This window comes from Mediterraneibacter butyricigenes (genome assembly GCF_003574295.1).
GTDB lineage: Bacteria > Bacillota > Clostridia > Lachnospirales > Lachnospiraceae > Mediterraneibacter_A > Mediterraneibacter_A butyricigenes.
On the sequence record NZ_BHGK01000001.1, the window covers coordinates 1,902,227 to 2,017,569 of the forward strand.

A 115,343-nucleotide genomic window follows, 5' to 3' on the forward strand; every position below is an offset into this window, starting at 1 on the left:
CTCCCGGGCAGTAAAAATACGATTGCAGATCTCAGATGGATGCGCCAGAATGGACTGGAAGCGAAGCTCTTAAAACATGTGTCTCGTGGAAATGCGGTGCTTGGAATCTGTGGCGGTTATCAGATGATGGGACAGAAAATTCTGGATGAATACAAGGTAGAAGGCGGCGGAACGATTCAGGGACTGGGGCTGCTTCCGATGGAGACTGCCTTTGAGGAAGAAAAAACCAGAACCAGAGTGCAGGGAACCTTTGGGCAGCTTCCGGAGTTCTGGAATGCGTTTGAAGGTGCACAGATCGAGGGGTATGAGATCCATATGGGCAGGACGGAAACGGAAGGCAAGCCTGTACTGGAACTCTGCGAAATGTATGAAAGAGGACGGAATGCACAATGGGGACAGGGGCAAATGGAAGAAAATTGCGAAAAGGGTCAGGCCCCAATGGAAGAAAACTGTGAAAAGGGTCAGGCCCCAATGCGGCAGCACAGCAAAACGGACGGTTGTGTGAAGAACAACTGTATGGGCTGTTATGTACACGGGTTCTTTGACGATGCAATGGTTGTGAAAGCATGGATCAAAACCTTGCTGAAACAGAAAGGATTGCCGGAGGACATGGAGATTCAGGTGCAGGATCAGAGTGCATATAAGGAAACCCAGTATGATCAATTGGCGGAAATCATGCGGGAAAATCTGGATATGGAAGCCATTTACCGGATCCTGGAAGGAGGCAGCGGATGTTCCATTTAATTACAGGGGGCAGTGGAAGTGGCAAGTCGGAGTATGCGGAATCAGAAGTGGAGCGGCTGGCGCATCTGACGGAAAGTGAAGAAAAATACTATATTGCAACCATGTTTCCTTATGGAGAAGAAACCTTACAGAAGATCCGGCGGCATCAGCAGATGCGGACAGGGAAGGGCTTTGTTACATTAGAGTGTTACACCGATTTGTATCGGTTGGCTGCTTCAGATCCATTTTTAGGCGAACCATCAAAACGTCCGACGGTTCTATTGGAATGTATGTCCAATCTTTTGGCAAATGAATGTTATATGGAATCCGGCGCGCAAGCACGGGAACTAGATCCTGTGGGGGAAATCGAGAAAGGAATGGAAACCCTGCTCCGGTGCTGTGAACATGTAGTGGTGGTGACGAACGAAGTCTTTTCAGATATCCCGGTGGAAAGCAAAGAAATGAAAAGTTATCTGGAGTATCTGGGCAAGATCAATCAGTGGATGGCGAAGCGAGCGGATCAGGTGACGGAAGTTGTGTATGGAATTCCGTTGAAAAGGGAAATAAGTGGAGAAAATGGAGGAAAAGGGATGCGGATGTACATCGGTGGTGCATATCAGGGGAAATTATCTTATGCAAAACAGCAAAATCCGGACATAAAGTGGAGAGACGGTGCATCCTGCACCCTGGAAGAACTTCTGGAAGCGCAGGGAGTGTACCGATTCCAGGAATTTATCCGAAAGCATATGGAAATCGAGGATCTGGCAGAGCAATTAATCCAGGAGAATCCGAGATCTGTGATCGTGACCGATGAGATTGGCTACGGACTGGTGCCTGTGGAAGAGGAAGCAAGAAATTTCAGGGAGCGGACGGGAAGAATCTGTACGAAGCTGGCAGCGCATTGTGAAAGAGTGGAGCGGATTGTCTGCGGAATTTCAACGAGAATTCGGTGAAAAAACCAGTGTAAGTCGAGGTAGGAAACCGAGACGGATTCGAAAATCGGAAGAAGAGACGATGAAAGACGAAAAGCTGTCATGAAAGGAAGCAGATGCAGTAAATCGGAAACGATGCAGCATAAAGTAAGAAACGCAGGAGGAAGAAAGGAAATGGAAATAGAATTGGAACGTGTCAAACCGGCGGAGATTGAAACGCGCAGCTTTGAAATCATTACGGAAGAACTGGGGGAGACAGGACTTTCAAAATTGATTCCTGGGACAGAACCTATTGTAAAACGTTGTATTCATACCAGTGCGGATTTTGATTATGCGAAGAATCTGCGTTTTTCCGAAGGCGTGGTGGACAAGGCATTAAATGCCCTGAGAAATGGAGCATCCATTGTAACAGATACGCAGATGGCGAAAGCAGGGATCAATAAACGAAAGCTGGCGCAATTCGGCGGGCAGGTATATTGCTTTATGTCGGATGAGGATGTGGCTGAAAAAGCAAAAGCAATGGGGACGACCCGGGCAACTGCCAGTATGGAAAAGGCAGCAGAGATCAAAGAACCGTTGATCTTCGCAGTAGGAAATGCACCGACTGCGCTGGTAAAACTCTACGAATTGATTCAGGAGAAACGACTGGCTCCGGAACTGATCATCGGGGTTCCGGTGGGATTTGTCAATGTGGTTCAGTCGAAAGAGTTGATCCTTTCTCTGACGGATACACCGTATATCGTGGCTCAGGGACGAAAAGGAGGAAGCAATATTGCAGCCTGTATCTGCAATGCATTGCTTTATATGCTGTAAGATGGGAAAGCAGGAGAGAAATTTGGAGAAAAAACAAAAGCCGTATTTTCCGATGTTTGTGAATCTATCGGAACAACAGATCCTCTGTATCGGAGGCGGAACGATTGCGGCAAGACGGATTCGGACGTTGACAAGATTTACAGATCATCTGATCGTGATGGCACCGGAAATCTGCGAAGAGATGAGAGAACTCCTGGAGCAGTTTCCGATTATGTGGATTCAAAAGAAACTGAAAGCGGAAGAAGTTATTGCGATAGAAAATGGGATTCATGAAAAATCAGCAGAAATAAATGGATGTGAGAAAACAGATTTAAATTTTCAGGATATATACATGGTGCTGGCCACTACCAATGATGATGAGTTGAATCATGTGATCGTGAAAGCATGTAAAGAACGGGGGATTCTGGTGAATACCTGTGATGATAAGTCGCAGTGCGACTTTTATTTTCCGGCAGTGACGGAAATAGATGGAATTGTGATCGGTCTCAATTCCGGTGGAAAAGATCCCAAAAAAGTAAGGGAAGTCCGACAGAAGATTGAAAAGATGAAGTGTTGACGGAATCCTGTGTCACTGGTACAATAAGAGACAAAATATATCAAGAAATACAGGAAGGACAAAGGAAATGAATTTCTTAGAAGAACGTATTTTAAAAGACGGAATTGTAAAAGAAGGAAATGTATTAAAGGTAGATAGTTTCTTAAATCACCAGATGGATATTGACTTGTTCAACCAGATTGGAGAAGAGTTTAAGAAGAGATTTGAAGGAAAGAAGATCGACAAGATCCTGACCATTGAAGCATCCGGAATCGGAATCGCCTGTATCGTAGCGCAGCATTTTCATGTACCGGTAGTGTTTGCAAAGAAAGCAAAAAGCATCAATCTGGAAGGGGAGATGTATGTGGCAGAAGTTGAGTCTTTTACCCATAAGACGAAGAATCAGGTGATCGTAGCGCAGAAGTTCTTAAACGAAGGAGAGCATGTGCTTCTGATCGATGATTTCCTGGCAAACGGATGTGCCTTACAGGGACTGATCCAGCTGGTGAACCAGGCCGGTGCAGAGGTAGAAGGAATCGGAATCGTCATTGAGAAAGGATTCCAGACCGGTGGCCGTGTGATCCGAAATATGGGATATCAGTTAGAGTCTCTTGCAATCGTGGAAAGCATGGACAGCGAGAAGAATGAAATTCATTTCCGTGAACAATAAATAGAATCTTCTTCTTTTTTGATTTGCTAAGCATACGACAAAAAGATTCAGTGAACCTCTTTGAGTTAGAGTTATAGGAACACAACTTTAACTCCCGCCAAAGGAATGCACAAGGTAAGCGTAAGCGGTTCCCGTTGCAACCTTTTGCGGGAGGATAATGGTTTTATATACTGACATTATTCCGCAAGGATCACATCGATCCCTGCTTTTTTTAATGCAGAAATCTGGGCTTCATCTACGCCGGTGTCTGTGATAATATGTCCGATTTCCGGAAGGTTTACCACGTTGTCGAGATAAGGATGTACCTTAAATTTGGAGGAATCGGCCAAAATATAACAGGTCTCTCCGGAACGGCAGAGCGCACTTTCGGTGCGGGGGTCAAAATCCACGGAAGTGATACCCATGCGCAGATCGATGGAGTCGGCACCGTTGTAAACTTTGTCTACGTGAATTTCTTTAAAGAAGTTTTCGGCAGTCAGCCCCCGGCAGGCGCTGTTACGTTTCATGATCCAGCCGCCTGACACATAAATAGTGATGCCATCATCGTTCAGCAATTCATAAGCGATAGGAATGGAATCAGTTACGACGGTCAGATCCTGTTTGCCATGAAGCATGGTTGCCATCAGATAAAGGGTGGTTCCGCTTCCGAGGCAGATGTAATCGCCGTCTTCTACGGTAGCAGCAGCGGAGGCAGCAATCTTTAATTTTTCTTCCCGGTGTGCGATGTTCATATAATCGCGATGGTGGGTGGCGGAGCGGTCTTCTTTATTATCTAAGATGGCACCACCGTGAGTTCGCTTTAACAATCCTTTGTCCTGCATTTTTTGAAGTAGGATTCGGGCGGTAGAAGGAGAAATGCTTAACATATCAGTTACGTCCCCGACCCGGATGCTTCCCTGATTTTGCAGAAAATTCATAATAATTTCTTCGCGCTCCTCGGAAAACCGAGGGGCGTTTGTATTGTTAGAAGTTGTTGCAGTTGAAACGGGTGTGTTTGAAGTTGATGTCTGATTCATAGAGGTCCTTTCTGAACTGTTCTTCTGAGATTCGGTATCTTTCTATTCTAAGTGCTTCTATTTGGGGTGAAAAATCATGATAGAATGATTTTTCTTAAAGTTTATTCTTATAAATTCATTATAAGCGAAAATGTTTACGAGTACAAGAATAACGTTAAGAAGTTGTTAAAAACAATTATAAACAATTGTTGTATTTTTTTGCAAATGTTAAAAAATAAACAAAAACAAGCAAAAATAATGATTTTGATTGTGTAAAATAAACAAAAAAGATGAATGCTAATTATGATAAACGACGAAAACGATTGAAAACGATTAAAAACGATTGCAAATGATGATTTGCGGTGATAGTATGATGGCAAGAAAAGAAATGAAACATAAAAACGAGAACAGAAAGACAGATCAGCAAAGAAAAATGAAAAAGGAGGAAGAAGAGATGACACCGGAACTGATCATTATGCTGACGAATCATGACATTACCGTCAGCAATGCGGAAGAGGTTTTTGAAAGCTGTAAAGACCTTCCGGCAAAGAAATGGGGCTTCAAAGACGTAGGGCTTCCGAAGGAAGAGATGAAGCGTCTGGCGGAAAAGATGAAAGAAGCCGGAAAAGAAACGTATATGGAAGTAGTGACCTACACAGAGGAAGAGTGCCTGGAAAGCGCAAAACTTGCTTATGAATGTGGATTTGATCATCTGACAGGAACGATTCCTTTTGATTCCATTTTCGATTATGCGAAAGAAAAAGGATTGAAATATTCTCCTTTCTGCGGAGAGGTTGGAGGAAGTCCGGTGGAATTGAAAGGAAGCATAGAAGAAGTCGTAGCTTCTGCAAAAGCATGCATTGAAAAAGGTGCCGAGGGAATTGATCTGACTTCTTACCGCTATACGGACGGAGATCCGCTGGAACTGACAAAAGCAGTTGTGGAAGCGGTAGGCGCTGATAAAGTCTGTATCGCCGGAAGCATAGGAAATACCGGGCGGATGGATGAAATGCAAGAAGCGGGAGTTGCCGAATATACCATGGGAAGCGCCCTGTTCCAGGCAAATTTCGTAAAGGATGGAAGCTTCCGGGAAAATCTGGAGTTTGTGCTGAATTATCTTGCTAAATAAACAGAAGCATATGGAATGCATGGAACGGCACTTCGAAAAGCAGAAGTATTTTAAGCAAAATAGAGAAAATAAACAATAACAGGAAAACGATAAAAGTAATCACACAGAGAAAACAAACAAAAAGCAGCAAAGCAGTAAAACGTAACAAAAAATCACACACCAAAAACACAGAACAAAAGTAACACTGTAACAGGAAAAGAAAATCAAACAAGAAAAGGAGAATGAAAAATGAGCTTAGACAAATTTACACATGTATTTCCGGCGATGGTAACTCCAATGAACGAAGACGGAAGCTTCAACTATGAAGTAGCAAAGAAACATATCGACTGGATGATGGACAACGGAATCGGTGGAATCGGCGTATTGATGGCTTCCGGAGAATATCAGAGTGTGACACTGGAGGAGCACAAAGCTTACGTAAATGAGATCGTTCCTTATGTAAAAGCAAAAGGTGGATCCGTAATCGTCGGATGTTCCAGAGAGCGTGTAGAAGATGCCTGCGAACTGATGAACAATGCATATAAGGCAGGTGCAGATGCTGCCATGGTACTTCCGTCCTTCTATTATCATCAGTCCCAGGAAGAAATCATCGACCATTATACTTATTTAAATGACAATTCTGATCTGGACATCATGGTATATAATAATCCGAACGTTACATCCGGAATCAGCAAAGAAACCATGCAGACACTTTACAAACTGCCACATGTAAAGATCGTAAAAGATGCATCGATGGTCATCGATGTGATGACAGACTTTATCTTTGATGCAGAAAAAGCAGAAGAAGACAAAGGTGTTCTATGCGGATGTGATTACCTGCTCTATCAGGCGTATGCAACCGGAGCAATCGGATGGATCAGCATGACAGCTAACATTTTACCGAAACTGTCCGCTGACTTCCACCATGCAATGATCGTGGAAAAGGATTACCAGAAAGGTCTGGAGCTCTACAAACAGCTTTATCCGGTAGTAAATATGACAGAGCGTTTCCCGAAACCGACACAGGCAGTGAAATATATTCTTCAGGAAGTATACGGATTTGAAGAAGGAATCTGCCGTCGTCCGCGTCGTGGAATGAGCGAAGAAGAGAAGAAACTTGTGATCGAATGGAGCGAGATCGAGAGATTATCTAAAACAAATAAGAACTAAATAAGGAGGAGTTTCTCGTGAAAAAGACTGAGTATTTAGTGATCGGCGCGGGAATCGTAGGATGCAGTGCCGCCTATCTTCTGACAAAACAGGGCTGTAAGGTCACGATTGTCGATAAAAGCTATCCGTGTAACGAGGCGTCAGGTGTCAATGCTGGAGGAATGGAACTCCTCCAGCAGCCTCCGCAGTCACTTCCGGTACATATTTTGGCAGCAGAACTTTGGGATCAGTTCCAGAACCAGGACGAGATTGACGTTGGATATCACAGAACCGGTGGATTGTTCTGCGTATTGAAAGAAGAAGATTTACATCTGTTGGATGAACAGGCAGAGCGTTTTGCAAAGAATAATCTGCCGATCGAGCGGCTGAATCAGGAACAGGTGAAAGAAAAGATTCCTTATATCTGTGATAATGTGATCGCAGCGAATTTCAGTCCGATGTCCGGATATTCCAATCCATTGAAGGCCGGAGTTGCGATTCTGATGAAAGCAAAACAGCTTGGCTGTGAATTTTACGACCATCAGTTTGTAAAAGATATTAAACCGGCAGCGGATGGCAATGGTTACGTAGCATATACAGAGAATGAGGAATTTCAGGCAGAAAGAATTCTGATTACCGGTGGAATCCGTTCTCCGTGGTTGTTGGATGATATGGGCGTTCATATCGAACTGGAAGAAAAACATAATATGATTACGGTGACAGAAAAAGCACCGCATTTCATCGACTATACCATTACCACACCGACCATGACTATGAAGCAGACAGCAGAAGGTTCCATCCTGATTGGTGGAGGTCGGGAAGGATATGGAGATCTGAACCATAACGATAAGAGAAAAGATGTTTCTATCGACGGATTGTGCTTCAACGTAAAAGAGGCGCAGGACATCATTCCATCCATGAAGAAGTTGAATATTTTGAGAAGCTGGGCGGGATTTGAAGGATTTACACCGGAACGTCTTCCGTATATTGGAGAAGTAGAGAAGTATCCGGGTGTATATTATGCAGTGACCGGATTCTGCGGATACTGTATCGGACCGGGTGTTGCAGCACACGCTATCAAATGTATGAACGGCGAAGAATATTTTGATGTAAAAGATTACAGATAATGATAGGTGATGGAAGGAGAAGATGAGATGTCCAGAATAGAGAATCATATTATTTTGGGTGATCTTGAGGAAAAGAAGCAGGTTACACTGACAGTGGACGGCAAGCAGATCACCGCAGTAGAGGGAGAACCGATCCTTTCGGCTCTTCTGGCAAATGGAATCAAAGTAGCAAATATCAGTCCGAAGCATCATGAACCGAGAGGTTATTTCTGTGGAATCGGTCGTTGCACCAATTGTGTTATGACGGTTAACGGAGATCCGAATGTGAGGACTTGTATCACACCGGTAGAAGACGGTATGGTAGTAGAAACACAGGATGGTCTTGGAAAGTGGGAGGAGTCATAATGAGAAAAGAAGTAGAAATTCTGGTTATTGGCGCAGGACCCGCCGGACTTTCCGCAGCGATTGAAGCTGCAAAATACGGCGCAGATGTGCTGGTAGTCGATGAAAATGATAAACCGGGCGGACAGTTATTCAAACAGATCCACAAATTTTTCGGATCCCGCAGACACAAAGCCGGAGTTCGCGGTGTGGATATCGGGACCGGACTTTTGAAAGAGGTTCAGGATTTAGGCGTAGAAGTGATGTTAAATACAGTTGCTTACGGGATCTATCCAAACGGAGAAGGCGTAGCCCTTGCGGTCAATGGAGAAGAGGGAAGGATGGTTTATCCGAAAAAGGTCATCATGGCAACAGGAGCCGGAGAAAATCCGCTGGCGTTTCCGGGATGGACCCTTCCGGGAGTTGTAGGAGCCGGAGCAATTCAGACTATGATCAATGTACACCGTGTTCCTGTTGGAAAACGGGTATTGATGATCGGAAGCGGAAACGTAGGCCTGATCGTAACTTATCAGTTATTACAGGCAGGAATTGAAGTGGCAGGAATTGTGGAAGCAGCACCGCAGGTCGGAGGATATGGCGTACATTCTGCAAAAGTCAGAAGAGCCGGCGTTCCAATGTATACCGGACATACGGTATTGGAGGCTGTTCCGAATGAGGATATGACAGGTGTGATCGGAGCCGTGATTGCAGAGGTCGATGAGAAATTCCAGCCGATCAAAGGAACGGAACAGTTTGTGGAATGTGATACCATTGGAATTGCAGTAGGACTGACCCCGGATATCGCATTACCGTCAATGGCGGATGTAACGTTTGTCAATGCGGGAAGACTTGGTTCTCAGGTACCGATGCATGATCGGAACATGGAAACCACTAAAGAAGGAATTTATGTAGCCGGAGATTCTTCCGGGGTAGAAGAGGCATCTTCTGCAATCGAGGAAGGAAAACTGGCCGGAATTGCAGCAGCAGAAGCTCTTGGAAAAGTAGATGCAAAAGTGGCAAAAGAAGCAAAGGCTCAGGTCTGGGATTCCCTGAATCAGTTGAGAACGGGACCGTTTGGAGCAGGACGGCATGACGCAAAGGAAAAAATCATTGAAGAGATGGAAGAATGGAAGGTGAAAAACAATGCTTGCTAAGAATGGCTATTTAGATTTGGAAGAAATTATGGACATTCCTGGATTCCCGGGGCTGGAGACACTTGCAGGGAAAAAATGCGTTGTAGTAGAATGTAAGCAGAACATTCCATGTAATCCGTGCGAGGCAGCCTGTCCACATCATGCGATCACGATTGGGGAGCCAATCACCAATCTTCCGGTGGTAGATCCGGAAAAATGTATCGGCTGCGGTCTGTGTGTGGCACAGTGTCCCGGTCAGGCATGTTTCCTGGTAGATCAGTCCCATGAAGACTATGATACGGTGACTCTGCCCTATGAATATTATCCGCTTCCGGAAAAGGATCAGGAAGTTTATGGTCTGGGAAGAGATGGAAAATATTTGGTGAAAGCAACGGTAGTCCGTGTGGTCATGACGAAGATGAACGACCGCACAGCCGTGATTGAGATTAAGGTACCGAAGGGATTCGGAATGAAGGTTCGAAACATTTCTACGGACGGAAAAAGAATTGCCTCAGAGGATACCAATGAGAAACCGTCAGAAGAAGCATTGAAGCAGATCAATGAAGATCAGATGTATGTCTGCCGGTGTGAAGAGATCACGAAAGAAGAAGTGATCCAGGCAGTCCGTGCAGGAGCAACTAGTGTCAATGAAGTGAAGCGTCTGCTCCGTGCCGGAATGGGACTGTGTCAGGGAAGAAACTGTGCAAAAACGATTGAGCGAATCATTGCGCAGGAGCTTGGGGTAGCTCCTTCACAGGTGCCACAGGCAACCAAGAGAGGCCCGGTGCGTGCTATTAAGCTGACCGGATATACTTCCTTAGATATTGAGGCACAGGAAGAGATGTTTGAACATGACTGGTAAGAAACCATAAGGATGATTTCTAAAACCCGAAAAGGAGCGTAGGAGTGTGCTCTTTCGGGGGTGGGGGAAAACATATGAAGTTGAGCGATATTTTTGTGTATTTAAATAATCTGGTGTGGTCGAATCCGATTATCTTTCTGATTTTAGGATCCGCCATCTTTTATACCATTATCTTAAAAGGCGTGCAGGTAAGAAACTTAAAGCATCAGGTACAATTGTTATTTTCATCCAGTGATTCAGAAGCGGGAATTTCCCCATTCGCAACATTTTGTACGGTTATCGGATACCGTGTGGGGACTGCTAATGTAGCCGGTGTAGCGGTTGCAATCTGGAGTGGTGGTCCGGGAGCAGTGTTCTGGATGCTGATCACATCCATACTGGATACCGCAATTTCTTATGCAGAATGTGCACTTGGTCAGGTTTACAAGATTAAACAGGATGGAGAGTACAGAGGAGGAGCTTATTATTACATTCAAAGAGGTCTTGGCTTAAAACCGATTGCTTTGATCTATGCACTCCTGACACTGATCTGTGTGCCAATCCTGACGGTTGCACCTCATGCATTTTCCATTACCAGTGGATTTAAAAACAGTCTGGGAATTTCCCAGTATATCACAGGTGCGATTGTAGCAGTTCTTCTGTTCATCGTTATCTCCGGAGGAATCCGAAGAATCGCAAAGACCGCAGAGATGGTAGTTCCGTTTATGACCATTGGATTTGTCATTCTGACCATTATCGTCATCGTGATGCGGATCGGTGAAGTACCGGCAGCACTTAGTATGATCGTGAGCAGTGCATTCGGAACCAATGCAGTCTTCGGAGGACTGATGGGAACCGCAGTGTTGTGGGGAGTAAAGAGATCTGTAAACTCATCCGGAGCAGGAATGGGAGAAGCCGTACCGGCAGCATCCGCAACCGAGTGTTCTCATCCGGGTGTTCAGGGATTAGTGAATTCTTTCTCTGTATATATTGATGTATTCGTATGTATCTGTACTGCACTGATTATTATCCTGACAGATTGTTTTAACGTACAGGATACCGCAGGAAATATTATTCATGTAAGTGGCGGCTCCACAGCCATTGCAACCCAGGCTGCCGAACCTGGTATCGCATGGGCACAGGAAGCACTGAACAGTATTTTTCCGGGAGGAATCGGGGCTGTTGTTCTGGCGTTTTTCCTATTCTTCTTCGCATTTACAACTTTGTTGAACTACTACTATCAGGGTGAGACAGCTATTGCCTATATGCTGTATAACAAATCTCAGAAGACCAGAAAGACCGCAATCTGGGCGCTACGAATCGTGATGCCGATTGTATTTTTCTACTTCGCAATTCAGACTTCTTCTACCAGTTTCTCTTCCGGAGAACTTGGTGTAGGACTGATGGTATGGTTTAACGTGATCATTCTGCTGATCATGTCACCGACCATTAAGAAAGTCTTTGAGGATTACACCAGACAGCGGAAAGATGGCGTAGAGAAGCCGGTCTTTAATCCGGAGAAGCTTGGAATTAAAAATGCAGATATCTGGATGGAGATCAATAAAGATGCCATTGAGGCAGAAAATAATAAGTAGAGTAAAATAAGAAATATATTCAAGTTGAATGTGAGGGATATTTTCTGGATAAATGTTCGGGAAGTATCCCGTAAGAAAGAAGGGCAGGTGAGAACATGAGACATATTCTTGGAATCGATATCGGTACGACTGCAATCAAAGCAGCAGTGATCGGGGAAGACGGAAAAGTATATGGAGAGGAAACTTCGGAATATGTACTGACGACATTACCTTCCGGGGAAGTGGAAGCGGATCTGAAACTCTATGAGGATGCTTTTGCAGGTGCCATCAGAGGTGCAGTGAAGAATTCCGGCATGGATAAAAAGGATATAAAATGTGTAGGATTTTCATCCACCGCAGAAACCTGCGTATTTCTGGATGAAAAGAATCAGCCTCTTTGTAAAGTAATCGCTTGGATGGATACAAGGGGAACGAAAGAGGCACAATATTTATCCGAACATTTTGAGAAGAAAGATATTATCAGCAAAGTGGGATTCGACGATTTCTATGCAATCCATCCGATCAGCAAGATTCTGGCGGTGAAAAATAAATCACCGGAGATCTTTGAAAAGACCAGAATGTTTGCACAGATCAAAGACTATTTTGTCTACGTGCTTTCCGGTAAATTTATCACGGAAGATTCGGTGGCCAGTGATCATGGATTCTTTGATATTACGAATCGGTGTTACTGGAAGGAAATGCTGGATTTCATAGGAATCGATTCGAAGTATCTTCCGGAACTGGTAGAACCGGGACAGGAGATTGGAACGATTACCGCAGCAGCGGCAGAGACCTTTGGACTGGATCCGGATACCAGAATCAATGTAGGTGCATTTGATCAGGCGTGTGGTGCCATCGGTGCCGGAAATATCAAGCCGGGTATTGCATCAGAAAGCACGGGATCTGCGCTGGTAACGGTGGCAACGATTGATAAGTTGAGCGAAGATTCCACAGGAGAGGTACCGACGTTATGCAGCGGTATTCCGGGGAAATATATGTATCAGCCATATTGTACCGGTGCAATGATCACGAAGTGGTTCCGGGACGCATTTTGCGAGACAGAAAAACAGATCGAAAAGGAAACCGGTCTGAATGCATATACTCAGATGGATGACCTGGTGAAAGCGACGCCGCCGGGAGCGGACGGACTGATCATGCTTCCCTATTTTCAGGGATCCGGAATTCCGGAACTCAATGAGAAAGCCAGTGGTGTGTACTACGGAATCCATGCGGGACATACCAGGGGACATTTTATCAGGGCAATTATGGAAGGACTTGCCATTGCACTGAAAAGGATGTTGGAATGCGAGAAAGAACTGGGAGCTACCATGGACGAGATTCGATCTTTGGGTGGTGGTTCCAAATCAAAAGCATGGTGCCAGATCAAAGCAGATATTTTAGGAATTCCGGTTAAGGTAATCAAAAACAGCGGAAGTACGCCGTGCATGGGATGCGCGATTCTTGCCGGAGTGGCAAATGGAATCTGGCCATCAGTAGAAGAGGCAACAGAACGATTTGTAGAGATTGAAGAAACGTATGAACCTAATCCGGAAAATGCAGAAATCTATGCAGAAACTTACCGGAAATATGTAGAAATCTCGAAAGCCTTGAATCCGACCTTTTATTAAAAACATACTACCATAGGAACTCCTTTATATAGCAAAAACACAGCCGGTCTTTGGACAGGCTGTGTTTTTGATTGCCGGGTTATAGGACAAAGAGGTTCAGTGAACCATTTTTAGTTATCTACCGAGTTATAGTAATATAACTTTAACTCCCGCAAAAGGAATGCATAAGGCAAGCGTAAGCGGTTCCCGTAGCAACCTTTGGCGGATTGCATTTTATTGAAAATAAATCGATGTCGGAATAAAAGTGTCGGGACTAATCCCTCATAAACTCATTGATTACATGCAGCACCCCGTCATTATCGTTGGACTTGGTGATGTAATCTGCGATCTCCTTCAGAGCGCTCTGTGCATTTTCCATGGCAACGCCAAGACCGGCACATTCAATCATGGACAGGTCATTGAAGCCATCTCCGCAGCAGATCATTTCATTTACCGTCAGGTTCAGGCTTAAGAGCAGCTTTTTCAGGGAGTTTCCCTTGTCGATGTTCTGGGGCATGATCTCGATGAACCAGGGGTCGGAATTATAAATATTCAGGTAACCGTGGAAAGTATCCTGTAGTTCCTTTAAGATCGGAGCCACATCGATCGGTTCTCCGGTGACCAGCAGTTTGTTGATCGGAAAATCGATGGCATTTCCGAAATCCGGCTGGTGGACGATCGGCATGTGATTGATAAAGGATTCCAGTTCTGTATATTTGGTGGAAGTCAGACCGGAGAGGATGGTGTCGTTCTTGTAGGTGGCCAGATCCACCCGGGGATATTTTTTCACGATTTCGTAAATCGGTTTAACGACACGGTTCGGTAGTAGTTTGTTATAAATGATTTCCTGGGTTTTGCACTGACGGATACGTCCGCCGTTATAAGACAGGATGTAACTGCCGTATTTTTCCAATTGTAGTTCCTTTGCCAGCGGAAGAACTCCCTGTTCCGGACGACCGGAAGCCAGGACGACTTTCTTTCCATCTGCTTGAATTTCAAGAAGTGCGCGCTTAGTAGGTTCCGTGATTTCTTTTTTGGAATTGGTAAGGGTTCCGTCCAGATCCAGGACTAATAACTCATAGCTCATAAATTACCTCATTAACTTTTATAGTTCTACAATCTTTCGATAATTTCCGGGAATTCCATTCCGTGAGATGCTTTGACCAAAATAGTGTCGTTTTCTTTTATAATGTTGCTCATTTCGGCAAAAAATGCATCTTTGGAGTCAAAATGTAATGCAGTTCCCTTGAAATCCGGGACGGAAATGGCACCTTCATGGATTGCTTTGGAAAGTTCTCCGATGCTGATGATCAGATCAATGCCTTTCTGCGCGGCAAATTCGCCCACTTCCCGGTGAAGGGAACGTTCCTCTTTGCCCAGTTCAAACATATCGCCAAGGATGGCGACTTTCCGTGTATTGGCACAGGTCAGGACTTCCAGAGAAGCTTTCATGGAGACTGGATTGGCATTGTAGCAGTCATCCAGAATGGTCAGGCCATGTTTCTCGATCAGGTTATTTCGACCGGAAATCGGAACCAGGTTGGCAACGCCCTGACAGATTTCTTTGTCGGAAAGTCCGAGAGCCGCTCCCACGCAGACTCCGGCCAATGCATTGTAGACCATATGCGGTCCCGGAATCGGAATCGTCAGATCCAGGGTGCGTCCTTCCAGATGCACCTGACAGGCCGTTCCTTTTAAGCCAAGGCTCTGAATGTGGTCGGCATAGACTTCAAGCTGATCGTTTAGCCCGAAAAAGATCGGTTTAATCTGTTTATACTGTGTCACGGTGGAAAGTTTATCGTCATCTCCGTTTAAAATAATCGTACCGTTTGGGGTTATGAATCGGAACATATCAGTTTTCTCTTTCAGAATTCCATCCCGGCTTTTTAAGGCTTCTATATGCGCCAGTCCGATGTTGGAAATGACGCAGATGTCCGGCCGGGCAATCTTTGCCAGAGGCTCCATATCTCCGAAATGGCTGATCCCCATTTCAAGTACGGCAATCTGATGTTCTTCCCGAATGTTGAAAACAGTCAGGGGAAGCCCGATCTCGTTATTAAAGTTTCCTTCGGTTTTTAAAACCTTATATTTCTGGGACAGTACCGAAGCAATCATTTCTTTGGTACTGGTCTTTCCTACACTTCCGGTGATTCCCACAACTTTGATGTTTAAGGATTTTCGGTAATGTTCTGCCAGATCCTTTAGGGCCTGAAGTGAAGAATTTACCAGAATATAGGGATAGGAAGCTTCCTCGATCCGTTTTTCGGAAATGGCGCAGAGCGCACCTTTTTCCATGACCTGCGGAATGAAAACATGACCGTCCACTCTTGCACCGCGTACGGCAACAAAGAGAAATCCGGGTTCGACCTTCCTGCTGTCAATGGCGACGCCGGTTACTTCCTGATGATAAGCTTCTTCTGATCCGTAGTAGACACCACCGCAGGCTACGGCGATTTCTTTCAATGACATATGTTTCATAACGATTGTCCTCTATTTTATAAATTACATCACTTCTACTGATATCGTGCTTCCAGAGATTTTTGAATGATCAGTTCACAGAGATCTCCATACTCAATACCGACCGCTTTCGCTTCTTTTGGAAGAAGGCTGGCTGCGGTCATACCCGGCAGGGTGTTGACTTCCAGACAGTACAGGTTGTCGTTTTCATCCAGCAGGAAGTCGGCACGGCTGTAGACATTCAGTTTCAGTGCATGGAACGCGCGAACGGTCAGTTCCTGCATTTTCTGAGAGATTTCTTCACTGATATTGGCAGGACAGATTTCCTCGGAACCGCCGTCCTGATATTTGTTGGCATAATCAAAGAATCCGGTCTTCGGAATGATCTCGATCGGTGGAAGTGCTTTTCCGTCGATGATGCCGCAGGCAAATTCCCGTCCTTTGATATAAGGCTCAATGATCAGTTCATCTTCATACTGGAAGGATTTTTCCAGGGCTTCGCGGTATTCTTCTTCGGTATTTACGATATAAACACCGATGCTGGAGCCGCCGGAGCATGGTTTCACAACTACCGGAAGAGACAGTCCCATCTCTGACAACGGTTTGTCGAGGTCTTTCTTATACAGCCATCCGCCGCCCGGTGTGGAAACGTTGCAGCGCTGGAAGATCACTTTTGTCACGCCTTTGTCCATGGCGAGTGCACAGCCCAGAGAATCCGGGCCGGTATAACGGATGCCCAACAGATCGAAAGTTGCCTGTAATTTTCCGTTCTCTCCTTCGCCACCGTGAAGACCTAAGAAGGTAATGTCAGCCAGACGGCACAGTTCGATGACATTTGGGCCAAGGAAGCAGTCAGACTGATCCGGTCTGGAAGCTTTGACGGCTGCAAGATCCGGCTCTGTGGTGCTGATGTTTTTGGCAATCTCCAGTCCATGATTCGGGAGAGTGAAGACGTCTTCCAGATTTTCCGGTGCATCCGGAAGTCCCATAAAGACATCCAGAAGAAATGCATCGTGTCCTTTTTCGATTAATGTTTTACAGATTCCGGCACTGGATGTTAAAGAAACATCACGTTCGGTACTTAAACCTCCGGCTAATACGATAATCTTCATGATTTTATTCCTCTCCTTTTGATTCTAATTCTTCTTCTTTCATACTCATATCTTTTAATAATTGGGATTTCACATCATAAAGCTTTCTGGAAAGATCCACATGGACTTTATGAGGATAGAAAAGACGTTTTGTCTCATCCCAGAGGGTCTCTTTCTGCTCTTTACAATAAGAAGCAATCTCCATAACGGAAGGCGATTCGTAGACACATTTTCCGTCGATAAATACCGGAACCAGAAGTTCGCGTAAGGTGTAAGTGCCACTCTTTAATTTGGTGTGCTTCCAGGTGTCGATCGGGTCAAAGAGTACAAGAGTCTCGTTTTCATCAAAGGTCTCATCGGCAAAACAGATCAGGTCTGCACGCATTTTGCCGGTCTCCTTGTCATAGACACGGTAAATGGTCTTGTTACCAGGATTGGTGATCTTTTCGGTGTTTTCAGAAATCTTGATCTTCGGCACGAAGGTTCCGTTTTCATCCTGGATCGCGGCCAGCTTGTAGACGCCGCCAAATGCCGGGCAGTTCTTGGAAGTAATCAGGTGCGTACCAACTCCCCAGGAATTGATGGCGGCTCCTTGCATCTTCAGGTCGTGGATCAGGTATTCGTCCAGATCGTTGGATGCGGCGATCTTGGCATCCGGGAAGCCTGCCTCGTCCAACATTTTCCGGGCTTTCTTGGACAGATAAGCCAGGTCACCGGAGTCCAGACGGATTCCGTAATTCTTCAGTTCGATTCCGGCTTCTTTCATCTCACGAAAAACGCGGATCGCGTTTGGAATACCGGAATGTAAGGAATCATAGGTATCAACCAGCAGGGTACATGCATTCGGATAAAGGTCGGCATAAGCCTTGAATGCCGTATATTCATCCGGGAAGCTCATGATCCAGCTATGTGCATGAGTTCCCAGTACCGGTACGTCAAAGAGCTCGCCTGCCAGTACGTTAGAAGTTCCTACACAACCGCCGATCATGGCAGCTCTGGCACCGTACAGACCGGCATCCGGTCCCTGGGCACGGCGAAGGCCGAATTCCATGATACCGTCTCCCTGAGCAGCGAAGACCACGCGGGAAGTCTTGGTGGCGATCAGACATTGATGGTTCAGGATATTTAAGATCGCTGTCTCTACCAGCTGTGCTTCCATGATCGGAGCGATCACCTTAAGCAGTGGCTCTTTCGGGAAGATCGGGGTTCCTTCCGGGATCGCGTAAATAGATCCGCTGAAATGGAAACCGCTTAAGTAATCCAGAAAATCATTGCTGAAGATTCCCAGCTTACGGAAATAATCAATGTCTTCATAGGTGAAGTTCAGGTTCTTGATGTAATCAATGACCTGCTCCAGTCCTGCCATGACGGAATATCCGGCATTGTCCGGATTCACGCGGAAAAACATGTCAAAAATGACAACTTCGGTGTTCTCTTTTTCAAAGTAACCCTGCATCATCGTCAATTCGTAGAAATCGGTGAGCAGAGTCAGATTTTTTGCACTCATAGTGTCCTCCTTATTCTATGTGCGTTTTATATGAGCAGATTCAAGTTAAGCGCATGTGAGATTTATTGCAGGTTTCCGGTCAGCATAAGCTGACAGATTTTGCTTTAGGATTCCTGCATATCTTCACGGAGCGTTTATAACAGTTCAGCATTTTTATGAATGGTTTCCTGAATAATGTTCTGGCAGTATGCCCCGATGTGTTTCTTGTTTTCGGGAGCCAGCTCATTTGGATAGATCGGAGTTCCGTATTCCAGAACAACATGCACCTTTTTAATCCGCGGCATATGGTTCTCAAAAATGTCGCTGGTGTTGTTCATAGAGATCGGAATGATCGGGCATCCGGTCTTGGTTGCGATCTTAAAAGCGCCTTCTTTAAAAGGAAGCATGGACAGCTCCTCGCCGGTATTTCTGGTTCCTTCCGGGAAAATGCAGATGGAAATGCCCTTCTTGATGTAATCAATGGCTTTTAAGATGGTCTTCAGGCCCTCTTTCGGGTTGTCGCGATCCAGGAAGAGGCAGTAGACAAACCGCATCCAGGTAGAAAGAAGAGGAATCTTTTCCATCTCTTTCTTTGCCACATAACCGGTCAGCCGTTTGCATCTGGAATAGGTCAGCAGAATATCAAAATAGCTGCGGTGGTTCCCAATGAACAGAACTGCCTCATCCGGAATATTTTCTTCACCGATCACGGTTACTTCCACGCCGGTAATGGCAAGGATCCGTTTGAATCCCCACTGAACGATGCGCAGAGAAGAAATGTCTCTGGCCTGTGGGCTGATCTTTCCGATGATCCATTCGACCAGGAAAATCGGGATGGAACAGATCAGATAAAGGATCAGGAATAATGCGACGAAAATAAATCGAATCATGTGAAAATTCCCCTTTTCTCAAAAAATCATACTGCCCTCAGTATAATCCTTTTGTGAGGGGGTGTCAACGGACATCCGAAGCGCGATATGGCATATTTTCGGCATTTTTTACATATTTATAGGAATGAAATACCGGGGAGGGCAAAAGGGGAAATGAAAAGGAAAAAAGCCGGAATGTGTCTGATCCTTTTTCTTATGGCTTTGACTCTGACCGGATGCATTTCCGTATCGGAGAAGAAAGAAAAAGGAAAAGAACTGGATTTTACGGTGGTGAAAGAAGCAGATCTGCCGGAAGAAGTAAAAAGCCAGATTGAAGCACATAAAAAAGAAGCGATGAAACTGACCTGGTCGGATCAGGGGTATCTCTATCTGATCCGCGGCTATGGAACTCAGAAAACCACCGGGTTCAGCGTGGTAGTCGATGCGCTGTATGAGACGGAGGACGAGATTGTATTTCGTACCACGTTGAAAGGCCCGGCAAATCAGGAGGAAGCAAAAGACTACGACACCAGTCCGTATGTGGTGGTAAAGTTGGAAACGACGGAGAAACCCTGCAGATTTGAGTGAGGCGAAGTGACCGGAAAAAGATGCGGAACCCTGCACAGTTCGCGCCTAGATGCGGTGCATGAGCATCGGAAAATGTGTTGAGAGATCTGCAGTAAAGCCGGAAGAACGAGAGAAATTCGAATGGGGAAAGCCGGGAAACGGAAAGGACGATAAAAGGAAAATATCGGGAAAGGGTAAGTAAAAGAAGGGAGTCAGAGATGGAATTAGAGACAAGACGGATTCGAGGTCTGGAAATGAAAAAGACGGTGGTGGATCAGTTCTATATAGATGAAGAGTTCAATGTGCCGGACAGTAAGGAGGATGTCCGGCGGATTTTGCTGGGAAAGGGAGAGGTGCGGATCGAGGATACTTCAAGGGCAGAAGCTTATGTGAAAGTGAGCGGAAAAATTTTCTACCGGATCGTTTATCTGCCGGATCATGCCGAACCGCTTCCGGCATTTCTGGAAGGAAGTCTTCCGTTCGAAGAGATGATTTATCTGGAAGAGGAAGGAGAAGAAGGTCAGGAATTGCAGCAGATTCGGGTCAGTCGTCTGGAATTTACACCGGGGCTGATTCATTCACGAAAACTCAGCCTGAGAGTTATGGTGGAATTGCAGGTATTCCGGGATCTGATGAAGGAAGAAGAGTTGACCGTGGGAGTGCCGGAAGATCAGAACCTGTGCTGTAAAAAGAAGGCGGGATCCGTTCTGGAACTGAAGGTGTCCCAGAAAGACCGGTATCGGATCAAAGAGGAAATGAAACTTCCGAAAACGAAGGAAAATATCGGGCAGATTCTATATGGGGATGTGGATTGCCGTAGTCTTTCTATCCGGATTCTGGAAGAGGAACTGCAACTGAAAGGGGAACTTTCGGTTTTCTGTCTGTATCTTTCGGAGGAAGGCAAGACGGACTGGAGCGAACAGCGAGTACCTTATGAAGGGAAAGTGGAAGTCAGCGGGGCAAAAGAAGGGATGATCGATCAGATTTCCAGCGAACTGCGGGATGTTTCGCTGGAAGTGCGGATGGATGAGGATGGAGAAATGCGTGTAGTCGGAGTGGAAGGCACGCTTTTTCTGCAAATCTGTCTGTATGAAGAAACCAAGATGGAACTGGTGGAAGATGTGTATGCACCGGGGATGTACTGCGAGACGAAAACTACAGATGGAATCTACGAACAACTCTTGATTCGGAATCAGCTGCAATACAAACTGGAAGAGGAGTTACTACTGCCGGAACTGGGCGAGGGAACATTGCAGATCTGTCATGGGGATGGCTCGATCCAGATGGAACAGACGAAGGTGATGGAGGAAGGAATTTATATAGAAGGAATTCTGTATTTGAATTTCCTGTATCTGAAAGCGGAGGATGAGATGCCGTTTGCTTCCTGGTCGGGAATGGTGCCGTTTTCCTATCTGTTGGAGTGCCCGAAACAGGAAGAAGAACTCTGTTACCATATTTCTCCGGGTGTAGAACAGATTTCTTTCGGACTTCTTGGTGGGCAGAATGTGGAAGTGAAAGCAGTCTTATCGTTTGACGCACTGATCAGGACGAGAACACAGCAAAAAGTATTGCGCGAAGTAGATCTTACCCCATTTACCAGGGAAGAAATGGAACGGCGCCCGGGAATCGTGGGCTATATCGTAAAGGAGGGAGATACCCTGTGGGATCTGGCGAAGCGTTATCAGACTACAGAGGAAAAGATCAAAGCGGTAAATGGAATGGAACGGGAAGAACTTGAAAAGGGAGAAAAACTGATCCTTTATTGAAAGCACCGGAAACGGAAAGAACTGTCCTTATTAAGAAAAAATAGGCGGAAAATAGCGAAATATAAGGCATGCGGGGTTGAATTTAAAAGTGGAGTAGGGTATACTTGAAACAGATAATACTGTATACAAAGTACAAGGGGAAAACAATTCATGAAAAATGAGATGAGACTCAAAGCATTGGCAAAGATTAATCTCGGTCTGGATGTACTGGGAAGAAGGGAAAATGGATATCATGACGTAAAGATGATCATGCAGTCCATTTATCTGTATGATCAGGTGACTCTGAAAAAGACAAAGGAGCCGGGGATCACTCTTTCCACCAACCTGCATTTTCTGCCGGTAAATGAGAATAATATTGCTTACAAGGCAGCGGCACTTCTGATGGAAGAATTTCATTTAGAAGGCGGGATGGAGATCCAGTTGCAGAAATATATTCCGGTGGCAGCAGGGATGGCCGGCGGAAGTACCAATGCGGCAGCCGTCTTATTTGGAATGAACCGGATGTACGATCTGGGACTGAGCCAGAAAGAACTGATGGATCGAGGCGTTACCCTGGGGGCAGATGTACCGTACTGTATTATGCGAGGAACCGTACTGGCAGAGGGAATCGGTGAGGAGCTGACCACACTTCCGGCAATGCCGAAGTGTACAATCCTGGTGGCAAAACCGCCGATCAGTGTTTCCACAAAGGAAGTTTATGAAGCAATTGACGCAAAACCGGATCTGAAGCATCCGGATATCGACGGAATCATCGATGGGCTGAAGAAGGGATCTTTGGAAGCCGTGGCAGCATCGATGGGAAATGTTCTGGAAGAAGTAACCGGAGAAAAATACCCGGTGATCGGACAGATTGAACAGGTGATGAAAGAAAACGGAGCATTGAACGCATTGATGAGCGGAAGCGGTCCTACCGTATTCGGCATCTATAAAGAACGTTCAAAGGCGAAAGAAGCAGCCAGAAAGCTCCGGAAACTTGGATACGCAAGACAGGTCTATGTGACGAATGTACATGGAGTGAGGAGATCATAGTATGGAACCAAAATTTGAAGTGAAAATGGATGAGTTTCTTCCATTAAGAGATGTAGTATTTAATACACTACGCCAGGCCATTCTCCGCGGAGAATTAAAACCCGGCGAACGCCTGATGGAGATCCAGCTTGCCAATAAGCTGGGGGTAAGCCGGACTCCGATCCGGGAAGCAATCCGCAAACTGGAGCTGGAAGGTCTGGTATTAATGATTCCGCGAAAGGGTGCGGAAGTGGCAGAAATTACAGAAAAAAATATGCTGGATGTGCTGGAGGTAAGAAGAGCACTGGAAGAACTGGCAGTAAAGCTGGCCTGCGAGCGGATCACGGAAGAAGAGATCCAGGAATTAAAGGATGCAGCCGATGCTTTTCAGAAGATTCTGAGTGAAAAGGATATTACGAAGATTGCGGAAGCGGACGAAGCATTCCACGATGTGATTTTCAAATCTACGGGAAATGACCGCCTGATTCAGCTTTTGAACAGTCTAAGAGAGCAAATGTACCGGTATCGGTTGGAATATCTGAAGCGGGAAGAGTACCATCCGCAGCTTCTGGAAGAACACCAGCAGATCATTGATCGGATTACCAGAAAGGATCAGAGCGAGGCGGCAGAGCTGATCGACCGCCATATCGGAAACCAGGTGGATGTGATGCTGGAAATGATCCGACATAAAAAATAAGAATACGGGAATGGTTTAGACGGGCATGATTTTGTGCATACTCCTACCAGAAGATGGAAAGGAGTTACATAGTATGAGAAAAAAGGAATTTATGATCGGGCCTGTTCTGATCCTGACCGCGATTCTGACCGGATATCTGCTGACCGGGTTGTTCAACGCACAGCTCGGTGAAGCAAAAAGAATACAGGAGCAGGAACTGCAGGAACATCTGGCAAAAGAAGTCCTGCGGTTTCATATATTGGCAAACAGCGACAGTGTCAAAGACCAGGAACTAAAAGTGCAGGTGAAGGAAGGGGTCCTGGACTGGATGGAACAGACGATTCCGGAAGGCCTTTCGGGAGAGGAGACTAGAGAATGGATGCGCTCCCATACACAGGAAATTACGGAACTCAGCGAGCTGATTCTGGAAGATGCAGGAGAAAAGACGACGGTACAGACGGCGGTGACGACCTGCTATTTTCCACAGAAAACTTACGGAGACCTGACATTTCCGGCGGGAAACTATGAGGCACTGCGCATTGAGATCGGGCAGGCGAAAGGACATAACTGGTGGTGTGTGCTTTATCCGAATCTGTGTTTTCTGGACGGTACCTGCAAAATCGTACCGAAACAGGGGAAAGAAAATCTGAAACAGGTGGTAACAGAAGAAGAATATGAGTGGATTACCACAGGAAAACCTGTGAAAGCGAAGAGTTATATTCTGGAACAGATAAGGATGCCATGATTGTTCGGTTTGAAAAGAACGGAGAAACACAAATGACAGAATTTTTGGTAACACATTTTATAAAGAATCATGAAGCGGTGGAAAAGGTGTCTGTCCGCACGGCCTATGGAGTGCTGGCCAGTGTGGTCGGCATCTTTTGCAATGTATTTTTGTTTGGGATGAAGCTGATCCTGGGACTGGTGCTGCACAGTGTGTCGGTCACGGCGGATGCGTTTAATAATCTGTCGGATGCAGGATCTTCTATCATCAGTTTTATCGGAGTCAAAATGGCTGAAAAACCGGCAGATGAGGAGCATCCTTTCGGACACGGACGAATGGAATATATCGCGGCTCTGATCGTGGCATTTCTGGTCATGGAAGTGGGCTTTACCTTTTTAAAGGACTCTTTTTCCAAGATCTGGCATCCGGAGACCCTGCATTTTCAGGCAATTTCGATTACAATCTTGCTGTTGTCCATTGGGGTGAAGCTGTGGCTGGGTGTATTTAACCGGAAACTGGGGGAGAAAATTCAGTCCAAGGTGATGATGGCGGTATTTGCCGATTCCATGGGAGACGTGATTACGACATCGGCAACGATTTTGTCGTTGATCGTCTATGGCCTGACTGGTGTAAATATTGATGCCTTCGTGGGTCTGGGCGTGGCACTGGTCGTAATGTGGGCAGGATTTTCGATTGCAAAAGACACGCTGGAACCGTTGATCGGCGAGGCAGTAGATCCGGAAATCTATGAGAAAATTAAAAAATATGTGGAAAAATATGAGGGAATCGTGGGAACCCATGATCTGATCGTACATAATTACGGACCGAACCGCAGTATGGCGAGTATCCATGCAGAAGTGCCGAATGATGTGAATATTGAGACTTCCCATGAAATCATTGACCGGATTGAACGGGAAGCCATGGAAGAACTGGGGATTTTTCTGGTGATCCATATGGATCCCATCGAGACGAAAGACCAGCAGGTACTGATGATTCGGGGACAGGTGGAAGAATTGCTGAAAAAGCTGGATCCGGATTCCAGTATCCATGATCTGCGGGTAGTCAACGGAGAAGAACAGATCAATATTATTTTTGATATGGTGGTGCCGTTCCGGTACAGCGATGAGGTGAAAGAACGCCTGCAATACGAACTGATCGATGGCCTGCAGAAGATTGATCCGCGGTATCAGTGCGTGATCACGGTGGAACACAGCTATGTGAGTGCACAGGAAGCGGAAACACCGAAGATGGGTGAGAATGAGAAATAAAGAATAAGAACTGTGCGGATAAAGATTGACTACATGAGCTGTGCACAGTGAAAAGATAGAAAATGCGTGACGTATGCGAGTCAAGAAGATAAAATAATGCATGGGTTGCACGCAGCGAATAAAACAGATTAGTAAGCGTGTATTGTACATAAAAGAGAAACGAGGAAAACAGATGTATACATTTAACGGAAGAATCCGATACAGTGAAATAGATCACAGAGATCAGCTGACCTTACCGGCACTGATCAATTATTTTCAGGATTGCAGTACCTTTCATTCCGAGGATGTGGGAATGGGACATAAGGAACTGATGGCGAAGAATCGGGCGTGGATCCTGTCTTACTGGCAGGTGGAGATCACACGATACCCAAAACTCTGTGAGCGGGTGCAGGTTGGAACTTTTGCAACAGATTTTCAGAAATTTTTAGGCTATCGAAACTTTCTGATGAAGACAGAGGAAGGCGAAGAGCTGGCAAAGGCTTATGCGGTCTGGGTCTACATGGACATGATGAAAGGCCGTCCGGTGCGACTGCCGAAAGAGGAGGCAGATGCTTACGGAATCGAACCGGCATTGGATATGAAGATCGAGAGCCGGAAAGTAGCAGTTCCGGAAAGGTTAGAAGAGCGGGAGTCATTCCCGGTGCGGAAGCATCACATTGATACCAATGAACATGTCAATAACTGTCAGTATGTGCAGATGGCGATGGATTATTTGCCAAGAGACCTGGAAATCAGAAGACTTCGGGTGGAATATAAAAAATCCGCAGTCCTGGGAGATATCATTTATCCGAAAGTGGCAGCAGAAGACGGAGTCTGGACCGTCGTACTGGAAAATGAAGAGAATCAGGTCTATGCGGTGATCGAAGTCAGAGGATCACTTCCGCAAGAAGAAGCGTTATAGAAAATGTCAGCAGACAAAAAATGAAGAAAGAAAATCCGGAAATATAAAAAGAGAAAAGAAGAAACAAGGAAACGGAAGAACGGAGGAAATAAAGAAAGATGAAATTAGGAGAAAAACAGGTACTGACTGTAGTAAAAAAAGTGGAGTTCGGAGTGTATCTCGGCAGTGACAAAGAGAAGGTGTTGCTTCCGGCCAAACAGGTTCCGGCAGGAGTAGAGCCGGGGGATCCGGTAGAAGTCTTTCTTTATCGGGATTCCAGTGACCGTCTGATTGCGACGACGAACGAGCCGAAGATCACTCTGGGGGAACTGAAAGTGCTGACCGTAGTGGATACCGGAAAAATCGGGGCGTTTCTGGACTGGGGGCTGGAAAAAGATCTGTTGCTTCCATTTAAAGAGCAGACCGCAGAAGTGAAAAAAGGAGATTCTTGTCTGGTGAGTCTTTATGAGGACAAGAGCGGACGGCTTTGCGCGACTATGAAAGTCTATCCGCTGCTCCGAACCGATTCTCCTTATAAGAAAGAAGATCAGGTGACCGGAATTGTTTACGATACCAGTCGGGAATTCGGGGTATTTGTGGCGGTGGATGACCAGTATTCTGCAAGAATTCCGAAGAAGGAAGTCTATGGAAATCTGACCGTAGGAACCAGAGTGCAGGCCAGAGTCACCGCTGTGAAGGCAGACGGAAAGCTGGATTTGAGTGTGAGAGACCGGATTCCGCAGCAGATGGAAAAGGATGCGGACAAGATCTTAAAAGAAATGGAAAAACGGGGCGGCAGCTTACCGTTTACCGATAAGGCGGATCCGGAGCGGATCAAGGCAGAGTTGGGAATGAGCAAAGCAGCATTTAAACGTGCGGTGGGACGATTGATGAAAGCCGGTAAGATTGTGATTACTGACGGAAAAATTGTGCGCAGGTAAACCGAAAAGTAAAAAAATGGCAAAATTGCAGATCGGAAAGAAAAAAAGATTGCAATTCAATCCAGATTGGATATAATGGAAGAGGAAAAAGAAGAGAAAGGAGAAAAGAAAATGAAAGTACAGAATATTACGGACGTAGAGGGATTGTTTAAGGTAATCGATGAGTGTAAAGGAAAAGTAGAATTAGTAACGGGCGAGGGAGATCGTTTGAATCTGAAATCCAAACTTTCCCAGTATGTTTCTTTAGCAAATATTTTTTCAAATGGTGAGATTCCGGAACTGGAACTGATCGCACATGAAAAAGAAGATGTAGACAAACTGATCGATTTCATCATGAGAGGATAAGGCAGTTCGTCAGACGATGCTTTGGAGAGCTTTTGCACGATCCGGTGATCCGGGTGAGTGCGGGGCTCTTCTTTTTGTATACAAGGGAGAAATTACATGGATTTTGCACATTTACATGTCCATACAGAATACAGTCTGTTGGACGGCTCCAATAAAATCAAAGAATATGTGGCCAGAGTCAAAGAACTGGGGATGAATGCGGCAGCGATCACGGATCACGGAGTGATGTACGGCGTGATCGATTTCTATCGGGAGGCAAGAAAGCAGGGGATCAATCCGATCCTTGGCTGCGAGGTCTATGTGGCTCCGAACTCCAGATTTGACCGGGAGACGACCGGCGGAGAGGATCGCTATTATCACCTGGTACTTCTGGCGGAGAATAATCAGGGTTATGCAAATCTGATGAAGATTGTTTCCAAGGGATTTGTGGAAGGATATTATTACAGACCCCGTGTGGATAAGGAAGTTCTGCGGGAATACCACGAGGGAATCATTGCATTAAGTGCCTGCCTGGCTGGGGAGATTCCGCGATACCTGGTGAAAGGACTCTATGATGAGGCACGAAAGACAGCCAGAGAATACGAAGAGATTTTCGGAAAAGGCAATTTCTTCCTGGAATTGCAGGATCATGGAATCGAGGAACAGGCACAGGTCAATCCGATGCTGATCCGCATGTCGGAAGAACTGGATATTCCGCTGGTTGCAACCAATGACGTACATTATACCTATGCAGAGGATGCCACCGCTCATGATATTTTACTGTGTATTCAGACAGGCAAAAAATTAAGCGATGAGAACCGGATGCGCTATGAGGGTGGTCAGTATTATGTGAAATCCCCGGAGGAAATGTCAGAACTGTTTCCTTATGCGCAAGAGGCACTGGGAAATACCCAGAAGATCGCGGATCGCTGCCATGTAGAGATTGAGTTTGGCGTGACGAAACTCCCGAAATATGATGTGCCGGATGGACTGACTTCCCTGCAATATCTGACGAAGATGTGTGAAGACGGTCTGGTGGAGCGGTATGGTGATGAAAACGGAGTCGTGGAAGATTCTCTGAAGGAACGACTGAAATATGAGCTGGATGTGATCACCAACATGGGTTACGTGGACTATTTCCTGATTGTGTGGGATTTCATCAAGTATGCCAGGGACAATGGAATCGCGGTGGGGCCGGGACGAGGTTCGGCTGCGGGAAGTATCGTGGCATACTGTCTGGGAATCACTAACATTGACCCGATTCGTTATCAATTGCTGTTTGAGCGTTTCCTGAATCCGGAGCGAGTCTCCATGCCCGATATCGACGTGGACTTCTGCTACGAAAGACGGCAGGAAGTGATCGACTATGTGGTAAGAAAATACGGAAAAGACCGGGTGGTTCAGATCGTGACCTTCGGTACACTGGCAGCCCGGGGTGTGATCCGGGATGTGGGGCGTGTCATGGACCTGCCTTACGCATTTGTGGATTCCATTGCGAAAATGATTCCACAGGAACCGAATATGACGATTGATAAAGCGTTAAAAGCCAGCAATGATCTGCGAAAGCTGTATGAAAATGACGAACAGGTGAAACAGCTGATCGATATGTCCAAACGACTGGAAGGCCTGCCGCGACATTCTTCTATGCATGCAGCGGGCGTGGTGATCGGTCAGAGGGCTCTGGATGATTTTGTACCGCTTTCCAGATCTTCGGATGGTTCTGTCACGACCCAGTTTACCATGACCACATTGGAAGAATTGGGCCTGTTGAAGATGGATTTCTTAGGACTTCGGACGCTGACTGTGATCCAGGATGCGCAGAAGTTGGTAAATGCAAGGGGAGACTGCAAGCTTCCACTGGATATGATGGACATTGATTATAATGATAAAGCAGTGCTGGATTCCATCGGAACGGGAAAGACGGACGGTGTGTTCCAGTTGGAGAGCGCAGGGATGAAGAGTTTCATGAAAGAACTGAAACCTCAGAGTCTGGAAGATATTATCGCTGGAATTTCCCTGTACCGTCCGGGCCCGATGGATTTCATTCCGCAGTACATCAAAGGAAAGGATCATCCGGAGCTGATCACTTACGACTGCCCGCAGCTTGAGCCCATCCTGTCGCCGACTTACGGTTGTATCGTTTATCAGGAACAGGTCATGCAGATCGTGCGGGATCTGGCGGGATATACGCTGGGACGAAGCGATCTCCTGCGCCGTGCCATGTCCAAGAAAAAAGGGGATGTGATGCAGGAAGAGCGCAAGAATTTCGTGTATGGAAATGAAGAAATGGGCGTGCCGGGCTGTGTGGCAAATGGAATTGATGAGAAGATTGCAAACAAGATTTATGACGAAATGATTGATTTCGCCAAATATGCCTTCAATAAGTCCCATGCGGCGGCTTATGCAGTGGTTTCCTATCAGACCGCTTATCTGAAATATTATTATCCGGTAGAATTTATGGCGGCGCTGATGACATCTGTGATTGAAAATCCGTCGAAAGTGGCAGAATATATTTACAGTTGTCGACAGATGGGCATTTCTATTCTGCCACCGGATATCAACGAGGGAGTGGGGAATTTCTCGGTGGACGGCGGGAATATCCGGTACGGACTGGCGGCTATTAAGGGCATCGGACGTCCGGTCATCGAGGCACTGGTAGAGGAACGGGAATCCTTTGGAACATTCCGGAATCTGCAGGATTTTGTGGAACGTATGGTCGTGAAAGACGCGGTGAACAAGCGTTGCATTGAGAATTTTATCAAGGCAGGAGCGTTGGACAGTCTTCCGGGAACCAGAAAGCAGTTCATGAGTATTTATCTCCAGATTGTAGAACATGTGACTCAGGAGAAAAAATATTCCATGAGTGGTCAGATGTCACTGTTTGACCTGGTATCGGAGGAAGATAAGAAAGAATATGAGATTCAATTGCCGGATGTGGGAGAATATTCTAAAGAAATGAAGCTGGCCTTTGAAAAAGAAGTGCTGGGAGTGTATATTTCAGGGCATCCGCTGGAAGAGTATGAACAGCGGTGGAAAAACGGAATCTCTGCGACTACGGCAGATTTCCAGTTTGATGAGGAACTGGGGCATACCAAAGTGAGGGATGGAGCCAAAGAACAGATCGGAGGCATGATCACCGACAAGACCATCAAACAGACGAGGAACAACCAGACCATGGCATTTTTGACGGTAGAAGACCTGCTTGGGACGGTGGAAGTGGTGGTATTCCCAAGGGATTATGAAAAGAACCGGGAAGAACTGGAGATCGATCATAAGGTTTTCATTCGGGGAAAAGTGTCCGAAGAAGATGAAAAAGCCAGCAAGCTGATCTGCGAGACGATCATTCCGTTTGACCATGTGAAGAAAGAATTGTGGCTGCAATTTCCGAGCAAAGAGGAATATCTGAACAATGCAGAGATCTTAAATGGATATCTGGCAGATTCTGACGGTTTGGATACGGTTGTGATCTATTGTCAGGCGGAACGGGCGATCAAACGACTTCCGCGGAACTGGAATGTCCGAATTGAACCGGGGATTTTGAGCAGACTTACAAATTTACTGGGAGAAAAGCGTGTAAAAGTGGTGGAAAAACCAGTTGAAAAGCTCTGATAAATAGAGTAGAATAAGTGAAGCGTTAAATTTACAACGATAAAACGACGCAGGCGAGAAGCAAAGGGAATTCATGGCAGCCTTTTGTATTCGAAACACAGGAAGAACATCAGTGTGAGAAAGGGTGGTAAAAAGATGGCAGCAGAAGACAGAGAAAACCAGATCAGGACAATCGGAGTACTGACAAGTGGTGGAGACGCACCTGGAATGAATGCAGCAATCAGAGCAGTTGTAAGAACAGCTTTATCTAAGGGCGTAAAGGTAAGAGGAATCAGAAGAGGATTCCACGGACTTTTAAAAGAAGAGATCATTGATATGAGCGCAAGAGATGTGGCAGACATCATTCAGAGAGGTGGTACAACACTTCTGACCGCTCGTTGTAAGTCAATGATGACAGAAGAAGGTCAGCAGAAGGCAGCAGCAATCTGTAAAAAATATGGAATTGACGGACTGGTAGTAATCGGTGGAGACGGATCTTTCCGTGGAGCACAGAAACTGGCCAGCCTTGGAGTCAATACAATCGGTGTTCCGGGAACCATCGACCTGGATATCGCTTGTACAGAATATACAATCGGATTCGATACCGCAGTCAATACTGCGATGGAAGCAATCGATAAGGTTCGTGATACTTCTACATCCCATGAGAGATGCAGTATCATCGAGGTAATGGGACGTGATGCAGGATATCTGGCATTGTGGTGTGGTATCGCCAACGGTGCAGAGCGTATTCTTCTTCCGGAAGAGCACGACTATGACGAGGCAGAACTGATCGAAGATATCAAAGAGAGCATGAGAAGAGGAAAGAAGAATTACATCATCATCAATGCAGAAGGTGTTGGAGATTCTATCAATCTTGCTAAGAGAATCGAAACTGCAACAGGCATCGAGACAAGAGCAACCATCCTGGGACACATGCAACGTGGTGGAAGCCCGACATGTAAAGACAGAATGTATGCTTCTATTATGGGATCTAAAGCAGTTGATCTGCTTCTGGAAGGAAAGTCCAACCGTGTCGTAGGATATCGCCACGGTGAATACGTAGACTTTGATATTGACGAAGCGCTGAAGATGAACAAAGGAATTCCACAGTATCAGTACGAGATTTCCAAAATACTGGCACTGTAATTTACAGAATATCAGTTAACATCATTTCGATAAAAATCTGGGGGATTTTATGGAGTGTAAAAAGAATGCGCCGATTGGGGTATTCGATTCAGGAGTGGGTGGTCTTACGGTGGTCCGTGAGATCACCCGTCAACTTCCTGAGGAAAATATCGTCTATTTCGGTGATACGGCACGTGTGCCTTACGGAAGCAAATCAAAAGAGAATATTATCCGGTTTTCCGAACAGATCATTCGGTTCCTTCTGACCAAGGAGGTCAAAGCAATCGTGATTGCCTGCAATACCGCCAGTGCGCTGGCTTTGGATGCGGTAAGGGACGAGTTTGATGTTCCGCTCCTCGGCGTGGTCGTTCCCGGGGCAAGAGCAGCGGTAGAGGCGACACACAACGGAAAGATCGGTGTGATCGGGACGGATGCAACGGTACACAGCCATGTTTACACCAAAGAGATCCAGAAGATGAAGTCGGACGTTACCGTTCAGGAGAAAGCCTGTCCGCTGTTTGTACCATTGGTTGAAGAAGGGTTTAAAGATCATGCAGTGACAGGTGAGATCATTGATCATTATCTCAGTTCCATGAGGGGATCGGAGATTGATACCATGATCCTGGGCTGTACCCACTATCCGCTTTTGCGCTCCCGGATCCGAACATACATGGGAGACAATATCCAGATCGTTAATCCGGCCTATGAGACGGCGATGGATCTGAAGAAGATCTTAAAAGAGCAGGATATGGAAAATCCACAGACCAGTCAGGGACACTGTGAATTCTATGTCAGTGACGCGGCGGAGAAGTTCAAAAGCTTTGCCAATTCTGTAATGCCTTTTGATATCGAATCGACCAGAGTGATTCAGATTGAAGAATATTAGTGAAAAGAAATGGTGGGAACAGGTAATGAAGAAGGATGTACTGGTGAGTATTTCCGGACTACATACGGATATGATGAATCCGTCCGATGAGCAGGAGCCGATCGAAGTGATCGTGCCCGCCAGCTATTATTATAAGAACGGCAAACATTATGTGATGTATGAGGAACCGGTAGAGGGAAGTCTGCAGGATGTGATTAAGAACCGGATCAAGATTACCGGAGAAGACCTGCTTGAGATTTCCAAGACAGGCGCAACCAATGCGCATATGATTTTTGAGAAAAATAAAAAGAATCTGACGTATTACGGAACTCCTTACGGGCAGATGCTTTTGGGAGTAGATACGACCCGTATGGATATCGATATGACAGAGGATCATATCCACATTGCAGTGGATTACCAGTTGGATGTGAATCATGAGCCGATGGCGGAATGCGAGATCCGTATGCAGATTACGTCAAAAGACAGCGGGAAATTTTCGCTGGCATAAAAGGTACCGCAAAAAGTTGCGACGGGAACCGCGTACGCTTGCCTTCGCCCCTTAGAGAGATGCCCTTCGAGCGGCGCCTATGCTTGCTCTCAGGAAGTACTGGGGCTTCGGATGTTCCCTTACGCAATCTTTTTGCGGTGAGGGAACTATATCTCTTTATTTCCTTGACTATACTTAAAGAAGCAAAGCGGGTTCCGTTCTTATAGTTTGGAAGGAAAAAGAAATAAAGTAACCGCAAAAAGTTGCGACGGGAAAAGAAAAAGACATCGACCAGCATCTCTGGTTGATGTCTTTTCTTTTACATAGATTCATGAAATTGTCAATAGAAATTATTTGGATTTTTTAAATCTGGAGAAGAAGCCTTTTTTCTCCGGCGGAGTATCCAGAGAACCTCTCACACCGCGTACACCGGAAATGTAGATACCACTTACGGTTGCTTTGACTTCTTTCTTGACCGGAATGACATCGAAGACTTCTCTGTCGCACATGAAAGAAATAATCTTCGGTCCGACCTTTGCCTTTACAACATAAACCTTGGAACGACGCATATATTTTGGTACGCTTTCCATCACAAAGGCAGGAAATCCGGCATCTCTCAACTTCATCTTCTTCTTATCGATAACCAGCATGGACATGTTCTGCTTGGTAGCTTCCATCTGTTCCTGCTGTTCTGCCTGACGTTTCTCCATTTTCTTTCCGAGAAAATAAAGGACAACGGTCGCGATAATCAGAACGACTAATATCACAAGTAATACGATAGTCAATTTACTCACGAAAATACCCTCCTACAAATCTTTTTCACATAGATAACATTGTATCATTCTTTCCCTTGAAGTGCAAGAGAATAAGTACATGCAGGGGTTGCCGATTTGGAAAACATGACGTATAATACGAGAATATCAAGTGAGGGAGTTTTTGTATGCTGACAGCAATTGCAAATGTTTTTGTGCAGAGTTACCAGTTTACCATGGAACATCTGCTGATTATCAATATTTTATTGTCACTTTTGATCATATTTTTCCAGAGAAGATCCCCGCAGACGGTGTGGACCTGGCTTCTGGTCCTTTATTTTATTCCGATTCTCGGATTTGTTCTGTATCTGATCATCGGGCAGGATTTTCATAAGAGTCATATGTTTAAGATGAAGGAGATCGAAGGAGAGTTGAAATATGCCGTCAGACGGCAGGAAGAACATATTTACCGCAGGCAGTTGCGACTTGCAAATCCTGCGATGGAGAGGTTCCGGGGATTGATCCTGTACAATCTGGAAGCCGGCGAGGCGGTTCTGACAGACAATAATGATGTGCAGATTTATACGGATGGAAGAAAGAAATTTGAAGCATTACTCCGGGAGATCTATGCAGCACAGCATTACATTCACATGCAATATTACATTATCAAGAATGATGAGCTTTGGCAGACCATCGAAAAGGCACTGATTCAGAAAGCAAGAGAAGGCGTAGAGGTGCGGATCTTGTTTGACAGTATGGGATGTCGGACTATGAGAAACCGTGACTGGGAACGACTGGAAAAGGAGGGAATCCTGGTGGCGGAATTCTTCCCGGCTTTGTTAGGGCAGTTACAGCTTCGTGTGAATTACCGGAATCACCGGAAGATCGTGGTGATCGATGGAAGAGTCGGATTCGTCGGTGGATTTAATATTGGACGGGAGTACATTGGACGGGACAAGAAGTTCGGCTACTGGCGAGACACGCATCTTTGCATCGAAGGATCCGCCGTGACGACTCTGGCAGTACGGTTTGTTCTGGACTGGAATTATGCGGCCAAAGAAAATCTGTTCCTGGAGGATCATCTGTTTGAACTGCCGACCTATCAGCGGAACGGGCATGATCTGGTGCAGGTGATTTCCAGTGGGCCGGATTCCAAGACCAAGACGATCCACGACAACTATCTGCAACTGATCCACAGTGCCAAGCATCACATTTATTTGCAGACGCCTTATTTTATCCCGGATGAGTCGATTCTCAATGCTCTTCAGATCGCCAGCCGGTCTGGAATTGATGTGCGGATTATGATTCCGTCCAAGCCGGATCATCCTTTTGTTTACTGGGCAACATACTCCTATTTGGGAGAAATGGTGGCAGCCGGAGCAAAATGTTATGTCTATAATAACGGATTTCTGCATGCAAAAACACTGTGCGTAGACGGTATGGTGGGAAGCGTGGGAACGGCGAATATGGATATTCGGAGTTTTGAACTGAATTTCGAGGTAAATGCCGTGATCTACAGTGAGCGAACAGTGCAGCGGTTAGAGCGGGCGTTTGAACAGGATATTGAAAAATGCACTCAGATCACCCGAAATATCTATGACCAGAGAAATATGATGATCCGGGCAAAAGAACAGTTCTCCAGATTGCTGTCCCCGCTGCTGTAATTGCATGAGAAAGTGAATTAAGTATGAACTCTAGACAGATTTTATTCCAAATTGGCAGGAAATGTGCTATATTTGGCAATGGCATTGCTGTGTGAAATGAAATCGCAATCTGAAGTTCAAAAGGATTCACACTGCAAATTGAAATCTGGAAACAAAAATCCGAAAAGGAAGTTCGAAATTTAAAAATAAAAATATATAGAAAACGAGAGGAAGCATTATGAAGAAAAAATTATTAGTATTGGCAATGACAGCGTGCGTGGCATTTGGTCTTGCGGGATGTTCCGGAAAATTATCCGATGATTATGTGACCATCAACAAGTACAAAGGTCTTGAAGTAGACGAGGTTGCAAAGACTGAGGTTACAGACGACATGGTGGAATCATCCATCGACACAAAATTGGAAGAGAACGGAAATACAGAAGGTGAAGTAAAAGACGGTGATACCGTAAATCTGGACTTCACAGGAAGTGTGGACGGTGTAGAATTCGACGGTGGACAGGCAAACGGCGCGAGCCTGGAGATCGGATCCGGAACTTTCATCGGAGCAAATGGAGATTATAAGGGATTCGAAGAACAGTTAGTCGGACACAAGGTCGGAGAAGAATTTACCATTACCGTAAAATTCCCGGATGATTATTCCAGCACGGAGCTGGCTGGAAAAGTTGCTGACTTTAAAATTAAGATCAACAGCATCAAAGCAGAACTGACAGATGACTGGGTAAAGGAAAACAGTGACAAGTCTAAGACCGTTGCAGAGTATAAAAAAGAAGTGAAGAAGGAACTGGAAGCTAAGGCAGAAGAAACGCAGAATTATTCTCTGAGAAGCGAAGTGCTGACAGCCTTGATCGATCAGGTGGAATTGACAGACAAAGCATCCAGCCTGGTAGAAGATAAAGAAAAAGAAATCAAAGAATATTATCAGTCTCAGGCAACAACCTACGGTGTAGAATTCTCAGAATTCTTAAGTTCCTATCTGAATATGACAGAAGAAGAGTTTGATGCACAGGTCAAGACGGTTGCAGAGAACACCATGAAACAGGAAAAAGCAGTAGAGCTTCTTGCTGACAAGAAGAAACTGGAACCGACAGATAAAGAGTATGAAGAAGCTTATCAGCAGTATGCAGATGATTACGGCTATGAAAGCGTTGACAAGATGAAAGAGCTGGTTGGAGAAGATACCCTGAAACAACTGGTGAGGAAAGATGCAGTGGGAGATTATCTGGTAAAGAGTTGTGTACAGGTGGAAGCAAGTGATACCTCCAGTACGTCAGATTCTTCCTCAAAGTAAGAGAAAATTAAAAAGTGCCGATCAATACAGATCCCGGAATATGCTTTTCAGGCATTTCCGGGATTTGTGAATTTATGGACTGTGGCTTTATGAAATCCGTAATTTATGGGAGGGGATGGTCTGAAATTCATGTTTCTTATTGTTTCATGCAATTATAACGGTAGGATATCCGGCCCGTTTCAGCAAACGTTCCATTTTAATGGCTTCGCTCAAAGAAGAAAAAGCTCCGACGTAAACTCGGTAAATGTTTCCGGTATGGACTAAGAAGGCAGGAAAATTCTGTTCCATCAGTTCTTCCAGCAGGCGGTTCGCGTAGAGCTCCATGCGGAAAGCACCAACCTGAACGTGATAATGGTATAGAGAAGCGTCTGTCTGTGAGGACGTGGATTTTCTGGCGGGTTCAGAGGTTGTGAGTGATGCGGAGTCGGAATGATCTGGGGTGTTGTATGTTTTAGATTCGGGATTTACGTTTTTGTCGGCTGCAGAGTTCCGGGAATTGGAATGATTTACAGGAATATTGTCAGAATCCCAGGCGGGATTATTTGCAGAGACTTCAATGGGGACTGAAACTGGAACTTTTGCAGAGACTTCGATAGAATCTTCAACTGGGACTTCGATGGAATTTCCAGTTGAATTTTCGGTTGAAGATTCGATAGGAGCCGGAGTTTCGGAGAAAACTTCGGCGGCATTTTCTACCGGATCCAGTCCAAGGGTATCTACAATTCCGGCGGCGATGGCTTCCGCAATATCCTGGAAGTTCTCATCGAACAACTGATTATCTGTATCGGAGTTGATAAAGCCCACTTCCACAAGAACTGCCGGCATCCGGGTTCGTTTGAGTACCACAAGATTCGGACGCTCTTTTACGCCGAGATTTACAAAGCCGACTGCTTCTAACTGCTCATTGATATTTTCTGCCATTTCAAATTTGATACCGGATTTATCGTAGATCAGAGATTCCACTCCGGAGACGGTATTGTCGGTGGGATAGGAATTGCGGTGAATGGAGAGAAAGAAATCGGCATCCGCCGTGTTGGCTTCCATGGCTTTTTCGAAGGGGGATTCATAGACATCTTCGGTGCGGGTGTATAAGACATCAACGCCGCGATCTTGTAAAATTTCACCGATAGCAAGTGCCAGGCGAAGCGCATCATCTTTTTCCTGGCGTCCGTTGTAGACGGCTCCCGGATCGCGTCCGCCATGACCACTGTCCAACATAATTGTGTAAGGCATAGAAAACTCCTTGAGGGATGGTTGATATTAGAGTATGCCGGGACAGAGGAAGTGTGACAGAATCATTACTGTCTATTACCGTCTTTTGCAGGAAATATTAGGTTAGATATCTTTCGAGCGGCGCTGATGCTTGCTCTCAGAAAGTACCGGGACTGTAGTGAAACTAAAAAGGTTCACCGAATCTTTTTGTCGTATGCCTGGCAACAAAAAGCGTAACAGCTATCACACTGTTACGCTTAAAAACTCTGATATTTTAGTTTTTAGTCTTCGTCCGCTTCTTCATCGGAGACGTTCTTTTCCGGAAGGTAAATGTGAACCTTTTCGATACGGTTCTTGTCCAGTTTTTCAACAACCATGCGGATGTTTTCCGGAGTGGTGATCTCATCGCCAACTACCGGCAGATGACCAAGATGTTCGATGATAAATCCGCCAAGGGAATCGAAATCTTCAGACTCCAGTGTGAGATTCAAATGGTCGCAGAAATCATCCAGATTCATAGCACCTTCCACCAGATATTCCCGGTCGTTCAGTTTCTGGAAAGCCTCTTCCTCGTTCTCATCGTACTCATCATGGATCTCACCGACTATTTCTTCCAGAATGTCTTCCAGAGTGATCAGTCCCGCAGTTTCCCCATATTCGTCTAAAACGATGGCGATATTGAAAGAAGCATCTCTCATTTCTACGAGAAGTTCGGAAATGTTTTTATATTCATAGGTAAAATAAGCGGATCTTAAAATATCGCGAACCTTAAAATTCTCACGGTTTTCAAAGAGAAGGAGGTCCTTCATATTGATGGTACCGATTACGTTGTCCGTGTTATCCTCAAAAATCGGAAGACGGGTAAATTTGTCTTCGCGGAAAATGTTGATCAACTCTTCGTAGGTACTGTTTACATCGGCAAAAGTGACATGTACTCTGGGGACCATGACATCCTTGGCTACGGCATCTCCCAGATCGAATACGTTATAAATCATTTCCTTCTCATCGGATTCAATGACTCCGTCTTCATGACTGACATCCACAATCGTGCGCAGTTCATCTTCTGTCATCGCCGGATCTGTCGCATTCGGATCAATTCGAAGCAGGAACAACAGGATATTGGAAATCAGATTGACCACAAAGATCAACGGTGTCATCAACGTGGTGAAAACGTTAAAAAATGGTGCGTAAAATAAGGCCATTTTATCGGCGCGAATCGTGGCAGCTGTTTTGGGTGTAATCTCACCAAAGACAAGAATCGCCAGAGTCAGAACGGCCGTAACAATACTGACAGCATATCCGCCAAAACTATAGGCCAGAGTAGCAGCCAGAGAGGAAGCGGAAATGTTGACGATGTTGTTGCCGATCAGAATCGCGCTTAAAAGCTTGGATTTTCGGTTCTCAGAAAGTTCCAGAAGAATCTTTGCGCGTTTATCGCCGTTATCGGCAAGAGAACGGATCCGCATTTTGTTAAAAGTTGTCATAGAGGTTTCTGCTGATGAGAACATAGCAGATAGTGCCAACAGAATCAACAGAATCAAATAGTGTATGGCATCACTTGAGTCCACGAATTAATTCACTCCTTCTTTCATAAATACAGTTGAAATTTGTCTTATTGAGACAATAGTACCATAAATATACCGCATTTTCGGGCATTTTGCAATAACGACCCGTCTTTACTTTGTACTTTTTTTAGTGTATCATATGGGCAGAAGTCTATGCAAAAAGGCGGACGAAACCAAAGGAGTATGGATGAGATGAAAATGGATGATAAGGCAGATCAGAATATAAAGCAAACGTTTGAAGCAAAATTACGTCAGTTGGTCAAACAGGAAGTCCTGATAAAAGAGCCGATGGCGGGGCATGTGACGTTCCGTGTGGGAGGACCGGCAGACTATTATGTGAGAGTGTCGGATGCAGAAGAACTGAAACAGGTGATTGCTTTGTGCAGGGCAAGAGAGATTCCCTGGTTTGTGCTGGGAAATGGAAGCAACCTATTGGTCGGAGATGGCGGCATCCGAGGTGTGGTGCTGGAGATCCAGAGAGATTATGCGGAGGTTCAGGTGGATGGTGTGAAAGTGACTGCTCAGGCGGGAGCGCTTCTTTCCAGAATTGCAGCGGCAGCGCTTCGAGAGGGACTGACCGGGTTTGAGTTTGCGGCAGGAATTCCGGGAACCATCGGAGGAGCATGTGTGATGAATGCCGGAGCTTACGGTGGAGAACTGAAAGACGTTCTGAGAGAAGTCAAAGTCCTGACTCCTGATGGAGAAGTCAAAGAGTTGCCGGCAGAGGAACTGCAGCTTGGCTATCGAACCAGCGTGATCCCGGAAAAAGGCTATATTGTTCTGGAAGCAACTCTGGAATTAAAGGAAGGAAAGCCAGAAGAAATCAAGGCGGTTATGGAGGGTCTGAAAGAACGGCGGATCGACAAACAGCCATTGGAATATCCGAGTGCCGGAAGTACTTTCAAACGTCCTGAGGGATATTTCGCAGGAAAACTGATCCAGGATGCGGGGCTTCGCGGATTTCAGGTCGGTGGTGCGCAGGTGGCAGAAAAACACTGTGGGTTTGTGATCAACAAAGAGCATGCGACAGCAGCGGATATTTTGGAACTGATTCGTCAGGTACAGGAAAAAGTGCTGGCAGATTCCGGAGTAAAGTTGGAAACAGAAGTGAAAAAGATAGGAGAATTTTAAATGCGGATGGTGATCGTGACCGGAATGTCCGGGGCAGGAAAAAGTACGGCGTTGAAAGTGTTGGAAGATACCGGCTATTTTTGCGTGGATAATCTTCCGATTCCGCTGTTTTTAAAATTTGTGGAAATGTCGGCACAGCCGGACGCTAATCTGGACAAAGTAGCGATCGGGATCGATATCCGGGGCGGCCGTTCTTTTGCAAGGCTGGCAGAAGAACTGGATGTATTGAAAGAAAAAGAAATCCCTCATGAGATCCTTTATCTGGATGCAGGCGATGATGTGCTGGTCAAACGTTATAAGGAAACCAGAAGAAGTCATCCGCTGGCAAAGGATGGACGTCTGGACAAGGGGATTGCGGCAGAGCGAAAAGAACTGGAATTTCTGAAAATGCGGGCAACCTATATCATTGATACCAGTAACCTGCTGACCAGAGAACTGAATCAGGAAATTCGCAAGATTTTTGTGGAAGGGAAGGAGTATAAGAATCTTTATGTGACCATTCTGTCCTTTGGATTCAAATATGGGATTCCGTCTGATGCGGATCTGGTGTTCGATGTCAGATTTTTGCCGAACCCTTATTATATAGAAGAATTAAAAGAAAAGACGGGGCAGGATAAGGTGGTACAGCAGTATGTGATGGACAATGATAAGGCTCCGGTTTTTTTGGAAAAGGTGACGGAGCTGCTGGAGTTCCTACTGCCGAATTATATTCTGGAAGGAAAGAATCAACTGGTGATCGCGGTCGGTTGTACGGGCGGCAAACACCGTTCTGTGACTCTGGCAAATGCAATCTATGAGAAAATGAAGGAAAAAGAGGATTACGGATTCCGGATCGAGCATCGCGATATCACAAAAGACAGTATCACGAAAGCAAAGTAAACGGAAGAGGCAGGAAAAATAAAGAAAAACACAGAGAAAGAATAGAGAACGGATTATGTCATTTTCGGGAAATGTAAAAGAAGAATTGTCACACCAGATTGCCCAGGCGAGGCACTGTCAGATCGCGGAACTGGCGGCTTTGATCAGTATGTGTGGTGCGGTGGTCATTACGCCGGGAGAAAAGTACCGGATCAAGATCCACACGGAAAAAATCGCCGTTGCGAGAAAATGCTTTACATTGGTGACAAAAACATTTAATATTAGAACTGATATCTCTGTCCGCAGAAACCTTGAAAAAGGAAGCGAGACTTATATGCTCGTCATCCGGGAGCATGAAGACGCATTGCGGATTTTACAGGCAACGAAACTGATCGGAGAAAGGGAAGATGCATATTCAGCGTTACATATTGTAGATCCCATTCTGGTACAGCAGCCATGTTGCAAAAGAGCGTTTTTAAGAGGGGCGTTTCTGGCAGCAGGATCTATGAGTGATCCAAACAAGGCTTATCACTTTGAGATTGTCTGTACAACAGTGAATATGGCGGAACAGCTTCGCAGGATGATGTGCAGCTTCTCCATGGATGCAAAGATCGTAGCCCGCAAGAAAATGTACGTGGTATATTTGAAAGAGGGGGCACAGTTGGTCGATATGCTCAATATCATGGAAGCGCATGTATCTCTGATGGAACTGGAGAATGTCCGTATTCTCAAAGAGATGAGAAACGCAGTGAACCGAAAGGTGAACTGTGAGACTGCAAATATCAACAAAACTGTCTCTGCCGCAGTGAAACAGGTAGAGGATATCAGGTATATCCAACAAACTATTGGTTTAGACAAATTATCAGATGGACTGAAAGAGATGGCGATACTTCGCCTGGAGCATCCGGATGCAACATTAAAAGAGTTGGGAGAGATTTCAGATCCGCCTGTGGGGAAGTCCGGGGTGAATCACCGCCTGAGAAAAATCGGTGAGATCGCGGAAGATGTCAGGCAGAATAAGGAGGATTAGCTATGATAGAAAGACCGATTACCGTTAGACATGAAAAGGGTTTGGAAGCCAGACCGATCGCATTTTTAGTTCAGGAAGCCAGCCAGTATTCAAGTCAGATTCATCTGTTAGTCGGAACAAAGAAAATTAATGCAAAGAGTATTATGGGTATGATGAGCTTAAGTCTGATGGACGGAGATCTTGTGACGGTAGTTGCAGATGGCAAAGATGAGGAAGAAGCAGCTGACGGAATTGAAAAGTTTTTGGAGGGTGTGAAATAACGGCGTGAAGAAATTATTGTTCATATACAATCCGAATGCCGGAACAGGAGTTTTAAAACCAAAATTATCTGATGTTCTGGATATTTTTGTGAAAGCAGGATATGAAGTAACGGTGTATCCGACCCAGTGCTACCATGATGCGAGCAAAAAGGCCGGCAGTTATACGGAAACGTATGATCTGGTGGTATGCAGTGGCGGGGACGGAACCCTGGATGAAGTGGTGACCGCAATGATGGCGCGGGAAGATAAAGTGCCGATCGGATATATTCCAACGGGTACGACCAATGATTTCGCTTCCAGTCTGCGGATTCCGAAGAATTTACTGGATGCAGCCAATATAGCGGTGAACGGGGTTCCGTTTGCCTGTGATGTGGGGCGATTCAATAAAGATATTTTTGTATATGTAGCGGCATTTGGACTTTTCACCGATGTTTCCTACGAGACAAAACAGGAAATGAAAAATGTTCTGGGACATCTTGCTTATGTTCTGGAAGGAACCAAACGTATTTTTAATATTCCATCTTATCATATGAAAGTCACTTTGGATGATCAGGTGATCGAGGATGATTTTGTATATGGAATGGTGACCAATTCCAAATCTGTAGGGGGATTTAAGGGAATGGTCGGCAAAGATGTAGTGTTTGATGATGGAGAATTTGAAGTCACTTTGATCAAGAGTCCGAAGAATCCGATCGAGCTGAATGAAGTAGTGGGGGCGCTTGTCCTGAAACAGGCAGATCAAAAACACATGTATTCTTTTAAAACGGGGCATATCAAATTCGAGTCCATCGAAGAGATTCCGTGGACGCTGGATGGAGAATACGGTGGATCCCATGATACAGTAGAGATCAGAGATGCCAAAAAAGCACTTCAGATCATGGTGGATCCGGAAGGGCTGGCGGATATTTCGGCTGACTATAAGAAATGAGAGAGTTTGCGAGGTGCAACAGACTACTGAAAAATTCTCATAAAACTTTGAAAAAAACACTTGCATTATGAAGAAAAATATTATATAATTCTTTTTGCTGTGAGCGACTCACAGCAATATGGCTCCCTGGTCAAGCGGTTAAGACGCTAGCCTCTCACGCTGGAATCAGGGGTTCGATTCCCCTGGGAGTCATTTCAGAAGAAGTATCCGAAAGGATGCTTCTTTTTTTACTTATGACAATAGAGCGTTTGCAGGAGGATAATGGTTTTTGTCAAGGGCTTGTGATAAAAATATCAATTTTAGACAAAATTCTAAAAATCCGTAGAAAAATAGGACAATTTGTCTGTTTGTTTTGTGGTGATTCACACTTGAACCGATTGCGAGATTTACGTTATAATGGGACAGTAAAAAATACTGGAGGAAGAACTATGTTAGTATCAGCAGCAGAAATGCTTAAAAAAGCAAAAGCAGGACATTATGCAGTCGGACATTTCAACATCAACAACCTGGAATGGACCAAATGCATCCTGCAGGCAGCAGAAGAGATGAAGTCACCGGTGATTCTCGGTGTATCTGAAGGTGCCGGAAAATATATGACAGGATTTAAGACCATTACAGCTATGGTAGATGCTATGGTAGAAGAGATGGGAATTACCGTTCCGGTAGCACTTCACTTAGACCACGGCAGCTACGAAGGATGTAAGAAATGTATCGAGGCAGGATTCTCATCCATCATGTTTGACGGATCTCACTATCCGATCGAGGAAAACATTGCAAAGACAAAAGAACTGGTTGCAATCTGTAAAGAGAAAGGAATGTCTCTGGAAGCAGAAGTCGGAGCGATCGGCGGAGAAGAAGACGGAGTCATCGGAAAAGGCGAATGTGCAGATCCGGAAGAATGTAAGATGATCGCTGATCTGGGAATTGATTTTCTGGCAGCAGGAATCGGAAACATCCACGGAAAATATCCGGAGAACTGGGAAGGTCTGAGCTTTGAAACTCTGGATGCAATCCAGCAGAAGACGGGAGATATGCCGCTTGTACTTCACGGAGGTACAGGGATTCCGGACGATATGATCAAGAAAGCCATCTCCCTTGGTGTGGCCAAGATCAATGTAAACACAGAGTGCCAGATCGTGTTTGCAGAAGCAACAAGAAAGTATATCGAAGAAGGAAAGGATCTGGAAGGAAAAGGATTCGATCCGCGTAAACTTCTGAAGCCGGGCTGCGATGCTATTATCGATAAAGTAAAAGAAAAGATTGAGTTATTCGGATCTGCTGGAAAGGCATGATTTTAACAGCAAGCGAAAAAAATTAAATTTGTACTTGCCTTTTTCAAACGGATAGAGTATACTAACAGGCGTAGATAAGAACAAAGGCGTTCCAAGATAACTTGGAGTGCCTTTTGTTGTATCTGACCTTTTACATAGAACATCAGGAATGTTTTGAAGGAAAATATAAGAAAGCGAGGGTGATACAATGAGCACAGAACCGATTAATGTGGCAGAGATTTTTGGGGAAAACGTATTTAATGATACGGTAATGCAGGAACGTCTGCCGAAGAAGGTTTACAAGAATCTGAAGAAGACCATTGAAGAAGGAAAGGAACTGGATCTTGAGACAGCCGATGTGATTGCACATGAGATGAAAGAATGGGCAATCGAGAAAGGCGCAACACACTACACACACTGGTTTTTACCACTGACAGGTGTAACAGCAGAGAAACATGATTCCTTTATTTCCGCTCCACTTCCGAATGGAAAGGTTTTGATGAGCTTTTCAGGAAAGGAACTGATCAAGGGAGAACCGGATGCATCGTCCTTCCCGTCAGGTGGACTTCGTGCAACATTTGAAGCCAGAGGATATACGGCATGGGATTGCACATCACCGGCATTCGTAAGACAGGATGCAGCAGGTGCAACACTTTGTATTCCAACCGCTTTCTGCTCTTATACAGGAGAGGCACTGGATCAGAAGACACCGCTTCTGAGATCCATGGAAGCCATCAATACACAGGCATTGAGACTGCTTCGTCTCTTCGGAAATACAACATCCAAGAAGGTAACTCCTTCTGTAGGCGCAGAGCAGGAATATTTCCTGGTAGACGCAGAGAAATTTGAAGAAAGAAAAGACCTGATCTATACCGGACGCACTTTATTCGGAGCGATGCCACCGAAAGGTCAGGAGCTGGATGATCATTATTTCGGAACCATTCGTCAGAGAATCGCAGCCTTTATGAAGGATGTAAATGAAGAACTTTGGAAAGTCGGTGTCACAGCAAAGACCCAGCATAATGAAGTAGCACCGGCACAGCACGAACTGGCGCCGATCTATACAGAAGCAAATAAAGCAGTTGACCACAATCAGCTGGTTATGCAGACATTGAAGAGAATAGCTTGTCAGCACGGCATGAAGTGCCTGCTCCACGAGAAACCGTTTGCAGGCGTCAATGGATCTGGTAAACATAATAACTGGTCCATCACGACTGATGATGGGATTAACATGTTAGATCCTGGCAAAACACCTCATGAAAACACACAGTTCCTGCTGGTACTGACCTGTATCCTGAAAGCGGTCAATAAACATGCCGATCTGCTTCGTGAATCTGCAGCGGATCCGGGAAATGACCACAGACTTGGAGCGAATGAAGCACCTCCGGCAATTGTATCTGTTTTTCTGGGCGAGCAGCTGGAAGATGTGCTGGAACAGCTGATCAGTACAGGAGAGGCAACACACAGCTTAAAAGGTGGAAAACTGGAAACAGGAGTTGCGACTCTGCCAGACCTTTCCAAAGATGCAACAGACCGTAACCGTACATCACCGTTTGCGTTTACCGGAAACAAATTCGAATTCCGTATGGTTGGATCTCGTGATTCCATCGCAAATCCGAACATCGTACTGAATACGATCGTAGCGGAAGCATTTGCGGAAGCCTGTGATGTACTGGAAGGCGCAGATGATTTTGATAAGGCAGTACATGATCTGATCAAAGAATATGCGGTTGAGAACCAGAAAATCGTCTTCAACGGAAACGGATATTCTGATGAATGGGTTGCAGAAGCTGAAAGAAGAGGACTGCCAAATATTAAGTCTATGGTGGAAGCAATTCCGTCTATCACAACAGACAAAGCAGTGGCACTGTTTGAGAGATTTAATGTGTTTACAAGAGTAGAGCTGGAGTCTCGTGCGGAGATTCAGTATGAGGCGTATGCAAAAGCAATCAATATCGAAGCCCGTACCATGATCGATATGGCAAGCAAGCAGATCATCCCGGCAGTTATGAAATATACAAAAGAACTGGCAGAGACGGTGCTGGCTGTAAAAGAGGCAGGAGCAGATGCATCTGTACAGAGTGAACTGCTGGGTGAAATCTCCGGTTATCTGGTAGAGGCAAAGGCAGCTTTGAAAGCACTGACAGAGATTACAGATGAAGCAGCAGCAAAAGAAGAGGGTAGCGTTCAGGCAAACTTCTATCACAACGATGTAGTTCCGGCAATGGCTGCACTTCGTGCACCGGTTGACAAACTGGAAATGATCGTGGACAAAGAAGCATGGCCAATGCCGTCCTATGGAGATCTGATCTTCGAAGTCTAAGAGATTGAGTTAAGTCTGAACAGACAGAAAATTAAAATGATTAACAGAGAAGCAGGGTTCGGAATTTCCGGATTCTGCTTCTCTGTTTAATCGTTTAGAAAATTTTAATGACCTGTACTCTTGGAATCGAAGAGCAGATATGCTATCCTGTTACCATCGAAAGGCGGAGAAAAGATGACAAAGACAGAATTTTTAAAGAAACTGCAGGAAGAACTGGAGCAGGGAATGGCTCCGGCAGAAGTGCGGGAGAATGTAGAGTATTACAGAAATTATATAGAAGACGAGAAATCCAAAGGAGAAAGTGAGGACGCGGTCGTCAACAGTCTGGGAGATCCGTGGGCAATCGCGAAGAATATCCTGGAGTCTCCGGGAGGACAGGGAACCGGTGGCGGTGGATATTATGAAGATCCTTACCGGCAGCCTGCTGATTATACGCAAAGCAGTGACCGTGATCAGGAAGGACCGAAGGTTCATGTGTATAATTTTGATGCTCCGTGGAAACGCTTTTTGCTGGTAGCAGTGGTGATCCTGATCTTAGTGGGACTGATTCTGCTGATAACGGGAGTGGTTAGTTTCCTGGCACCGGTGATCGTTCCGATCTTCCTGGTGATTTTATTGTTTCGACTTTTTGGAAACAGGCGATGAAGTACCGGGGCTTCGGATGTTCCCTTATGCAAATCTTTTTTGGATAGATAAAAAGACGTAAAAGAAGAAAGATAAAATAAAAGTAAAAGACCGATGGGGGAGCCATCGGTCTTTTGAGGGGAGTATAAATAATTAATAAGGGGTTGTAGAAATTGCTTTCTACGGGATTTAGTATAATATAAAATGGAAAAAAAATCAAGTATAATTTGCGAAGAATCTGGCACAATAATCCTGTAACTAAAATGATTTCAGAATTCAGGAGGCAATCAAATGAGCAGAAATTACAGTGATTCTCAAAACCAGAACAATTCCACAAATTCTTATTCTTCTTATGGGGATGAGCAGAGCAAGAATCAGAACAAAAACCAGAACAAGAACCAGAATAAAAATAAGAACAGCAATTGCTCGGATAAGAACAGTTACGGAAGCAGTTATGGAAATAGCTACGGCAATACTTCTGACAATACCAACAGCAGCAACCGGACGAAATAATTGTATCAGCGCATGAGACAGGAAAAGGCAGGGAAAATCAGGAAACTGGTTTTCTCTGCCTTTTTCAGTGAAAGATTCCCTCTTTTTTCCTGAACCGCCTCCCTTGCATTTTATACCAGAATATAATAGAATAAATATACTGTTGGCGAACGTAAAAAGACAGAAATTGGAGGAATTCACCCATGGGTGTAAACTATACACAAAAATCAGTCATTGAGATTATGAATGAGATTTTAAGTGCGGTTCGGGATTATTATGATTCGGACTACGCTTATTATGCAGAACGCAGTGAGGACGAGATCCTTACGGTATATGAGTGGTGTGCGGACGGAAAAGAATGGATGCGTGAGCAGATCCGCATGAGTTCGACAAAGGACGCTCCGAGATGGATGAAAGAAGAAATCCTGGATCCGAATGATTCGGATTACAGTGTGTTCTTTCCGTTGGGCGAAGGTGTTATGGGGATTCTGGCAGCAGTCGGAGTACACCGGGGCGGCTGCGGTCTGGAACTGCTTCATACGACGGCACCTTTTATGGGGCAGATCCTTGCAATGAAAAAAGCAGAAAAGAAGCAGGAATATTTGAGCTATCATGACGAGATGACCGGACTTCTGAACCGGAACAGTTTCGTAGAATATACAGAAGGGCTGGATGTAAAAGAACTGGAGTCTGCAGGAGCAGTTTCCGTTGATATCAACAGCCTGAAGAAATTTAATCTGGAATTTGGCCATGACTACGGAGATGAAGTGGTGCGAAGAGTGGCGGAACTTCTGGAAGAATATTTCAAGGGAGATCATGTATTCCGCCTGACAGGCGACGAATATCTGATCCTCTGTGAGAACATCCCTTATGAAAAATTTATCACACAGGTGCACGACCTGCATACAAAGCTGGACAATATCAGCCTGGATTTGACTTCTGTAGGTTATGCATGGGAAAAGGTGGAGATTGATACAGACCGGCTGATCCGTGGCGCGGAAGAGATGATGCATCAGGAGAAACAGGATTATTACAGAAGAGAACGTAAAGAAGATCACAGGCCGATCATTGAGCAGGATCTCTTAGACGATATCCGGGGCGGACGCTATATTGTGTGTCTGGATCCGGAGTTTGATATCCAGACCGATTCCGTATCCGGTGCTTCGGCGGTGATCCGGTATCACCACAAAGATCTGGGTGTGATTGATCCGAAGAAATATCTGGATATTCTGGAGCAGACCAAATTATCCTATCATCTGGATATTTATATTTTTGAACAGGTCTGTCGGACGCTGCAGAACTGGGTACAAAGAGAGATTCCGCTGATTCCGATTTCTGTTCCGCTTTCCGGCGTAACCCTTCGGAGAGACGGGATTGCGGAAGAACTGATACAGATTGCCCGGAAATATCGGGTGCCGACGGAATACCTTCTGGTGGAGGTTTCCGATGTGGATAGCCATTTGAATCAGGAAATGATCGCAGCGACAACCAACAAGATCCGAAAAGGCAATATCAGGGTAGTACTGGATCAGTTCGGCTCCAAGCAGTCAAGTCTGGCTTCTATTGCGATCATGGAATTTGATGTACTGAAGCTGGATCGCAGTATTGTGGAAGATATTGTAGGAAATCACCGCTGTCAGGTGGTGGCGCAGGCAATTCTTGATACCTGCCGCAGACTTGGAGTCAATTCCATTGCCAGCGGAGTGGTGACGCAGGATCAGTTAAATGTATTAAAAGAACTAGGATATCAGAATGCAGAAGGGGTATTGTTTAACAAGCCAATTACCGTGGAGACGTTTGAAGTACGGTATCTGGGACAGTAAAATACTTTGGACAGGCGAGGAGAGCGAGAACAAATGGCAAATGGAAACAGCAGAAAACGGGAGAAACTGATAAAGATCTGTAAAGTATTTGGTGGTGGCGGACTGATCCTGGGACTGATTGTCGGAATTTTTGGGACGAAGATTGTGGATCATATCGGAGCCAACAAGACAAAAGAAGCCTATACGGCACAGATCCAGAAGGCAGAAAGCGAAACGAAGAGCCTGAAAGAGCAACTGGCAGGCAGCAGGGAAGAGATCGAGAAAAAAATCGCGGCAGCGGACTGGAATATGATTCTGGTCAATGAAGAGTTTCCGTTGTCAAAAGATTTTAAAGTAGATCTGGATACATTGGACGGAGAATATAAGGCAGACAAGCGAATCGTCAAAGACGCGAAAGCAATGATCGCGGCAGCGGCAAAGGAAGATCTGAATCTTGTGGTTCAGTCTGCTTATCGGGATGAAAGCAAACAGACCAGCGTATTTGAACAGACCATGGAGACGCTGGTAGAGAACGGTTCCTCTTATCTGGATGCATATGATGAGGCAAAGAAATCCGTGAACCTGCCGGGCAACAGTGAACATGCCACCGGTCTGGCTCTGGATATTGTTTCGGATACTTACACAGATCTGGATGAAAAATTTGCAGCCACGGACGAAGGAAAATGGCTGGCTGCGCATTGCGCGGAATATGGATTTATTTTACGTTACCCCAAAGGAAAGGAAGACATCACAGGAATTACATACGAACCTTGGCATTTCCGGTATGTGGGAACGGATATGGCAAAAGAACTGACAGATAAGGGCATTACACTGGAAGAGTATTATGGCCTGAATTAGCTGTCAGGCATACGAGAAAAGGTTCAGTGAACTTTTTGGCAGGAAAGCGACAGGAGCATTGGTAAAACAGTGCTCTTTTTGACGATTCAGGAAAGAAACACGGATCCGGATTCCGAAAGGATAAAAGATAGATTGGATAAAACGGACAAAAGACAGAGATGGATTGGAAAATTTGAACCCCGAAACGAACAGGACAGGAATCCGGAGGAAAAAACGTGAGAGAAGATGATAAAATGACAAAAGAACAGGCAGAAGTGGAAGTACAGAATTTTCAGAAAATTTTTGATGTGGTGAGACTTTTAAAAGTCAGTGAGATGGCCTGTGCAGAAGGAAGCTGGGAATGGCCGGAGAAAAAGGAAGAAGAGCGGGAATCGGAAAAGAGATATTGTTATGATTACTGGAAGAAAGAGCAGCGCTGTGAAAACTGCGTATCTCTGCGAGCAATTCTTACAAAAGAGTCAAAGGGCAAACTGGAAGTCATGGAAGGCCGGATTTATCAGGTGATTGCCCGCTATATTGAAGTGGACGAAGAGCCTTATATCATGGAGCTGATCCGGTGTCTGGACAATGACTGGTCTATCGGGGAAGCAAACCATGAAAAACTGGTGGATCTCTTTGTTCATTACAACGATAAACTGTACCGGGATGCGGTGACGGATGCATATAACCGGAGATATTATGAGGACGAACTGCGGAGGAAAAAGGAAAGTGCCGGTGTGGCGCTGATCGATCTGGATGATTTCAAGCTATACAATGATACTTATGGTCATCAGACCGGAGATCTGGCACTGTATATCGTTGTTGACGTGATTCGGAACAATATCCGTAAATCGGATAAGCTGATCCGGTTTGGCGGGGATGAGTTTCTGCTGGTGATGCCGGATATTGAGGGAGGTGTCTTTGCGGAAAAACTGAAGAAGATTCAGGAAGAGATCCACAACAGCAGTGTGATGGGATATCAGAATCTGAAAATGTCCATCAGTGCCGGTGGCGTGATCTGTGCCGGAGAGACCATTGAACAGGCAGTTCAGCGTGCAGATAAGCTGATGTATCAGGCAAAACGTAATAAAAATATGGTACTGACAGAACGGGATGCGATAGAAGAGGAACAGGAGAAAGGGGGTCCGAAGCAGAAGATTCTGGTAGTGGACGATTCGGAAATGAATCGTGAAATTTTAAAAGAAATGCTGAAAAAAGATTTTGATCTGATGGAAGCAGCAAATGGTGAGGAAGGCATTGAGATGTTGAAGAAATATGGCAGAGATGTTTCTCTGGTACTTCTGGATATTATAATGCCGGTGATGGATGGATTCGAAGTTCTGATGGAAATGAATCGGAGACACTGGCTGGAAGATATTCCGGTGATCATGATCTCCGGTGAGGAAGGACAGAGTTACATCCGAAAAGCCTTCAAATTCGGTGTGTCAGATTATATCCGGCGTCCTTTTGACGGACAGGTTGTTTACCAGCGAGTTTTTAATACGATCAAGCTGTATGCAAAGCAGAGAAGACTGATGATGCTTCTTACAGATCAGCTACAGGAAAAAGAGAAGAATAATCAGATGATGGTAGAGGCATTAAGTCAGATCGTAGAGTTCCGAAACGGCGAGAGCGGACTCCATGTCATGCACATCAATCTGCTGACCAGGCTTTTGTTAGAGCATCTGGTAGAAAAGACCAATCATTATAATCTGAGCCCGGATGACTGTTATATGATTTCCATGGCGTCAGCGTTCCATGATATCGGAAAGATCGGAATTGATGAGAAGATCCTGAACAAACCGGGGAAACTGACGAAAGAAGAATTTGAACAGATGAAACAGCATACGGTGATCGGAGCATCGATGCTGGATCATATGGAACGGTATAAAGATGAGCCGATGATCAAATTGTCCAGACAGATCTGCAGATGGCATCATGAGCGGTACGACGGCAAGGGGTATCCTGATGGACTGAAAGGGGAAGAAATTCCGATTGCGGCTCAGGTGGTATCCCTGGCAGATGTGTATGATGCACTGATCAGTAAGCGGGCTTATAAGGAAGCATTTTCGCATGAAAAGGCAATGCAGATGATTCTGAATGGAGAATGTGGTACATTCAATCCGATTCTGCTGGAGGCATTCGTGGAGATTCAGGACAAACTTCAGAGAGTTATGCAACAGGAGTAAAAAGCTTCGGCGAGGGGGAACAACGGAGGGACCTGAAGGAATACCAGACCCCGGTGAATGCGATCATGGGCTTTACAGCGATCACACAGGAACATGCGGAAGAATCGGATCATCAAATCATCAGATTCAGTTCTTTATATAACCGCAAGGCATAACTGTCTGTCATGCCGCAGATGTAGTCTGTGACAAGCAAAAGCCGCAGATACAGCTTTTCTTCCGGGGAACATTCTCTGGAATGATAGCGATAAGCGGTTTTGTAATTGTCGGAGATCAGGGAAAGGTATCTTTTGTCAATGGTGCCTAATGACTGATCTGTATCGTAATACAGAGCGGCCTGTACAAACTGATCCAGAAGGAAATTCAGGATCACGGATTCCCGCATCTCCATCTGATAAATCTGGCTGGAGGAGAAGACATAGCGAAACGCCACATCCCCCAGAAAATCCATCAGGTGACAACCGGCAGTTTCATAGTACAGATCGTGGGCATAAGTTCCGTTCATGATATCTGTATAGTGCATGGTAAATCCCTGAGTGGCGCATTGGATCAGGAATCCCTGAATCTGAATGATCCAGTTCTTGACTGCATAGGATTCCGGATTGCGGACTTCTTTTTTCTGACCGCGACGATAAAGGCTTTCCAGAGCTCTTGAGCCGGGGAAGGAACTGTCCGGAAACTGCTGTTCCAGATGCTGCAGTTCTTCAAAGAGGGTCCGGTAAGAAAAGAATCCTTTTACAAACCCGTCCTCAATATCGGCTGTCTTATAGGCAAGATCATCGGCAGCTTCCAGAATAAAGGTCAGAGGATGCCGATGATGCCCGCATCCTGTCTCAGAAACAATCGTTTCAAAAATTGGCTGTTCCGCCAGATAATATCCAATCTTATGTTCCAGAAAATTTTCAGAATCCGGTCGAACATCCGTGGATGAAATCGGATATTTGATGATGGTGTTTAAAAGAGCAAAGGTCAGGTTCATGCCGTGCTCATCCACCAGATAATGTAATTTTGTGACCAGACGAAGAGCCTGCGCATTTCCTTCAAAATGAATCAGATCCTGATACATCTGTGGGCTTAACAATTCGCTGACCGGCGTATCGAAAAATTGAAGTTTTGGCAGATTCTGTGCAAACCAGTCCCGGATCGCTTCTTCTCCGAAATGTCCGAAGGGTGGATTCCCGATATCGTGAATCAGACCGGCACATTCCAGGATGTGGCAGATATCTTCTTTCATCTGTGGAGTAAAAGAGGAGTCTTTGTGGCTGGCTAAAATATTTTCCCCGATATTATGCCCCAGAGATTTCCCGAAAGAGGCAACCTCCAGAGAATGGGTCAGTCGTGTGCGGATAAAATCGCTCTGATCCAGAGGAAAGACCTGTGTCTTATCCTGAAGACGGCGAAAAGAAGCACTTCCGATAATGCGATGATAGTCTTTTTCAAATTCGTTGCGCAGATCAAACCCGTCTTTGATTCGGCTATCGGCAGCAGAATGTGAACTTTGACGGATACGTTTTTGGCAGAGAAGTCGGTTCCATTCCATGAGAATTCTCTCCTTTTTTATACTATGTTCTCAAGTTATCGCGGCGTCTACGTTCCACTTCGGTCGGTGCTGAACGAGCGTCACTGGCGCTTAGCACCGCCAAGGTCTTGTGCAAGCACAGACTTTGGCTCGTTGTTTCGCGTAAATGAGTGGCTGGAAAATCTGACTGCTTTTTTGAGAGGATAAAGCAGTCGGATTCCCAGCCGTTAAACATCGTTTGCTACAGTTGTTGTTACATTTTCAGAAGGATTTCATTAATCCAAATAAATCGGCGGATCGTATTCCTTGCCAAGCAGCGCTTTCTTACGCTCCTGATAGCCAAGAAATGCCCATTCCGTCATGTCGGTCCATTTGTGATTGGTTCGATCGTAAACCTGAACATATCCGATCCGGGAAGGATGCATACGAACGCTGTTGGTCTGGTATTCGTGACCGGTATAAGGATTTACATCTCCGAGTTCCAGGTCTTCGTCGAAATCTTCCCGGGAAATGATAGGCTCAAAATCATCATCGTCCGGTTCGATCGGTGCGGAGTGTGGATGGTGGTAAGTCGGTTCATCCGCAGCAGCCTGCTGTTCCATCTGTGCGTTCTGAGAAGAAATTTCTTCCTGCAGAGGATCGTTCTGAGCCAGTGCAGCCTGAATTTCTTCTACCGGAATCTTGCCGGTATGAACTTCTTCTTCCATTTTATTCAATTCATTATGTGCGTTGTAGAGTTCCCCGATGGTGATATCCCGTTCGTCTTTCGTAGCAGCTGAAGTTGTCGCTGGTGCTTCATCCTGTATGGATTTTTCCGGTACATTTGATACTGCGGGAGTGACTTCCGCTGTGGCTTCGGTTTTTACAGGAACTTTTTCATTTGAAGCTTCTGCAGAAACGGGTGCAACAGATTGGGCCGGTGCGGTATAAGTTCGCTGCGATGGCTTGGAAGTACGGATCGGTTTCTCGGAGTGGCGTTCTACACCGCTTAGAATATCCAGGGTAAGAGGGCATTCCAGGATGGACGCGATCATGCGCATATCCTGCTCCTGAAAATTATCACGGCCAAGGCGCTGAGTCAGGTTCTGACGGGACATTTTCTTGCCCGTACGCTCCTCAATGATCTCTGCCAACTCCTTGATCGTCATACCTTTACGACTTAAGACAATCTTCACCTGCTCCCCAAATGTAAGATTTTCCATAGATAGATTCCTCCTTATTCAATTAATATTTATACTCTTTTTGGCTTGAAACGAAATAATTGCTTCATAAACCAAAAGTTTTCCCGGTTCTTATTCTAGCAAATGATTTTCTGTTCGTCAATATCCATCAAAAGAGAAAAAATAAGATTGAAAAATTCTGGAAATTTCACAAAACTCTGAAAAATGCTTGACATTAAGCCGGAATGGGGATAAACTTGCAATCATAAAAAGCAAGGGCGCTTTGAGAGAGATCTCAAGGCGCTTCTTCTTTTTTATCATAGGTATCTGAAGACACAAGGGCGTGTTTCTGTGGAATTGTAAAGATTCCGGGAAACGCGCCCTTATTTGTTCAGAGGAATTGAGGAGGAAATGGTTATGACACAAGAATTGATTACACAGGTAACAGAAGCCGTGTTGCCGGAAGTTTTTGGCATCTGGTTTCTGATCGGCGCAGCATTGGTATTCTTTATGCAGGCTGGATTCGCAATGGTAGAGACAGGATTTACCAGAGCAAAAAATGCAGGAAACATCATTATGAAAAATCTGATGGATTTCTGTATCGGAACAGTTGTATTTATCTTCTTGGGATTTGGATTATTCTTAGGAGAAGATGCACTGGGAGGATTCATCGGAATCCCGAATCTTGGAATCTTTACAGATTATGCAAATTTCGACTGGTCTAATTTCGTATTTAACTTAGTGTTCTGTGCAACGGCAGCAACTATCGTTTCAGGAGCTATGGCAGAACGTACAAAATTCTTATCCTATTGTATTTACTCCGGCGTGATTTCAGCAGTGGTATATCCGATTGAAGCACACTGGGTATGGGGCGGCGGATGGCTGGCTCAGATGGGATTTCATGATTTCGCAGGGTCCGCAGTGATTCATACGGTTGGTGGTTTGACCGCACTGATCGGTGCAGCAATGGTAGGACCGAGAATTGGAAAATTTACCAGAGATAAATCCGGAAAAGTAACAAAGGTTCATGCATTTCCTGGTCATAACCTGGTAATCGGAGCTTTGGGATGTTTTATTCTCTGGTTTGGATGGTATGGATTCAACGGTGCGGCAGCAACTACAGGACCGCAGTTGGCTTCCATCTTTATGACAACAACCATCGCACCGGCAACCGCAACGGTTGTATGTATGATCTTTACATGGATTCGTTATGGAAAACCGGATGTGTCCATGTGTCTGAATGCATCTCTGGCAGGTTTGGTAGCAATTACAGCATCTTGTGACGTGACAGATGGTCTGGGAGCACTGATTATCGGAGCAGTTGCAGGACTTCTGGTAGTTTTTGGAGTTTGGTTCTGTGACAATGTGGTTCATGTAGATGACCCGGTTGGAGCCGTAGCAGTTCACTGCTGCAATGGTATCTGGGGAACAATCGCAGTTGGTCTGTTTGCAACAACAAGCGCACCGGAATGTACGATGAATGGTTTGTTCTATGGTGGTGGCTTTAAACTTTTAGGTACACAGATTCTTGGAATCTTTGCAATCATGGTTTGGACAGCTGTAACAATGACCATCGTATTTTCAGCAATCAAAGCAACCATCGGACTTCGTGTTTCTGAAGAGGAAGAGATTGTCGGTCTGGATTCTATGGAACATGGTCTTGCATCTGCTTACGCAGGATTCAGTATTATGGATATTACAGAAGGCGGTATGGCTGAAAATGAAAATACAGAACTGGGTGAAGAATCTTATGAACGGGCATCTGAAGTACAGAAGGCAGTGGCAGTACCGGTTGCAGGTCCGGTAGATGCAGAGACAGGTATCCACAAAGTTGTAATTATCGCAAAACTGTCCAGATATGAGAAACTGAAAACAGCCCTCAACAATCTGGGTGTAACAGGTATGACGGTAACACAGGTTATGGGTTGTGGAATCCAGAAAGGTGCCGGAGAGAAATATCGTGGAGTTGAGATGGATGTAACGGTACTTCCGAAGGTAAAACTGGAAGTCATCGTTGGAAGTATTCCGGTGGAAAAAGTCATTGAGACAGCGAAGAAGACTCTGTACACCGGTCATGTCGGAGATGGTAAGATCTTTGTATACAACGTACAAAAAGTTGTGAAGGTTCGGACCGGCGAGGAAGATCTGGAAGCGCTGAAAGACGTAGAGTAATCAGAAATAAGGTTCCACGAAAACGGAAAGATTTTTCGCACTGAGGGAACAAAACAGAAGTGCAGAATAGTAAGATAGAGTAGGAATAGAGTAAAACCGCAAAAAAGGCGGGGATATTGCGAAAGAAGGAACGGTTGAACGCTCTTCCGGCAATATCCCCGTTTTTGTGTTATCGGCTTATATTGACAGATGTGAATCCCGGGCAATTACTCGCAATCCCGAAATGCGTAAAAACATTTCGGATGATGAGGCACGCATTAGTTGCCTGACATACAACAAAAAGAGAATTTGCGAGTGAAATCAGAAAACAGGCCGGATCCAGTAGCCAAAATGATCGCATCCGCTGCATTCATCGGAATCTAACTCCAGAGTGTTCAGATATTCTCTGGAAAATTCCGGGAACCCAAATAATCTGGCGGCGCGCTGTTCTTTCTGGGAAAAGATTCCAGGAACACCGAGAAAGCTTTTTCCGTTTCGATCTATATAGATCAGGTGATGATAGGCATAGTAGCCGTGCAGAAGAAAGCTGTTGTTGGCAAGGGCCCAGTATCTTCGGGGCAGGTGTTTCAAATCCTGCCGGGAGATTTTGCGGCAAGGCGAAGCCGGAGATTTAGCCGGAGCAGGCGTGGAAGAAACTTTATCAAAAGGCTGCACGGCACAGGTCTTCCGGGAAAGGTTTTCCGAAGCTTCACAGACGTCGGACAGGGAGGTTTCCGTCTCGGAAGAAGTAATCTCTATCGTTTCCGAAGCGGCAGATAAAGGCTGGGAATTTGCAGCGGAATCGCTGCCGGGAGCTTCTTCGCAGGAGTCTTCCGGTTCCGTAGAAAACAGAACATGCTCTGAAGGAATTACAATCTGGTGCCAGGAGGCAACGAAATAATGGGAAGAATCACCGGAGAGCCAGAGTCCATCGATTTGCGACAGCGTGACAGTAGCAGGCAGATGTTCTGCACTCAAATAGATTTGTAGATGGAGGCTCTGGTGGTCGGAGATGACTGTATCTAACGGATATAAGGTACAGATGCCGGAGGCAGTGGAAAATGCATGAAGGTTCCAGGCAATCCCGGATCCGAGAACGGGAGATTTTATATGAAGTCGGATCAGATAAAGGTCGGAAGAGGCATGAAACTTTAAAAATCCCGCATTTCTCAGGCGTTTATGGTGTTCATATTCATAAAGATAAGAAGTGTTTGACTGCATGAAAAAGATCCTTTTAATGCTTTATTATTATATTATTGGTTGAATCTTTGAAAAAGAACATATATGATACATATATCAGGAAAACAGGAAAAGCAAGCAGGTGGAGAATCAGATGAAAAAACGGAGAGAAGACCGGATAAAAGAACAGATGGAGCGGGAGCTGGAACGACAGAGAGAACAGCGACAGGCGGATGAAATCTATATGAAAGAAGCAATTAAGCAGGCAAAAAAAGCCTATGCGATTCAGGAAGTGCCGATCGGCTGTGTGATCGTGCACGAGGGGAAGATCATTGCCCGTGGATACAATCGGAGAACCACGGATAAAAATCCGCTGGCACATGCAGAGATCTCGGCGATTCGAAAAGCCAGTAAGAAGCTGGAGGATTGGCGACTGGAAGAATGTACCTTGTATGTGACCCTGGAACCCTGTCAGATGTGCGCCGGAGCGATCGTGCAGGCTCGGATCTCCCGGGTTGTGGTGGGGTGTATGAACCCGAAAGCGGGCTGTGCCGGATCTGTTTTTAATCTGTTGCAGGTTCCGGCGTTCAACCATCAGGCAGAACTGGTGACGGGAGTCAGGGGAGAAGAATGCAGTCAGATGATGAAGCAGTTTTTTAAAGAACTGCGCCAGCGGAAGAATCGGGACAGATAATAAACTGAAAACGGGAAAATGAATAAAAGTGCATAAAAAAGAAGTGGTGTCCGGAAATTATCCGAATACCACTTTTCGTCTTTTCAAGCCGTGCATTACGCTTCGAACCTGGATTCCCAGACGTTACTTTGGCAGCCAACTCAAACCAGGCACCCTCACGGCACCCGAAAGGTTCTGCTTAGTGCTGCTTCGTTCCCGACCTGACACGGTTCACAGATTTCCGTCGCGTGAGACCCAGTTATCAACGTCGCTTACCAAAGGCAGCTCCACAAATCAAAGCCCTCTGCGTAATATCACCCCTGCTGTAGCGGATTGCAGGTACAAGGTACCGCTAACACCCCGGCTGCACGGACTTTCATTTTATTCCATTTCAGAGAAAATGTCAAGGGGGACAATCTTGACATCCGAGGCATAAAACCGGATAATATTTTCTGGAGGATAAAGCAAATGAAAATACTTTTAGCGGCAATCAATGCAAAATATATACATTCCAATCTTGCGGTTTACAGCCTGCAGGCTTATGCCAGGGAAAATGCGCCGGAGCTTTCGGAAGAAATCTATATCAAGGAATATACCATCAACCAACTGACGGATCAGATCCTGATGGACTTATATAAGGAACAGCCGGATGCGATCTGTTTTTCCTGCTATATCTGGAATATTACCCAGGTGAAAGAGCTTCTGGTGGAGATCCCGAAGATCCTGCCCAAGACCATGATCTGGCTGGGAGGGCCGGAAGTGACTTACCACCCGGTTGAAATGCTGGAAGCGTATCCGATGGTGCGCGGGATCATGAAAGGAGAGGGGGAGGAGACTTTTGTGCAACTGCTGCATGCGTGGAATGGAGAAGTTGCGTATTATGATCTGGATGGAATCACGTATTGGGAAGAGGCAGCCGGCGAGGTCTGGAATAACCCGGATCAGAAGACCATGGATATGAATAAGCTGCCTTTTGTCTATCAGGACATGGATCTGTTCCGGCATAAGATCGTATATTATGAATCCAGCAGAGGATGTCCGTTTTCCTGCAGCTACTGTCTGTCTTCGGTGGAGAAATGTCTGCGGTTTCGGGACGCAAGAAGAGTGGTCAAAGAATTACAGTTTTTTATCGATCAGAAAGTACCACAGGTAAAATTCGTGGACAGGACATTTAACTGTAACAAAAAGAGAGCGATCAAGATCTGGAAGTATATCAAGGAGCATGATCAGGGTGTGACCAATTTTCATTTTGAGATTGCGGCGGATTTGTTGGATGAAGAGTCACTGGAAGTGCTGGAAGATATGCGCCCGGGACTGGTGCAGCTCGAAATTGGGATTCAGTCCACCAATCCGGAGACTTTGAAAGAAATCCATCGAACGATGAATTTTGAAAAAGTAGCGGAGAGAGTAAAACGGATCAATCAGAAGGGAAATATTCATCAACATCTGGATCTGATCGCGGGACTTCCCTATGAAAATTACTGCAGATTCGGCCAATCCTTTGATGATGTATTCAAATTAAGGCCACAGCAGTTACAGCTTGGATTCTTGAAAGTGCTGAAAGGTTCTTATATGGAAGAGATGGCTGCAACCTATAAAATGCAGTACCAGAACCGGCCGCCGTTTGAAGTTCTGTCTACCAGATGGCTTTCTTATAAAGATGTGATCCGTCTGAAAGAAGTGGAAGACATGGTAGAGGTTTATTATAACAGCGGAATGTTTGATAAGACCATTGCGGAACTGGTACAGCGGATGAAGCATCCGTTCCGCCTGTTTGAACATCTGGCAGATTATTATAAAGAGCATGGCTATCAGGAAGTCAACCATACCAAACTGGCGCGGTATGAGATCCTGTATGATTTTATGAAAGAAGTCACACCGAGCAAACTGGATCGGCTGCAGCGACGGCTGACCTTTGACCTGTACTGGTGTGAAAATATCAAGAATCGTCCGGAATTTTGCGGGGAACCGACTGTGACGAAAGAAGAGGAAAATATTTTCTATAAGCATGAAGAAGAGATGCATTTGTTCCTGAAAGAATTTCGGGGATATGACCGGAGGCAGATGCGGAAAATGACACATCTGGAACGACAGGGACATCAGGTCTATGCTTTCGATTATCTTCATCGAGATCCGATCACAAAAAAAGCAAAGGTTCTTGAAATCCTGATATAAAAAAGGTAAAATAAACTGTCAAAGAAGAAAAGAGGAATCAATCTATGAATATGAATGATAAAAAAGTCAGAAAGATCGTGGCAGTGATCATTTTACTGGTGATTGTGGCAATGATCGGAACGATGATTATTCCGTATCTGATCGTCTAGAGAACCGGAGAAATCGGAGAAAAAACTATGGTTGAGTGGTTGCCGGCCGAAAAGATGAACTATCAATTCTCCTGAAAAGATCCGGAGAAAAGAAAACCGGAAGAAGCGTCGGGCGAACACGAAGAAGAATGAGAGGGCAACGATGGCAGACAGCAGAATGCGAAGAATGTCTAAGAAGCAGAGGGCAAAAATCCGCAGACGGAAGAAACGGCTGAGAGCAGCGGTGGTTTTGTTTGCGTGCGCACTGATTTGTTTCTTATTCTGTCAGATTCTGCTGTTTTTCTATATTCATCGCTATGCAAAAGATACAGCACTGGAAGGAGTCCGTGTCGGGAATCTGGATGTCAGCGGCATGACGGTTTCCCAAGTGGAAAAAGCAGTGGAAAAACAGGTGAAAGCATGTCAGAACGGAACGCTGACCATCAAGGCAGGGAAAAGTTCCGGCGATACCACCTATAAAAAAATGGGACTGAGTGCGGACGGTAAAAACTTGGCAAAAGAGGCCGTGAACTATGGAAAAGAAGGAAATCTTTTCAAACGTTTTAAAGAGATTCGATGCTGCAAAAAGAATGGCTATACGGTGCCACTTCAATACACGGTAAATGAAAAGAAAACGAAAAAGATCCTAAAGACAGTCTGTGCCAATTCCTACGACGGACCGGTCAATGCATCAATGGTGACGAAAAAGGGCAAACCGGTGATTACCGAGGGCAAAGAAGGCGAAGCGGTTGATGTGAAAGCAACGATCAAAGTGATCGAAAAGTACTTAAATGACGGCTGGCAGGGAGAAGACGGAACGATTACGGCAAAAAGCAAGATGACGAAGCCGGAGATTCAGGCGTCCGATCTGAAAGAACTGTCGGATGTGCTGGGAACGTTCCAGACCTATTACGGGGACGACGGATCTTCCAAGGCAATCAATGTTGAGGCGGGAGCCAACCATATCGGCGGTCATCTGGTGAAGCCGGGAGAAGAATTTTCCGCCAATGCAGCAATGGAGCCTTATACCGAGGAAAATGGTTACACCGAGGGCGGATCTTATGAGAACGGCCAGGTGGTTCAGACTATGGGTGGCGGAATCTGTCAGGTCTCTACCACGCTTTACAATGCGCTGCTTCTGGCAGAGGTAGAGATTACAGAGCGTATGCCTCATTCCATGCTGATCGATTACGTAGAACCGTCTATGGATGCTGCGATCGCAGATGATGTAAAAGACCTGAAATTTAAAAATAATTATAAAACACCGATCTATATAGAGAGTGTACTTTCAGACGGATATCTGACCTTTAATATTTACGGCAAAGAGACCCGGGATAAAAACCGGACCATCGAATATGTCAGTGAGACACTGGATACAGAAGAAGCGGAAGGAACCCGGTTTGTAGAGACTGATGAGTATGTGGGTTACTATGAGGTGATCAGCGGAGCCCGTGAAGGACTTTCCGCACAGCTCTGGAAAGTGGTTTATGAAAATGGAGAAGAAGTGAGCAGGGATGTGGTGAATACCAGCCACTATGCCTCTTCCCCAATGACCATCGGTGTGGGGACCAACACCAGCAATTCCGCACTGAAAAGCAGGATTGAATCGGCCATTGCATCTCAGGATAAGGATACCATCCTTTCAGCGATCAGCAGCGGTTCCTATGACGGCGACGAGGACTATTAAACCACATATTTTATGATCTGCCAGAAAGCAAGGCTAAGAATGTAATGCCAGAAAAGCAAATGATAGAACAGATCATGAAGAGATGAATGTAGATAAAAGGAATTTGGAAGAAGCAAGAGGAGACAAGATGCAGCCGGGAAGACTATCACAGGCAATCTGGAAAAAGAATATCGTACATCCTTTAGAGCGTGCAAATGTCTGTATGTCGGAAGGCACGTTGTCGGGGGTGACCAGGCCAACACCATTTATTTCTGATATAACCCAGGTCTGCCTTGTAGGCAGATCTCCGGCTACGGTGACGTATGGAATCTGTCGTGGAATCAATGAGCTAGCTGTTTTGGGAGTTCGGGCAGCAGGGCTGGATCTGCATGTGGAACTCCCGGAAGAGACCGCGGAAGACTGGATCCGCCAGATGACAGAGGCGCTGATCGGGATCTTGAAGGAACAGAATCTATGGATTCGTAATCTGGATGTGCGGGTCAATCCGACAGTGAAGCTGCCGCTGTTTGCGTTGAGTGTCATGGGAGTTGAGAAAGAAGAAAACGGGCGATCAGAAACGAGTGACATTAAAAAACAGATCGAATCCGGTGTAGATTATGACATCCTGATGCTATCCGGTGCCGGAACGGAAGGGATTCTCCGGATTCTGGAAGAACGGGAAGAAGAATTATCCAAACGTTTTGTTCCTGCTTTTTTGAGACAGACCAAAGCGTTAAAGCAGGGACTTTGTGCGACCACACAGATTGAAAAGATCCGCCAAGAGGATCCGAAGGCCATACTATATCAGATCGGTGAGGGTGGTGTCTTTGCGGCGCTCTGGGATCTTTTGGAACCGCTGGAACTTGGAATGGAAATCCGGATGGATCAGATTCTGATCTGTCAGGAAACCGTGGAGATCAGTGAATTTTACCGGGTCAATCCCTATCTGATGACATCCACCGGCAGCTTTCTGATTTTAAGTGCCTGTGGCGATCGGTTATTATTTGCATTAGAGGAGATGGGGGCGCGAGCCAGCAAGCTCGGGATTGCGACGAATGTACCGGCACGCGTGATCCTGGGCCAGTCAGAAAAACGGTATCTGGACAGACCGTTACCGGACGAATTGATGGTCTGGCAGAACCGGAGCAGATAGAATCAAACAGGAGGAATTCAAGATGAGAAATGAAATCTTAAAATATTTGGAAACCAACAGCAGAATTGATCTGGGAGAACTGGCAATTCTGTTGGACAGCGACGAGGTCAGTGTGGCAAATGAAGTGGCAGAGATGGAGAAAGAAAAAATTATTTGCGGCTATCATACCCTGATTGACTGGGATAAAGCAGGGGTAGAGAAAGTGAATGCATTGATTGAGGTGCGTGTGACTCCGCAGAGAAATCAGGGGTTTGACCGGATTGCGGAGCGGATCTATAACTATCCGGAAGTGGCAGCTGTGTATCTGATCTCCGGAAGTTATGACCTTCTGGTCACGCTGGACGGAAAATCTCTGAAAGAAGTTTCGAGATTTGTATCGGCAAAACTTTCCACACTGGATTCTGTGATTAGTACGGCAACTCATTTTATCCTGAAAAAATATAAAGACCACGGCACAATCATGGTTCCGAGGAAGGAATCAGAAAGGATGCTGGTGACACCGTAATGAGAGATCCGTTATCAAAGAAAATTGTAGGCGTGCAGCCATCCGGCATCCGAAAGTTTTTTGACGTGGCAAATGAGATGAAGGATGCGATTTCTCTGGGTGTGGGAGAACCGGATTTTGATACGCCGTGGAGAATCCGTGAAGAAGGTATTTTTTCGTTGGAAAAAGGCAGGACTTTTTACAGCTCCAATGCGGGCTTAAAGGAACTGCGCCAGGAAATCTGTAAATATACAAAACGCAAGATTCAGGTGGAATATGATCCCATGACCGAAGTCGTGGTTACGGTGGGCGGAAGTGAGGCTATTGACATTGCCATGCGCTGTATGCTGGATCCGGGGGATGAAGTTCTGATCCCGCAGCCAAGCTATGTGTCCTACTTGCCCTGTGCCGTGATGGCAGACGGGGTGCCGGTAGTGATTCCGCTGAAATATGAAAATGAGTTTAAACTGACGGTGGAAGATCTGGAAGGTAAGGTCACACCGAAGACAAAAATTTTGGTCATGCCTTTCCCGAATAATCCGACCGGATCCATTATGACCAGAGAAGAACTGGAGCCGATCGCAAAATTTGTGGAAGACCATGATCTGTATGTGCTTTCTGATGAAATTTATTCTGAGCTGACCTATGGAACGGAACATGTGTCCATCGCAAGTCTGCTGGGGATGAAAGAGCGCACCATTATGATCAATGGATTTTCCAAAGGATTTGCGATGACCGGATGGAGACTTGGTTATGCCTGCGGACCACATGTGATCATCGAGCAGATGATCAAGATGCATCAGTTTGCAATTATGTGTGCGCCGACCAACAGTCAGTATGCAGCCATCGAAGGGTTGAGAAACTGTGTGGACGAAGTAGAAGAGATGCGGCAGGCATACAACCAGAGACGGAGATTTTTACTCCATGAATTTGCCAGAATGAAACTGGAATGTTTTGAGCCGAAGGGTGCATTTTACATGTTCCCGAATATCTCGGAATTTGAAATGACTTCCGAAGAATTTGCCACCAGATTTTTGATGGAAGAGAAAGTTGCGGTGGTCCCGGGAACAGCATTTGGCGACTGCGGAGAGGGATTCTTACGAATTTCCTACGCATATTCACTGGAAGATCTGAAAGAGGCTATCGGAAGACTGGGAACTTTCATTGAGCGGCTGAGAGCAGAGAGGAATTAAGGAAACTATATGTTAAACATCGTATTGTTGGAGCCGGAGATCCCGGCAAATACAGGAAATATCGGCAGAACCTGTGTGGCGACCGGAACCAGACTGCATCTGATCGAACCACTTGGGTTTAAGCTAAATGAAAAAGCCCTGAAAAGAGCCGGCATGGATTACTGGGCGGATCTGGATGTGACGACTTATATTGATTATGCGGATTTCTGTAAAAAGAATCCGGATGCGAAGGTCTATATGGCAACCACAAAGGCCCAGAAGATCTATACGGAGGTTTCTTATGAACCGGACTGTTATATCATGTTCGGAAAAGAGAGTGCCGGAATTCCGGAGGAGATCCTGTTGGAAAATCAGGAACGATGCGTGAGAATTCCGATGGTGGGGGACATCCGTTCCCTGAATCTGAGTAATTCAGCGGCCATCGTACTTTATGAAGCACTGAGACAGAATCACTTTGGGGGAATGAATCTGGAAGGTCATCTTCATGAACTGCACTGGAAATAGAATTAGGACAGCATTTTGGAAAAGACAGCAAGCAGACAGAAACGAACAAAGCAAACAAAAAGCTGACAAGGGGGTATTGGATGATAATTGACAGATTTTACGGGGACGATGAAAGCTACATTTTGTATCTGTTGGAGGTTCATAAAAGAGTAACGAACAAGGAGTTGTGTGAAACTTTGCACTTATCTACCTCTACGGTACGGAAAAAACTGGCCAAAATGGAAGAAAGTGGTCTTTTGATCCGGACGCATGGCGGAGCAGCGAGTATTGACGCGGATCGGGATGCGACTATGCGCCGAAAATCCAAGATCAATATACTGAATAAAAAGGCCATTGCGACAGAGGCGAGCAAACTGATCTCCGCAGGGGATGTGCTTGCACTGGGAGGCGGTTCGACCATTGCAGAGATGGCACCATATCTGTTGAAATTAAAAGAAGCAGTGATTCTGACAGACTCCACGGTCATGTCAACGCTGACTATTCCGAACCGAAACCTGGAGGTACATATCAATAGCGGAATCGTGCGCGGAAGAACCGGATGTGTGGTTGGCCCAACTTCGGAGATTTTATTTCAGACGTATCGTGCGGATAAAGCGTTTGTCGGTTGCGATGCATTTGATATTGAACAAGGAGCAGCAAGCGATAATATTCTGGTAGGACAGGTGGAATCCGCAATGCTTCGTTGTGCCAGAGAAAAATATATCCTCTGTGACAGTACCAAACTGAATCAGACCACCCTTTGCACCTTTATTTCCACCAAAGATATTACGGCACTGATCACGGATGACGAGGCAAATCCGGAATACGTGGAGAAAGTGCGTGCGGCGGGACTGGATGTAATCGTTGCATCCATCGATCGCTGAAAATGCAGAAATGCGCAAAACGCTGATTTACAACCATGAAAAACGGTGAAACGCTCAAAAGGGACTGGAAAAATCCCGAAACATCCTATTTGAACCAATATTTATAAAAAAGTCTGAAAACCCTTGAAAACAGAGGGCTTCCGGACTTTTTTGTTTTCTTGACATTTTAAAAAAATCCGATCATAATAAAAACCATCTTAATCCGATATTCCCAAACAGACCTTTTGGACTATAAAAAATATCTAAAAGGGGTGATATTATCGGAACTCTACATGAAACATATCAGGTAAATCAGGACCCGAAGGGGCTGATTCCAAAGATCCAGAATTTTGCACTGGATATGGACGGTACCGTGTATCTGGATGAGACTTGGATTGACGGAGCAAAAGAATTTCTCGCAAGGATTGAGCAGACCGGGCGAAAGTATTGCTTTATGACCAATAACTCATCGAAGAACGCAGAGGTGTATGTGGACAAGCTTCATCGAATGGGACTGGACATCGATCCGACGAAGCAGTTGATCACATCAGGACACGCCACCATCGATTATCTGAAGCGCAATTATCCGGGCAAGAAGATCTATCTGTTCGGAAATAAGGTGCTGATGGATGAGTTTGAGGCCGGCGGAATTACTTTGGAAGAAGAACACCCGGATGTCGTGGTTTCTGCATTCGACACATCTTTTGACTATGCAAAGCTGTGTAAGTTTTGCGATTTTGTACGGGAGGGACTTCCGTATATCGGTACACACCCAGATTATAATTGCCCGACCAAGACGGGCTTTGTTCCGGACATTGGATCCTTGCATGCCTATGTAAATGCATCCACAGGACGTATGCCGGACAAGATTGTAGGAAAACCGAATAAAGAAATTATTGATTACACGTTAAATGTTCTCGGAGCAAAACCGGAGAATACGGCCGTTGTGGGAGATCGTCTGTATACAGACGTAAAATCCGGCGTATTCAACGGATTATATGGAATCTTTGTATTGAGCGGTGAGGCGCAGCTTGTGGATCTTCCGGATTCAGACGTACAGCCGCACCTGATCTTTGATTCTGTGAAGGAAATCATTCCGCTTTTGTGAGCAGATAACCGAACAGATTATTAGGTACTCAAAGCCCTGTGACACGGAGTGACATCTCGAACCGATAAATTGCAGCCAGATGAATCGGTGACGGTATAAGTGCAAAAAGACGGGAAGTCACAGGGAAACAAGACATATGGCAACAGGCAACACATCACGTAACAGAATAACCCCATGGAGACGAAAACAGGAGGTTTGAGCATATGTATGTAATTGGTGTAGATTTAGGAACGCAGAGTTTAAAAGGTTTACTGGTAGATCCTTCCGGAAAGATTGTTGCAGAAGCAAGTTGCGCACATGATCCGATTTATCCGAATCCGGCATGGGCAGAGCAGGTCGTTGCAGACTGGATCCATTCTTTCAAGAAGGTGGTACATGAGTTATTGGATGTAAGCGGTGTTAATCCGGAAGAGATCGGAACCATCGGAATGGATGCAATCAACGACAGTATCGTTGTGATCGATCAGGATGGAAATCCGATGATGAATTCTATTATCTGGTTGGACCGTCGTGCAGAAAATGAAATCAAAGAAGTAGAGCAGAGAGTTTCCGCAGACCGTGTCTTTGAAGTGACAGGTCTGAATCTGGATTCTTCCCATACCGCAGCAAAGATGCTCTGGGTAAAGAAGAACCGTCCGGAAATCTTTGATAAATGTAAAAATATCCTGAATGTAGACAGTTTTATGGTACATTGGATGACCGGAGAGAGCGTGGTGGATTATGCACAGGCGTCCGCATCCATGATCTATAACGTAGCAGAGAAACGTTGGGACGATGAGATGGCAAAAGCCTTTGATATCGATCCGAATCTGCTTGGAAGAATCGGCAATCCGGAAGAAATCTGCGGACATCTGACGGAAAGAGCAGCAGAGGAATTGGGACTGACTACCAAGACAAAGGTCATCATCGGTACCGGCGATGAACATTCTGCATGTGTGGGATCCGGATTGGTAAAACCGGGTATGGTCTGCGATATTACAGGAACCGCAGAGCCGGTAGCAGCCGTTGCTGATAAGCCGGTATTTGATACCATCGGACGTCTGGTTGAGACTCATCACCATGCAGATGCAAGATGGTGGCTGATCGAGAATCCAGGATTTGTATCCGGCGGATCTACCAGATGGTTCAGAGATAGTATTGTAAGATATGAAGATTACGATATCATGAATGTTATGGCAAAGACATCTCCGGTAGGATCAAATGGCGTGATTTTCCTGCCATGTATGCAGGGTGCGATGACTCCGACCTGGAACGGAAATGCAAGAGGAACCTTCACAGGATTGACTTTAAATACAAGATTTGAAGACTTGACAAGAGCCGTATTTGAAGGAATTTCCTTCGGACTTCGTGACAACGTAGATCGTTTCGAAGAAATCGGAATGGACTGCTCCAACGTACGAATCGTAGGCGGAAGCACCAAGTCTCCGCTGTGGTGCCAGATGAAAGCAGACTTGCTCGGCAAACCGATGACAGCGACCAAGAGCGCAGAAGGTGCAGCGATTGGTGCAGCAATGCTGGCAGGTGTGGCAGAAGGCAACTTCAAGAATCTGGATGAAGCAGCAGAAGCAATGGTAGAACTGGGTGCAACCTATGAACCGGATCTGTCCAAGAAAGCGGCGTATGATGAAGCTTACGAGCGGTATAAAGAATGCTACAAGGCTATGGAGCCGTTCTTTGATAAATGCTATAGTCAGGAGGCGGAATAATCATGAAAGATCAGAGACTGATTTATGCAGATCCCTGTGATCTGGATACCTTACGGCAGGCATTGAAAGATGCAGATCCGGATAATAAACTCTGCCCGATTCTGATGGATCGGATCTATATCCAGAAAGAAGCCATTGAATTATTGCCGGAAATCATCAAAGAACATTCCAAAGGAAATAAAGTCCTGATGGTATCCGATATGACTCCGTATTTCCGTGGAAAAGACAGCCTGAAAGAGCAAATTTATTTCCTGCTGAATCAGGAATATCAGGTATCCTGGCTGGTGCTGGACAACCATGACCATGTCTTGCATGCAGTGGATGAGGAAAGTGTAAAAATTCAGGAAGCCATCAAAGCGTTTGGTGCAGACTGTGTGGTAGGAATCGGTGGCGGAACCGTGACCGATCTGTGCAAGGATGCAACCCATGCCGTAGATGACAATATGCCGTTGATCATCGTGCAGACCGCATTGTCAGTGAATGCATTTTCCGATGGAATCTCCATCATGCTGAAAAATGGTGTAAAGAGCTCCCTTCCGACCCGTTATCCGTCCGTTCTGGTCATTGACCTGGATGTGATCGATCAGGCACCGATGGAGCGAAATCTGGCAGGATACGGAGATGTGTTGGCAACCTGGACCGCTCCGGTAGACTGGTATCTGGCTTACAGAGTGGGGATGAATAACACTTACAATGATCCGTCCTGTGATATTTTAAGAACACAGAATACAGATCTTCTGGAACATTCCTCCAGACTGGCAGCCAAAGATCCGGATGCATTTAAACTTCTGGCAAGGGTGCTGACTTTAAGTGGTCTGGCAATGGGAATTGCAGGCGAGTCCTGTCCGTCTTCCGGAACAGAGCATATCATTACGCATTTGTTAGATATGGCCGCAGACAAACAGAATCGTGATGTGGCATTCCATGGAGCACAGGTATCCATCGGAACGATCTTTACCGCCATTGCGTGGGAGATCTTGTTAGATGAGCTGGATCCAAAGAGTGTAGATATCGACAAATGCTTCCCGTCAGAGGAAGAGATGAAGCCGTTGGTTTATCAGGCGTTTGAGTGGATCAAGAAAGATACTGCAGATGAGTGCTGGAAAGGCTATCAGAAGAAACTGGCAAGCTGGAAATCCAATCGGGATAAATTTGAAGCCCTGCTGGAGAACTGGGATGAATTTAAAGAAGAAATCCGCAAAGTCGTAGTATCCCCGGAACACCTGTGTGAAGAAATGCACGCGGCCGGAGCACCGACCCGGTATTGCCAGATGACACCGCCGATTGACGAAAAGACTGCAAGATGGGCACTTCGTGACTGCCATCTGTATCGGAATCGTTTCACCTTATCCGACCTGTTATTCTATCTGGGATGGTGGAATGAAGACTTCGTAGAACGTCTGATCAAACGTGCGGAGGAACTGGACGCAGGACTGTAAAAGATTCTATTGCGCAATCCTTTGACGAATTAGGTTTTGGTTTCTATGTAGTATGAAGTCTTGCGATATAAAAGAAGAGTTCAGCGAAAGAGTGTAAACAAGAGACGATAAGATAAATCAGGAGCCCGACTTTTTGCAGTCGGGCTCTTGTCTTGTAATGGGATTTGATCACCCAACCCGGGGTATAGGCTACTGCAGGGATCACTCGCGCTTAGTCCTCGCCTGGTGGCACTAACCTTCAAGTAACACTTACGTTCGTTTTCAGGAAGTACCAAGGATTACGGAGGCTTATAAGAATTATTTAACCCAACGAAAGCTGTCTGGCACCATTGAATCACTATGGTAACCTTTGGCGGAAAGGCGGTAGGGAAGTGGCTCGCTGTTGCAACTAAAAAAGCCCTGCACCTTGCAGCGCAGGACTTTCATATCTCTATTGGTTTTTGGTGTGTGTTATGATTTACGTTTCTTTGCTACTTGCTACATGTTATTTCCCGTTTCCCAGGATTTCCTCATGAAGGAAAAGAGCCACTCCATCTTCGTCGCAACCCGGAATGATCTTTGTCGCCTGTTCTTTGACCACATCCAGAGAATTCTCTACGGCGTAGCAGCGATCTGCAACCTCAAACATGGAAAGGTCATTCAGATTGTCGCCGAATACCACAACCTCGTCGCATCCAAGCATTTCTTTTAATTCCAGCAGCGCGTGCTTTTTGGTGGCACGGTCAGAGAAGATTTCGATACAGTACAGACCATTGTAGATATTCAGGTAGTAGGCACAGCTGATTCCTGGAATATCGGCAATCGCGTCATGAATCGGTTTTAATTTCTCTTCCGTATCTGTGCAGGCCAGATAGAAGACAGAGTCTTTTTTTACGACAGAGGAAAGGTCTGACAGATATTCCACGGATTTGCAGCATTCCAAAGCACGATCGCTGTAATACTGGGTCTGGGATGCCATATCTTCTCTGTTATAGAAGATCCGGATCTCGTTCTCTTCCAGGATATATAGGAAAACACCAGTATCAAGCTTCTGAAACGCATCGAGGACCGCATGGACGGAGGAAGTGTCCATGGTCTTAGTGCTCAGATAGGATTTGGTATTGAAGTCGTAGATAAAGACTCCGTTGGTCAGAATGGATGGTGTGTGAAGCGGCAGCTCTTTCAGCCGGTAGTCGCATCCGTAAGGCATACGCGCAGTTGCAACTGCAAACTGCGCGCCGGCCTCGATACATTCGGTGAGAAGAGATACCGTCCTTTCTGATAAGTTCTTTTTCGTTGTGAACAGGGTACCGTCCAGATCGGACAGATAAAGTGTACTCATAATACTCTCCTTAAAATAAAGTTTATTCCAGGATTTCCTGGGTGGAAATGATATCAACTCCACTGCCGCATACATCGGCGATCATCACATCTCCTGCATGGATCGGAAGTCTGGATGGAGACACTGGATTTGCGAAGATCTGGTGCACACAGTCAAACAGGATCCGTTTTGGAACCGGAGCAGATGTTTTGACGCTGAAAGGTTTTTCTCTGCCTTCAATCCGCATCAGAGAGGTGAGAACACGAAGAGGATCTACGGCCTCCTGACGGGCAAATTGTTCTCCGCGTGGACAGATATTGCCGGTTACAGACTGTACGGCAGAATCTTCCATCTGAACTTCCAGGCGGCAGCCCATTGGGCAGTTAATACATACCAATTGTTTTGTCTCTCCCATGATACTATACCTCCAATCGAACAGCAACACCCTCTTTTGCATCTTTCAAAAGACTGCGGTCCAGTTTGAAAGAGCACATTTCACCAGGGGTTACAACCATTTTTTTCATGCGTTTTACGCAAGTGCCGTCTACATCGACGCAGATCTGGCAGTTTTTATAAATACCGCGCGGACGGAACATGAATTCTACGGCATCCTCGCCTTCCCGGCGAATCTTCTGCGGAACCGCTCCGTTGACACCGAATCCGTCGGTGACAGAGATGGTATCGCTTTCGGTGATCTCGCCTTTTAAGTAGCGGGCAGCGTTGGCACCGGCTTTGGTTCCTTCGATACTTACGAAGTCTACCAGATCATGTACATGGAGTACATTACCACAGGAGAAGACTCCATCTAAGGAGGTCATCAATTCGTCGTCAACGACCGCACCCTTTGTGATCGTGGATAACTGAATGTCCGCGCTCTTGGTCAGCTCATTTTCCGGAATCAGACCGGCAGAGATCAGAAGAGTATCACAGGCAATATCGAATTCGGTTCCCGGGATCGGCTGGCGGTTCTCGTCAACTTTGGCAACCGTGACTTTTTCTACACGGCCACGCCCCTGAATGTCAACGATGGTGCTGTTGTAACTCAGCGGAATGTTGAAGTCTTCCAGACACTGGGAAATGTTGCGGGCAAGACCGCCGGAATACGGCATGATCTCTACCACACGTTCTACGGTCGCACCTTCCATGACAAACTGTCTTGCCATGATCAGACCGATATCACCGGATCCTAAGATAACCACACGTTTGCCCGGAAGATATCCGTCCAGATTCAGGTAATGCTGGGCCGTTCCGGCTGTAATGACACCGGCAATACGTTTTCCGGGGATCATCAAGGCACCACGGGAGCGCTCTCTGCAACCCATGGCCAGGATGATCGCTTTGGCTTCCACTTCAAACAGTCCTTTTTCCGGGTGGATTGCGCTGATGACTTTCTGAGGAGAAATATCCAGTGCAAAGGTGTTGGTCAGACATTCGATCTCCAGGTCTGTAGCTTCTTTTGCAATCCGCTGTGCGAATTCTACTCCGGTCAAATCTTCTTTATATTTATGGACACCAAATCCGTTGTGGATGCACTGACGGAGGATTCCACCAAGATAAGGACTTCTCTCCAGTACCAGAATATCTTCGATGCCCTGCTTTTTCGCCTCAACTGCGGCGGAAAGTCCGGCAGCACCGCCGCCTATGATTACAAGATCTTTCTTTATCATCAGTCATTCCCTCCATTCTCTACACAAGCTTTTCCTACCAGAATATTGGAGTGTCCACCGGACTGTGTAATCTCAAGTGGAGTTTTTCCAAGTTCTTCGCAGAGGATTTCCAGAACACGCGGACTGCAGAATCCACCCTGACAACGGCCCATTCCGGCACGGAGACGCATCTTGATGGCACCGATGCTTCTTGCGCCCACCGGTCTGCGGATGGCGTCGCGGATTTCAGCTTCTGTTACCTGCTCACAGCGGCAGACGATCTTTGCGTAATCCGGATCTTCAGCAATGGCAGCTCTTCGTTCGTCCGGTGTCATGGTGCGGAAGGCTTTTTTGATCACACGGCCCGGTTTGTAGTCGGTGTTGACTTCCGGGTGTTCGCGGTCTACCAGGATCTTGACCATATCAATGGCGATCGCCGGGGCAGCAGTGACACCAGGAGATTCGATACCTGCCAGGTTGATGAAGTTCGGAGCATCTTCCGGCTCGCCCAGAATGAAATCATCGCGGTCCGGATGAGCGCGGCTTCCACCGTAAGCGGTGATGACAGCATCTCTTGGGAATTTCGGCACGTGTTTGCTGATCGGGAGGAAGTGCCATTTCTCTTCAAAGTAGTTGACGATCTTGTCGATTCCCTCTTTGGTGTTGTCGGAAAAATCCGGATCTTCCACGTCGTCTGCGTTACATCCTAAGATAATGGTGCCGTCTACGGAAGGCATCAGTCCCATTCCCTTGGTGTGTCCACCGGTAGGAAGTAATTCCGGAGTCTGACAGATCGTTGTCTTGGTATATTTGATCAAGTCGCGATCCAGGATCAAATGTTGTCCTTCACGCGGAATGATCTTGAAGGTATCTTTAGATACCATATTGTTGAATTTGTCAGCCCAGGTTCCGGCTGCATTAAATACGTAGCGAGTCTCTTCGTCGCCGTCCGGAGTGGAGACAATCCAACAGTCGTCGCCGCGCTTTACTTCGGTAGCAGCACAGCCTGTTTTGAATTCCACACCGTTTCTTGCGGCATTTTCAGCCATCGCGAATACCAGGTTGTAAGGACATACCATTCCGGAATCCGGAATCCACAGTCCGCCGATGACGCCCTCGCCCATATCCGGCTCAATCTCCAGAATTCGCTTGCGGTCACAGATCTCGGTTCTTACGCCGTTCTGATTTCCTACATTATGAAGTCGCTCTACTTCTTTTAACTGCTCTTCGTCGGTTGCAAAGACGATCATTCCGTTTCTCATATAAGGAACGTCCAGCTCTTTACACAGATCTTCGTACATCCGACTTCCTCTTACATTATAGATCGCTTTGTTGGAACCTGGATCCGGGTCATATCCGGCGTGAACAGTTGCGGAGTTCCCGCGTGTCGTACCTGCACAGAGGTCATGACCTTTTTCTAATACCAGTACTTTCAATTTATACCGGGCAAGTTCTCTGGCTACGGAACATCCGCTGATACCTGCGCCGATTACAATTGCATCCCACATAATACGTGCCTCCTTATTGACATGATATTTTGTGTCTGTTCGGTTGAGTTCATCATATCGGAGGAAACGATGGGAGTCAATAAAGGTGGGCATCCCTTTCCGGGCGCTTTCGGGAAGAAACGATAAAAAAGCTGGCAAAATGAGCGAATCGCCGAAAATAATAGACAGAATAATTGAAACGAGCGAAAGGAATGGAGGAGAAGATCTGAAAAAGAAAAATATACAAAAATAAGGTGCAAAACGAACGAAATTTATCCGTATAAGTAAAAATAAATTATGTAAAATAACCAATAAAACGCCAAAAAATAAAAGAAACTAAGCGATAAGTAATTGTATAAACAGTAAAATGAACGTTTTTTAGATGTCAGCCAATACAACGAATTGTTTGACAATTGCACTTGGCTTAGTTTATAATTTTTACAAGAGCCGAATGACTTGTTTGCTCGCAAGGAAAGGCTAAAGAAATGTCTGTTTGGGAAGTAAGGAAAAAGAAAATGTGCAGGCGGTGACAGGCCGCGGAAAGAGAGGAAGAAAATGGCAAAACCGAATCTGATCGTAATGTTGACACACAATGATGTAACTGTAAAAGATGCATATGATATTTTTGAAGAATGTAAGGATATCGAAAGCGTACAGCACTGGGGATTCAAAAATGTAGGTCTTCCGAAAGATGAAATGAAGCGAATCGTAGACGCAATGAAGGCTGCCGGAAAAACAACTTACCTGGAAGTTGTTACATATGATGAAGAGTCCTGCCTGGAAGCAGCGAAGACCTGCATCGAATGTGGATTTGACACATTGATGGGAACTCTTTATTATGAATCAGTACATAATTATCTGAAAGAACACAACATGACATACAGCCCGTTCGTTGGAAAGGTATCCGGATCCCCGAGTATTCTGGAAGGAACCAACGAAGAGATTATCCAGAACGCAAAAGATTTGATGGCAAAGGGAATCGATGCATTTGATATTCTTGCTTATCGTCATGTAGTAGACGGAGAGAAACTTGCAAGAGAGTTCTGTGCAGCAATCGACGCAAAAGTAGCAATCGCAGGAAGTATTTCCAGCTACGAAAGAATCGACACCATGTTCGATATCGGACCTTGGGGATTCACAATGGGAAGCGCACTGTTCACAAAGAATTTTGTTCCGGACGGAAGCTTCAAAGAAAATCTGCAGGCAGTAGCAGACTATATGGAGAAAAAATAAACAGCCACACGTGTAGTGATGCAGGAATGTAGCAGAACGACACAGCGAGGAGGGAAAATATGATAAGCCAGATAATTGTATATATTATGGTAATCTTTATGGTACTGGGTGCTGTGGACCGTATGTTTGGAAGTAAATTCGGTCTTGGTCAGGAGTTTGAGGAAGGATTCAACGCCATGGGAGCTCTGACTCTTGGAATGGCAGGTATTATGGTAACGGTAGACCTGATCGGCGCAGCTCTTACCCCGACCGTAGGAGCACTGTTTTCAGCAATCGGAGCTGATCCGTGTATGGCAGGATCCCTGATCCTTTCCATTGACACAGGTGGATATGCTCTGGCACATGCGATTCAGCCAAACAATGCAGATATCGCAAACTATTCCGCAATCATCCTGGCATCTATGATGGGACCGACCATTGCGTTTGGTATCCCGGTATGTCTTGGAATTATGGAACCGGAAGACAAGAGATTCCTTGCAGTAGGAACGATGTCCGGTATCGTTTGTATCCCGTTTGCATGTATCGTCGGCGGTCTGATCGCAGGATTTGATCCGGGTATGGTTGTGATCAACATGGTACCGGTACTGATCTTTGCTGTTCTGATTGCTCTGGGACTGAAATTTATCCCGGCAGGCATGATCAAAGGGTTTAACATTTTCGCAAAATTCATGGTCGCATACTTAAGCTTCTTCTTAGGTCTTGCAATCGTTCAGGAACTGACACCGATCCGCTTGATCGAACTGCGTCCTCTGTCCGAGGTTTGGGGCGTAATCGGATCCATCGCTATGATGCTGGCAGGAGCTTATCCGCTGGTAAAAGTTCTGACAAAAGTCTTAAGCAAGCCTCTTGGCAAGCTTGGCTCCATGATCGGAATCAACGACGTAGCAGTTGCCGGACTGATCGCATGCTGTGCAAACTCTATCCCGGCATATAGTATGCTGAAAGACATGGACAACAAAGGTAAGATTATCAATATCGCATTTGCATGCTGTGCAGCATTCGCACTTGGCGATCACTTGGGATTCTGTGCAGGTGTAGAACCGGATCTGATCGCAGCCATGGTAGCAGCAAAACTTGTTGGTGGTGTTCTCTGTGTAATTTCCGCAATCTTCTTTACAAATCTGGACAAGAAACAGCTGGAGGATACACCGGAAGCAGCATAACAAATTAGTGACATTCGAAACGTTACACATTATAAAGGAAAATCTATGAAGAAAAACTTTTCGTCATCAAACAGAAAATACATAGCATTGATCCTTGGAGTAGTAGGGGCAGCATTGTTGCTGTCCGTACTCTTTAAGGATAAACTGGATCTGACTTTAATCGGGAAAGTAACCACAAATCCGACAGATACGGAGGAAAATCTGGAGTATGGAAAAACCTATCATCCGTCTTCGGAGAGGATCGTCCAGAGAGATGGGGTTGTGGTGAAAAATTTTGGAACTGAACTGAAGGCAGAAGATCTGGAATCGGGAGTAATCGTTGACGCGGGAAATATGAAGGATAAGAGTGAAAAAGACATCCTGGAATTTTCGGAATATGTGGGTTACTTCTATATGTATGATGGAGAAACAGTTTACCGGATTACCGTGAACGACCCAGAAAAGGTCCACACAGCGATTAAATCCTGTATTAAATATGAACCCATGGGAAATTACCTCTATTCTTTAAGAGAAAAGAACGGGAAACAACGTCTGTTTCGATGCAGCGTGACCGGAACGAATGAAAAAATGTTATTCAAAGAAGAAATAGAGGATTTCTGGGCATATGGAGGAAATCTGCTGCTTCAATTGTCAGACGGGCAGTATCGGTGGTATAACGTGGTATCAGAAAACAGTCTGGAACATACTTTGCCCAAGTTCGTCCAAAATATTAGTCTGGATCAGGATAATATCTATTACCTGAGCGATGAAAATGAGAACGATATGCGCTTATACCGACGACCCTGTAATTCACAAGAAGATACTGCTTTTACATTTTCATCAGTTTCGACATATAGTGCTGCCGATGGGAAAATTGGCCTTCTTCTGTCTTCCCCTGACGGAAGTCTCATGGCAGCATGGTGTCAGGCTGACGGAACGGATGAATGTCAGTTTGAAGGAAAAACATTTCCGCAGGACAGCCAGGTGGATGTGTCCAAAGACCATCTCTACGTGACGGAGCCGGATGGAACAACCTGGGCGACGGAATTAGAAAAAGAAAACTGGATCAAACTGTTCGATGAGGAGAAGAATGAGTAAGGAGGTAAATATGAGTCAGTTAATTGCTGGTATTGATCTTGGAACCACTGCTCTGAAAATTGCAATCTTTGATACAACAGGAAAAATGTTGGGAAATGCAACATTAGAATATACCTTATATACCCCGCAGAGTTATTTTGTAGAGTCTGACCCGGCGGTGTATATGGATGCCATTGAAAAGGGATTCAAGATTCTCGGTGAAGAAAAAGGAATCCCGTTGAAAGACGTTGTGGCAATCGGATTCTCTCTCCAGTCAGAGACCATGTTCTTTGTGGATGAGAACTGCAAGCCGCTTCGTAATTCCATCAGTTGGATGGACAACCGTGCCGTAAAACAGTCCGAATATCTGACGGAAAAATACGGGGACGAACTCTGCTATAAACACACAGGACAGGTAAGCTGGGGCGCAAACTGGCCTGTAGCCAAAGCACTCTGGGTCAAAGAAAATGAGCCGGAAGTCTTTGCAAAGACGAAAAAGATCCTGCTGATCGAAGACTTTATCATCTATCAGCTGACCGGACGTTATGTATCTGACTGTTCCATGCTCTGTTCAACGCTGTATTGGGATATTACGACAAAGAAATACTGGCAGCCGATGCTGGATGAGTTGGGAATGACGGAAGATAACTTCCCGGAGATCCTGGAACCAGGTGAAGTTGCCGGAACCATTTTACCGGAAATGGCAGAAAAACTGGGACTGAGCAAAGATGTTCAGGTTTGTACCGGAGCTATGGATAATGCCATCGGAGCTGTTGGTGTCGGAGCAGTTCGTTCGGGAATGTTCTCTGAGAGTATCGGATCTACCCTGGCAGTTTGTGTACCGACCGATAAGATTGTATATGATCCGAATCAGCAGATGCCGGTTCACTATTATCCAATCAAGGATACTTATATGATGCATACTTTCACATCAGGTGGAATCTGCCTGAGATGGTATCGTGATAACTTCTGCCAGATGGAAATGACCTGCGCAGAGATGACGGGAGACGACAGCTACGACCTGATGACAAAACAGGCACTCCAGACTCCTCCGGGAGCAGATGGATTGAGTTTCCTGCCACATTTGAGCGGATCTTTGGCACCGGATGTAAATCCGCATGCAACCGGAATCTTCTTCGGAATTACTATGGTACACAATAAAGGACACTTTATCCGTGCTATCATGGAATCCTTGGGATATCTGGTAAGAAGAAATATGGATGCTCTGTCAGCCATGGGAATCGAAGTGGATGAAGTCCGTGCTTTCGGTGGCGGATCCAAGAGTCCGGTATGGAATCAAATCAAAGCAGATATCCTGCAGAAAACGATTTGTGTGACCAGCAGTAAAGAGGCAGCTTGTCTTGGAGCAGCAATTCTGGCAGGAAAGGCAGTGGGAATCTTTGACAGTGTGGAAGCGGCGGCAGAAAGCATGGTCGATGTGATCGCAAGATACGAGCCGAATCCGGACAATAAAGAGATCTACGACAAAGGCTATGAAGTCTACAAGAAGATGCAGGAAGACTGCAAAGACCTGTTTGAGATGGTTGCCAAGTAATTAACAGCAGTGACATTAATTTAACAGAAAAGACAGATATTTAACGAAAAATATCGAAAATATTTGCAATAATCAGAGGGAATTGGAAAAGTATCCGATTCCCTCTTTTGTATTTGAAAAAAAACAAAAAATTGTACAAAACATTAAAAATGTATGTAGTAAAAATAAACAAAAAATGCTATAATAAAACCAAATTTGGTTATTTTTTCGGAGGCGTTTTTTGGACAAACATAACAAAAATAAAATGCTGATGTTCAGCGGTTTTATGAAAAATATTACACTAGTGACGCAATTTGGCCTGTCCTTGCTGATGCCGCTCCTGATGTGCTTAGGCGCATGCTGGTGGTTGGTGACAAAGGTTGGACTGGGAGCCTGGGTCTACATTCCGGGATTTATTTTCGGACTGGGCAGCTCCTTTATGGTGGCGTACCGTTTATATCTGAGTGTTTTGAAAAAAGAAGAAAAAGAAAAAAAGAAACGAACTTCGGTTTCGTTCAATCAACATGTATAGGAGGACAAGGTTGTGAGCATACTTCAACCGGCAGTAAAAAAAGAAACACAGAAAGTTGTGGTCTATACGGTCGTAGGTGTGGTGCTGATGTGGGGCGTACTTTTCCTGCTTCGGCCGACGATGCCGGACAAGATCGTTTTCGACTATACCACGATCCTGGCAGGGATCATAGGAGGAGGCGTGGCAATCCTGAATTTCTTTCTGATGGGAATTTCTGTACAGAATATTGCAGCCACAGAGGATCAGGATCTGGCAAAGAAAAAGATGAAGACCAGCTATTCCCAGAGAATGGCATTGCAGTTGATCTGGGTGGTGATCGCAATCGCAGCACCATGCTTTTACTTTGTGGCGGGGATCTTACCGCTGTTGTTCCCGAGTCTGGGAATTAAATTTATGGCAGTTATTAAAAAATAACTATATAAGAGGAGACTGTATCGGAAAATCTAAAGAATGGAGGTGAGAAACGATGAGTATAGACATTAATGGACCAAAAGTCTTTTTTACGATCCCACTGAACATTCCGATATTGGGGGACCTGCAGATCAGTGAGACGATGATGGTGAGCTGGATTGTTATGATTATTATTACAGGGCTCTGTATCTGGCTGACCCATGACCTGAAAGTGGAAAATATTTCCAAACGTCAGGCGGCGGCAGAGATGATCGTGGAGACACTGAACAACTTTGTAGTCGGCAATATGGGCGAGAAGTTCCGTTATATGATCCCCTTCGTGGGAGCGTTGTTCGGAACCAGTATTGTCTCGAACCTGATCAGTTTAACCGGGCTTCGAAGCCCGACGGCCGATTTGTCTACAGAAGCAGCCTGGGCGGTTGTGGTATTTATCATGATCACGCACCAGAAACTGAAGACAAACGGACTTGGTGGATACCTGAAAGGATTCACAGAACCGATTTTCGTTATGACGCCGTTCAATATTCTGGGTGAAATCTCGACACCTGTCAGTATGGCGTGCCGACATTTCGGAAACATTTTCTCGGGCATTGTTATCAATGGCCTGATCTACGGAGCACTGGCTGTATTAAGTACGGCAGTCCTGGGTCTGATCCCGGGCACGGTGGGACATCTGTTATCACAGATTCCGATCTTCGACGTAGGTATTCCGGCAATTACCGGATTCTATTTTGACTGGTTCACATCGTGCATGCAGGCATTTATCTTCAGTATGCTGACGATTATGTACATTGCACAGGAAGCCGGAGAGGATTAGCACGCGAAAACTTAATATGGAAAAAAGAATGAGAAAAAATGAGAAACATTAGAGCTTAAGGAGGAAAAGAATATGGATTTTACAGTACTTGCTAAAGGTATTGCGTTAATGGGTTGTGCGATTGGTGCCGGACTTGCACTGATCGCAGGTATCGGACCTGGTATTGGAGAAGGTAATGCGGTTGCAAAGGCTCTGGAAGCTATCGGAAGACAGCCGGAGTGCAAAGGTGATGTAACTTCTACCATGCTTCTTGGTGTGGCTCTTGCAGAGACAACCGGTATCTACGGTTTCGTAACAGGTCTTCTTCTGATCTTCGTTGCACCTGGTATGTTCATGAACTTCCTTGGATAAGACGCGGACAAGAGCGAATCTTAATCTGAGAAAGCATCAAGAACCAAGCAAAGAAGAACAGGAGGTTGGACAGTCAAGATGCAAGATTTAGTAACAATTGTACCATGGACTTTTATTGCACAGATCTGCAACCTTTTTATTCAATTGTATCTGATCAAACGTTTCCTGTTGAAACCGATCAATGCTGTGCTGGAAAAGAGAAAAGAGATGGCAACGGCTGAGATCAAAGAGGCGGAAAAAGCGAAGGAAGAGGCTCGCGCGATTAAAGAAGAGTATGAGCAGAATATGGCAGAAGCTAAAGAAAAAGCCAATACCCTGATCGCCAATGCACAGAAGAGTGCCTCTCTTCAGAGTGAAGAAATGATTCAGGAAGCAAATAAACAGGCTGCAGCGATCAAGGCGAAAGCTGAGAGCGATATTGCACAGGAAAAGAAAAAAGCGGTCAACGAACTCAAAGGCGAGATCGGCGGAATGGCAATGGAAATTGCAGGCAAGGTGATCGAGCGAGAGATCAGCGAAAAAGACCACGAGAAACTGATCGACGAATTTATTTCGAATGTAGGTGAAGCGTCATGACACATACAGCTAAAATATATGGAAGTGGACTGTATGATTTAGCAATGGAAGACGGACTTGTTGATGTGTTGATGGAACAGCTTCAGGGAGTTCGGTCACTATTCCGGGAGAATCCGGATTATGTGAAGCTTTTAAGTGAGCCTTCCATACCGAAGGCAGATAGGATCAAACTGATCGATGACGCATTCGGTGCTCAGTGCGAGCGCTATCTGATCAATTTTTTGAAATTGTTGTGTGAGCACGGACTTGTGCAGGAATTCGCAGGATGCTGTGAAGAGTATACGCAACGTTACAACGCAGACCACAATATTACAGAGGCAACCGTTTACAGTGCGGTGGATCTGACGGATGCACAGGCAGAAATCTTGAAAGCAAAGTTAGAAGCCATGAGCAAAAAAACGGTGATCCTGACACAGAAGAAGGATGCATCTGTGGTAGCGGGACTTCGCGTAGAAATCGAAGGAAAGCAGTTAGACGGTACCGTGAAGGGACGTATGAGCGGTCTTTCCAGGAAACTTGAAGAAATGACAATATAAAGGATGGTAAATGGAACATGCAATTTAAACCAGAAGAAATATCCAAAGTCATCCGAAGCCAGATAAAATACTATGACAATGCGATCCAGCAGAGCGAAACAGGTACGATCCTGACCGTTGGAGACGGAATTGCCCGTGCCAGCGGACTGACATCCTGTATGGCAGGTGAGTTGCTGGAATTTGAGGACGGAAGCTTCGGAATGGCACAGAATTTGGAAGAAAATATGGTATCGATTGTACTGTTTGGTTCCGACGAGCACATTGGGGAGGGTCAGACAGTCAAACGTACCGGGAAAGTTGTATCCGTACCGGTAGGAAATGCGATGGTTGGACGTGTAGTTAATGCACTGGGACAGCCAATCGACGGAGCCGGTCCGGTGGAAGCAAGTGAGTTCCGTGCGATTGAAAGCCCGGCACCGGGAATCTGTGAAAGACAGCCGGTTACAGAACCATTACAGACAGGTATCAAAGCGATCGACTCCATGATCCCGATCGGTCGTGGACAGCGTGAGTTGATCATCGGAGACCGTCAGACAGGTAAGACCCAGATTGCGATCGATACGATCCTGAATCAGAAGGGCGGCGACGTAATCTGTATCTACGTGGCAATCGGTCAGAAACGTTCTACCGTTGCTTCTCTGGTAGAAAAATTACAGAAAGCAGGTGCAATGGACTATACAGTGGTTGTTGCGGCAACTGCTTCAGAAGCTTCTCCGCTTCAGTATATCGCACCGTATACCGGATGTGCGATCGGAGAATATTTTATGGCACAGGGCAAACACGCACTGGTGATTTATGATGATCTGAGTAAGCATGCGGTGGCATACCGTGCACTTTCTCTGCTGATCCGTCGTCCGCCGGGACGTGAGGCTTATCCGGGAGATGTATTCTATCTGCATTCCAGACTTCTGGAGCGTGCAGCAAAGATGGACGACGCACACGGCGGCGGTTCTCTGACAGCACTCCCGATCATTGAGACACAGGCAGGTGACGTATCTGCATACATTCCGACCAACGTTATTTCCATTACAGACGGACAGATTTATCTGGAAACAGAGTTGTTCCACTCCGGTATTATGCCGGCTGTAAACCCGGGTATTTCCGTATCCCGAGTAGGTGGTAATGCACAGGTGAAGGCGATGAAGCAGGTATCCGGTAACCTGAAACTGCTCTACTCCCAGTACAGAGAGCTGCAGGGATTTGCACAGTTCGGATCCGATCTGGATGCAGATACCAAGGCGCGTCTGGCACAGGGCGAACGTATCGTGGAGGTTCTGAAACAGAATCAGAGTTCCCCGATCGTGGTGGAAAAACAGGTTGCGATCATTTACGCAGTTACCAACGATATGCTGACAAGTGTCGCACCGGCAGATATCAAAGAATATGAAGCAGGACTGTTCCGTTATCTGGATACAGATGCCGCAGGCGTTGACGTGATGCAGACCATCCGTACCACCGGTAAGCTGGAAAAAGAGACGGAAGAGAAACTGATCGCAGTCCTGAATGCCTATACCGAACAATTTTCGGAGATGAAGACGGAGAAATAAGCAAGAAGGAGGAAACTTATGGCTGCAGATATGAAAAGCATCAAACTGCGCATCAAAAGTGTGCAGGGCACCATGCAGATTACAAAAGCAATGGAACTTGTAGCATCCTCCAAGCTGCGTAAAGCCAAAGAACGTGCAGACAACTGTAAGCCTTATTTTGAAGTGCTTCATTCCACCCTGCAGGATATTGCAGGCGGATATGTCGGCTTTTCCTCGATTTACGTTAAGAAGCCGGTAAATGAAACGTGTTGTTATGTAGTAGTAGCCGGAGACCGCGGAATGGCGGGCGGATACAATGCAAATCTCTTCAAGTGCCTGGAGGCAGACCGCGCAGGAAAAGACATCGTGGTATTGCCGATCGGAAAAAAGGCAGTGGAATACTGCCAGCACAAGGGCATTGAAATGCTGACCGAAGAGTTTGCGGTTGTGGCGGATATCTCAGTGGCGGACTGTTTTGCCATCGCAAAGATTCTTTGCGAGGAATTTAAAGCGGGAAGATTTGGACACGTGGAACTGTGTTACACCAAATTCCTTTCCATGCTTTCTCAACAGCCGGAATCTTTCCCGATCCTGCCGCTTTCTGATCTTCAGAAAGAAGGAACAGACGGGGAACAGAAAAAACTGGAACTGACGTTATATGATCCGAATCCGGAAGAGGTGTTTGAGGTCGTGGTACCTGAATATCTGGCAGGGCTGATTTACTCAGGCGTGTGCGAAAGTGTGGCCAGTGAGCTGGCAGCAAGACGTACCGCGATGGATGCGGCTACCAAGAATGCAGGAGAAATGATCGAACAGCTGAATCTGTTCTACAACAGAGCACGTCAGGCTGGTATTACACAGGAAATTACGGAGATTGTTGCAGGCGCGGAGGGCGTTTAGCGATAAAGATAAGAAACCTTAAATAAATGAAGGAGATTCGAAGATGAGTGAAAAACACATTGGCGAGGTAGTGCAGGTCATCGGTCCGGTACTGGACATCCGATTTGCGCACGATGAACTGCCTGCACTGCAAAATGCCATTGAGATCGACAATAATGGCGCAAAGCTCATTGCCGAAGTTGCTCAGCAGGTCGGAGACAATGTAGTACGCTGCATTGCCATGAATTCTACGGACGGTCTGGTAAGAGGAACCAAGGCTTTGGATACTGGCGGCTCCATTACCGTACCGGTTGGAGAGGCTTGCCTGGGTCGTGTGTTCAACCTGTTGGGAGAGCCGATTGATAACAAACCGGTTCCGGAGACAGAGGAGCGCTGGACCATCCACAGACAGGCACCGTCCTACGAAGAGCAGAACCCGGCGACAGAGATTTTCGAGACCGGAATCAAGGTTGTTGACCTGATCTGCCCTTATGCAAAGGGTGGTAAGATTGGTCTGTTCGGAGGTGCCGGAGTAGGTAAGACCGTGCTGATCCAGGAGCTGATCAACAACGTGGCAACCGCACACGGCGGATTGTCCGTATTTACAGGTGTTGGAGAACGTACCCGTGAGGGAAATGACTTATATGGAGAAATGCAGGAAAGTGGAGTTATTGACAAAACCGTCATGGTTTACGGTCAGATGAACGAACCGCCGGGAGCTCGTATGAGAGTGGCTCTTTCCGGACTGACCATGGCAGAATATTTCCGTGATGAGAAGAATCAGGATGTGCTGCTGTTCATCGACAATATTTTCCGTTTCACACAGGCTGGTTCTGAGGTATCCGCCCTGCTCGGACGTATGCCGTCAGCCGTAGGTTATCAGCCGACACTGGCTACGGAAATGGGTGCATTACAGGAGCGTATCACTTCTACCAGAAAAGGATCTATCACATCCGTTCAGGCTGTTTATGTGCCTGCCGATGACTTGACAGACCCGGCTCCGGCTACCACTTATTCCCATTTGGATGCGACCACGGTATTGTCCCGTGATATCGCCAGCCAGGGTATTTATCCGGCCGTTGATCCACTGGAATCCACCAGCCGTATCCTGACACCGGAAATCGTAGGTCAGGAGCATTATGATGTAGCACGTAGAGTACAGCAGGTACTGCAGCGTTATAAAGAACTGCAGGATATCATCGCCATCATGGGTATGGATGAACTGTCCGAAGAGGATAAGCTTGCAGTAGGACGTGCCAGAAAGGTACAGCGTTTCCTGTCTCAGAGCTTCCATGTAGCAGAACAGTTTACCGGTAATCCGGGACAGTATGTACCGCTGAAAGAAACAATCCGCGGATTCAAGATGATCCTGGACGGTGAATGCGATGAGGTTCCGGAGAGCTGCTTCTTATATGCCGCAACGATTGAAGACGTATTTGAAAAAGCAAAGAAGTAAAGGAGGATGTCTATGAAGACCTTCCCATTACGAATCGGTACTCCGGACGGACTTCTGTTCAGCGGAGATGTGGTGAGAGTTGTCTGCCGCACCATTACCGGTGACCGTGCGATCCTTGCAGATCATATCGATTTCTGTACCGGAATTGGTATGGGGGAAGCCAGAGTCGTCTTAGAGGACGGAACCGTGCGAAAAGCAGCCTGCATCGGCGGAATGCTTACGATGGTGGACGGAATGTGCCGTCTCCTGGCAACCACCTGGGAGTGGAGCGATGAGATCGATTCTGAACGTGCCGAGAAGGCAAAACAGGCAGCAGAAGCAACCCTGAATCAAGAAGGCCTTTCGGATCATGAGTACAATGTGGCAAAGGCGAAGCTCCAGAGAGCGTTGGTTCGACTGAGCGTAAAATAATCTAAAAAATAAACAGGAAATACCCTGGAACAGTGCGAAATGACGAAACTGTCCCAGGGTGTTTTTTTTATGGAAAAAGAATGATATAATGCCGGAGAGATGAAGTGGAGGAGTTTCATAACCTCACGTCTGGGGAAAACCAGCATATTCTGAAGTATAATGAACAGAAAACGGGAGGGGAAGCATGGAAGAAAAGATTCCCTATTATATGGCGTATCCGCTGCCCTGGGAGATGGAAGACTGGCGGAGGGAACGACAGGACATGGAGTACCTGAAAAGTCTGTATCCGGGTCTGGCAAAACAGATCCTTCCTTATATAGAAGAAGCCTGCGACCATCTGGAATATCAGTGCAGTATGATGTACGATGAGTATCCGGATAAACTGCAGATTTATCTGATGAGGCGGAAGATTCTGGAGAAAATCCTGAAAGAAGAAGGGATGGAATCGGAGGAACGCTTAGAAGAGCTGATCGTGGTTCTGCTGTGTCAGGAACTGTACAGACGGAGAAGTCAGGAGCGAAGAAACCGGGGAAGAAGGTTTTTCTGAGTAGCCGGGGATACGACAAAAGGTCTGAGGTTCTTTTTGGAAAATTGTTTTTGAAGATGATGAAAGCAGCTAACAGAAAAAAGGAAGTTTTTCCGGAAAATAAAAAAGAGATCGGATGGTCGAAAAAGACCGGAAACAGAGAGGAAAATATAATGGACAATATCATTTTTATAGGAATGCCGGCAGTTGGAAAAAGTTCGGTGGGAATTGTAGTGGCAAAACGTCTTGGATACAGGTTTGTGGATACAGATCTGCTGATCCAGGAGCAGGAAGGCAAGCTTCTGAAAGAGATTATTGCAGAAGTGGGAAATGAAGGATTTTTAAAAATTGAAAATCAGGTCAACCGGGATGTGAAAGCCACCAGAAGCGTGATTTCGCCGGGCGGAAGCGTGGTATATTGCGAAGAAGCTATGGAGCATTTCAAAGAAATCGGAACCGTAGTATATTTGAAAGCCTCTTTTGGAAATATAAGAAGAAGGATCCGCAGTCTGAAAAAAAGAGGAGTTGTCTTAAAAGACGGCCAGACTTTCCGGAATCTGTATGAGGAGCGGACTGCACTGTTTGAAAAATATGCAGATATCATCGTGGATGAAGACGGATTTCGGATGGAAGAGACGGTGGAAAATGTATTTCGTGCATTGGATGATTACAGGAAACGCGAGATTGAAGGGGAAAAGTAGGGCAATGTGACGAAATTACTTCAGATTTGTAATAAAATCGTAAAAAATAATTTACATTACCTTAAAATGTGCTATACTGTCAAAGAGTATAGCGTGAATATGGGATTTCGCGCTCATAAGCAAGAAAAATAATCAAAACGATGTATAGAGGTGTGGTATGGAGCAATATATCATTAAGGGCGGTAACCCGCTGGTGGGTGAGGTTGAGATCGGTGGCGCCAAAAATGCAGCACTGGCAATCCTTGCAGCGGGAATTATGACGGACGAAACTGTTGTCATAGATAACCTGCCGGATGTAAATGATATCAATGTGATGCTGGAAGCAATTTCCGGAATCGGAGCGATGGTACAGAGAGTGGATCGCCATACAGTCCGAATCAACGGAAGTGGGATCCATGACTTTAATATTGAATATGATTACATCAAAAAGATTCGTGCATCTTACTACCTGCTTGGTGCACTGCTTGGTAAATATAACAGATCTCAGGTGGCTCTTCCGGGAGGATGTAATATCGGAAGCCGTCCGATTGATCAGCATTTAAAAGGATTCCGCGCATTGGGAGCGGATGTGGACATTGAAAACGGAAAGATCGTAGCCGAAGCTGATAAGCTGAAGGGAACCCATCTGTATTTCGACGTGGTTTCTGTGGGAGCAACTATCAATGTAATGATGGCAGCAACCATGGCAGAAGGTTTGACGATTATGGAAAATGTGGCAAAAGAACCCCATGTAGTAGATGTTGCCAACTTCCTGAACAGTATGGGAGCCAATATCCGCGGCGCCGGTACCGACGTGATCAAGATCAAAGGTGTGAGGTCTTTGCACAAGACAGAGTACTCTATTATTCCGGATCAGATTGAAGCAGGAACTTTTATGTTTGGCGCGGCAGCAACCATGGGAGATGTGACGGTTATGAATGTCATTCCAAAGCATCTGGAAGCTACCATTGCAAAACTGGTAGATATTGGCTGTGAAGTAGAAGAATTTGATGATGCAGTCCGTGTGGTTGCAAAGAGACGTCCGAGATGTACGCAGGTCAAGACCCTGCCTTATCCGGGATATCCGACAGACATGCAGCCACAGATTGGTGTGACCCTTGCTTTGGCAGAGGGAGCCAGCACCATTACGGAGAGCATTTTTGAGAACCGGTTCAAGTATCTGGATGAACTTGCCAGAATGGGAGCCGATGTAAAGATTGAGGGCAATACGGCAGTGATCCGCGGAGTGGAGAAACTTTCCGGAGCAAGAGTCAGTGCTTCTGACCTTCGTGCAGGTGCATCCTTATGTATCGCAGGACTTGCCGCCGACGGAATTACCATCGTAGACGATATCGTTTATATTCAGAGAGGATATGAATGTTTCGAAGAGAAGTTAAGAAGCCTGGGCGGAATCATTGAAAAAGTGTCCAGCGAGAAAGATATCAAGAAATTCCAGTTGAAAGTCAGCTGAGGAATAGGATTGGAGACGTGTAGTTGACGGTTCAGAGACGGCCGACGGCAGAACGTGTCATGAAAACAGAATACAGATTTCTCTTATTTAGAGCAGTGGAGATACATAGGATCTGTGAAGCTGCGGCAACCCCTGACAGACAGGAAGGTGCCAACCTGAGCGAGTAACTCGAACAATAAGAGGATTGTGATTTCGAAAGATAGAACAGTCCGCTTATTGCGGGCTGTTTTTCATACATAGGGAAAAGCATCCTATGTATGAAAAACGCTCCGCGAGGATGCGCACTGCGCCGTATGATGAAGATGTCGCAAGCGACCGTCGCAGGCGCCAGAATATGCCAAGGCATATTCTATGTTTTGTCAGGTGATTACAGCCTAAAAGTGAAGCGAAGCTTCACGATATGCGAATATTCAGGGAGGATTGTGGGAGCGCGAAGCGTGGAGCAATCCGTGTAATCAGAAATGTGTGAATGCGCACTGCGCCGTACAATAAATAATGGAAACTAATAATATTTCATAGAGAACAAGAAGGAGGAACTTATGGAAAAAAGATTATTTACATCTGAATCAGTAACGGAAGGACATCCGGATAAGATGTGTGACCAGATTTCGGACGCGATTCTGGACGCATTGATGGAACAGGATCCGATGAGTCGTGTGGCTTGTGAGACTTGTGCAACAACCGGTATGGTTATGGTAATGGGTGAGATTACCACAAAAGCGTACGTGGATATCCCGAAGATTGTCAGAGATACCGTCAGAGAGATCGGTTATACCCGTGGAAAATACGGATTTGACGCTGATACCTGTGGCGTGATTACCACAATTGACGAGCAGTCTACTGATATTGCAATGGGAGTGGACAAGGCGTTGGAAGCAAAAGAGCATAAAATGTCTGACGAAGAACTGGAAGCCATCGGAGCCGGAGATCAGGGGATGATGTTTGGATATGCAGTAGATGAGACAGAAGAATATATGCCGTATCCGATCGCACTGGCACATCAGTTGGTGAGAAAACTGACAGAAGTCAGAAAGAACGGAATCCTTCCATACCTGAGACCGGACGGAAAGAGCCAGGTAACGGTAGAATATGATGAGAATGAACATCCGGTAAGACTGGATGCAGTGGTACTTTCCACACAGCATGACCCGGATGTAACCCAGGAACAGATTCATGCAGATATCAAAAAATATGTGTTTGATGAAGTGCTTCCTGAGAATATGGTAGATGAAGATACCAAGTTCTTTGTAAATCCGACCGGAAGGTTTGTAATTGGAGGCCCTCATGGGGACAGTGGCCTGACAGGACGTAAGATCATCGTAGATACTTATGGTGGAATGGCACGTCACGGTGGCGGTGCATTTTCCGGGAAGGACTGCACCAAGGTAGACCGTTCTGCGGCTTATGCAGCAAGATATGCGGCAAAGAATATTGTGGCAGCAGGGCTGGCAAGAAAATGTGAGATCCAGTTGTCCTACGCCATCGGTGTGGCTCAGCCGACTTCCGTCAGAGTGGATACGTTTGGAACCGGAAAAGTCAGCGAAGACAAACTGGTAGAGATCGTGCGCAAGCACTTTGACCTGCGTCCGGCAGGCATCATCAAGATGTTGGATCTTCGCCGTCCGATCTACAAACAGACTGCGGCCTATGGACATTTTGGACGGAATGATTTAAACTTACCTTGGGAGAAGTTAGACAAGGTGGATGAATTAAAACAGTATCTGTAAACTTTGAATTACAGTGAGAATCTTACGGCTTTGGGAATCCTCCCGAAGCCGTTTTATATACCTTGGGAAAAAGCATCCCAGGTATACAAAACGCTCCGCGGGGGATGCGCACTGCGTCGGAAGACACTTCTGATGATGATACATAGGGAAATAAAGGAGGCATATGCATATATGAAACTGAAAACCCGTTTATTTATTACGTTTGTCTCAGTCATGATCCTGCCGACAATTTTTACAACCGTTGCCATGTATACCATGGATCCGAAGCAGGTAGGCGAGATGCAGCAGATGTTTCTGTTTATTATTTTTGTTACAGCGGCATTTCTGATCTTCTGGATCTACCGTGCGGTTTCGGTGCCGTTGCAGAAATTGCAGGAAGCGGCCAGAAATATTAAAGAAGGAAATCTGGACTTTGAACTGAAATACGAGGCAGATGATGAGTTCGGACAGATCTGTCGGGATTTCGAGGAAATGCGTCAGCATCTGAAAATGAATGCGGAGGAAAAACTTCAGTATGACCGGGAAAATAAAGAGCTGATCAGTAACATTTCGCATGATCTGAAGACCCCGATCACAGCCATCAAAGGCTATGTGGAAGGAATCATGGACGGGGTGGCAGATACTCCGGAAAAGATGGACAGATACATCAAAACAATATACAATAAGGCTAATGAAATGAATATTCTGATCAATGAGCTGACATTGTATTCCAAGATCGATACCAACAGGATTCCGTATAATTTTACGACGATTTCTGCAAAGAATTATTTTGATGACTGTGCGGAAGATCTGTCTATGGAACTGGAGTCCAAAGGAACCATGTTCTGGTATCATAATGAGATGACGGAAGACAGTAAGATTATCGTGGATACAGAGCAGATGCGTCGGGTGATCAGTAATATCATTAACAATTCTCTGAAATATATGGATAAACAGCCGGGCAAGATCGAGATGACCTTAAAGGACGTGGGAGATTTTGTGCAGGTAGAGATCAAAGATAATGGAAAAGGAATTGAAGCCAAGGATCTTCCGAGGATCTTTGAGAGATTTTACCGGACAGATGCTTCCCGGAATTCATCCAAAGGTGGAAGCGGAATCGGTTTATCTATTGTAAAGAAAATCGTAGAGGAACACGGAGGCAATATCTGGGCAACCAGTAAGATTGGCGAGGGCACGACGATGTGCTTTGTTGTCAGAAAATATCAGGAGGTACCGATCGATGAGTAAGGTATTAATTGTGGAAGATGAGGAAGCGATTGCAGATCTGGAAAAGGATTATCTGGAACTGAGTGGATTTGAAGTGGAGATCGCCCACGATGGAACTACCGGTCTGGAACGGGCATTAAATGAAGAATTTGATCTGGTGATCCTAGATCTGATGCTGCCGGGTGTGGATGGATTTGAAATCTGCCGTCAGATACGTGACCGGAAGAATACGCCGATTATCATGGTTTCGGCGAAGAAAGACGATATCGACAAGATTCGTGGACTGGGGTTGGGAGCCGATGACTATATGACAAAACCGTTCAGCCCAAGCGAACTGGTAGCGAGAGTTAAAGCCCATATGGCACGCTACGAGCGACTGATCGGAAGCAATGTGGAAGAAAATGAAGTCATTGAGATCCGGGGACTGAAGATCGACACCACAGCGCGTCGTGTCTGGGTTAACGGGGAAGAACGTTCCTTTACCACGAAGGAATTTGATCTTCTAACCTTCCTTGCCAGCCATCCGAACCATGTATACAGCAAGGATGAGCTGTTCAGCGAGATCTGGGATATGGAATCCATCGGAGATATCGCAACCGTAACGGTTCATATTAAAAAGATCAGAGAGAAGATTGAATACGATACTTCCAAACCGCAGTATATCGAGACGATCTGGGGAGTGGGATATAGATTTAAAGTATGATGAAAATCTGGAATTCCCGCAAAAATAAACGACTTGACGGGACAAACAGAAGTATGTCAAAATGAGGACGGAAATGAGCAGATGATAAGAATAACAAGTGCGACAAATGCCAGAGTAAAAGAACTTTTAAAACTGAAAAAACAGTCAAAATACCGGCAGGAACAAGGCGTATATCTGGTAGAAGGAATCCGGATGTGTAAAGAAGCTCCAATCCATGAGATCGGGCAGATCTGGGTGTCGGATTCTTTTCAGGAACAGCATCCGGAATTTGCAAACGAATTTGAGATGGTTCGGACTTTTTATGAAGTGCCGGATGAAATTTTTCAGAGATTGTCGGATACGCAGCATCCGCAGGGTGTGCTGTGCGTGATGCGACAGAAACGCTATGAGATCGGACTGATCTTAAAACAGGAGCATCCGCTCCTTATGGTTCTGGATCACTTGCAGGATCCGGGAAATGTGGGAACGATTTTAAGAGCCGGAGAAGCAGCGGGAGTGACCGGCGTGATCTTAAGTGCCGGATGCGCAGATATTTACAATCCCAAGGTGATTCGATCGACCATGGGCTCCATTTACCGAATGCCATTTGTCTATGTGGAAGATCTGCCGGAGGTGTTGGAAGAACTAAAACGGCGTGGGATTCATTGCTATGCGGCCCATCTGGAAGGAAAGAACAGCTATGATCGGGAATCCTATGTGAAAGGAAGTGCATTTCTGATTGGAAATGAAGGAAACGGTCTGAGTGAGGAAGTGGCAGCCTGCGCGGATATCCGGATCCGGATTCCGATGCTTGGTCAGGTGGAATCGCTGAATGCGGCTGCAGCAGCAACGGTCTTGATGTTTGAGGCGGCAAGACAGAGAAGGGAGGAGATCGGATGAATTTGATGAGTACATTTCACGTTGGTGGCTACTGGCTGCTTCTGTTCATTGTGCTGATCGTGATAGAGATCATTACGCTAGGGTTGACGACGATCTGGTTCGCAGCGGGAAGTCTGGTGGCATTTTTGCTATCCTTATTCCATGTGCCTTTACCGATACAAATTATCGTATTTCTGGTGGTGTCTGTGATCCTGTTCGTACTTACAAGACCGATTGCCATGAAATATTTTAATAAGGACAGAGAAAAGACCAACATCAACAGCGTGATCGGTAAATGTGCGTTGGTGATCGAGAAGATCGACAATCTCCATGCTACCGGGAAGGTAGAACTGGACGGAATGGAATGGAGCGCGAGGGCAACGAAAGATACCGACATTTATCAAAACGGTGATGTCGTTCAGATCATAGATGTAAAAGGGGTAAAACTGATCGTAAAAAAGGAGGAAAAATAAATGGGAATTTTGTTATTGATTCTTGTAGTGCTGATCGTGTGGATCCTGGTATCATGTATCAAGATCGTACCACAGGCAAAGGCGATGGTGGTAGAGAGACTGGGGGCTTATCAGGCAACATGGGGGGTAGGACTCCATTTTAAGGTCCCGATCATTGACCGTGTGGCAAGAAAGGTAGATTTAAAAGAGCAGGTGGTAGATTTTGCACCTCAGGCTGTGATTACCAAGGATAATGTAACTATGCAGATTGATACCGTTGTATTTTATCAGATCACGGATCCGAAAATGTTCTGCTATGGAGTGGCAAACCCGATCATGGCGATTGAGAACCTGACAGCGACCACGCTTCGAAATGTCATCGGAGAACTGGAACTTGACCAGACCCTGACATCCAGAGAAACCATCAACACTTCCATGCGCGCATCCCTGGACGTGGCAACGGACCCATGGGGAATCAAAGTCAACCGTGTGGAACTGAAAAATATCATTCCGCCGGCCGCTATCCGCGATGCCATGGAAAAACAGATGAAGGCAGAGCGTGAACGTCGTGAAGCCATCCTGCGTGCGGAAGGTGAGAAGAAGTCCACGATCCTGGTTGCAGAAGGACAGAAAGAATCTCAGATTCTGGAAGCGGAAGCAGAGAAACAGGCAGCCATCCTTCATGCAGAGGCAGAAAAGGAAAAGATGATCAAAGAGGCAGAAGGTCGTTCTGAGGCAATTCTGAAAGTTCAGAAAGCCAATGCAGACGGTATCCGATTCCTGAAAGAAGCGGGAGCAGATGAGGCAGTCCTGACCATGAAGAGTCTGGAAGCTTTTGAAAAGGCAGCAGACGGCAAAGCTACCAAGATCATTATCCCGTCAGAGATTCAGGGAATCGCCGGTCTGGTAAAATCCGTGACTGAAATTGCAAAGAATGACGGAAGTGAAGCAGAGTAAAAAGACAGAACAGAATTACGGAAGGAAAAGAACCATGGATTTAAAAGGAAGAGATTTTTTGACACTGAAAGATTTTACACCGGAGGAGATTACCTATCTGCTGGATCTCTCAGCAGATCTGAAAGCAAAGAAGAAACAGGGCGTTCCGGTGGATCAGTTTCACGGAAAAAATGTGGCATTGATTTTTGAAAAGACCAGTACCAGAACCAGATGTGCATTCGAAGTAGCTGCTCAGGATCTGGGAATGGGAAGCACTTATCTGGATCCAACCGGTTCACAGATCGGAAAGAAAGAGAGCATCGCGGATACAGCCAGAGTTTTGAGTAGAATGTATGATGGAATCGAATATCGTGGATTCGGTCAGGATATCGTAGAAGAACTGGCACAGTACTCGGATGTTCCGGTATGGAACGGACTGACCAATGAATATCATCCGACCCAGATGCTGGCAGACCTTCTGACCATCCGGGAACATTTCGGACATTTAAAAGGAATCAAGCTGGTATACATGGGAGATGCCCGCTACAATATGGGAAATTCTCTGATGATCGCCTGCTCTAAGATGGGTATGCATTTTGTGGCTTGTACCACAAAAGAATATTTCCCGAATGCAGAACTGGTAGCACAGTGTGAGGAATATGCAAAAGAGACAGGAGCAACCATCACTCTGACAGAGGATGCTATGGCAGGAACCAAAGATGCAGATGTGGTTTATACCGATGTATGGGTATCCATGGGAGAGCCGGACGAGGTATGGGAACAGAGAATCAAAGAACTGAGCCCTTATAAGGTAACAAAAGCCATCATGGAAAACGCAGGAGAGAAGGCCATCTTCCTTCACTGTCTGCCGGCATTCCATGACCTGAAGACGAAGATCGGAAAAGAAATGGGCGAGAGATTCAACATTACTGACATGGAAGTAACCGATGAGGTCTTTGAATCTGAGCAGTCCAAGGTCTTTGACGAAGCAGAAAACCGTATGCATACCATCAAAGCAGTGATGGCAGCAACTTTGGGGTGGAAATAAGTGAAATCTGAAATCTTAAAAATGCTTCGTGAGAGCGAAGATTATGTATCCGGACAGCAGATCTGTGAGAAGTTTGGCGTCTCCAGAACGGCTGTCTGGAAGGCAATCAACCAGTTAAAAGAAGAAGGGTATGAAGTAGAAGCGGTACGAAATAAGGGGTACCGCATTTTAGCGAGCCCGGATGTGATGACCAAAGAAGAACTGGAAAGCCAGATCGATACCGTGTGGCTTGGAAAGCCGGTGATCTATTTTGACGAGATCGGTTCGACCAATAACTATGCCAAGCAATTAGGAGAAAATGGAGGTGCCCACGGAACCCTTGTGGTGGCTGACATGCAGAGTGCAGGCAAAGGCAGGAGAGGCCGGGGATGGGATTCTCCGTCCGGATCCAGCATTTATATGACGCTCCTTCTGAAACCGGAGGATCTGGAGCCGAATCAGGCGTCGATGCTGACCCTGGTTGCAGCCTACGCAGTGGCAGGCGGAATTTCGGAACAGACCGGGCTTCCGGCAAAGATCAAATGGCCCAATGACATCGTGGTCAACGGGAAAAAAGTCTGCGGAATCCTGACAGAGATGAGTACCGAAATTGAACATATCAATTACATTGTCTGCGGAATCGGGATCAATGTGAATATGACGTTTTTCCCGGAAGAGATCAAAGACACAGCGACTTCTTTATGTCTGGAATATGGGCAACAGGTACGAAGAAGCACACTGATCGCGGCAATCATGCGACAGTTTGAAAAAGGCTATCAGATCTTTATGGAGACCAGAAATCTGGAAGGACTTCAGGAAGCGTATAACGATCTTCTGGTCAACTGCGGAAGAGAGGTGCGGATCCTAGGAGCCAAAGAACAGTATACCGGAAAGGCACTGGGAATCAATCCACAGGGAGAACTTCTGGTAGAAAGAGAAGACGGAATCGTGGAACAGGTGGCATCCGGAGAAGTATCAGTCAGGGGGATCTATGGATATGTATGACCGTTACGACGAAGAGTATGAAAAAGAAAAAATCGTTCTGTGTGGGGCGAATTCCTACGAACAGAAATTCTATATGAATCCGGAATTCGACATATTACCGGAAGAAATCCGACAGGAGTTGCAGATCATGTGTGTACTGTATACAGAAGATGTAGGAGGAGTCCTGATGGTAGTGTTTGACGAAGACGGCAAACTGCAACTGGAAGTAACCCATGGAGAACATGATTTTCTGTTTGATGAGATCGGAAGTGAGCTGAAGATCAAACAGCTTCAGAGAGAAAAAGAAGAACTGTTTGAATCGCTGGAGGCTTATTATAAATTAAAAGAATATATATAGGAGGAACGACAGATGCTTTTAGCGGTCGATGTAGGAAATACCAATATAACACTTGGAGTTTATAAAGGAGAAGAACTGATCGGAACTTTTCGAATGACTTCCAAACAATCCAGAACATCTGATGAATATGGAATCGTGATCTGTGAGATCCTGGAGAGAAGAGGGATTCCGGTGAAAAATATCGAGGCAGCGATTATTGCGTCTGTTGTGCCGGATGTGATGTATTCACTGACAAATGGAATCGTTAAATATCTGGACGTGACGCCGATTATTGTATCGGCAGGAATTAAAACCGGAATTAAGATTGTGACAGAAAATCCGAAGGAAATCGGACCGGATCGAATTGTGGATGCGGTAGCAGCTTACGGAAAATACGGTGGTCCGGTGATCGTGCTTGACTTTGGAACGGCAACCACCTATGATCTGGTGGGAGTAAATGGTACCTTTGAAGCTGGAATCACGGCACCGGGAATCGAGACATCCGGACGCTCTCTCTGGGGTGGAGCAGCCATGCTCCCGGCAATTGAGATCAAAAAGCCGAAATCCATTCTGGCAAAAGAGACGATCAGCAGTATGCAGGCGGGACTGGTCTATGGAGCCATCGGACAGACAGAATATATCGTAGAAAAGATCAAAGAAGAATCCGGATATGACGATGCCATTGTAGTGGCCACCGGAGGACTGGGGCGGATCATTGCAAACGAAACGGATATCATTGATAAATACGAGGCAGACCTGACACTGGAAGGGCTTCGTCTGATTTATGAAAAGAATAAAAAATAAAAATGGAAACCATAAAGAATATGGCGGGACAGAGATGAGAACGTTAACAATAGGAAATGTGAAACTGGAAAATTCATACATTTTAGGCCCAATGGCAGGTGTAACAGACCTGCCTTTCCGTTTGCTCTGCAAAGAACAGGGCGCGGGACTTCTGTGCATGGAAATGGTCAGCGCAAAAGGGATCCTTTATCACAATCGAAATACAGAAAGTCTTCTGACCATCCACCCGGAAGAACAGCCGGTATCGCTGCAGTTGTTTGGATCCGATCCGAAGATCTTGAGTGAGATGGCAAAACAAATTGAAGAGCGGCCGTTTGCGTTTCTGGATATTAACATGGGATGTCCGGTGCCGAAGGTAGTAAAAAACGGGGAAGGTTCCGCACTGATGAAAGAGCCAAAGCTGGTCTATGAGATTGTAAATGCGTTGGTAAAGGCAATTAAAAAGCCGGTGACGGTAAAAATCCGAAAAGGATTTGACGACAGTTGCATAAATGCGGTGGAAATTGCGAAAATTATCGAAGAAGCAGGAGCCAGCGCTGTAGCAGTGCATGGACGGACCAGAGAACAGTATTATTCCGGAAAAGCAGACTGGGAGATTATCCGTCAGGTGAAAGAAGCTGTCCACATTCCGGTGATCGGAAACGGAGATGTGACAAGTCCGGAGACGGCGAAAGCCATGCGGGAACAGACCGGATGTGACGGAGTCATGATCGCCCGTGCAGCCCAGGGAAATCCATGGATTTTCTCTGACCTGTGTGCCTATGAGGAGAACGGGGCTTATCCAAAGAAACGAAGTGCAGAAGAACTTCGCAACATGATGCTTCGCCATGCCAGGTTGCAGATCGAGTGGAAAGGCGATTACATCGGAATCCGGGAAATGCGCAAACATGTGGCGTGGTATACAAAAGGAATGGAAGGTTCGGCAAAACTGCGGGAAGAGATTAATAAAGTAGAGTCTTATGGACAATTGGAAGAATTGTTACAAGAAAGAATCGTTTAGTTCTTAGCGTGGTCAGACAATCTGACCACGCAAGTATGAGGAATATTCAGAAATTTAATCGATATATTATGGCATGATAGAATTAGCGCCATCTACTACAACACTCTGACCGGAAAAGTAACAGGAATCCGGACCGGCCAGGAATGCGATGACAGGCGCAATATCATTTTCAGGACTGCCAAAACGCTTCATAGGATTAAGATTCACCTGTTTTGCATATTCTTCCGGAAATTTTTCAGCCCATGCTTTGGCTGCAGGGGATTCTGCACCTGGCAGAACGACATTTACGCAGATGCCATACTGTCCCCATTCTTTTGCAGCAATCTTAGTCATGCCTCGAATCGCTTCTTTGTTGGAACCATAGGCTAACTGACCGGCAATACCAAACATACCTGTAGCAGAAGCAAAGTTGATGATTCTTCCTTCATGCTGTTCTTTCATATATGGAAAAACAGACTGCATATAGTTGAGGGAGCCGATAACCCCACTTTGCCATGCTTTAAACATATTATCATAAGACGTTTCTTCGACAGGAGCAGAAGGAACAATAGCCTGCGCGTTGTTTACTACAATATCAACTGTTCCAAATGTATCAGCAGCAGTTTTTACAACTTCTTCCACTCTGGCTCTGTCTGCAGAATCACATGTTATTGCGAGACCGTCGCTGCCTAATTCTTTGATTTCTGCGATGGTCTGTTCGATTGGTTCCAGACGCCGTCCGGTCGCAATAATCTTTACACCTCTTTTAGCAAGACAAAGTGCAATTCCTTTACCGATTCCCTGACCTGCACCTGTTACAATGGCAACTTTTTCGTTTAATTGCTTCATAAAAAACACCTCCATTATTCCGATAGAAAAATTATATCAACGTGAAAATAGAAAGTAAACCAATGATATTCCGTTGTCAAAGGCAGAAGACAAGGCGTTTGTGTTTTGTCTCCACATCATGCTTCCTTTCGCCGGATTAAAAAGAGAAGTATGAAATATATAGTTAGAATATTGATGTTTTTTAAGTAAATTTCTGGAAAAAATTTCCCAAAAAAGAACTTTAAGAGGATAGATGGTAGAAAAATTCACATGAAACTTTAAGAGGTTTATCATGGAGCTTGCAGTGATCATCGGGGAAGAAGGAACCTGGCTTCCAAAAACAAAAGAGACATGATAAAATGTAAATAAAAAAGGAGGAAGCAGAATCAGGTTTGAAATGGTTTATCTGCATAAAATATGTTGCAATTAAGTTAGCTGAATCTAACCGCGTTGCAAAAGAGGTAAATGTATGAGTGAAAGAATAAAATCCACTATTATTGGCAGTGCCGAGACAATGCTTCAGAGCTTCTATGCCAGAACGGTAGTTTTGGATGAGTTAGTAAAGAATTTTATAGAGAAAAATCCGGATTGTACGGTGGTCAACATTGCTTGTGGTCTGGATACGAGATTTTATCGCATGGATAACAGAAGAAAATGGTAAGATATTAAAAATAAAATATAACAGTTATTAAATCTCTTAAAACAGGTGAAATCTCAATCGGAAGTCGTGGAGGTGATTTTATCATGATTTTGTGCTTTTCAGGAACCGGCAACAGCCGTTATATAGCGAAAAAAATTGCAGTTGAATTGCAGGACGAGATTGTAGACGTGAATGCAAAAATCAAGGCAGTAGATTATTCGCCAATAAAAACAGGTGAGAATGTAGTCGTTGTAACTCCGACTTATGCGTGGCGTATTCCCCGAATTGTGTCGGATTGGCTTTTCAAAACGAAATTGCTTTCTGCAAAACGTATTTGGTTTGTTATGAACTGCGGCAGTGAAATTGGCAATGCGTCAAAATATAATCGTAGTCTTGCTGAGCAAAAGCACTTATGTTATATGGGTACATCTCAAATTCTTATGCCGGAAAACTATATTGCCATGTTCGATGCACCCCAAGCAGAGGAAGCAAGAAAAATTGTAAAAAATGCTGAGCCTACTATTGTGGATACCATTGCCTGTATTAAGACAGAACAACCTTTCCCTGTACCACGAAACAATCTCTACGACCGTTTTATGAGTGGTCCGGTAAATCCGATTTTTTATCAGTTCTTCGTGAAAGCTACTGCATTTCAGACAGATAATACTTGTATCGGATGCGGTCAATGTGTTAAAAACTGCCCAAAAAATAATATTGCACTTGAAAACGGAAAGCCGATATGGGGGAATCAATGTACTCACTGTATGGCATGTATTTGTTATTGCCCCACAGAAGCAATAGAGTATGGCAAAAAGAGCATAGGAAAACCGCGTTATCATTTTGAGCAGTTAAAGATGGAATAACGCCGATACAGGATTTTTATAATCCTATACCGGCGTTTGTTGGTTACGAGAGAATGTGTTTTACGCTTACTTTCCAAATGTATTGCTGGATTTAGCTGCCATGATGTTGGTGGATTCAAACAAGGAAGTTGTCGGCGCGACCGGACACATCAGTACTCGTCCTGTTCCACGATAAACATTTACTAGGCCCTCTCCGCTAACTGCAGATCCTACAAGTGTTTTTGTAGATCTTTCTACGGTGAATTCAAGATTTTGAATTAGTGCAAGCAGAAAAGAAACTTAAAGAGAAGCTTAAATTATTGGAGGGATAAGGATGTCAGTTGACCAGTACCAGAGGACTGTAAATGGGTTCCTATTAGAATAATAGCTGACCGCCAAAGCAGGGAATAATGACAAATATTCCTGCTCACAAATCTCAACCTCCTTGTGCTTAGAGTATATGAAGTTTTGGCTTTATCTTGTAGTTTGCGAATATCTGTATAAATAGAAAAAGCCCTTTGAGAAAAGGATTTCTCCTCTCTCAAAGGGCAAATTGGCAAACTGGAATTTGACAAGTACCTTATAGCTTCATATTTTCAAACCTATTATATCAATTTTTTCTTGATTTAATCATAAAAAATGCTATACCAGCAACTATTATGTATCCGAACAATGAAATAACAGATGATTCAATTCCAAATTCTCCACCTGTGATGGCGAAATCTTTTGAATTAAGTACATATGTCATTATAGAATATTTATCCATTTTTTCCCCAATAGCTAATCCTCCACCAATAATCACAACGTTCCAGATAGCATGAACTATTCCACTATTCCAAACTGAACCACTTTCTATTGCAATCATCGAAAACATAACGCCTACCATCGTTCCGGCGATAATTACTAATAAACAACTGCCTATTGAAAAATCCTGTCCAAGAACATGTACAATACCAAATAACATTGATGGAACAATTACAGCCACCTTAATATTCCATCTTTTCTTTAATGCATTAAGTATAACTCCTCTAAACACCATTTCTTCAACAAATCCAGCCGCTATTCCGGTAAATGCAACCCCTGCACTTAAAGTATTGAACATCTGATTTCCATTCATATTTGAGGATACATACTTACCGTTGAATATTAAAAGATAACTTCCTTTTATAACAAATGGTAATAATACAGCTATTAAAATCCATCTTATTTTAATAGCAAATTTAGGCATTCCGAAATCCGAAGTCGGCAATTTAATAATTTTGCTAATAAACATTTTCAGAATAAGATATGTCAATCCAGCATATATAATTCCAGCGATAATATTACAAATGCCAGTTGGAATTTTTATTATAACAAACATACTTGCAATGGATTGTGCAATAATCTGTGTGATTATTAAAATAAATATGGCAACAAATGATGTGCTAATTGCTTTTTTTGTACTCATTTTATTTCTCCTTTATAACTTTCGATTTTCTCAATTCTCCAAACCTGAATTTGTAAATATCATTTTACATTTTTATATGAAATCACAATATGACTTGGTGCAAATAATACTGATGCAATAATCAATAGCACTGACCTACCCATAATCCCACTAAATAAGAACAACATTGAAGGAATAATAGAAAGTGCTAATGCTCTGAAAACGCTGTTTTTCTTAAAACATATAATCCAAATAGCACAATAAAGCATTACCAATATGATATCTACAATCAAATATAGTACAAATGCTTCGTCAGACCACCACCCGAACCAAGTTCCCGGAATATTGATTATCATGAATCCGAAACAACCCAATCTCCCTACTTGTTCTGTGACCTCAACATATTTATTGTTCCACTTATTATCAAATCCATCTTTGCACTTAATCGCAAATACAACATTGGGTATCATAATGACTGCAATAAAAATCAGCCCAAAAACATTAAACCATTCCATATTATCTACCATCACAAACTCTGATTTGTATTTCTGTTTGTTTTAAAAATGGGCAACTCCGATTGGAATTGCCCACTCATTGCACTAATTATGCGTTTTTTTCTTGCTTGCACTTAATTTTGCATCAAATGATGTAAATCGCTGTTTTTTTAGTTTTTTATCAAATGAAGTACGTCCCGTCTATTCGGTAAAACGGTACATCTTTACATCACGTCGACTACCGTCTCCGTGTGTTTTTCGCCTTATGTCGGTGTTCGCAAGCGCACACCGCCGCAAGGCTCAGTTTTCTCATCTTAATAGAGCTTTGCACCTGCCGGAATGTGGTCATCAACCATCAGAAGATGAAGCTTTTCTTCGCCTTCTTCTTCATGAATAGCACTGAGGAGCATACCGCAAGAGTCAATGCCCATCATAGCTCTCGGTGGAAGATTTGTGATAGCAATAAGAGTCTTTCCAACCAGTTCTTCCGGCTCATAAAAGCTATGAATACCGCTTAAAATGGTTCTGTCTGTGCCTGTTCCGTCATCAAGCGTAAACTGTAACAGTTTCTTTGACTTCGGTACTGCAACACACTCTTTAACCTTTACTGCACGGAAATCTGACTTGCTGAATGTATCAAAATCAACAAATTCCTCAAATAAAGGCTCTACCTTTACCTTAGAAAAATCAATCTTTTCAGACTCAGTTTTTACATTTTTTTCAGGTGCTTCAGGAGCTGTAATATTTACATCATTTTTCTTATTTACACCATCTAAGGACTTCATTGTCGGGAACAGCAGTACGTCACGGATGGCCTCTGCTCCGGTCAGCAACATACACATGCGGTCGATACCGAATCCGATACCACCTGTCGGCGGCATACCGATTTCCAGTGCGTTCATGAAGTCTTCATCTGTAGTGTTCGCTTCGTCATCTCCCTGTGCCAACAGTTCTTCCTGCGCTTTGAAACGCTCTCTCTGGTCAATCGGATCATTCAGCTCAGAGTATGCATTTGCCATTTCCCAACCATTCATGAAGAACTCAAAACGTTCTACATAATTCGGATCTTCCGGTTTCTTCTTGGTCAGCGGAGAGATCTCGATCGGGTGATCCATAACAAAGGTCGGTTGAATCAAATGTTCTTCTGCGAACTCTTCAAAGAAGAGGCTTAAGATATCTCCCTTTTTATGTCTTTCTTCAAACTCTACGTGATGTTCTCTTGCCAGGGCTCTTGCCTGCTCCAGATCTTCCACTTCATTCCAGTCGATTCCGGCATATTTCTTTACCGCATCTACCATGGTAATACGCTCGAACGGCTTGCCGAGATCCATCTCAACACCCTTGTATACGATCTTGGTGGTTCCGAGAACTTCCTGAGCCACATGACGATACAGGTTCTCTGTCAGATCCATCATGCCGTGATAATCCGTATACGCCTGATACAGCTCCATCAGGGTGAATTCCGGATTGTGTCTAGTATCCAGACCTTCATTACGGAATACACGTCCAATCTCATATACTTTTTCCATTCCTCCGACGATCAGTCTCTTCAGATAAAGTTCCAGAGAGATACGCAGCTTTCTTTCTTCGCTCAGTGCGTTGAAGTATGTCTCAAACGGTCTGGCTGCTGCTCCACCTGCATTCTGCACCAGCATCGGTGTCTCTACTTCCATAAATCCCTGGTTGTCCAGATAACGGCGAATCGTGCTGATGATTCTGGAACGTTTTACAAATGTATCCTTTACTTCCGGATTCATGATCAGATCCACATATCTCTGACGGTAACGAAGATCGGTATTGGTCAGTCCGTGAAATTTCTCCGGAAGGATCTGAAGGCTCTTTGACAGCAGAGTTACGGTTGCTGCGTGGATAGAAATTTCTCCGGTCTTTGTCTTGAAGACTTCTCCGGTAATTCCGATCAGATCCCCCACATCCAGTTTCTTGAAGTCTTTGTATGCATCCTCACCTATACTGTCTCTTGCCACATAAGACTGAATGTTTCCATCCAGATCCTGTACGTTACAGAAAGATGCCTTTCCCATCACACGTTTGGACATCATACGTCCTGCGATGGAGACCTCTTTTCCCTCTAATTCTTCAAAGTGATCTTTGATTTCCTGACTGTGATGAGTCTGATTATATTTTGTGATCACAAACGGGTCTTTTCCGTTTGCCTGCAAGTCTGCCAGCTTCTCACGGCGGACTTTACGCAGCTGATTTATATCTTGTTCCTGTCCTTTTTTCTGCTGTTCTGCCACTGCCTTTTCTCCTTTCTTCTTTACAGAGAGCGGCTGATATCCAATACTTTATACTGGATCACGCCTGCCTGTGTCTCTACGTCTACCTGGTCTCCGATTTTCTTTCCGATCAGAGCCTGGCCAACCGGTGACTCATTGGAAATCTTTCCTTCCAGGCTGTTTGCCTCTGTGGAACCTACCAGTTTGAATTCTACTTCTTCGTCAAATGTAATGTCATAGACTTTTACGGTACATCCTACATTGATCTTATCAAAATCTACTTCATCTTCTACCACAACTTCGGCATTTTTCAGAATTGCTTCCAGTTCTTCGATTCTTGCCTCGATGTCTCTCTGCTCATCTTTTGCTGCATCATACTCTGCGTTCTCGGAAAGGTCCCCCTGTTCTCTTGCTTCTTTGATCTTCGCAGCAACCTCTTTTCTCTTTACAACTTTCAGGCTTTCCAGCTCATCCTCCAGTGCTTTAAGACCCGCATAAGTAAGTAATCGTTTCTTTGCTTCTGCCATAGTAATACGCTTCCTTTCTTTCTGACCTCTTTTATTCTTTTCTGTCTGAACTCTATTGTAAGATACCCTCTGAAAAGAGGCTTATTTTTTACTTCATTATTCTTATTCCGCAATTTCAATATTATACCCAATCCAATATGTAATGTCAAGAAAATCCCGTATTTACTGGACTCGCGGGGAATTTGTCATGAGGGCAATAAAATTTTGTCGACAATCTCAAAACAGTATAGCAAAGAACATATTGATATTTTTCTATTAACGATATGCCATCAGCTATGATTAAACACAATATATAGAAATATTTCAATAATTCAATCAAACGGAGATAACAATTATGAAGAAAATGAGCATTTACGAACCTGCACTTTGCTGTGAGACTGGTCTTTGTGGGGTTAATGTTGATCCTGAGCTTTTAAGAATTACAACAGTATTAAATAATCTGAAAAATAAAGGAATTATTATTGAAAGATACAATCTGAACAGCACACCAAATGTTACCTTTGAGCCGGGCTGCCGTAAACTGGATTATGTAGCATAAGAGTGTATAGCGTGTCTGTAGTCTGATTTTTGCCATAAATAAGTACAGGATACACAGAGAATAGAAAAGAATGTGTATTCAGTTAAATAAGAAATAGATAGCTGGTATGAGAGAACAAGGAGTCTTTCATACCAGTTTTTTTGTGGGAAAAGGGATAGGTTGCACAGGATCTGCCAGGAGATTTCAGTAGGTTTGATGAATAGCTTTCTTCCAGAAGTGTGGTATAGTCTTGTGCTTGGAACAGGAAAACTACACAGAAGGGAGACACCGATATGACAACACAGCCAGATATTATCTGGAATGAGCAGTGCCTGGGGATACGGATAGGAGAACAGGTATGCACCTATCTGAAAAAGCATGATGCGGAATACCAGAGACTGCAAAAGAAAATACTGGAACTTACAGAGAAGTATCCAGTGATAGAAACATTTATGGAGTCGAATCAGTCAATCAGCCTAACAGAAGAAGAGCATAAGGCAGTACATCGATATTTCCAATTGAAGAGCGAAAAGGAAATGATAGAAGAAGAGTACCATTTTTATATGGGACAGGCTCAAATGATCTCTTATGGAGCAATGCTTGGAAAAATTAAAAAAGCAATATTGGGAAATGATGAGGGTAACACAAAGAAATTGGTGGAGTTGCTGATGGATACCTGGATTGATGAGGTAGAAAATGAACTGAAAGAAAATGCAGTGTACCAGAAAATGCTCGAAAAAATATCAAAATATGAAGATCAGGTTCAGGCAATGGGACTTGAAAAAGAAAAACGAAAAATGATAGATGCATACGTTACGAAAGTAAATGAGAGATGGATTCTATATGCGGAATCCTTGTATCAGGCTGGTATGCAGAAAATCCTGGAATTACTGAATCTGTAAAAGAGACGGATAAAATGGGGAAGCACGAAAGACACTTCCCCATTTGTCACTTCTATTCATCTTTGCCATCAATGAGAAATATGTATGAAACCTGAAAGATTTCAGCAATGGCTTTTAATTCAAGATCAGTGACATAACGCTTGTTTGTTTCGATTCTGGTGATTACATTTTTATCCATATCGTAACCAGCTAACTGGAGTTTATAGGCAAGATCACGCTGAGACATATTGTGGGTCTTGCGAAGTTCAATCAATCGCTGGCTAATCAGATTCTTCTCACCAGACTGTGTCCTTGGCTTTGGCATCTTAAATCTCTTCCTCTCTGGTAAAAAGATGGTTTGTCTCACTTTTTGCACCATCTGTATTGATTTTAACGATTGGACAAGGTAGAATCGGTTGTAAAAATGAGACAAAGACAGAAGAGAAGGGAGAAATGTATGGAGCAGGCAAAGATAGAGCAGCTTGCATTTTTATATTTATGTAGCGAGCATGATAAAAGGTTATTACTCAAGAAAGAAAAAATGCAGTTAGCTGATTTTGACAGGCTGACCTATCTGATTTATCATCTTGGTTTTAAGGAATATCATATAAAAGTCTGGATGGAATTTACAGGAGATTTCAAAAAAGAATGGGAATGTTTGAATGCACTCCGGGAAACAGGTGGGAGTGTTGGAAATATAGGCAGTACAAAATCAGAAATCAGACTTCATGAAATATGGATTCAAGATTTTTGCAAAAATGTGTCAACAGAAGTCCGAAGATGGATTCAAGATCTAGATTATAAATAAAAAATATACAGTAGAGCATTTTTATGGTATTATTGTCAATAGAAATGAGTTTGTAAAGTAGATTAACAAGTGAAATTGAAAAGGATTACTCCCAGTAGATTTAATAGTTAATTTAGCAACGGTTCTAGTAGATATTGTGCCTGCGTTCCTTAGAAAAATTATATATAAGTTCAGAGGACGCAGTATTTAAAAAATCAGGAGTGGAATAATGAATCTTTTATCGAAACTTAGTTCTAGTACAAAAGCCAAAACAATAGAGCCTAGAGAAATTTTTATGACATTACCTTCAAAAGCACCAGGTTATGGATATCCTAGAGATGTTCAAAGCGAAGTATGGAAAAAGTGGTTTGATATAAGAAATGAGAAAAATGTAATTTTAAAAATGAATACTGGTAGCGGTAAAACAGTAGTTGGGTTGATTATGCTTCAGAGCTGCTTAAATGAAGAAAAAGGACCAGCTATATATGTTGTGCCTGATAATTATTTGGTTAAGCAGGTTATTGATGAGGCTAAGAGATTGGGGATTTCTGCAACGGAAGATAAAGATGATTATAGCTATTCAAATTCAAAAGCAATTCTTGTTACTTCTATTCAGACTATTGTAAATGGTTATAGTTATTTCGGGATGAGAGAAGGTGGCAATTACCCTATAGGAAGTATTATTATTGATGATGTACATGCGTGTATGGATAAAATCATTAGTCAGTTTATGATAAAAATTGATGCTGAATCAGATGCCTATAAGGAATTAATTGCTATATTTAGTTCTTCGTTAAAAGACTACAATCCAAAAAACTATATTGACATTGTTGAAATGAAAGATTGTCGAAAAAAAATGCTTGTGCCTTATTGGGAATGGCAGAGACAGCAAGATAACATTTATAGAATATTAACGAAATATGATAATAGTAAGAATTCTGCAATATATTTTGGGTTGCCGTTGATAGAGCGAAGCTTGAAAACAAGTGATTGTATAATTACTGCTTCTGCAATTGAAATATCACCTAAAGGAATTGATTTAGATAAGATATCGAGTCTTGAAGAAGCAAGTAGACGCATATATATGAGTGCAACATTAGCTGATGACAGTGTGTTTGTTTCTGCGTTAGGATTAAATACAGAAGATATGAAGAACATTATTACGCCAGAGAATGCTAATGATATTGGCGATAGACTCATTATTTTTCCAAAGTACGTAAATAGTGATATATCAGAAATTGAGATAAAGGAAAAAATTGAGGAAATAGCTGAAAAGTATAATGTTGTAATACTTGTCCCTTCTTTTTCCAGAGCAAAATTTTGGGATGAACGTGGAATACGAACAGCGACAAAAGATAACATAGATAAAATAGTTGCAGCATTAAAAAGCGGTAAACATGTAGGAAAAATAATTTTTGTTAATAGATATGACGGAATTGATTTGCCGGGTGATGCTTGTAGAATGTTGGTTATTGACGGGCTTCCTCCTTTAAATAGCATTAAGGATAGATATATTCAAAGTGTAGCTCCTCAGAGCACTGTTTTATTAAGGGAACAAGTCCAAAGAATTGAGCAAGGCATGGGGCGTGGAATTCGTTCTAATGACGATGAGTGTTGTATTGTTCTTATGGGTGATGAGCTTACAGATGTGTTATCACGAAATAGAGGAATAGATTATTTTAGTGTAGCGACAAGATGCCAATATGATCTTTCAAAACAATTATGGGATTTATTGGTTAGTGAAACTGGTTCAAAGCCAACAATTGATCAAATATTTGAACTTGCAAATTATTCATTAGAGAAAAATGCAGAATGGGTTGCAACCTGTAAGGAAAATTTGGCTGCTGTCAAATACTCAAATGAGGCAAAGGTAGATGAAAAAATAGTTGCTCAGAGAAAAGCTTTTGAAAATGCTATAAATATGCAGTGGTCTGATGCTGCAAATACTATTAAGAGTGTTAAAGATAAAGAGAAAGACAAAAAAACTAAGGGATATTTATACCAGATTCAGGCTGAATATACCAATAAAATAGATCCGGCACTTTCTCAAGAAGTGCTAAAAGCGGGCAAAAAATTAAATGCAGCTATTCTGTCGCCTATTGCGGGAATACAATATCAAAGAACAATTAATACAATTCCGCAGGCACAAGCCATCAGTACAAATCTAGATGCTGAAAAACTTGGGTTAAATGAACTGTTAGTATATGTAGATGGAATTTTGGCAAATTTATGTATGGGAAGCGAATACGAAAAGTTTGAGGAGGCATTAAGTCAAATAGGAACAATTCTTGGCTTTGTATGTTCAAGACCTGATAAAGAAACAGGAGGATACGGACCTGATAATTTGTGGGCAATTGACACTGGCAAATATTTGGTTATTGAATGTAAAACAGAGGCCACTACTCAAACAATAAAGAAAGATTATTGTAATCAATTATCGGGATCAGTTAATTGGTTTAAGGAGAATTATGTATACCCAAATGAATGTGTACCAATAATGATTCATCCATCTAAAGTTGTTGATGAGGTTGCATCTCCTGATGAAAATATGAGAGTGATGACCGAGAAAGAACTAACATGTTTTAGAAAAAATCTTCGAGATTTCTATAGTACTCTTTGCCAGAACGGAAATCTTAGTGATGTAAATAAAATTAATGAATTGCTGCGTATATATAAACTTAGAAAAGATGATATTGTCAATAGGTATACAGTTAAGTTTGAACGGAAGGATTAAAAGGACAAATTATAAAAATAAACAGCAATGGAATTAGTGCAAAGTTATATTATTTTACAGCACTGATTGACAAATAAAAAATGATGGAATACAGCTATGCGTGTTTATTTGCAAATATACATAGCAGTATTTTTTATTACGGGCAGGGCTCTTCGGGGTTCTGCCCTTTTTCTCTTTTTCCAGACCAAAAGACCACCTGCTGGAAAAGAACAAGAAAAACCAGAAAGGATGTGGTGACTTATCATTATAGGAATTGACCATGGATATTATGCCATAAAAACTCCCCATGTATGTTTCCCGACCGGACTGACAGGATACGATTACGAGCCGTATACCATGCGGAATGTCCTGCAGTACAATGGGAAATTTTATGTGTGTGGAACCGGGCGGCAGACGCTGGTGAGAAATAAGACTTCCAATGACAATTATTATCTTTTGACAATGGCAGCCATTGCCCAGGAAATCCGCTATCGCCGGGGAGAGCGGAAAACAGATGTAGTTCTGGCAGCCGGTCTTCCACTGGCAAGTTTTGGCAGGGAGAAAAAAGGCTTCTGGGAATATCTGTTTCGGAAAGAGCAGCCTCTGCGTTTCCGGTACGAGGATGAGAGCTATGAGATCCGGATTCAGGATGTAAAACTGTTCCCACAGGGGTACTCTGCCCTAGCTCTTCACCCGGAATGTGTTCGGGACGAGCCTTCTGTTCTTCTCGCAGATATCGGTGGCTGGACCGTAGACCTGATGCGGCTGGACAACAGTGTTCCAAATGCCGCTACCTGCCGCAGCCTCGAACTTGGTGTGATCCGGTGTGTGGATGAGATCACCGAGCAGGTACGCAGAAATATCGGACTGTCTGTAACGGATATTCAGATCGAA

Annotated in this window: 110 protein-coding genes, 1 tRNA gene, 1 other RNA gene, 1 pseudogene and 1 riboswitch (2 of these 114 running past the window's edge); of the genes and pseudogenes, 88 read left to right on the forward strand and 25 right to left on the reverse strand. The window is 44.9% G+C overall.

Going from position 1 to position 115,343, the window contains the following annotated elements:
• The 5 genes from KGMB01110_RS09365 to KGMB01110_RS09385 form a co-directional block, all read left to right on the forward strand.
• Positions 1 to 744: the 3' portion of a cobyric acid synthase gene (locus KGMB01110_RS09365; RefSeq protein WP_119298114.1), read on the forward strand. 891 nt of this gene lie to the left of the window's left edge; only the last 744 of its 1,635 coding nucleotides appear in the window; its start codon lies beyond the left edge, outside the window; its stop codon occupies positions 742 to 744.
• Entirely contained in the window at positions 732 to 1,676 is a 945-nt protein-coding gene (locus KGMB01110_RS15625; protein WP_119298115.1) for a bifunctional adenosylcobinamide kinase/adenosylcobinamide-phosphate guanylyltransferase, read from the forward strand. The genes KGMB01110_RS09365 and KGMB01110_RS15625 overlap by 13 nt, the downstream gene beginning before the upstream one ends.
• A 153-nt stretch (positions 1,677 to 1,829) precedes the next feature.
• Positions 1,830 to 2,468: a precorrin-8X methylmutase gene (locus tag KGMB01110_RS09375; RefSeq protein WP_119299153.1), complete on the forward strand. Its 639-nt coding sequence runs from the start codon at positions 1,830 to 1,832 to the stop codon at positions 2,466 to 2,468.
• Between the two features lie 22 nt (positions 2,469 to 2,490).
• The gene (locus KGMB01110_RS09380) at positions 2,491 to 3,024 is read left to right on the forward strand and encodes a precorrin-2 dehydrogenase/sirohydrochlorin ferrochelatase family protein (RefSeq protein WP_243112761.1); all 534 of its coding nucleotides are present in this window, start codon (positions 2,491 to 2,493) and stop codon (positions 3,022 to 3,024) included.
• 67 nt (positions 3,025 to 3,091) lie between these two features.
• Positions 3,092 to 3,673 carry a xanthine phosphoribosyltransferase gene (locus KGMB01110_RS09385; RefSeq protein WP_117888636.1) on the forward strand — a complete coding sequence of 194 codons (582 nt, stop codon included), beginning with the start codon at positions 3,092 to 3,094 and terminating at the stop codon, positions 3,671 to 3,673.
• Positions 3,674 to 3,849: 176 nt separating this feature from the next.
• Here KGMB01110_RS09385 and KGMB01110_RS09390 read toward each other — a convergent pair whose 3' ends face one another.
• Entirely contained in the window at positions 3,850 to 4,689 is an 840-nt protein-coding gene (locus tag KGMB01110_RS09390; RefSeq protein ID WP_119298116.1) for a DeoR/GlpR family DNA-binding transcription regulator, read from the reverse strand.
• Positions 4,690 to 5,038: 349 nt separating this feature from the next.
• On the opposite strand from KGMB01110_RS09390, the gene KGMB01110_RS09395 reads away from it, so the two are divergent.
• The 8 genes from KGMB01110_RS09395 to KGMB01110_RS09430 all read left to right on the forward strand — a co-directional run bounded on the left by KGMB01110_RS09395 (position 5,039) and on the right by KGMB01110_RS09430 (position 13,549).
• On the forward strand, positions 5,039 to 5,797 hold the full coding sequence (locus KGMB01110_RS09395) for a uroporphyrinogen decarboxylase/cobalamine-independent methonine synthase family protein (RefSeq protein WP_243112762.1): 759 nt from the start codon (positions 5,039 to 5,041) through the stop codon (positions 5,795 to 5,797).
• Positions 5,798 to 6,025: 228 nt separating this feature from the next.
• The gene (locus tag KGMB01110_RS09400) at positions 6,026 to 6,946 is read left to right on the forward strand and encodes a dihydrodipicolinate synthase family protein (RefSeq protein WP_119298117.1); all 921 of its coding nucleotides are present in this window, start codon (positions 6,026 to 6,028) and stop codon (positions 6,944 to 6,946) included.
• Between the two features lie 17 nt (positions 6,947 to 6,963).
• Positions 6,964 to 8,052, forward strand: coding sequence for an NAD(P)/FAD-dependent oxidoreductase (locus KGMB01110_RS09405; RefSeq protein WP_119298118.1), 1,089 nt, complete (start codon positions 6,964 to 6,966; stop codon positions 8,050 to 8,052).
• Between the two features lie 27 nt (positions 8,053 to 8,079).
• Positions 8,080 to 8,397 carry a (2Fe-2S)-binding protein gene (locus KGMB01110_RS09410; RefSeq protein WP_117603980.1) on the forward strand — a complete coding sequence of 106 codons (318 nt, stop codon included), beginning with the start codon at positions 8,080 to 8,082 and terminating at the stop codon, positions 8,395 to 8,397.
• On the forward strand, positions 8,397 to 9,527 hold the full coding sequence (locus KGMB01110_RS09415; RefSeq protein WP_119298119.1) for an NAD(P)/FAD-dependent oxidoreductase: 1,131 nt from the start codon (positions 8,397 to 8,399) through the stop codon (positions 9,525 to 9,527). The genes KGMB01110_RS09410 and KGMB01110_RS09415 overlap by 1 nt, the downstream gene beginning before the upstream one ends.
• On the forward strand, positions 9,517 to 10,368 hold the full coding sequence (locus KGMB01110_RS09420) for a (2Fe-2S)-binding protein (RefSeq protein WP_117888632.1): 852 nt from the start codon (positions 9,517 to 9,519) through the stop codon (positions 10,366 to 10,368). The genes KGMB01110_RS09415 and KGMB01110_RS09420 overlap by 11 nt, the downstream gene beginning before the upstream one ends.
• A 74-nt stretch (positions 10,369 to 10,442) precedes the next feature.
• Entirely contained in the window at positions 10,443 to 11,942 is a 1,500-nt protein-coding gene (locus KGMB01110_RS09425) for an alanine/glycine:cation symporter family protein (RefSeq protein WP_198411022.1), read from the forward strand.
• A 95-nt stretch (positions 11,943 to 12,037) separates the two neighbouring features.
• Positions 12,038 to 13,549 (forward strand): xylulokinase, encoded by a 1,512-nt coding sequence (locus KGMB01110_RS09430; protein WP_117603976.1) that lies wholly within the window; start codon positions 12,038 to 12,040, stop codon positions 13,547 to 13,549.
• A 253-nt stretch (positions 13,550 to 13,802) separates the two neighbouring features.
• On the opposite strand, the gene KGMB01110_RS09435 is transcribed toward KGMB01110_RS09430, so the two are convergent.
• From KGMB01110_RS09435 to KGMB01110_RS09455, 5 genes are all read right to left on the reverse strand, one after another.
• Entirely contained in the window at positions 13,803 to 14,615 is an 813-nt protein-coding gene (locus tag KGMB01110_RS09435) for a Cof-type HAD-IIB family hydrolase (protein ID WP_117888630.1), read from the reverse strand.
• A 26-nt stretch (positions 14,616 to 14,641) separates the two neighbouring features.
• Positions 14,642 to 16,006, reverse strand: coding sequence for a UDP-N-acetylmuramoyl-tripeptide--D-alanyl-D-alanine ligase (locus KGMB01110_RS09440; protein ID WP_119298120.1), 1,365 nt, complete (start codon positions 16,004 to 16,006; stop codon positions 14,642 to 14,644).
• A 35-nt stretch (positions 16,007 to 16,041) separates the two neighbouring features.
• Entirely contained in the window at positions 16,042 to 17,097 is a 1,056-nt protein-coding gene (locus tag KGMB01110_RS09445; RefSeq protein WP_117603973.1) for a D-alanine--D-alanine ligase family protein, read from the reverse strand.
• Positions 17,098 to 17,101: 4 nt separating this feature from the next.
• A complete protein-coding gene (locus KGMB01110_RS09450) occupies positions 17,102 to 18,583 on the reverse strand; it encodes a nicotinate phosphoribosyltransferase (RefSeq protein ID WP_119298121.1) in 1,482 nt (493 codons plus the stop codon).
• Between the two features lie 134 nt (positions 18,584 to 18,717).
• Positions 18,718 to 19,452, reverse strand: coding sequence for a lysophospholipid acyltransferase family protein (locus tag KGMB01110_RS09455; RefSeq protein WP_119298122.1), 735 nt, complete (start codon positions 19,450 to 19,452; stop codon positions 18,718 to 18,720).
• Between the two features lie 153 nt (positions 19,453 to 19,605).
• On the opposite strand from KGMB01110_RS09455, the gene KGMB01110_RS09460 reads away from it, so the two are divergent.
• From KGMB01110_RS09460 to KGMB01110_RS09520, 13 genes are all read left to right on the forward strand, one after another.
• Entirely contained in the window at positions 19,606 to 20,019 is a 414-nt protein-coding gene (locus tag KGMB01110_RS09460) for a protease complex subunit PrcB family protein (RefSeq protein WP_117603970.1), read from the forward strand.
• A gap of 197 nt (positions 20,020 to 20,216) precedes the next feature.
• The gene (locus KGMB01110_RS09465; protein WP_117888626.1) at positions 20,217 to 21,764 is read left to right on the forward strand and encodes a DUF3794 and LysM peptidoglycan-binding domain-containing protein; all 1,548 of its coding nucleotides are present in this window, start codon (positions 20,217 to 20,219) and stop codon (positions 21,762 to 21,764) included.
• Between the two features lie 150 nt (positions 21,765 to 21,914).
• Entirely contained in the window at positions 21,915 to 22,793 is an 879-nt protein-coding gene (ispE, locus tag KGMB01110_RS09470; protein ID WP_117888625.1) for a 4-(cytidine 5'-diphospho)-2-C-methyl-D-erythritol kinase, read from the forward strand.
• Between the two features lies 1 nt (position 22,794).
• On the forward strand, positions 22,795 to 23,469 hold the full coding sequence (locus KGMB01110_RS09475; protein ID WP_117603967.1) for a GntR family transcriptional regulator: 675 nt from the start codon (positions 22,795 to 22,797) through the stop codon (positions 23,467 to 23,469).
• Between the two features lie 73 nt (positions 23,470 to 23,542).
• Complete coding sequence (spoIIR, locus tag KGMB01110_RS09480; protein ID WP_119298124.1) at positions 23,543 to 24,193, forward strand: stage II sporulation protein R; 651 nt, start codon at positions 23,543 to 23,545, stop codon at positions 24,191 to 24,193.
• Positions 24,194 to 24,225: 32 nt separating this feature from the next.
• Positions 24,226 to 25,440 carry a cation diffusion facilitator family transporter gene (locus KGMB01110_RS09485; RefSeq protein ID WP_117604045.1) on the forward strand — a complete coding sequence of 405 codons (1,215 nt, stop codon included), beginning with the start codon at positions 24,226 to 24,228 and terminating at the stop codon, positions 25,438 to 25,440.
• A gap of 172 nt (positions 25,441 to 25,612) precedes the next feature.
• Positions 25,613 to 26,341, forward strand: a complete 729-nt coding sequence (locus KGMB01110_RS09490) for an acyl-[acyl-carrier-protein] thioesterase (protein WP_117888623.1) — start codon at positions 25,613 to 25,615, stop codon at positions 26,339 to 26,341.
• A gap of 98 nt (positions 26,342 to 26,439) precedes the next feature.
• Complete coding sequence (locus KGMB01110_RS09495; RefSeq protein ID WP_117603964.1) at positions 26,440 to 27,261, forward strand: CvfB family protein; 822 nt, start codon at positions 26,440 to 26,442, stop codon at positions 27,259 to 27,261.
• A 111-nt stretch (positions 27,262 to 27,372) separates the two neighbouring features.
• The gene (locus KGMB01110_RS09500; RefSeq protein WP_117604044.1) at positions 27,373 to 27,606 is read left to right on the forward strand and encodes a polya polymerase; all 234 of its coding nucleotides are present in this window, start codon (positions 27,373 to 27,375) and stop codon (positions 27,604 to 27,606) included.
• A gap of 96 nt (positions 27,607 to 27,702) precedes the next feature.
• On the forward strand, positions 27,703 to 31,194 hold the full coding sequence (locus tag KGMB01110_RS09505) for a DNA polymerase III subunit alpha (RefSeq protein WP_119298125.1): 3,492 nt from the start codon (positions 27,703 to 27,705) through the stop codon (positions 31,192 to 31,194).
• Positions 31,195 to 31,329: 135 nt separating this feature from the next.
• Positions 31,330 to 32,319, forward strand: coding sequence for a 6-phosphofructokinase (gene pfkA / locus KGMB01110_RS09510; protein WP_117604043.1), 990 nt, complete (start codon positions 31,330 to 31,332; stop codon positions 32,317 to 32,319).
• 49 nt (positions 32,320 to 32,368) lie between these two features.
• Entirely contained in the window at positions 32,369 to 33,184 is an 816-nt protein-coding gene (gene murI, locus KGMB01110_RS09515; RefSeq protein WP_117603962.1) for a glutamate racemase, read from the forward strand.
• Positions 33,185 to 33,209: 25 nt separating this feature from the next.
• Positions 33,210 to 33,671, forward strand: coding sequence for a DUF1934 domain-containing protein (locus tag KGMB01110_RS09520; RefSeq protein ID WP_117603961.1), 462 nt, complete (start codon positions 33,210 to 33,212; stop codon positions 33,669 to 33,671).
• A 329-nt stretch (positions 33,672 to 34,000) separates the two neighbouring features.
• Here the strand turns inward: KGMB01110_RS09520 and KGMB01110_RS09525 are convergent, their stop codons facing one another.
• The gene (locus tag KGMB01110_RS09525; RefSeq protein WP_117603960.1) at positions 34,001 to 34,444 is read right to left on the reverse strand and encodes a hypothetical protein; all 444 of its coding nucleotides are present in this window, start codon (positions 34,442 to 34,444) and stop codon (positions 34,001 to 34,003) included.
• A 194-nt stretch (positions 34,445 to 34,638) separates the two neighbouring features.
• Here KGMB01110_RS09525 and cls point away from each other — a divergent pair, with 194 nt between their 5' ends.
• Positions 34,639 to 36,066 carry a cardiolipin synthase gene (cls, locus tag KGMB01110_RS09530; RefSeq protein WP_408631093.1) on the forward strand — a complete coding sequence of 476 codons (1,428 nt, stop codon included), beginning with the start codon at positions 34,639 to 34,641 and terminating at the stop codon, positions 36,064 to 36,066.
• A 217-nt stretch (positions 36,067 to 36,283) separates the two neighbouring features.
• Positions 36,284 to 37,354, forward strand: coding sequence for a trigger factor (gene tig / locus KGMB01110_RS09535; RefSeq protein WP_119298126.1), 1,071 nt, complete (start codon positions 36,284 to 36,286; stop codon positions 37,352 to 37,354).
• Positions 37,355 to 37,498: 144 nt separating this feature from the next.
• Here the strand turns inward: tig and KGMB01110_RS15855 are convergent, their stop codons facing one another.
• The 3 genes and pseudogenes from KGMB01110_RS15855 to KGMB01110_RS09550 form a co-directional block, all read right to left on the reverse strand.
• Positions 37,499 to 38,089, reverse strand: a complete 591-nt coding sequence (locus KGMB01110_RS15855) for an SPOR domain-containing protein (protein ID WP_279220931.1) — start codon at positions 38,087 to 38,089, stop codon at positions 37,499 to 37,501.
• Positions 38,063 to 38,587, reverse strand: a pseudogene (locus KGMB01110_RS15860) (N-acetylmuramoyl-L-alanine amidase family protein); the annotation flags it as partial. The pseudogene KGMB01110_RS15860 and the gene KGMB01110_RS15855, both read right to left, overlap by 27 nt.
• Positions 38,588 to 38,847: 260 nt before the next feature.
• Positions 38,848 to 40,134 carry an HlyC/CorC family transporter gene (locus tag KGMB01110_RS09550; protein WP_119298127.1) on the reverse strand — a complete coding sequence of 429 codons (1,287 nt, stop codon included), beginning with the start codon at positions 40,132 to 40,134 and terminating at the stop codon, positions 38,848 to 38,850.
• Positions 40,135 to 40,329: 195 nt separating this feature from the next.
• Between KGMB01110_RS09550 and murB the strand changes: the two genes are divergently transcribed.
• The 13 genes from murB (at position 40,330) to KGMB01110_RS09615 (ending at position 53,876) form a co-directional block, all read left to right on the forward strand.
• Positions 40,330 to 41,262: a UDP-N-acetylmuramate dehydrogenase gene (murB, locus tag KGMB01110_RS09555; RefSeq protein ID WP_174714263.1), complete on the forward strand. Its 933-nt coding sequence runs from the start codon at positions 40,330 to 40,332 to the stop codon at positions 41,260 to 41,262.
• A complete protein-coding gene (gene rapZ, locus KGMB01110_RS09560; RefSeq protein ID WP_119298128.1) occupies positions 41,263 to 42,141 on the forward strand; it encodes an RNase adapter RapZ in 879 nt (292 codons plus the stop codon).
• 55 nt (positions 42,142 to 42,196) lie between these two features.
• Complete coding sequence (gene whiA, locus KGMB01110_RS09565) at positions 42,197 to 43,150, forward strand: DNA-binding protein WhiA (protein WP_119298129.1); 954 nt, start codon at positions 42,197 to 42,199, stop codon at positions 43,148 to 43,150.
• A 2-nt stretch (positions 43,151 to 43,152) separates the two neighbouring features.
• Complete coding sequence (locus KGMB01110_RS09570) at positions 43,153 to 43,410, forward strand: HPr family phosphocarrier protein (protein WP_117888618.1); 258 nt, start codon at positions 43,153 to 43,155, stop codon at positions 43,408 to 43,410.
• 4 nt (positions 43,411 to 43,414) lie between these two features.
• Positions 43,415 to 44,338, forward strand: coding sequence for a diacylglycerol/lipid kinase family protein (locus tag KGMB01110_RS09575; RefSeq protein ID WP_117603953.1), 924 nt, complete (start codon positions 43,415 to 43,417; stop codon positions 44,336 to 44,338).
• A gap of 120 nt (positions 44,339 to 44,458) precedes the next feature.
• Positions 44,459 to 44,530, forward strand: a tRNA-Glu gene (locus KGMB01110_RS09580).
• Between the two features lie 236 nt (positions 44,531 to 44,766).
• On the forward strand, positions 44,767 to 45,630 hold the full coding sequence (gene fba, locus KGMB01110_RS09585) for a class II fructose-1,6-bisphosphate aldolase (RefSeq protein WP_117604345.1): 864 nt from the start codon (positions 44,767 to 44,769) through the stop codon (positions 45,628 to 45,630).
• 187 nt (positions 45,631 to 45,817) lie between these two features.
• Positions 45,818 to 47,932 (forward strand): glutamine synthetase III family protein, encoded by a 2,115-nt coding sequence (locus tag KGMB01110_RS09590; RefSeq protein ID WP_119298130.1) that lies wholly within the window; start codon positions 45,818 to 45,820, stop codon positions 47,930 to 47,932.
• A gap of 174 nt (positions 47,933 to 48,106) precedes the next feature.
• On the forward strand, positions 48,107 to 48,577 hold the full coding sequence (locus KGMB01110_RS09595) for a DUF1700 domain-containing protein (RefSeq protein ID WP_117888617.1): 471 nt from the start codon (positions 48,107 to 48,109) through the stop codon (positions 48,575 to 48,577).
• Positions 48,578 to 48,847: 270 nt separating this feature from the next.
• Positions 48,848 to 49,069, forward strand: coding sequence for a hypothetical protein (locus KGMB01110_RS09600; protein WP_117604272.1), 222 nt, complete (start codon positions 48,848 to 48,850; stop codon positions 49,067 to 49,069).
• A 182-nt stretch (positions 49,070 to 49,251) separates the two neighbouring features.
• Entirely contained in the window at positions 49,252 to 50,871 is a 1,620-nt protein-coding gene (locus KGMB01110_RS09605; RefSeq protein ID WP_117888616.1) for a bifunctional diguanylate cyclase/phosphodiesterase, read from the forward strand.
• A 33-nt stretch (positions 50,872 to 50,904) separates the two neighbouring features.
• Entirely contained in the window at positions 50,905 to 51,708 is an 804-nt protein-coding gene (locus tag KGMB01110_RS09610; protein ID WP_117604274.1) for a M15 family metallopeptidase, read from the forward strand.
• A gap of 215 nt (positions 51,709 to 51,923) precedes the next feature.
• Positions 51,924 to 53,876, forward strand: a complete 1,953-nt coding sequence (locus KGMB01110_RS09615) for a diguanylate cyclase (protein WP_243112771.1) — start codon at positions 51,924 to 51,926, stop codon at positions 53,874 to 53,876.
• Between the two features lie 112 nt (positions 53,877 to 53,988).
• Here the strand turns inward: KGMB01110_RS09615 and KGMB01110_RS09620 are convergent, their stop codons facing one another.
• Both KGMB01110_RS09620 and KGMB01110_RS09625 read right to left on the reverse strand, forming a co-directional pair.
• Positions 53,989 to 55,413, reverse strand: coding sequence for a deoxyguanosinetriphosphate triphosphohydrolase (locus KGMB01110_RS09620; RefSeq protein WP_119298131.1), 1,425 nt, complete (start codon positions 55,411 to 55,413; stop codon positions 53,989 to 53,991).
• 254 nt (positions 55,414 to 55,667) lie between these two features.
• Positions 55,668 to 56,594, reverse strand: a complete 927-nt coding sequence (locus tag KGMB01110_RS09625) for an RAD23 family protein (RefSeq protein ID WP_119298132.1) — start codon at positions 56,592 to 56,594, stop codon at positions 55,668 to 55,670.
• 375 nt (positions 56,595 to 56,969) lie between these two features.
• Between KGMB01110_RS09625 and KGMB01110_RS15540 the strand changes: the two genes are divergently transcribed.
• Positions 56,970 to 58,724, forward strand: coding sequence for an ammonium transporter (locus tag KGMB01110_RS15540; protein ID WP_119298133.1), 1,755 nt, complete (start codon positions 56,970 to 56,972; stop codon positions 58,722 to 58,724).
• 300 nt (positions 58,725 to 59,024) lie between these two features.
• On the opposite strand, the gene KGMB01110_RS09635 is transcribed toward KGMB01110_RS15540, so the two are convergent.
• Entirely contained in the window at positions 59,025 to 59,924 is a 900-nt protein-coding gene (locus KGMB01110_RS09635; RefSeq protein ID WP_119298134.1) for a DUF6128 domain-containing protein, read from the reverse strand.
• Between the two features lie 148 nt (positions 59,925 to 60,072).
• On the opposite strand from KGMB01110_RS09635, the gene tadA reads away from it, so the two are divergent.
• Complete coding sequence (gene tadA / locus KGMB01110_RS09640) at positions 60,073 to 60,576, forward strand: tRNA adenosine(34) deaminase TadA (RefSeq protein WP_117604311.1); 504 nt, start codon at positions 60,073 to 60,075, stop codon at positions 60,574 to 60,576.
• Positions 60,577 to 60,664: 88 nt separating this feature from the next.
• On the opposite strand, the gene ffs is transcribed toward tadA, so the two are convergent.
• Positions 60,665 to 60,927: signal recognition particle sRNA large type (ffs, locus tag KGMB01110_RS09645), an RNA gene on the reverse strand.
• Between the two features lie 96 nt (positions 60,928 to 61,023).
• Between ffs and KGMB01110_RS09650 the strand changes: the two genes are divergently transcribed.
• The 10 genes from KGMB01110_RS09650 (at position 61,024) to KGMB01110_RS09695 (ending at position 72,953) form a co-directional block, all read left to right on the forward strand.
• Positions 61,024 to 62,730: a B12-binding domain-containing radical SAM protein gene (locus KGMB01110_RS09650; protein WP_117604286.1), complete on the forward strand. Its 1,707-nt coding sequence runs from the start codon at positions 61,024 to 61,026 to the stop codon at positions 62,728 to 62,730.
• Positions 62,731 to 63,021: 291 nt separating this feature from the next.
• Complete coding sequence (locus KGMB01110_RS09655; protein WP_119298135.1) at positions 63,022 to 64,545, forward strand: VanW family protein; 1,524 nt, start codon at positions 63,022 to 63,024, stop codon at positions 64,543 to 64,545.
• Positions 64,546 to 64,627: 82 nt separating this feature from the next.
• The gene (locus tag KGMB01110_RS09660) at positions 64,628 to 65,677 is read left to right on the forward strand and encodes a hypothetical protein (protein ID WP_136626687.1); all 1,050 of its coding nucleotides are present in this window, start codon (positions 64,628 to 64,630) and stop codon (positions 65,675 to 65,677) included.
• Positions 65,678 to 65,699: 22 nt separating this feature from the next.
• On the forward strand, positions 65,700 to 66,182 hold the full coding sequence (locus KGMB01110_RS09665; protein WP_117604289.1) for an Lrp/AsnC family transcriptional regulator: 483 nt from the start codon (positions 65,700 to 65,702) through the stop codon (positions 66,180 to 66,182).
• Positions 66,182 to 67,354 carry an aminotransferase class I/II-fold pyridoxal phosphate-dependent enzyme gene (locus tag KGMB01110_RS09670; protein ID WP_119298137.1) on the forward strand — a complete coding sequence of 391 codons (1,173 nt, stop codon included), beginning with the start codon at positions 66,182 to 66,184 and terminating at the stop codon, positions 67,352 to 67,354. The genes KGMB01110_RS09665 and KGMB01110_RS09670 overlap by 1 nt, the downstream gene beginning before the upstream one ends.
• A gap of 9 nt (positions 67,355 to 67,363) precedes the next feature.
• Positions 67,364 to 67,858, forward strand: coding sequence for a tRNA (cytidine(34)-2'-O)-methyltransferase (locus KGMB01110_RS09675; RefSeq protein WP_119298138.1), 495 nt, complete (start codon positions 67,364 to 67,366; stop codon positions 67,856 to 67,858).
• A gap of 80 nt (positions 67,859 to 67,938) precedes the next feature.
• Positions 67,939 to 68,721 carry a DeoR/GlpR family DNA-binding transcription regulator gene (locus tag KGMB01110_RS09680; RefSeq protein ID WP_117604292.1) on the forward strand — a complete coding sequence of 261 codons (783 nt, stop codon included), beginning with the start codon at positions 67,939 to 67,941 and terminating at the stop codon, positions 68,719 to 68,721.
• A 334-nt stretch (positions 68,722 to 69,055) separates the two neighbouring features.
• A complete protein-coding gene (locus tag KGMB01110_RS09685) occupies positions 69,056 to 69,808 on the forward strand; it encodes an HAD-IIA family hydrolase (RefSeq protein ID WP_330508278.1) in 753 nt (250 codons plus the stop codon).
• A 203-nt stretch (positions 69,809 to 70,011) separates the two neighbouring features.
• The gene (locus tag KGMB01110_RS09690; RefSeq protein WP_119298139.1) at positions 70,012 to 71,514 is read left to right on the forward strand and encodes a xylulokinase; all 1,503 of its coding nucleotides are present in this window, start codon (positions 70,012 to 70,014) and stop codon (positions 71,512 to 71,514) included.
• A gap of 2 nt (positions 71,515 to 71,516) precedes the next feature.
• Positions 71,517 to 72,953: an iron-containing alcohol dehydrogenase gene (locus KGMB01110_RS09695; protein WP_119298140.1), complete on the forward strand. Its 1,437-nt coding sequence runs from the start codon at positions 71,517 to 71,519 to the stop codon at positions 72,951 to 72,953.
• 484 nt (positions 72,954 to 73,437) lie between these two features.
• On the opposite strand, the gene KGMB01110_RS09700 is transcribed toward KGMB01110_RS09695, so the two are convergent.
• The 4 genes from KGMB01110_RS09700 to KGMB01110_RS09715 are packed head-to-tail and all read right to left on the reverse strand — an operon-like array spanning position 73,438 to position 77,407.
• Positions 73,438 to 74,274: an HAD-IIB family hydrolase gene (locus KGMB01110_RS09700; RefSeq protein ID WP_119298141.1), complete on the reverse strand. Its 837-nt coding sequence runs from the start codon at positions 74,272 to 74,274 to the stop codon at positions 73,438 to 73,440.
• Positions 74,275 to 74,296: 22 nt separating this feature from the next.
• Positions 74,297 to 74,668 (reverse strand): DUF1667 domain-containing protein, encoded by a 372-nt coding sequence (locus tag KGMB01110_RS09705; protein WP_158555741.1) that lies wholly within the window; start codon positions 74,666 to 74,668, stop codon positions 74,297 to 74,299.
• A 4-nt stretch (positions 74,669 to 74,672) separates the two neighbouring features.
• Positions 74,673 to 75,920, reverse strand: coding sequence for an NAD(P)/FAD-dependent oxidoreductase (locus KGMB01110_RS09710; RefSeq protein ID WP_198411023.1), 1,248 nt, complete (start codon positions 75,918 to 75,920; stop codon positions 74,673 to 74,675).
• Entirely contained in the window at positions 75,920 to 77,407 is a 1,488-nt protein-coding gene (locus KGMB01110_RS09715) for an NAD(P)/FAD-dependent oxidoreductase (protein ID WP_170141712.1), read from the reverse strand. The genes KGMB01110_RS09710 and KGMB01110_RS09715 overlap by 1 nt, the downstream gene beginning before the upstream one ends.
• 534 nt (positions 77,408 to 77,941) lie before the next feature.
• On the opposite strand from KGMB01110_RS09715, the gene KGMB01110_RS09720 reads away from it, so the two are divergent.
• The 28 genes from KGMB01110_RS09720 (at position 77,942) to dusB (ending at position 102,578) form a co-directional block, all read left to right on the forward strand.
• Positions 77,942 to 78,619, forward strand: a complete 678-nt coding sequence (locus tag KGMB01110_RS09720; protein WP_117604313.1) for a hypothetical protein — start codon at positions 77,942 to 77,944, stop codon at positions 78,617 to 78,619.
• Positions 78,620 to 78,678: 59 nt separating this feature from the next.
• A complete protein-coding gene (locus tag KGMB01110_RS09725) occupies positions 78,679 to 79,782 on the forward strand; it encodes an ethanolamine utilization protein EutH (RefSeq protein WP_117604299.1) in 1,104 nt (367 codons plus the stop codon).
• 45 nt (positions 79,783 to 79,827) lie between these two features.
• On the forward strand, positions 79,828 to 80,859 hold the full coding sequence (locus tag KGMB01110_RS09730) for a DUF5050 domain-containing protein (RefSeq protein ID WP_119298143.1): 1,032 nt from the start codon (positions 79,828 to 79,830) through the stop codon (positions 80,857 to 80,859).
• A gap of 10 nt (positions 80,860 to 80,869) precedes the next feature.
• The gene (locus tag KGMB01110_RS09735) at positions 80,870 to 82,393 is read left to right on the forward strand and encodes a xylulokinase (protein ID WP_117604314.1); all 1,524 of its coding nucleotides are present in this window, start codon (positions 80,870 to 80,872) and stop codon (positions 82,391 to 82,393) included.
• Positions 82,394 to 82,613: 220 nt separating this feature from the next.
• Complete coding sequence (locus KGMB01110_RS09740; RefSeq protein WP_306307829.1) at positions 82,614 to 82,904, forward strand: AtpZ/AtpI family protein; 291 nt, start codon at positions 82,614 to 82,616, stop codon at positions 82,902 to 82,904.
• Between the two features lie 12 nt (positions 82,905 to 82,916).
• The gene (locus tag KGMB01110_RS09745; protein WP_119298144.1) at positions 82,917 to 83,318 is read left to right on the forward strand and encodes a hypothetical protein; all 402 of its coding nucleotides are present in this window, start codon (positions 82,917 to 82,919) and stop codon (positions 83,316 to 83,318) included.
• Positions 83,319 to 83,370: 52 nt separating this feature from the next.
• Positions 83,371 to 84,132: a F0F1 ATP synthase subunit A gene (locus tag KGMB01110_RS09750; RefSeq protein WP_119298145.1), complete on the forward strand. Its 762-nt coding sequence runs from the start codon at positions 83,371 to 83,373 to the stop codon at positions 84,130 to 84,132.
• A 72-nt stretch (positions 84,133 to 84,204) separates the two neighbouring features.
• Positions 84,205 to 84,483 (forward strand): ATP synthase F0 subunit C, encoded by a 279-nt coding sequence (gene atpE / locus KGMB01110_RS09755; protein ID WP_117604303.1) that lies wholly within the window; start codon positions 84,205 to 84,207, stop codon positions 84,481 to 84,483.
• Between the two features lie 78 nt (positions 84,484 to 84,561).
• Positions 84,562 to 85,059 carry a F0F1 ATP synthase subunit B gene (gene atpF, locus KGMB01110_RS09760; protein WP_119298146.1) on the forward strand — a complete coding sequence of 166 codons (498 nt, stop codon included), beginning with the start codon at positions 84,562 to 84,564 and terminating at the stop codon, positions 85,057 to 85,059.
• Entirely contained in the window at positions 85,056 to 85,595 is a 540-nt protein-coding gene (gene atpH / locus KGMB01110_RS09765) for an ATP synthase F1 subunit delta (protein ID WP_119298147.1), read from the forward strand. The genes atpF and atpH overlap by 4 nt, the downstream gene beginning before the upstream one ends.
• Before the next feature lie 17 nt (positions 85,596 to 85,612).
• Entirely contained in the window at positions 85,613 to 87,142 is a 1,530-nt protein-coding gene (gene atpA / locus KGMB01110_RS09770) for a F0F1 ATP synthase subunit alpha (RefSeq protein WP_119298148.1), read from the forward strand.
• Positions 87,143 to 87,160: 18 nt separating this feature from the next.
• Positions 87,161 to 88,021, forward strand: a complete 861-nt coding sequence (atpG, locus tag KGMB01110_RS09775) for an ATP synthase F1 subunit gamma (RefSeq protein ID WP_119298149.1) — start codon at positions 87,161 to 87,163, stop codon at positions 88,019 to 88,021.
• Between the two features lie 43 nt (positions 88,022 to 88,064).
• Positions 88,065 to 89,456, forward strand: coding sequence for a F0F1 ATP synthase subunit beta (gene atpD, locus KGMB01110_RS09780; RefSeq protein ID WP_119298150.1), 1,392 nt, complete (start codon positions 88,065 to 88,067; stop codon positions 89,454 to 89,456).
• 12 nt (positions 89,457 to 89,468) lie between these two features.
• The gene (atpC, locus tag KGMB01110_RS09785; protein WP_119298151.1) at positions 89,469 to 89,867 is read left to right on the forward strand and encodes an ATP synthase F1 subunit epsilon; all 399 of its coding nucleotides are present in this window, start codon (positions 89,469 to 89,471) and stop codon (positions 89,865 to 89,867) included.
• A 184-nt stretch (positions 89,868 to 90,051) separates the two neighbouring features.
• Positions 90,052 to 90,414 carry a hypothetical protein gene (locus KGMB01110_RS09790; protein ID WP_117603491.1) on the forward strand — a complete coding sequence of 121 codons (363 nt, stop codon included), beginning with the start codon at positions 90,052 to 90,054 and terminating at the stop codon, positions 90,412 to 90,414.
• Positions 90,415 to 90,566: 152 nt separating this feature from the next.
• Complete coding sequence (locus KGMB01110_RS09795; RefSeq protein ID WP_117603666.1) at positions 90,567 to 91,094, forward strand: shikimate kinase; 528 nt, start codon at positions 90,567 to 90,569, stop codon at positions 91,092 to 91,094.
• 157 nt (positions 91,095 to 91,251) lie between these two features.
• Positions 91,252 to 92,544: a UDP-N-acetylglucosamine 1-carboxyvinyltransferase gene (locus KGMB01110_RS09800; protein ID WP_117888597.1), complete on the forward strand. Its 1,293-nt coding sequence runs from the start codon at positions 91,252 to 91,254 to the stop codon at positions 92,542 to 92,544.
• 80 nt (positions 92,545 to 92,624) lie between these two features.
• Positions 92,625 to 92,726: riboswitch (SAM riboswitch) on the forward strand.
• Between the two features lie 357 nt (positions 92,727 to 93,083).
• Positions 93,084 to 94,271: a methionine adenosyltransferase gene (metK, locus tag KGMB01110_RS09805; protein ID WP_117888596.1), complete on the forward strand. Its 1,188-nt coding sequence runs from the start codon at positions 93,084 to 93,086 to the stop codon at positions 94,269 to 94,271.
• Positions 94,272 to 94,442: 171 nt separating this feature from the next.
• A complete protein-coding gene (locus KGMB01110_RS09810) occupies positions 94,443 to 95,498 on the forward strand; it encodes a sensor histidine kinase (RefSeq protein ID WP_117888691.1) in 1,056 nt (351 codons plus the stop codon).
• Entirely contained in the window at positions 95,491 to 96,180 is a 690-nt protein-coding gene (locus tag KGMB01110_RS09815; RefSeq protein ID WP_119298152.1) for a response regulator transcription factor, read from the forward strand. Before KGMB01110_RS09810 ends, KGMB01110_RS09815 begins: the two co-directional genes overlap by 8 nt.
• Positions 96,181 to 96,261: 81 nt before the next feature.
• Positions 96,262 to 97,059: a TrmH family RNA methyltransferase gene (locus KGMB01110_RS09820; protein ID WP_117603496.1), complete on the forward strand. Its 798-nt coding sequence runs from the start codon at positions 96,262 to 96,264 to the stop codon at positions 97,057 to 97,059.
• Positions 97,056 to 97,511 carry an NfeD family protein gene (locus tag KGMB01110_RS09825; protein ID WP_243112773.1) on the forward strand — a complete coding sequence of 152 codons (456 nt, stop codon included), beginning with the start codon at positions 97,056 to 97,058 and terminating at the stop codon, positions 97,509 to 97,511. Before KGMB01110_RS09820 ends, KGMB01110_RS09825 begins: the two co-directional genes overlap by 4 nt.
• Positions 97,512 to 98,447, forward strand: a complete 936-nt coding sequence (locus tag KGMB01110_RS09830; RefSeq protein ID WP_117603497.1) for an SPFH domain-containing protein — start codon at positions 97,512 to 97,514, stop codon at positions 98,445 to 98,447.
• 34 nt (positions 98,448 to 98,481) lie between these two features.
• Positions 98,482 to 99,474 (forward strand): ornithine carbamoyltransferase, encoded by a 993-nt coding sequence (gene argF, locus KGMB01110_RS09835; protein ID WP_117603668.1) that lies wholly within the window; start codon positions 98,482 to 98,484, stop codon positions 99,472 to 99,474.
• Positions 99,475 to 100,458 carry a biotin--[acetyl-CoA-carboxylase] ligase gene (locus KGMB01110_RS09840; protein ID WP_119298153.1) on the forward strand — a complete coding sequence of 328 codons (984 nt, stop codon included), beginning with the start codon at positions 99,475 to 99,477 and terminating at the stop codon, positions 100,456 to 100,458.
• Positions 100,451 to 100,795, forward strand: coding sequence for a DUF6145 family protein (locus tag KGMB01110_RS09845; RefSeq protein ID WP_117603669.1), 345 nt, complete (start codon positions 100,451 to 100,453; stop codon positions 100,793 to 100,795). Before KGMB01110_RS09840 ends, KGMB01110_RS09845 begins: the two co-directional genes overlap by 8 nt.
• A 12-nt stretch (positions 100,796 to 100,807) precedes the next feature.
• Complete coding sequence (locus KGMB01110_RS09850) at positions 100,808 to 101,578, forward strand: type III pantothenate kinase (RefSeq protein ID WP_117603499.1); 771 nt, start codon at positions 100,808 to 100,810, stop codon at positions 101,576 to 101,578.
• 34 nt (positions 101,579 to 101,612) lie between these two features.
• Positions 101,613 to 102,578 (forward strand): tRNA dihydrouridine synthase DusB, encoded by a 966-nt coding sequence (gene dusB, locus KGMB01110_RS09855; protein WP_119299166.1) that lies wholly within the window; start codon positions 101,613 to 101,615, stop codon positions 102,576 to 102,578.
• A gap of 66 nt (positions 102,579 to 102,644) precedes the next feature.
• Here dusB and KGMB01110_RS09860 read toward each other — a convergent pair whose 3' ends face one another.
• The gene (locus KGMB01110_RS09860) at positions 102,645 to 103,406 is read right to left on the reverse strand and encodes an SDR family NAD(P)-dependent oxidoreductase (RefSeq protein WP_117603500.1); all 762 of its coding nucleotides are present in this window, start codon (positions 103,404 to 103,406) and stop codon (positions 102,645 to 102,647) included.
• A gap of 448 nt (positions 103,407 to 103,854) precedes the next feature.
• Between KGMB01110_RS09860 and KGMB01110_RS09865 the strand changes: the two genes are divergently transcribed.
• Positions 103,855 to 104,046, forward strand: coding sequence for a class I SAM-dependent methyltransferase (locus KGMB01110_RS09865; RefSeq protein ID WP_330508121.1), 192 nt, complete (start codon positions 103,855 to 103,857; stop codon positions 104,044 to 104,046).
• 83 nt (positions 104,047 to 104,129) lie between these two features.
• The gene (locus KGMB01110_RS09870) at positions 104,130 to 104,888 is read left to right on the forward strand and encodes an EFR1 family ferrodoxin (protein WP_119298154.1); all 759 of its coding nucleotides are present in this window, start codon (positions 104,130 to 104,132) and stop codon (positions 104,886 to 104,888) included.
• A 66-nt stretch (positions 104,889 to 104,954) separates the two neighbouring features.
• Here KGMB01110_RS09870 and KGMB01110_RS15865 read toward each other — a convergent pair whose 3' ends face one another.
• The 5 genes from KGMB01110_RS15865 to greA form a co-directional block, all read right to left on the reverse strand.
• Entirely contained in the window at positions 104,955 to 105,158 is a 204-nt protein-coding gene (locus tag KGMB01110_RS15865) for an AIM24 family protein (protein ID WP_334294941.1), read from the reverse strand.
• A 319-nt stretch (positions 105,159 to 105,477) separates the two neighbouring features.
• Complete coding sequence (locus tag KGMB01110_RS09885; RefSeq protein WP_119298156.1) at positions 105,478 to 106,314, reverse strand: CPBP family intramembrane glutamic endopeptidase; 837 nt, start codon at positions 106,312 to 106,314, stop codon at positions 105,478 to 105,480.
• A gap of 59 nt (positions 106,315 to 106,373) precedes the next feature.
• Entirely contained in the window at positions 106,374 to 106,820 is a 447-nt protein-coding gene (locus tag KGMB01110_RS09890) for a hypothetical protein (RefSeq protein ID WP_119298157.1), read from the reverse strand.
• Between the two features lie 281 nt (positions 106,821 to 107,101).
• Positions 107,102 to 109,045 carry a lysine--tRNA ligase gene (gene lysS, locus KGMB01110_RS09895; RefSeq protein WP_119298158.1) on the reverse strand — a complete coding sequence of 648 codons (1,944 nt, stop codon included), beginning with the start codon at positions 109,043 to 109,045 and terminating at the stop codon, positions 107,102 to 107,104.
• A 20-nt stretch (positions 109,046 to 109,065) separates the two neighbouring features.
• The gene (gene greA / locus KGMB01110_RS09900; RefSeq protein ID WP_117603520.1) at positions 109,066 to 109,551 is read right to left on the reverse strand and encodes a transcription elongation factor GreA; all 486 of its coding nucleotides are present in this window, start codon (positions 109,549 to 109,551) and stop codon (positions 109,066 to 109,068) included.
• Between the two features lie 334 nt (positions 109,552 to 109,885).
• On the opposite strand from greA, the gene KGMB01110_RS09905 reads away from it, so the two are divergent.
• Both KGMB01110_RS09905 and KGMB01110_RS09910 read left to right on the forward strand, forming a co-directional pair.
• Positions 109,886 to 110,089, forward strand: a complete 204-nt coding sequence (locus tag KGMB01110_RS09905; RefSeq protein WP_119298159.1) for an arsenic metallochaperone ArsD family protein — start codon at positions 109,886 to 109,888, stop codon at positions 110,087 to 110,089.
• Positions 110,090 to 110,361: 272 nt separating this feature from the next.
• A complete protein-coding gene (locus KGMB01110_RS09910; protein WP_119298160.1) occupies positions 110,362 to 110,970 on the forward strand; it encodes a DUF6664 family protein in 609 nt (202 codons plus the stop codon).
• A gap of 52 nt (positions 110,971 to 111,022) precedes the next feature.
• Here the strand turns inward: KGMB01110_RS09910 and KGMB01110_RS09915 are convergent, their stop codons facing one another.
• Positions 111,023 to 111,274 carry a helix-turn-helix domain-containing protein gene (locus KGMB01110_RS09915; protein WP_015513363.1) on the reverse strand — a complete coding sequence of 84 codons (252 nt, stop codon included), beginning with the start codon at positions 111,272 to 111,274 and terminating at the stop codon, positions 111,023 to 111,025.
• A gap of 132 nt (positions 111,275 to 111,406) precedes the next feature.
• On the opposite strand from KGMB01110_RS09915, the gene KGMB01110_RS09920 reads away from it, so the two are divergent.
• The 3 genes from KGMB01110_RS09920 to KGMB01110_RS09930 form a co-directional block, all read left to right on the forward strand.
• Positions 111,407 to 111,757 (forward strand): hypothetical protein, encoded by a 351-nt coding sequence (locus KGMB01110_RS09920; RefSeq protein WP_117808214.1) that lies wholly within the window; start codon positions 111,407 to 111,409, stop codon positions 111,755 to 111,757.
• 208 nt (positions 111,758 to 111,965) lie between these two features.
• Positions 111,966 to 114,470 (forward strand): DEAD/DEAH box helicase family protein, encoded by a 2,505-nt coding sequence (locus KGMB01110_RS09925; protein ID WP_119298161.1) that lies wholly within the window; start codon positions 111,966 to 111,968, stop codon positions 114,468 to 114,470.
• 240 nt (positions 114,471 to 114,710) lie between these two features.
• Positions 114,711 to 115,343, forward strand: the 5' portion of a protein-coding gene (locus KGMB01110_RS09930; protein WP_170141745.1) for a ParM/StbA family protein. The gene runs 276 nt beyond the window's last position; the window shows 633 of its 909 coding nt (coding positions 1-633); its start codon is at positions 114,711 to 114,713; the stop codon falls past the right edge of the window.

Coding starts and splice junctions, on each gene's coding strand:
- KGMB01110_RS09450 (WP_119298121.1), bottom strand. CDS start 18,583: ATGAGTGCAAAAAATCTGACTCTGCTCACCGATTTCTACGAATTGACG.
- argF (WP_117603668.1), top strand. CDS start 98,482: ATGGATTTAAAAGGAAGAGATTTTTTGACACTGAAAGATTTTACACCG.
- atpA (WP_119298148.1), top strand. CDS start 85,613: ATGCAATTTAAACCAGAAGAAATATCCAAAGTCATCCGAAGCCAGATA.
- KGMB01110_RS09460 (WP_117603970.1), top strand. CDS start 19,606: ATGAAAAGGAAAAAAGCCGGAATGTGTCTGATCCTTTTTCTTATGGCT.
- KGMB01110_RS09610 (WP_117604274.1), top strand. CDS start 50,905: ATGGCAAATGGAAACAGCAGAAAACGGGAGAAACTGATAAAGATCTGT.
- KGMB01110_RS09395 (WP_243112762.1), top strand. CDS start 5,039: ATGATGGCAAGAAAAGAAATGAAACATAAAAACGAGAACAGAAAGACA.
- KGMB01110_RS09485 (WP_117604045.1), top strand. CDS start 24,226: ATGACAGAATTTTTGGTAACACATTTTATAAAGAATCATGAAGCGGTG.
- metK (WP_117888596.1), top strand. CDS start 93,084: ATGGAAAAAAGATTATTTACATCTGAATCAGTAACGGAAGGACATCCG.
- KGMB01110_RS09465 (WP_117888626.1), top strand. CDS start 20,217: ATGGAATTAGAGACAAGACGGATTCGAGGTCTGGAAATGAAAAAGACG.
- greA (WP_117603520.1), bottom strand. CDS start 109,551: ATGGCAGAAGCAAAGAAACGATTACTTACTTATGCGGGTCTTAAAGCA.
- KGMB01110_RS09495 (WP_117603964.1), top strand. CDS start 26,440: ATGAAATTAGGAGAAAAACAGGTACTGACTGTAGTAAAAAAAGTGGAG.
- atpF (WP_119298146.1), top strand. CDS start 84,562: ATGCAAGATTTAGTAACAATTGTACCATGGACTTTTATTGCACAGATC.
- KGMB01110_RS09825 (WP_243112773.1), top strand. CDS start 97,056: ATGAATTTGATGAGTACATTTCACGTTGGTGGCTACTGGCTGCTTCTG.
- ispE (WP_117888625.1), top strand. CDS start 21,915: ATGAAAAATGAGATGAGACTCAAAGCATTGGCAAAGATTAATCTCGGT.
- KGMB01110_RS09890 (WP_119298157.1), bottom strand. CDS start 106,820: ATGGTAGATAATATGGAATGGTTTAATGTTTTTGGGCTGATTTTTATT.
- KGMB01110_RS09830 (WP_117603497.1), top strand. CDS start 97,512: ATGGGAATTTTGTTATTGATTCTTGTAGTGCTGATCGTGTGGATCCTG.
- rapZ (WP_119298128.1), top strand. CDS start 41,263: ATGCGGATGGTGATCGTGACCGGAATGTCCGGGGCAGGAAAAAGTACG.
- KGMB01110_RS09385 (WP_117888636.1), top strand. CDS start 3,092: ATGAATTTCTTAGAAGAACGTATTTTAAAAGACGGAATTGTAAAAGAA.
- KGMB01110_RS09595 (WP_117888617.1), top strand. CDS start 48,107: ATGACAAAGACAGAATTTTTAAAGAAACTGCAGGAAGAACTGGAGCAG.
- KGMB01110_RS09670 (WP_119298137.1), top strand. CDS start 66,182: ATGAGAGATCCGTTATCAAAGAAAATTGTAGGCGTGCAGCCATCCGGC.
- KGMB01110_RS09605 (WP_117888616.1), top strand. CDS start 49,252: ATGGGTGTAAACTATACACAAAAATCAGTCATTGAGATTATGAATGAG.
- KGMB01110_RS09660 (WP_136626687.1), top strand. CDS start 64,628: ATGAATGTAGATAAAAGGAATTTGGAAGAAGCAAGAGGAGACAAGATG.
- KGMB01110_RS09680 (WP_117604292.1), top strand. CDS start 67,939: ATGATAATTGACAGATTTTACGGGGACGATGAAAGCTACATTTTGTAT.
- KGMB01110_RS09925 (WP_119298161.1), top strand. CDS start 111,966: ATGAATCTTTTATCGAAACTTAGTTCTAGTACAAAAGCCAAAACAATA.
- KGMB01110_RS09730 (WP_119298143.1), top strand. CDS start 79,828: ATGAAGAAAAACTTTTCGTCATCAAACAGAAAATACATAGCATTGATC.
- KGMB01110_RS09375 (WP_119299153.1), top strand. CDS start 1,830: ATGGAAATAGAATTGGAACGTGTCAAACCGGCGGAGATTGAAACGCGC.
- KGMB01110_RS09700 (WP_119298141.1), bottom strand. CDS start 74,274: ATGAGTACACTTTATCTGTCCGATCTGGACGGTACCCTGTTCACAACG.
- KGMB01110_RS09600 (WP_117604272.1), top strand. CDS start 48,848: ATGAGCAGAAATTACAGTGATTCTCAAAACCAGAACAATTCCACAAAT.
- KGMB01110_RS09420 (WP_117888632.1), top strand. CDS start 9,517: ATGCTTGCTAAGAATGGCTATTTAGATTTGGAAGAAATTATGGACATT.
- KGMB01110_RS09920 (WP_117808214.1), top strand. CDS start 111,407: ATGGAGCAGGCAAAGATAGAGCAGCTTGCATTTTTATATTTATGTAGC.
- whiA (WP_119298129.1), top strand. CDS start 42,197: ATGTCATTTTCGGGAAATGTAAAAGAAGAATTGTCACACCAGATTGCC.
- KGMB01110_RS09650 (WP_117604286.1), top strand. CDS start 61,024: ATGAAAATACTTTTAGCGGCAATCAATGCAAAATATATACATTCCAAT.
- KGMB01110_RS09410 (WP_117603980.1), top strand. CDS start 8,080: ATGTCCAGAATAGAGAATCATATTATTTTGGGTGATCTTGAGGAAAAG.
- atpD (WP_119298150.1), top strand. CDS start 88,065: ATGAGTGAAAAACACATTGGCGAGGTAGTGCAGGTCATCGGTCCGGTA.
- atpG (WP_119298149.1), top strand. CDS start 87,161: ATGGCTGCAGATATGAAAAGCATCAAACTGCGCATCAAAAGTGTGCAG.
- murB (WP_174714263.1), top strand. CDS start 40,330: ATGGATGATAAGGCAGATCAGAATATAAAGCAAACGTTTGAAGCAAAA.
- KGMB01110_RS09750 (WP_119298145.1), top strand. CDS start 83,371: ATGAGTATAGACATTAATGGACCAAAAGTCTTTTTTACGATCCCACTG.
- tadA (WP_117604311.1), top strand. CDS start 60,073: ATGGAGCGGGAGCTGGAACGACAGAGAGAACAGCGACAGGCGGATGAA.
- KGMB01110_RS09430 (WP_117603976.1), top strand. CDS start 12,038: ATGAGACATATTCTTGGAATCGATATCGGTACGACTGCAATCAAAGCA.
- KGMB01110_RS09400 (WP_119298117.1), top strand. CDS start 6,026: ATGAGCTTAGACAAATTTACACATGTATTTCCGGCGATGGTAACTCCA.
- KGMB01110_RS09885 (WP_119298156.1), bottom strand. CDS start 106,314: ATGAGTACAAAAAAAGCAATTAGCACATCATTTGTTGCCATATTTATT.
- KGMB01110_RS09790 (WP_117603491.1), top strand. CDS start 90,052: ATGGAAGAAAAGATTCCCTATTATATGGCGTATCCGCTGCCCTGGGAG.
- KGMB01110_RS09715 (WP_170141712.1), bottom strand. CDS start 77,407: ATGTGGGATGCAATTGTAATCGGCGCAGGTATCAGCGGATGTTCCGTA.
- KGMB01110_RS09490 (WP_117888623.1), top strand. CDS start 25,613: ATGTATACATTTAACGGAAGAATCCGATACAGTGAAATAGATCACAGA.
- fba (WP_117604345.1), top strand. CDS start 44,767: ATGTTAGTATCAGCAGCAGAAATGCTTAAAAAAGCAAAAGCAGGACAT.
- KGMB01110_RS09865 (WP_330508121.1), top strand. CDS start 103,855: ATGAGTGAAAGAATAAAATCCACTATTATTGGCAGTGCCGAGACAATG.
- atpE (WP_117604303.1), top strand. CDS start 84,205: ATGGATTTTACAGTACTTGCTAAAGGTATTGCGTTAATGGGTTGTGCG.
- dusB (WP_119299166.1), top strand. CDS start 101,613: ATGAGAACGTTAACAATAGGAAATGTGAAACTGGAAAATTCATACATT.
- KGMB01110_RS09445 (WP_117603973.1), bottom strand. CDS start 17,097: ATGAAGATTATCGTATTAGCCGGAGGTTTAAGTACCGAACGTGATGTT.
- KGMB01110_RS09860 (WP_117603500.1), bottom strand. CDS start 103,406: ATGAAGCAATTAAACGAAAAAGTTGCCATTGTAACAGGTGCAGGTCAG.
- KGMB01110_RS09435 (WP_117888630.1), bottom strand. CDS start 14,615: ATGAGCTATGAGTTATTAGTCCTGGATCTGGACGGAACCCTTACCAAT.
- KGMB01110_RS09500 (WP_117604044.1), top strand. CDS start 27,373: ATGAAAGTACAGAATATTACGGACGTAGAGGGATTGTTTAAGGTAATC.
- spoIIR (WP_119298124.1), top strand. CDS start 23,543: ATGAGAAAAAAGGAATTTATGATCGGGCCTGTTCTGATCCTGACCGCG.
- KGMB01110_RS09845 (WP_117603669.1), top strand. CDS start 100,451: ATGTATGACCGTTACGACGAAGAGTATGAAAAAGAAAAAATCGTTCTG.
- KGMB01110_RS09655 (WP_119298135.1), top strand. CDS start 63,022: ATGGCAGACAGCAGAATGCGAAGAATGTCTAAGAAGCAGAGGGCAAAA.
- KGMB01110_RS09590 (WP_119298130.1), top strand. CDS start 45,818: ATGAGCACAGAACCGATTAATGTGGCAGAGATTTTTGGGGAAAACGTA.
- KGMB01110_RS09795 (WP_117603666.1), top strand. CDS start 90,567: ATGGACAATATCATTTTTATAGGAATGCCGGCAGTTGGAAAAAGTTCG.
- KGMB01110_RS09570 (WP_117888618.1), top strand. CDS start 43,153: ATGATAGAAAGACCGATTACCGTTAGACATGAAAAGGGTTTGGAAGCC.
- atpH (WP_119298147.1), top strand. CDS start 85,056: ATGACACATACAGCTAAAATATATGGAAGTGGACTGTATGATTTAGCA.
- KGMB01110_RS09675 (WP_119298138.1), top strand. CDS start 67,364: ATGTTAAACATCGTATTGTTGGAGCCGGAGATCCCGGCAAATACAGGA.
- KGMB01110_RS09815 (WP_119298152.1), top strand. CDS start 95,491: ATGAGTAAGGTATTAATTGTGGAAGATGAGGAAGCGATTGCAGATCTG.
- KGMB01110_RS09850 (WP_117603499.1), top strand. CDS start 100,808: ATGCTTTTAGCGGTCGATGTAGGAAATACCAATATAACACTTGGAGTT.
- KGMB01110_RS09475 (WP_117603967.1), top strand. CDS start 22,795: ATGGAACCAAAATTTGAAGTGAAAATGGATGAGTTTCTTCCATTAAGA.
- KGMB01110_RS09635 (WP_119298134.1), bottom strand. CDS start 59,924: ATGCAGTCAAACACTTCTTATCTTTATGAATATGAACACCATAAACGC.
- KGMB01110_RS09625 (WP_119298132.1), bottom strand. CDS start 56,594: ATGGAAAATCTTACATTTGGGGAGCAGGTGAAGATTGTCTTAAGTCGT.
- KGMB01110_RS09695 (WP_119298140.1), top strand. CDS start 71,517: ATGAAAGATCAGAGACTGATTTATGCAGATCCCTGTGATCTGGATACC.
- KGMB01110_RS09725 (WP_117604299.1), top strand. CDS start 78,679: ATGATAAGCCAGATAATTGTATATATTATGGTAATCTTTATGGTACTG.
- tig (WP_119298126.1), top strand. CDS start 36,284: ATGAAGAAAAAATTATTAGTATTGGCAATGACAGCGTGCGTGGCATTT.
- cls (WP_408631093.1), top strand. CDS start 34,639: ATGGAACATCTGCTGATTATCAATATTTTATTGTCACTTTTGATCATA.
- KGMB01110_RS09690 (WP_119298139.1), top strand. CDS start 70,012: ATGTATGTAATTGGTGTAGATTTAGGAACGCAGAGTTTAAAAGGTTTA.
- murI (WP_117603962.1), top strand. CDS start 32,369: ATGGAGTGTAAAAAGAATGCGCCGATTGGGGTATTCGATTCAGGAGTG.
- KGMB01110_RS09720 (WP_117604313.1), top strand. CDS start 77,942: ATGGCAAAACCGAATCTGATCGTAATGTTGACACACAATGATGTAACT.
- KGMB01110_RS09425 (WP_198411022.1), top strand. CDS start 10,443: ATGAAGTTGAGCGATATTTTTGTGTATTTAAATAATCTGGTGTGGTCG.
- atpC (WP_119298151.1), top strand. CDS start 89,469: ATGAAGACCTTCCCATTACGAATCGGTACTCCGGACGGACTTCTGTTC.
- KGMB01110_RS09905 (WP_119298159.1), top strand. CDS start 109,886: ATGAAGAAAATGAGCATTTACGAACCTGCACTTTGCTGTGAGACTGGT.
- KGMB01110_RS09800 (WP_117888597.1), top strand. CDS start 91,252: ATGGAGCAATATATCATTAAGGGCGGTAACCCGCTGGTGGGTGAGGTT.
- KGMB01110_RS09390 (WP_119298116.1), bottom strand. CDS start 4,689: ATGAATCAGACATCAACTTCAAACACACCCGTTTCAACTGCAACAACT.
- pfkA (WP_117604043.1), top strand. CDS start 31,330: ATGGCAGCAGAAGACAGAGAAAACCAGATCAGGACAATCGGAGTACTG.
- KGMB01110_RS09520 (WP_117603961.1), top strand. CDS start 33,210: ATGAAGAAGGATGTACTGGTGAGTATTTCCGGACTACATACGGATATG.
- KGMB01110_RS09440 (WP_119298120.1), bottom strand. CDS start 16,006: ATGAAACATATGTCATTGAAAGAAATCGCCGTAGCCTGCGGTGGTGTC.
- KGMB01110_RS09710 (WP_198411023.1), bottom strand. CDS start 75,920: ATGATAAAGAAAGATCTTGTAATCATAGGCGGCGGTGCTGCCGGACTT.
- KGMB01110_RS09915 (WP_015513363.1), bottom strand. CDS start 111,274: ATGCCAAAGCCAAGGACACAGTCTGGTGAGAAGAATCTGATTAGCCAG.
- KGMB01110_RS15625 (WP_119298115.1), top strand. CDS start 732: ATGTTCCATTTAATTACAGGGGGCAGTGGAAGTGGCAAGTCGGAGTAT.
- KGMB01110_RS09810 (WP_117888691.1), top strand. CDS start 94,443: ATGAAACTGAAAACCCGTTTATTTATTACGTTTGTCTCAGTCATGATC.
- KGMB01110_RS09735 (WP_117604314.1), top strand. CDS start 80,870: ATGAGTCAGTTAATTGCTGGTATTGATCTTGGAACCACTGCTCTGAAA.
- KGMB01110_RS09620 (WP_119298131.1), bottom strand. CDS start 55,413: ATGGAATGGAACCGACTTCTCTGCCAAAAACGTATCCGTCAAAGTTCA.
- KGMB01110_RS09665 (WP_117604289.1), top strand. CDS start 65,700: ATGAGAAATGAAATCTTAAAATATTTGGAAACCAACAGCAGAATTGAT.
- KGMB01110_RS15540 (WP_119298133.1), top strand. CDS start 56,970: ATGACACAAGAATTGATTACACAGGTAACAGAAGCCGTGTTGCCGGAA.
- KGMB01110_RS09870 (WP_119298154.1), top strand. CDS start 104,130: ATGATTTTGTGCTTTTCAGGAACCGGCAACAGCCGTTATATAGCGAAA.
- KGMB01110_RS09820 (WP_117603496.1), top strand. CDS start 96,262: ATGATAAGAATAACAAGTGCGACAAATGCCAGAGTAAAAGAACTTTTA.
- KGMB01110_RS09455 (WP_119298122.1), bottom strand. CDS start 19,452: ATGATTCGATTTATTTTCGTCGCATTATTCCTGATCCTTTATCTGATC.
- KGMB01110_RS09705 (WP_158555741.1), bottom strand. CDS start 74,668: ATGGGAGAGACAAAACAATTGGTATGTATTAACTGCCCAATGGGCTGC.
- KGMB01110_RS09505 (WP_119298125.1), top strand. CDS start 27,703: ATGGATTTTGCACATTTACATGTCCATACAGAATACAGTCTGTTGGAC.
- KGMB01110_RS09910 (WP_119298160.1), top strand. CDS start 110,362: ATGACAACACAGCCAGATATTATCTGGAATGAGCAGTGCCTGGGGATA.
- KGMB01110_RS09415 (WP_119298119.1), top strand. CDS start 8,397: ATGAGAAAAGAAGTAGAAATTCTGGTTATTGGCGCAGGACCCGCCGGA.